The 115,343-nt window shown below is 37.5% G+C and carries 109 protein-coding genes, 1 pseudogene and 2 riboswitches (1 of these 112 running past the window's edge); of the genes and pseudogenes, 97 read left to right on the top strand and 13 right to left on the bottom strand.

The window, feature by feature from the left end:
* Positions 1-151: 151 nt before the first annotated feature.
* Positions 152-1,405 carry a recombinase family protein gene (locus NFR27_RS03925; protein WP_251441170.1) on the bottom strand — a complete coding sequence of 418 codons (1,254 nt, stop codon included), beginning with the start codon at positions 1,403-1,405 and terminating at the stop codon, positions 152-154.
* A gap of 263 nt (positions 1,406-1,668) precedes the next feature.
* Between NFR27_RS03925 and NFR27_RS03930 the strand changes: the two genes are divergently transcribed.
* The 46 genes from NFR27_RS03930 (at position 1,669) to NFR27_RS04155 (ending at position 49,407) form a co-directional block, all read left to right on the top strand.
* Positions 1,669-2,475, top strand: a complete 807-nt coding sequence (locus NFR27_RS03930) for a Cof-type HAD-IIB family hydrolase (RefSeq protein WP_251441168.1) — start codon at positions 1,669-1,671, stop codon at positions 2,473-2,475.
* 59 nt (positions 2,476-2,534) lie between these two features.
* Entirely contained in the window at positions 2,535-3,455 is a 921-nt protein-coding gene (rapZ, locus tag NFR27_RS03935) for an RNase adapter RapZ (RefSeq protein WP_277612525.1), read from the top strand.
* A gap of 10 nt (positions 3,456-3,465) precedes the next feature.
* Positions 3,466-4,815, top strand: a complete 1,350-nt coding sequence (locus tag NFR27_RS03940) for a gluconeogenesis factor YvcK family protein (RefSeq protein ID WP_251454326.1) — start codon at positions 3,466-3,468, stop codon at positions 4,813-4,815.
* Positions 4,816-4,903: 88 nt separating this feature from the next.
* Positions 4,904-5,848, top strand: coding sequence for a DNA-binding protein WhiA (gene whiA / locus NFR27_RS03945; RefSeq protein ID WP_251441162.1), 945 nt, complete (start codon positions 4,904-4,906; stop codon positions 5,846-5,848).
* 70 nt (positions 5,849-5,918) lie between these two features.
* Positions 5,919-6,218, top strand: coding sequence for a nucleotidyltransferase family protein (locus NFR27_RS03950; protein ID WP_251441159.1), 300 nt, complete (start codon positions 5,919-5,921; stop codon positions 6,216-6,218).
* A gap of 1 nt (position 6,219) precedes the next feature.
* Positions 6,220-6,360 carry a hypothetical protein gene (locus NFR27_RS03955; protein WP_251441157.1) on the top strand — a complete coding sequence of 47 codons (141 nt, stop codon included), beginning with the start codon at positions 6,220-6,222 and terminating at the stop codon, positions 6,358-6,360.
* Positions 6,338-6,496 (top strand): HepT-like ribonuclease domain-containing protein, encoded by a 159-nt coding sequence (locus tag NFR27_RS10150; RefSeq protein ID WP_479266833.1) that lies wholly within the window; start codon positions 6,338-6,340, stop codon positions 6,494-6,496. The genes NFR27_RS03955 and NFR27_RS10150 overlap by 23 nt, the downstream gene beginning before the upstream one ends.
* A gap of 270 nt (positions 6,497-6,766) precedes the next feature.
* Positions 6,767-8,116, top strand: a complete 1,350-nt coding sequence (locus NFR27_RS03960) for a hypothetical protein (protein WP_251441156.1) — start codon at positions 6,767-6,769, stop codon at positions 8,114-8,116.
* Positions 8,117-8,246: 130 nt separating this feature from the next.
* Positions 8,247-9,008: an energy transducer TonB gene (locus NFR27_RS03965; RefSeq protein WP_251441153.1), complete on the top strand. Its 762-nt coding sequence runs from the start codon at positions 8,247-8,249 to the stop codon at positions 9,006-9,008.
* A gap of 226 nt (positions 9,009-9,234) precedes the next feature.
* Positions 9,235-10,206: a helix-turn-helix transcriptional regulator gene (locus NFR27_RS03970; protein ID WP_251441152.1), complete on the top strand. Its 972-nt coding sequence runs from the start codon at positions 9,235-9,237 to the stop codon at positions 10,204-10,206.
* A 128-nt stretch (positions 10,207-10,334) separates the two neighbouring features.
* Positions 10,335-10,952 (top strand): MotA/TolQ/ExbB proton channel family protein, encoded by a 618-nt coding sequence (locus NFR27_RS03975; protein WP_251441150.1) that lies wholly within the window; start codon positions 10,335-10,337, stop codon positions 10,950-10,952.
* 3 nt (positions 10,953-10,955) lie between these two features.
* Positions 10,956-11,357 (top strand): ExbD/TolR family protein, encoded by a 402-nt coding sequence (locus tag NFR27_RS03980; RefSeq protein ID WP_251441148.1) that lies wholly within the window; start codon positions 10,956-10,958, stop codon positions 11,355-11,357.
* Between the two features lie 15 nt (positions 11,358-11,372).
* Positions 11,373-12,788 carry a heme anaerobic degradation radical SAM methyltransferase ChuW/HutW gene (gene hutW / locus NFR27_RS03985; RefSeq protein ID WP_251454329.1) on the top strand — a complete coding sequence of 472 codons (1,416 nt, stop codon included), beginning with the start codon at positions 11,373-11,375 and terminating at the stop codon, positions 12,786-12,788.
* A gap of 4 nt (positions 12,789-12,792) precedes the next feature.
* Positions 12,793-13,761 carry an ABC transporter substrate-binding protein gene (locus NFR27_RS03990; protein ID WP_251454332.1) on the top strand — a complete coding sequence of 323 codons (969 nt, stop codon included), beginning with the start codon at positions 12,793-12,795 and terminating at the stop codon, positions 13,759-13,761.
* On the top strand, positions 13,748-14,758 hold the full coding sequence (locus NFR27_RS03995) for a FecCD family ABC transporter permease (protein ID WP_251454335.1): 1,011 nt from the start codon (positions 13,748-13,750) through the stop codon (positions 14,756-14,758). Before NFR27_RS03990 ends, NFR27_RS03995 begins: the two co-directional genes overlap by 14 nt.
* Positions 14,755-15,546: an ABC transporter ATP-binding protein gene (locus tag NFR27_RS04000; RefSeq protein ID WP_251454338.1), complete on the top strand. Its 792-nt coding sequence runs from the start codon at positions 14,755-14,757 to the stop codon at positions 15,544-15,546. The genes NFR27_RS03995 and NFR27_RS04000 overlap by 4 nt, the downstream gene beginning before the upstream one ends.
* A 22-nt stretch (positions 15,547-15,568) precedes the next feature.
* Positions 15,569-16,084 (top strand): flavodoxin family protein, encoded by a 516-nt coding sequence (locus tag NFR27_RS04005; protein WP_251454341.1) that lies wholly within the window; start codon positions 15,569-15,571, stop codon positions 16,082-16,084.
* A gap of 265 nt (positions 16,085-16,349) precedes the next feature.
* Positions 16,350-18,440, top strand: a complete 2,091-nt coding sequence (locus tag NFR27_RS04010) for a TonB-dependent receptor plug domain-containing protein (RefSeq protein WP_251454344.1) — start codon at positions 16,350-16,352, stop codon at positions 18,438-18,440.
* A 285-nt stretch (positions 18,441-18,725) separates the two neighbouring features.
* Positions 18,726-19,676, top strand: a complete 951-nt coding sequence (locus NFR27_RS04015; RefSeq protein ID WP_251454347.1) for an aspartate carbamoyltransferase catalytic subunit — start codon at positions 18,726-18,728, stop codon at positions 19,674-19,676.
* The gene (locus tag NFR27_RS04020) at positions 19,660-20,949 is read left to right on the top strand and encodes a dihydroorotase (RefSeq protein WP_251454350.1); all 1,290 of its coding nucleotides are present in this window, start codon (positions 19,660-19,662) and stop codon (positions 20,947-20,949) included. Before NFR27_RS04015 ends, NFR27_RS04020 begins: the two co-directional genes overlap by 17 nt.
* Complete coding sequence (gene carA / locus NFR27_RS04025; RefSeq protein WP_251454353.1) at positions 20,946-22,016, top strand: glutamine-hydrolyzing carbamoyl-phosphate synthase small subunit; 1,071 nt, start codon at positions 20,946-20,948, stop codon at positions 22,014-22,016. The genes NFR27_RS04020 and carA overlap by 4 nt, the downstream gene beginning before the upstream one ends.
* 13 nt (positions 22,017-22,029) lie before the next feature.
* Positions 22,030-25,233 carry a carbamoyl-phosphate synthase large subunit gene (gene carB, locus NFR27_RS04030; RefSeq protein ID WP_251454356.1) on the top strand — a complete coding sequence of 1,068 codons (3,204 nt, stop codon included), beginning with the start codon at positions 22,030-22,032 and terminating at the stop codon, positions 25,231-25,233.
* Positions 25,234-25,240: 7 nt separating this feature from the next.
* Complete coding sequence (locus NFR27_RS04035) at positions 25,241-26,203, top strand: dihydroorotate dehydrogenase electron transfer subunit (RefSeq protein WP_277612526.1); 963 nt, start codon at positions 25,241-25,243, stop codon at positions 26,201-26,203.
* Between the two features lie 53 nt (positions 26,204-26,256).
* Positions 26,257-27,213, top strand: a complete 957-nt coding sequence (locus tag NFR27_RS04045) for a dihydroorotate dehydrogenase (protein ID WP_251454649.1) — start codon at positions 26,257-26,259, stop codon at positions 27,211-27,213.
* 422 nt (positions 27,214-27,635) lie between these two features.
* Positions 27,636-28,073, top strand: coding sequence for a HutP family protein (locus tag NFR27_RS04050; RefSeq protein ID WP_251454359.1), 438 nt, complete (start codon positions 27,636-27,638; stop codon positions 28,071-28,073).
* 31 nt (positions 28,074-28,104) lie between these two features.
* On the top strand, positions 28,105-29,130 hold the full coding sequence (locus NFR27_RS04055) for a glycosyltransferase family 8 protein (RefSeq protein WP_251454362.1): 1,026 nt from the start codon (positions 28,105-28,107) through the stop codon (positions 29,128-29,130).
* Between the two features lie 23 nt (positions 29,131-29,153).
* Positions 29,154-30,320: a nucleotide sugar dehydrogenase gene (locus NFR27_RS04060; protein WP_251454375.1), complete on the top strand. Its 1,167-nt coding sequence runs from the start codon at positions 29,154-29,156 to the stop codon at positions 30,318-30,320.
* A gap of 23 nt (positions 30,321-30,343) precedes the next feature.
* On the top strand, positions 30,344-31,348 hold the full coding sequence (locus NFR27_RS04065) for an NAD-dependent epimerase (protein ID WP_251454378.1): 1,005 nt from the start codon (positions 30,344-30,346) through the stop codon (positions 31,346-31,348).
* Positions 31,349-31,540: 192 nt separating this feature from the next.
* Positions 31,541-32,062 carry a translation initiation factor IF-3 gene (gene infC, locus NFR27_RS04070; RefSeq protein ID WP_202922154.1) on the top strand — a complete coding sequence of 174 codons (522 nt, stop codon included), beginning with the start codon at positions 31,541-31,543 and terminating at the stop codon, positions 32,060-32,062.
* 18 nt (positions 32,063-32,080) lie between these two features.
* On the top strand, positions 32,081-32,278 hold the full coding sequence (gene rpmI, locus NFR27_RS04075; protein ID WP_006555054.1) for a 50S ribosomal protein L35: 198 nt from the start codon (positions 32,081-32,083) through the stop codon (positions 32,276-32,278).
* Positions 32,279-32,313: 35 nt separating this feature from the next.
* The gene (rplT, locus tag NFR27_RS04080) at positions 32,314-32,664 is read left to right on the top strand and encodes a 50S ribosomal protein L20 (RefSeq protein ID WP_115309349.1); all 351 of its coding nucleotides are present in this window, start codon (positions 32,314-32,316) and stop codon (positions 32,662-32,664) included.
* A 253-nt stretch (positions 32,665-32,917) separates the two neighbouring features.
* Positions 32,918-34,357: a sugar transferase gene (locus NFR27_RS04085; protein ID WP_251454381.1), complete on the top strand. Its 1,440-nt coding sequence runs from the start codon at positions 32,918-32,920 to the stop codon at positions 34,355-34,357.
* Between the two features lie 32 nt (positions 34,358-34,389).
* Complete coding sequence (gene glf, locus NFR27_RS04090) at positions 34,390-35,496, top strand: UDP-galactopyranose mutase (protein WP_251454384.1); 1,107 nt, start codon at positions 34,390-34,392, stop codon at positions 35,494-35,496.
* Positions 35,497-35,538: 42 nt separating this feature from the next.
* Positions 35,539-36,477, top strand: a complete 939-nt coding sequence (locus tag NFR27_RS04095; RefSeq protein ID WP_251454387.1) for a glycosyltransferase — start codon at positions 35,539-35,541, stop codon at positions 36,475-36,477.
* A 55-nt stretch (positions 36,478-36,532) separates the two neighbouring features.
* Entirely contained in the window at positions 36,533-37,297 is a 765-nt protein-coding gene (locus NFR27_RS04100) for a DUF4422 domain-containing protein (protein ID WP_277612527.1), read from the top strand.
* A gap of 23 nt (positions 37,298-37,320) precedes the next feature.
* Complete coding sequence (locus NFR27_RS04105) at positions 37,321-38,274, top strand: glycosyltransferase (RefSeq protein ID WP_251454390.1); 954 nt, start codon at positions 37,321-37,323, stop codon at positions 38,272-38,274.
* A 14-nt stretch (positions 38,275-38,288) separates the two neighbouring features.
* Entirely contained in the window at positions 38,289-40,691 is a 2,403-nt protein-coding gene (locus tag NFR27_RS04110) for a bifunctional glycosyltransferase/CDP-glycerol:glycerophosphate glycerophosphotransferase (RefSeq protein ID WP_251454393.1), read from the top strand.
* Between the two features lie 11 nt (positions 40,692-40,702).
* A complete protein-coding gene (locus tag NFR27_RS04115; protein ID WP_251454396.1) occupies positions 40,703-41,425 on the top strand; it encodes an IspD/TarI family cytidylyltransferase in 723 nt (240 codons plus the stop codon).
* Positions 41,426-41,428: 3 nt separating this feature from the next.
* Positions 41,429-42,478: an NAD-dependent epimerase/dehydratase family protein gene (locus tag NFR27_RS04120; protein WP_251454399.1), complete on the top strand. Its 1,050-nt coding sequence runs from the start codon at positions 41,429-41,431 to the stop codon at positions 42,476-42,478.
* Positions 42,479-42,491: 13 nt separating this feature from the next.
* Positions 42,492-43,784: an ATP-grasp domain-containing protein gene (locus NFR27_RS04125; protein ID WP_251454402.1), complete on the top strand. Its 1,293-nt coding sequence runs from the start codon at positions 42,492-42,494 to the stop codon at positions 43,782-43,784.
* Positions 43,784-44,893 (top strand): DegT/DnrJ/EryC1/StrS family aminotransferase, encoded by a 1,110-nt coding sequence (locus NFR27_RS04130; protein WP_251454404.1) that lies wholly within the window; start codon positions 43,784-43,786, stop codon positions 44,891-44,893. Before NFR27_RS04125 ends, NFR27_RS04130 begins: the two co-directional genes overlap by 1 nt.
* 3 nt (positions 44,894-44,896) lie before the next feature.
* Positions 44,897-45,769, top strand: coding sequence for a glucose-1-phosphate thymidylyltransferase RfbA (rfbA, locus tag NFR27_RS04135; protein WP_251454407.1), 873 nt, complete (start codon positions 44,897-44,899; stop codon positions 45,767-45,769).
* 10 nt (positions 45,770-45,779) lie between these two features.
* Positions 45,780-46,559, top strand: a complete 780-nt coding sequence (locus NFR27_RS04140) for an ABC transporter permease (RefSeq protein ID WP_251454410.1) — start codon at positions 45,780-45,782, stop codon at positions 46,557-46,559.
* A 13-nt stretch (positions 46,560-46,572) separates the two neighbouring features.
* Positions 46,573-47,313 (top strand): ABC transporter ATP-binding protein, encoded by a 741-nt coding sequence (locus NFR27_RS04145; protein ID WP_251454413.1) that lies wholly within the window; start codon positions 46,573-46,575, stop codon positions 47,311-47,313.
* Between the two features lie 2 nt (positions 47,314-47,315).
* On the top strand, positions 47,316-48,320 hold the full coding sequence (gene rfbB / locus NFR27_RS04150; protein ID WP_251454415.1) for a dTDP-glucose 4,6-dehydratase: 1,005 nt from the start codon (positions 47,316-47,318) through the stop codon (positions 48,318-48,320).
* 64 nt (positions 48,321-48,384) lie between these two features.
* Positions 48,385-49,407 (top strand): acyltransferase family protein, encoded by a 1,023-nt coding sequence (locus NFR27_RS04155; protein ID WP_251454418.1) that lies wholly within the window; start codon positions 48,385-48,387, stop codon positions 49,405-49,407.
* A gap of 141 nt (positions 49,408-49,548) precedes the next feature.
* Here the strand turns inward: NFR27_RS04155 and NFR27_RS10140 are convergent.
* Positions 49,549-49,689: pseudogene (locus NFR27_RS10140) on the bottom strand (hypothetical protein); the annotation flags it as partial.
* Between the two features lie 648 nt (positions 49,690-50,337).
* Between NFR27_RS10140 and NFR27_RS04160 the strand changes: the two are divergent.
* Genes NFR27_RS04160 through NFR27_RS04170 form a run of 3 tightly spaced genes read left to right on the top strand, consistent with a single transcriptional unit; the run spans position 50,338 to position 53,296 of the window.
* Positions 50,338-51,072 (top strand): glycosyltransferase family 2 protein, encoded by a 735-nt coding sequence (locus NFR27_RS04160; protein WP_251454421.1) that lies wholly within the window; start codon positions 50,338-50,340, stop codon positions 51,070-51,072.
* Between the two features lie 5 nt (positions 51,073-51,077).
* Positions 51,078-52,046 carry a glycosyltransferase family 2 protein gene (locus NFR27_RS04165; protein WP_251454424.1) on the top strand — a complete coding sequence of 323 codons (969 nt, stop codon included), beginning with the start codon at positions 51,078-51,080 and terminating at the stop codon, positions 52,044-52,046.
* 20 nt (positions 52,047-52,066) lie between these two features.
* Positions 52,067-53,296 carry an O-antigen ligase family protein gene (locus tag NFR27_RS04170; protein ID WP_251454427.1) on the top strand — a complete coding sequence of 410 codons (1,230 nt, stop codon included), beginning with the start codon at positions 52,067-52,069 and terminating at the stop codon, positions 53,294-53,296.
* A gap of 85 nt (positions 53,297-53,381) precedes the next feature.
* On the opposite strand, the gene NFR27_RS04175 is transcribed toward NFR27_RS04170, so the two are convergent.
* Positions 53,382-54,056 carry an HAD family hydrolase gene (locus NFR27_RS04175; RefSeq protein WP_251454430.1) on the bottom strand — a complete coding sequence of 225 codons (675 nt, stop codon included), beginning with the start codon at positions 54,054-54,056 and terminating at the stop codon, positions 53,382-53,384.
* A 152-nt stretch (positions 54,057-54,208) separates the two neighbouring features.
* Here NFR27_RS04175 and NFR27_RS04180 point away from each other — a divergent pair, with 152 nt between their 5' ends.
* Together NFR27_RS04180 and NFR27_RS04185 are read left to right on the top strand one after the other, a co-directional pair.
* Entirely contained in the window at positions 54,209-55,903 is a 1,695-nt protein-coding gene (locus NFR27_RS04180) for a sugar-binding domain-containing protein (protein WP_251454433.1), read from the top strand.
* 85 nt (positions 55,904-55,988) lie between these two features.
* On the top strand, positions 55,989-57,779 hold the full coding sequence (locus NFR27_RS04185; RefSeq protein WP_251454435.1) for a sulfatase-like hydrolase/transferase: 1,791 nt from the start codon (positions 55,989-55,991) through the stop codon (positions 57,777-57,779).
* Positions 57,780-57,825: 46 nt separating this feature from the next.
* Here the strand turns inward: NFR27_RS04185 and NFR27_RS04190 are convergent, their stop codons facing one another.
* The 4 genes from NFR27_RS04190 to NFR27_RS04205 form a co-directional block, all read right to left on the bottom strand.
* Entirely contained in the window at positions 57,826-59,397 is a 1,572-nt protein-coding gene (locus NFR27_RS04190) for a putative polysaccharide biosynthesis protein (RefSeq protein WP_251454438.1), read from the bottom strand.
* A 285-nt stretch (positions 59,398-59,682) separates the two neighbouring features.
* Positions 59,683-60,999 carry an L-lactate MFS transporter gene (locus NFR27_RS04195; protein ID WP_251454441.1) on the bottom strand — a complete coding sequence of 439 codons (1,317 nt, stop codon included), beginning with the start codon at positions 60,997-60,999 and terminating at the stop codon, positions 59,683-59,685.
* Positions 61,000-61,070: 71 nt separating this feature from the next.
* Positions 61,071-61,152: riboswitch (ZMP/ZTP riboswitch) on the bottom strand.
* 199 nt (positions 61,153-61,351) lie between these two features.
* The gene (gene fba / locus NFR27_RS04200) at positions 61,352-62,281 is read right to left on the bottom strand and encodes a class II fructose-1,6-bisphosphate aldolase (RefSeq protein WP_251441072.1); all 930 of its coding nucleotides are present in this window, start codon (positions 62,279-62,281) and stop codon (positions 61,352-61,354) included.
* A gap of 170 nt (positions 62,282-62,451) precedes the next feature.
* On the bottom strand, positions 62,452-63,360 hold the full coding sequence (locus tag NFR27_RS04205) for an RluA family pseudouridine synthase (protein WP_251454444.1): 909 nt from the start codon (positions 63,358-63,360) through the stop codon (positions 62,452-62,454).
* A gap of 331 nt (positions 63,361-63,691) precedes the next feature.
* Here NFR27_RS04205 and NFR27_RS04210 point away from each other — a divergent pair, with 331 nt between their 5' ends.
* The 11 genes from NFR27_RS04210 (at position 63,692) to NFR27_RS04260 (ending at position 72,563) form a co-directional block, all read left to right on the top strand.
* Positions 63,692-64,186, top strand: coding sequence for a YajQ family cyclic di-GMP-binding protein (locus tag NFR27_RS04210; RefSeq protein WP_115309364.1), 495 nt, complete (start codon positions 63,692-63,694; stop codon positions 64,184-64,186).
* Positions 64,187-64,318: 132 nt separating this feature from the next.
* Positions 64,319-65,437, top strand: coding sequence for a cobalt-precorrin-5B (C(1))-methyltransferase CbiD (gene cbiD / locus NFR27_RS04215; protein WP_251454447.1), 1,119 nt, complete (start codon positions 64,319-64,321; stop codon positions 65,435-65,437).
* Positions 65,413-66,039, top strand: coding sequence for a precorrin-6y C5,15-methyltransferase (decarboxylating) subunit CbiE (cbiE, locus tag NFR27_RS04220; RefSeq protein WP_251454449.1), 627 nt, complete (start codon positions 65,413-65,415; stop codon positions 66,037-66,039). Before cbiD ends, cbiE begins: the two co-directional genes overlap by 25 nt.
* A 25-nt stretch (positions 66,040-66,064) precedes the next feature.
* On the top strand, positions 66,065-66,649 hold the full coding sequence (cbiT, locus tag NFR27_RS04225) for a precorrin-6Y C5,15-methyltransferase (decarboxylating) subunit CbiT (protein WP_251454452.1): 585 nt from the start codon (positions 66,065-66,067) through the stop codon (positions 66,647-66,649).
* A 17-nt stretch (positions 66,650-66,666) separates the two neighbouring features.
* The gene (gene cobM / locus NFR27_RS04230) at positions 66,667-67,482 is read left to right on the top strand and encodes a precorrin-4 C(11)-methyltransferase (RefSeq protein ID WP_251454455.1); all 816 of its coding nucleotides are present in this window, start codon (positions 66,667-66,669) and stop codon (positions 67,480-67,482) included.
* A 9-nt stretch (positions 67,483-67,491) separates the two neighbouring features.
* Positions 67,492-68,610 carry a cobalt-precorrin 5A hydrolase gene (locus NFR27_RS04235; protein WP_251454458.1) on the top strand — a complete coding sequence of 373 codons (1,119 nt, stop codon included), beginning with the start codon at positions 67,492-67,494 and terminating at the stop codon, positions 68,608-68,610.
* A gap of 29 nt (positions 68,611-68,639) precedes the next feature.
* Positions 68,640-69,329: a precorrin-3B C(17)-methyltransferase gene (gene cobJ / locus NFR27_RS04240; protein ID WP_338146965.1), complete on the top strand. Its 690-nt coding sequence runs from the start codon at positions 68,640-68,642 to the stop codon at positions 69,327-69,329.
* On the top strand, positions 69,326-70,117 hold the full coding sequence (cobK, locus tag NFR27_RS04245) for a precorrin-6A reductase (RefSeq protein ID WP_251454465.1): 792 nt from the start codon (positions 69,326-69,328) through the stop codon (positions 70,115-70,117). The genes cobJ and cobK overlap by 4 nt, the downstream gene beginning before the upstream one ends.
* Positions 70,104-70,778, top strand: coding sequence for a precorrin-8X methylmutase (locus NFR27_RS04250; protein WP_251454468.1), 675 nt, complete (start codon positions 70,104-70,106; stop codon positions 70,776-70,778). The genes cobK and NFR27_RS04250 overlap by 14 nt, the downstream gene beginning before the upstream one ends.
* Before the next feature lie 22 nt (positions 70,779-70,800).
* Positions 70,801-71,784: a FecCD family ABC transporter permease gene (locus NFR27_RS04255; RefSeq protein ID WP_251441365.1), complete on the top strand. Its 984-nt coding sequence runs from the start codon at positions 70,801-70,803 to the stop codon at positions 71,782-71,784.
* On the top strand, positions 71,784-72,563 hold the full coding sequence (locus NFR27_RS04260; RefSeq protein ID WP_251454471.1) for an ABC transporter ATP-binding protein: 780 nt from the start codon (positions 71,784-71,786) through the stop codon (positions 72,561-72,563). Before NFR27_RS04255 ends, NFR27_RS04260 begins: the two co-directional genes overlap by 1 nt.
* Before the next feature lie 116 nt (positions 72,564-72,679).
* Here the strand turns inward: NFR27_RS04260 and NFR27_RS04265 are convergent, their stop codons facing one another.
* A complete protein-coding gene (locus tag NFR27_RS04265; protein ID WP_251454474.1) occupies positions 72,680-73,630 on the bottom strand; it encodes an ABC transporter substrate-binding protein in 951 nt (316 codons plus the stop codon).
* A gap of 12 nt (positions 73,631-73,642) precedes the next feature.
* Positions 73,643-74,665, bottom strand: a complete 1,023-nt coding sequence (locus NFR27_RS04270) for a sirohydrochlorin cobaltochelatase (protein ID WP_251454477.1) — start codon at positions 74,663-74,665, stop codon at positions 73,643-73,645.
* Between the two features lie 234 nt (positions 74,666-74,899).
* Positions 74,900-75,069: riboswitch (cobalamin riboswitch) on the bottom strand.
* Positions 75,070-75,341: 272 nt separating this feature from the next.
* On the opposite strand from NFR27_RS04270, the gene NFR27_RS04275 reads away from it, so the two are divergent.
* The 20 genes from NFR27_RS04275 (at position 75,342) to nrdG (ending at position 98,487) form a co-directional block, all read left to right on the top strand.
* The gene (locus tag NFR27_RS04275; protein WP_251454480.1) at positions 75,342-75,659 is read left to right on the top strand and encodes a hypothetical protein; all 318 of its coding nucleotides are present in this window, start codon (positions 75,342-75,344) and stop codon (positions 75,657-75,659) included.
* A 500-nt stretch (positions 75,660-76,159) separates the two neighbouring features.
* Entirely contained in the window at positions 76,160-77,050 is an 891-nt protein-coding gene (locus NFR27_RS04280; protein WP_251454483.1) for a sirohydrochlorin cobaltochelatase, read from the top strand.
* Between the two features lie 73 nt (positions 77,051-77,123).
* The gene (locus NFR27_RS04285; protein ID WP_251454486.1) at positions 77,124-77,978 is read left to right on the top strand and encodes a sirohydrochlorin cobaltochelatase; all 855 of its coding nucleotides are present in this window, start codon (positions 77,124-77,126) and stop codon (positions 77,976-77,978) included.
* Between the two features lie 106 nt (positions 77,979-78,084).
* A complete protein-coding gene (gene cobI / locus NFR27_RS04290; protein ID WP_251441040.1) occupies positions 78,085-78,792 on the top strand; it encodes a precorrin-2 C(20)-methyltransferase in 708 nt (235 codons plus the stop codon).
* A 4-nt stretch (positions 78,793-78,796) separates the two neighbouring features.
* Positions 78,797-80,188: a cobyrinic acid a,c-diamide synthase CobB gene (locus NFR27_RS04295; protein WP_251454490.1), complete on the top strand. Its 1,392-nt coding sequence runs from the start codon at positions 78,797-78,799 to the stop codon at positions 80,186-80,188.
* A 2-nt stretch (positions 80,189-80,190) separates the two neighbouring features.
* Positions 80,191-80,793: a cob(I)yrinic acid a,c-diamide adenosyltransferase gene (gene cobO, locus NFR27_RS04300; RefSeq protein ID WP_251454493.1), complete on the top strand. Its 603-nt coding sequence runs from the start codon at positions 80,191-80,193 to the stop codon at positions 80,791-80,793.
* Positions 80,794-80,937: 144 nt separating this feature from the next.
* Positions 80,938-81,330: a class II SORL domain-containing protein gene (locus NFR27_RS04305; protein ID WP_251441035.1), complete on the top strand. Its 393-nt coding sequence runs from the start codon at positions 80,938-80,940 to the stop codon at positions 81,328-81,330.
* Positions 81,331-81,484: 154 nt separating this feature from the next.
* A complete protein-coding gene (locus tag NFR27_RS04310; protein WP_251441033.1) occupies positions 81,485-82,714 on the top strand; it encodes an aspartate kinase in 1,230 nt (409 codons plus the stop codon).
* 173 nt (positions 82,715-82,887) lie between these two features.
* On the top strand, positions 82,888-85,800 hold the full coding sequence (locus NFR27_RS04315; protein WP_251454510.1) for an insulinase family protein: 2,913 nt from the start codon (positions 82,888-82,890) through the stop codon (positions 85,798-85,800).
* A 95-nt stretch (positions 85,801-85,895) separates the two neighbouring features.
* Positions 85,896-87,299: an MATE family efflux transporter gene (locus NFR27_RS04320; protein ID WP_251454513.1), complete on the top strand. Its 1,404-nt coding sequence runs from the start codon at positions 85,896-85,898 to the stop codon at positions 87,297-87,299.
* A 130-nt stretch (positions 87,300-87,429) separates the two neighbouring features.
* Entirely contained in the window at positions 87,430-87,873 is a 444-nt protein-coding gene (locus NFR27_RS04325; protein WP_251441027.1) for a hypothetical protein, read from the top strand.
* Between the two features lie 46 nt (positions 87,874-87,919).
* Positions 87,920-89,098: a hypothetical protein gene (locus NFR27_RS04330; RefSeq protein ID WP_251454516.1), complete on the top strand. Its 1,179-nt coding sequence runs from the start codon at positions 87,920-87,922 to the stop codon at positions 89,096-89,098.
* A gap of 26 nt (positions 89,099-89,124) precedes the next feature.
* Positions 89,125-90,669 carry an LptA/OstA family protein gene (locus NFR27_RS04335; RefSeq protein ID WP_251454519.1) on the top strand — a complete coding sequence of 515 codons (1,545 nt, stop codon included), beginning with the start codon at positions 89,125-89,127 and terminating at the stop codon, positions 90,667-90,669.
* 128 nt (positions 90,670-90,797) lie between these two features.
* On the top strand, positions 90,798-91,664 hold the full coding sequence (galU, locus tag NFR27_RS04340) for a UTP--glucose-1-phosphate uridylyltransferase GalU (RefSeq protein ID WP_251454522.1): 867 nt from the start codon (positions 90,798-90,800) through the stop codon (positions 91,662-91,664).
* A gap of 158 nt (positions 91,665-91,822) precedes the next feature.
* On the top strand, positions 91,823-92,362 hold the full coding sequence (locus NFR27_RS04345) for a hotdog family protein (RefSeq protein ID WP_251454526.1): 540 nt from the start codon (positions 91,823-91,825) through the stop codon (positions 92,360-92,362).
* Positions 92,363-92,426: 64 nt separating this feature from the next.
* A complete protein-coding gene (locus NFR27_RS04350; RefSeq protein WP_251454530.1) occupies positions 92,427-92,951 on the top strand; it encodes a biotin transporter BioY in 525 nt (174 codons plus the stop codon).
* A 29-nt stretch (positions 92,952-92,980) separates the two neighbouring features.
* A complete protein-coding gene (locus tag NFR27_RS04355) occupies positions 92,981-94,093 on the top strand; it encodes a thiolase family protein (RefSeq protein ID WP_251454545.1) in 1,113 nt (370 codons plus the stop codon).
* 50 nt (positions 94,094-94,143) lie between these two features.
* Positions 94,144-95,472, top strand: a complete 1,329-nt coding sequence (locus NFR27_RS04360) for an AMP-binding protein (protein ID WP_251454548.1) — start codon at positions 94,144-94,146, stop codon at positions 95,470-95,472.
* Between the two features lie 200 nt (positions 95,473-95,672).
* On the top strand, positions 95,673-97,823 hold the full coding sequence (gene nrdD / locus NFR27_RS04365) for an anaerobic ribonucleoside-triphosphate reductase (RefSeq protein ID WP_251454551.1): 2,151 nt from the start codon (positions 95,673-95,675) through the stop codon (positions 97,821-97,823).
* A 166-nt stretch (positions 97,824-97,989) separates the two neighbouring features.
* Entirely contained in the window at positions 97,990-98,487 is a 498-nt protein-coding gene (gene nrdG / locus NFR27_RS04370; protein ID WP_251454554.1) for an anaerobic ribonucleoside-triphosphate reductase activating protein, read from the top strand.
* An 80-nt stretch (positions 98,488-98,567) separates the two neighbouring features.
* On the opposite strand, the gene NFR27_RS04375 is transcribed toward nrdG, so the two are convergent.
* Together NFR27_RS04375 and NFR27_RS04380 are read right to left on the bottom strand one after the other, a co-directional pair.
* On the bottom strand, positions 98,568-99,116 hold the full coding sequence (locus tag NFR27_RS04375) for a gamma carbonic anhydrase family protein (protein WP_251441006.1): 549 nt from the start codon (positions 99,114-99,116) through the stop codon (positions 98,568-98,570).
* Positions 99,117-99,303: 187 nt separating this feature from the next.
* The gene (locus NFR27_RS04380) at positions 99,304-100,245 is read right to left on the bottom strand and encodes a nitronate monooxygenase (RefSeq protein ID WP_251441004.1); all 942 of its coding nucleotides are present in this window, start codon (positions 100,243-100,245) and stop codon (positions 99,304-99,306) included.
* Positions 100,246-100,562: 317 nt separating this feature from the next.
* Between NFR27_RS04380 and NFR27_RS04385 the strand changes: the two genes are divergently transcribed.
* The 4 genes from NFR27_RS04385 (at position 100,563) to NFR27_RS04400 (ending at position 103,013) form a co-directional block, all read left to right on the top strand.
* Positions 100,563-100,697 carry a rubredoxin gene (locus NFR27_RS04385; RefSeq protein ID WP_115309394.1) on the top strand — a complete coding sequence of 45 codons (135 nt, stop codon included), beginning with the start codon at positions 100,563-100,565 and terminating at the stop codon, positions 100,695-100,697.
* 227 nt (positions 100,698-100,924) lie between these two features.
* A complete protein-coding gene (locus NFR27_RS04390; protein ID WP_251441001.1) occupies positions 100,925-101,443 on the top strand; it encodes a YceD family protein in 519 nt (172 codons plus the stop codon).
* Positions 101,444-101,481: 38 nt separating this feature from the next.
* Positions 101,482-101,664, top strand: coding sequence for a 50S ribosomal protein L32 (gene rpmF / locus NFR27_RS04395; RefSeq protein ID WP_127058221.1), 183 nt, complete (start codon positions 101,482-101,484; stop codon positions 101,662-101,664).
* Positions 101,665-101,876: 212 nt separating this feature from the next.
* Positions 101,877-103,013 carry an acyl-CoA dehydrogenase family protein gene (locus tag NFR27_RS04400; protein ID WP_251454557.1) on the top strand — a complete coding sequence of 379 codons (1,137 nt, stop codon included), beginning with the start codon at positions 101,877-101,879 and terminating at the stop codon, positions 103,011-103,013.
* Between the two features lie 172 nt (positions 103,014-103,185).
* On the opposite strand, the gene NFR27_RS04405 is transcribed toward NFR27_RS04400, so the two are convergent.
* Together NFR27_RS04405 and NFR27_RS04410 are read right to left on the bottom strand one after the other, a co-directional pair.
* On the bottom strand, positions 103,186-103,713 hold the full coding sequence (locus tag NFR27_RS04405) for a DNA glycosylase (RefSeq protein WP_251454657.1): 528 nt from the start codon (positions 103,711-103,713) through the stop codon (positions 103,186-103,188).
* Positions 103,714-104,011: 298 nt separating this feature from the next.
* Positions 104,012-105,628 carry a DUF438 domain-containing protein gene (locus tag NFR27_RS04410; RefSeq protein WP_251454559.1) on the bottom strand — a complete coding sequence of 539 codons (1,617 nt, stop codon included), beginning with the start codon at positions 105,626-105,628 and terminating at the stop codon, positions 104,012-104,014.
* Between the two features lie 286 nt (positions 105,629-105,914).
* Between NFR27_RS04410 and fapR the strand changes: the two genes are divergently transcribed.
* The 11 genes from fapR to NFR27_RS04465 all read left to right on the top strand — a co-directional run.
* Positions 105,915-106,475, top strand: a complete 561-nt coding sequence (gene fapR, locus NFR27_RS04415) for a transcription factor FapR (RefSeq protein ID WP_251454561.1) — start codon at positions 105,915-105,917, stop codon at positions 106,473-106,475.
* Positions 106,476-106,479: 4 nt separating this feature from the next.
* Positions 106,480-107,508: a phosphate acyltransferase PlsX gene (gene plsX, locus NFR27_RS04420; RefSeq protein WP_251454563.1), complete on the top strand. Its 1,029-nt coding sequence runs from the start codon at positions 106,480-106,482 to the stop codon at positions 107,506-107,508.
* Complete coding sequence (locus NFR27_RS04425; protein ID WP_251454565.1) at positions 107,492-108,487, top strand: beta-ketoacyl-ACP synthase III; 996 nt, start codon at positions 107,492-107,494, stop codon at positions 108,485-108,487. Before plsX ends, NFR27_RS04425 begins: the two co-directional genes overlap by 17 nt.
* Before the next feature lie 15 nt (positions 108,488-108,502).
* Positions 108,503-109,447, top strand: coding sequence for an enoyl-[acyl-carrier-protein] reductase FabK (fabK, locus tag NFR27_RS04430; protein ID WP_162099640.1), 945 nt, complete (start codon positions 108,503-108,505; stop codon positions 109,445-109,447).
* 17 nt (positions 109,448-109,464) lie between these two features.
* Positions 109,465-110,406 (top strand): ACP S-malonyltransferase, encoded by a 942-nt coding sequence (gene fabD, locus NFR27_RS04435; RefSeq protein ID WP_251454567.1) that lies wholly within the window; start codon positions 109,465-109,467, stop codon positions 110,404-110,406.
* A gap of 1 nt (position 110,407) precedes the next feature.
* A complete protein-coding gene (gene fabG / locus NFR27_RS04440; RefSeq protein ID WP_251454569.1) occupies positions 110,408-111,151 on the top strand; it encodes a 3-oxoacyl-[acyl-carrier-protein] reductase in 744 nt (247 codons plus the stop codon).
* 40 nt (positions 111,152-111,191) lie between these two features.
* Positions 111,192-111,428 (top strand): acyl carrier protein, encoded by a 237-nt coding sequence (locus NFR27_RS04445; protein WP_006554975.1) that lies wholly within the window; start codon positions 111,192-111,194, stop codon positions 111,426-111,428.
* Positions 111,429-111,492: 64 nt separating this feature from the next.
* Positions 111,493-112,449, top strand: a complete 957-nt coding sequence (locus NFR27_RS04450) for an NAD(P)H-dependent flavin oxidoreductase (protein ID WP_251454572.1) — start codon at positions 111,493-111,495, stop codon at positions 112,447-112,449.
* 38 nt (positions 112,450-112,487) lie between these two features.
* Positions 112,488-113,732: a beta-ketoacyl-ACP synthase II gene (gene fabF / locus NFR27_RS04455; protein ID WP_251440983.1), complete on the top strand. Its 1,245-nt coding sequence runs from the start codon at positions 112,488-112,490 to the stop codon at positions 113,730-113,732.
* Positions 113,733-114,485 carry a ribonuclease III gene (rnc, locus tag NFR27_RS04460; RefSeq protein WP_251440981.1) on the top strand — a complete coding sequence of 251 codons (753 nt, stop codon included), beginning with the start codon at positions 113,733-113,735 and terminating at the stop codon, positions 114,483-114,485. It abuts the gene before it with no gap.
* Positions 114,486-114,538: 53 nt separating this feature from the next.
* Positions 114,539-115,343, top strand: partial view of an elongator complex protein 3 gene (locus NFR27_RS04465; protein WP_479266834.1) — the 5' portion only. The gene runs 473 nt beyond the window's last position; the window shows 805 of its 1,278 coding nt (coding positions 1-805); it begins with the start codon at positions 114,539-114,541; the stop codon falls past the right edge of the window.

Genomic DNA, 115,343 nt, shown 5'->3' on the forward strand with positions numbered 1-115,343 from the left:
ACGCTCTGGTATGCCCAATCGTTAGGAGTTACATCGGAGAATGGGTTAGCTGCGAATGCAGTTGTTACGCCAAGTACAGCTGTTGCTGCAAATACGGCTGCAAAACGTTTTTTCATTGTAATTACCCCTTAGGATACAATAGTAGGAAAAATTAGGTTGCATAATGTTTTAATTTAATATGGTCCTGTAAAATATGAAGAGTAATTGGTAAAGTGACTTCGTCTAGCCACCAGTGCCAATATTGATACTGGCTATGACGATTCCAAGTGGGGTATTGCTGATGGCAATACCAATAAAAATGCAATGGCAGATTTGCAGATGGTGATGGATGTAGTATTGGTAGTGATAGGGGTGTAGAGGTTTTGGGTAATATAGTTGGTAAAATGGTTAATAGTTTAGCTTCAATAAAGGATTCTTTATATAGCGTTTGATTGGGGCATTTTGATGATTTATGATGACTTTGAGGACAGTGATAGTAAATATATTGTGTATCTTTATAATGGCGAGTTAAGCCGACTAAGCGATGAAAGCATTGAGGGCAACGAAGGAGTCCTTTAAAAAGATAGTTGGAAGGAGTAACAGATTGAGCTGTAGATATAGGGCTAGATGAGTAAGGTGAGTAATGGGAGAGCTTTTTGGGGGAGCGGGTCGTAGCCATTTTTCGTGCTTGTTGTACCGCTTCGAAGGTCTTTGTATCTATAATTTCTTGTGCATAGTTTTTGATACCATAAAATGTACCGAGATACTTTTCGTTATGTAATAGTTTGGAAACCGCTGGGTAAGAGCGGTGAATATGATGGACACTCGCTAAATGGAGCATGGTTTTACGAATGGAATGAGTTTTTAAATAATATTGGAAAAGATCTCGAATAATAGGAGCTTGTTCATTAGGCACAATCTGCTTGTTGATTATGCTATAGCCAAGTGGTAGCTTTCCAGAAATCGCTTCGCGGCGCTTTATTTTATCTGCGAAGACAAAGTGAATACGTTCTGATGTTGTATCTGATTCGTTTTGAGCAATGGAAAGCTTAATGTTTAGGTATAAACGACCTTGCGCAGTATTTGTATTATATTCTTCTTCCGTAGTTTCCCAAGTCACCTCATGTTGATCTAAAATTGCTTGATAGGTATAGTAGTCGGATACATTGCGGAACCAGCGGTCCAACTTAATAAAAAGGATGCAGTCGATACGATTAGCTTTTACATCTTTCAGCATGCGGGCGAATTCTTTGCGCCGACCTGGACAGCTACGGGCTGTAATGCCTTCATCGCGATAATAATCGACAATTTGATAGTTATGTTCTAGGGCATATTGGCGCAACCGATTTTCTTGGGCCTGTAAGGAATAGCCTTTCATAGCTTGTTCTTCGTGAGATACGCGAATATAGAGAGCAACACGTTTCATAATCATAGTATAGTTCAATACCAATCATTATTGATAAAAAAACAAAATAGATTGTATTGATAGACTCCTTTCTTTAACACCGTATTTAAAATCTTGAGATAGAAAATATCATTATAGCATTGTGCTTATCTTAATTCAGTTAGTCGAATAAGCCTGCTAAATATGATATACTTAAATATAAGCCTTTAAATTAAATATTATATGTTAGAACGTTAGACAGTTATTTATGAATACAGTTAAACTAATAGACGATGAGGAGTATAATGAAACATTCTATAAAATTACTGGCCATTGATTTGGACGATACTTTAGTTCGTGATGATAATACGATTTCAGAATATACGCGTAAAATTTTACAACGAGCACAAGCGAAGGGCATTCAAATAGTCATTGCTACAGGTCGTATGTATCAGACGGCGCGACCAGTAGGCCTTGCCCTAGGTTTAGGTGATTTGCCGATGATTCTTTTTTCAGGAGGCCTTGTGCAGCGCATTGAATCCGGTGAAAAGCTATGGGAACAAACAATTCCTGTGCCGATTGCTAAAGAAATTTTAGAATTGGCACGAGTTAATGATTGGTATGTTCAATCCTATGAAAATGATGACTTGTTGGTACATCATGAAACCGAACAGTCTCAGTTTTATGAAAAGACAGTAGGTGCTAAAGCTGTTTATGTAGGCGATGCTCTATATACGGAAGTAACAGGTCCGAATAAATTGTTGTTCTTGGAAGATCCAGCTAAGTTAGAGGGAATTATTAATATTTTGCAAGCTAAGTATGGTGATATATTAGAAATCGTGCGTAGTAAGGTGAATTTCTTAGAGGTCAACAGTAGTAATTGTACCAAGGGGAGCACGTTAGCAACGATGGTAAAGGATTTGGGCTTTACAGCAGAAGAAGTAGTTGCTTTTGGTAATTCACAGAATGATATTTCCATGCTTACCTATGCGGGAACAGCTGTAGCTGTAGCCAATGCAGAACCTAATGTGAAAGCTGTTGCGCAGAGTATTTGCCCATCTAATGAAGACGACGGCGTAGCGCATTGGATTGAAGAGAATATTTTAAAATGAAGAGAAGATGTTATAAATAATAGAGAGATAAGAGGTATATGATAGAAAGGAGTTATATTGTGGAAGGGAAATTTCGTTTGCTCATTGTAACAGGAATGTCGGGTGCTGGTAAGACGCAAGTTATGCAGGCCCTTGAAGATATGGGATTTTTTTGTGTTGACAATTTGCCACCCGTGTTAATTCCTAAATTCAGTAATTTATGTCGTCAAGCGGGAGACCGCATTAATCGAGTTGCTTTGGTGGTAGATATTCGAGGCGGCCAATTTTTTGAAAGCTTATCAGATGCTTTAAATTCCTTAAAAGAAATGCAAGTTCCGTATGAAATCGTATTTATGGATGCAACGGATGAAACTTTAATTCGTCGTTATAAGGAAAGTCGTCGCAGTCATCCATTAGCACCAGAAGGGCGTATTACGGTAGGCTTAAAAGAGGAGCGGAAAATTCTTGACTCCATTCGTCCTCGTGTTGATTACATTATTGATACAACCAATATGAAAACTAGCCAATTAAAAGCTTACTTGAAAAAGAAGTTTTCACAGTTGGATGAAAAAGAGCAAGGTATTGCAGTATCAGTCGTAAGTTTTGGCTTTAAATATGGCATTCCGTTGGATGCTGATATGGTATGGGATGTACGTTTTTTACCAAACCCATATTATAACCCTGATTTTCGTCATAAGACAGGTCGTGTGCCAGCGGTTAATCAATACATTCATTCCTTTGATGTAACGGAGCAGTTTTTAAGCACTATGTTTTCAACTATGGACTTTTTATTGCCTAATTATGAAAAGGAAGGCAAGAGTCAATTTGTTGTTGCCATAGGCTGTACAGGTGGTATGCATCGAAGTGTAGCTATGGCCGAAGCACTGTACAATCATGTGCAAACCTTAGGATATCGAGCAACAATAGAGCATCGGGATATGTTTAAGAATAATGTAGAAGAAGATTGTAATCCACGAGAAGTAACGGCGGCTGAAATATAGGAGATGTGAAATGATACATATGTCTGGATTCCGATGGTTGACGCCGGGCCTAAAATTAAAACGTTGGTTAGTTATGTTTGGCCTTGGTATGCTCCTCGTTATAGTAGGGGTAGCCTTAATGCTCAATTATGAATGGTTATCCTATTTTGAAGATTTATTTTTACAATTTATTTATGAAACTACTGGTTCCTATAATTACACCACGTTAGCTACAGTAGGTTTTGTGACCATATTACTAGGTATCGTCTTTATGATTATTGGTACGCGACGAGTTGGTAGTGCTGTAGTTAGAGCTATTATTCCGGCAGATACGGATAAAGTGGGTGATTATATTTTCCAGAATATACGCATGGCTAAAGGCCCTAAAGTGGTTGTTATTGGTGGCGGTACTGGCTTATCTACCTTGTTGCGTGGCTTAAAGACGCATACATCGAATTTAACTGCTATTGTCACAGTAGCTGATGATGGTGGTTCATCAGGGCGTTTGCGTGAAGATTTTAAAATGATTGCCCCTGGTGATTTGCGTAACTGTTTAGTGGCATTAGCTGAAAAAGAAGGTCTTATGGAACAGTTATTTCGCTACCGTTTTGGTGGTGGCGGTGATTTAGCGGGTCACAGTTTTGGGAATTTATTTTTAACAGCGCTTACGCAAATTCTTGATGAAGATGTGGATAAGGCGCTCGAAGCATCTAGCAAAATTCTCAAGGTTCGTGGTCGTGTTATTCCTGCTTCCACACAAAATATTGCGCTTATGGCAGAAATGGAAGACGGCACTATTGTGGCTGGGGAAAGTCAGATTCCAAAAGCTAAGAAAAAGATTAAACGACTTTTCACAGAGCCAGCAGAGCCACAGCCACAGGGAACAGCTCTTCAAGCCATTGATGAAGCGGATGCTATTGTATTAGGGCCAGGTAGTTTGTATACCAGTATTATGCCTAATCTATTAATTAATAAGATTGCCGAGCATATAAAAGCAGCTAAAGCGCCTAAATTTTACATTTGTAATGTTATGACGCAACCCGGTGAAACTGATGGTTTTACTGCTAGTGATCATGTAGCAGCGGTGCAACGCTTAGCTGGTGATGGTCTTATTGATACGGTTATTGTCAATGATGTTCCTTTTGATGAAGCGGTCATTGCTAAGTATAAAGTTGTTGGTGCTGAGCCTGTACAAGTTGATACAGATAAGTTAGCTGAACTTGGCGTACGTACAGTGCGTGCTAGCTTAATTCAACATCCTGAAACGGCGGTTCATGATTCAGATCGACTTGGTAAAGTTGTAATGGATGTAATTTATGCTATGCAATCGGGGCTAGAGCCACATATTTTAGAGTATTATTTAAAACGAGAAGATCGCTAATTATATGATTAAATTAGAATTAGGCATAGTTAGATATAATTACTATGCCTAGTTATTTTAGTCATTAGCTTATGAGAGAGGGGGGCCTATGTCATTTGCAGAAGATGTAAAAAATGAATTGTGTCAGTATAAAAATGAAGATACATTATCGGCTAAAGTAGAAGCATCTTGTTTGTTACGTATGGGAGGCTCCTTATTGCTAGGTAGTCAAGGGCGTGTAGGGATTCGTTTGGCGACGGCGAATAATGCAGTAGCTCGTCGTGTATTATCCATATTACGAGCACATTATGCGTTGCATACATCTGTACTTATCCGTCGAGGACTTAATCTACGTAAGAAAAATGTATATACTTTGACTGTAGAGCCCACAGAAGAGGGACGTAGAGCCTTAGAAGATTTAGCATTATGGCCAATGGATACAGATTTACCCGATGCGTGGTTGACTACGATGGAAGCACGACGTGCTTTTTTACGGGGAGCTTTTTTAGGTGGTGGTTCTGTTAATAAACCTGAAAGTGACTATCATTTGGAGTTTATGACAGGGAATGAACACTTTGCTTATGAAATTGTAAAAGTATTGCGTTTGTTTCATATTGTAGCCCGAGTTACGGAACGTAAGGATTCCTATGTAGTCTATGTTAAAGAAGGGGATGCGGTTACAGATTGTTTGCAAATTATGGGGGCTCAATCTGCGTTGATGTCTTTTGAGACTGTGCGGGTCGTTAAAAATGTGCGTAATCAGATTAATCGACAGGTAAACTGTGAAACAGCGAATCTCCAGAAAACAGTAAATGCAGCGGTTCGTCAATTGGAAAGTATTCGAATTATTGAACGGCACCAGCCTTTACGAGATTTGCCACCAAAACTATTAGAAGTAGCTCAATTGAGATTGGATAATCCGGACTCTAGTTTGCAAGAGTTAATGGAACTCCTCGATGGTAAAATTTCAAAATCGGGCATAGGTCATCGTTTTAGAAAATTAGAAAAAATGGCTTTAGCCTATGAGCCAATGGGCTTAGAAGAGTTTATGTAGTTAAATTTTAGCATAGTTATATATTTCTTAGTGGTGTATAATGAAATTGAAGAAGTAAGGAGGCGATACTATGGTTCATAATTTAGATACTATAAAAAGGAAAGTAGTGCCTATTTTAAGAGACGCCAATATTTCGTCTGCTTATATTTTTGGATCTCATGCTAGAGGGGAAGCAACTGATTCAAGCGATATAGATTTATTGATTGATTATGGAGCTATTACGAAATCAACATTTGAACTTTCAGAACTAAAATATAAGTTAGCAGAGGCTTTGAATAAATCTGTTGATTTAGTGTCGATAAACTCTCTGCAAAATGACTATTTTTCTAAGCAAATCAATAAAGATAAGATTTGTATTTTAGGAGAATAATATGAATAAAGATAAAATTAATATTATTCAGTTAATATATTATATTGAAAGGTTAGAATTTTTAACAAATAGATTTAAATCTGAAGAAGATTTTATGCTTCAAGATGAATTGATAAAAGATGGTGTTGTTTATTTCGCATGATTATGGACGTGTTGACTATAAATCTATTTGGAAGACTTTTAAAAGTGATATTCCAATATTAAAAGAGTTATTGGATAATGTATTAAAAAAAGAATTTAATGAAACATATTCTAAAATTAAAGAATCATTTAAATAAAAATGATATTGGTCTCTATGAAATGGCATATAAAATGCTGCCCTTTCATAGGGACTTTTTTGTATGATAGCAAGATATATTTTTGTATGATAGTAAGATATATTTATGTAGGATAGCAAGCTATATATTTGATATTGCATAGGCAGTGAATTTTATGGAATTTCATGGAATTCAATGGGAAGTTGTATTATAATAGAGGTCCTTTTTAGGTTACAAGAAGATGTATGTTATACTAAAGGGGTAGTAGTTTTTGTTTATAGGAGGTTTGATTTGAAATTATTGCGTAATAAATATCGTTGGTTAGCTTTATTAGTTGCTTTGTGGACTCGAGGTGTTAGCACTGTTATAGGGGCGCCACCAGCAACGGTGGATGTAACGACCACTTCATTTACGGCGCTACCAGTGGTGTTAACAGAAGAAAAGGATACGCTTATTTTTTCAGATAGTCCTGAATATGTAAATAAAAATGGTGTATTAGCTGGTGGCACAGTAAATGGCACAGGGCGTGTGTACTTTTATCATGTTAATGAAATGACAGAGCCACAGAAAATAGCCATTGTTATGGAAAATAAAAGTGATACGATGGTTGATGTAGATATTCATCGAGAAGTTGTGACAAAACCAAATCGTGAATATTTTATTGTGGGTAGCGAATTATCCCGTGAGGAACTTGATGCAGAGTATGTATCACCCAGTCGCAACTGGCAACCTGCAGCGCAAATGGAGCGTTCTACAGTAGCGGCAGGGATAAATACTACTGTTGAACAAGATGAACAAGGGAGCATAATACCGGCTTGGTATAGTGATACTTATAAGGAGTCACAAAAAACAGCTATAAAGGGTAAAGAGCTATCTAAAGAAGAAAAAGTGCAGCAGAAGACTCGCTTAAAAGAAGCTGATGAATGGCGTAAAGAGTGGTTACATCGTGAAAAGATAGTTACTAAATTAAAGCCGACTGTAATTGATTCCTTTGCTTTAGCACCAGGGGGCAAAAAGGCGGTATTTACTAAATTAGACACACTACCTATAAAGACAGACGATTTATTTTCTGGCATATTGGACTTTACTACTAGTGGGCCTGTATTAGTAAAGGTATTAATGCTACCTATTAATACACCGTCCTTAGGTGGTTCTGTATTAGCAGATATGTTACCAATGGATGAGGTAGCCTTGCGAGGTACCTATGTAGGGGCACAACGACGTTTAACAATTATGCAACCTTATGATAGTTCAGTTGGGCCAGCGTCTATTATGGTAGCGAATAATCGGGAAGATCCTTTTGTAGCCGGTTTAGATGAATTAAGTGATCAACCTGTTACTAATCGTGGTAATTATGGCGTTACATATGAGTTGACAATTCCTACAACAGGCAGTCGTGAATTTGCTCTATATATTAATCCTTTGGGGGGCGCCTATGCGGGTTCGTTTAAGGTTACTTATGATGGGCATTCCGAAGTTTATGATGTACCAAGTGGAGCCCGTTTATTCTTAGGCAATGGCACGACTACGGATACACAATACTTTGGTTCTTATAAAGCAGGAAAATTATTGCATATTCAGTTTATTCCTGCTGGGGCATCTAATTTACCTATTCAATTTTTATTAGTACCACAAAATTAATTGTCCTTTTGGAGCAGAAGTGTAAACATGTTCCTTGTTATTATTAGTTTATTGAGGAAAACTCTCAATAAACCTTGTAGAAAAATGGAATAAGAATATTTTTACAAGCTGAAATAAAAAGGTGGTAATAATGGAACACGTTTTAACATGGAAAAAAGCTGTTGTAGGCTCCATTAGTTGTCATATTGTGGCGGCGTTAGCACTGGGTGTTATAGGCTGGCATATGAGCCAATTAGCCGTAGAGGAGGCCTATGAAATAGATTTGTCTATTCCGGTACAAACTGAACAAGAGGCAAGTAAGACTGTTGAATTTCCAAAACCATTAGCAGCGGCAGAGGTAGCAAATCGAGTAGCTGTAGTATCGCAGTATACCCATCAAAATGCTGGTGGCAGTGGCGGTGGTACCCCATCAGTGAATCCTACTTCAGTTGCACCAGCCGCAGTTGTGGCTACCGGTGCTGGAACTATGCCAATTCCAGGGGCCCGTGAAGGAGAACAAACTGCTTTTAATGGCTTAGGGGATGGTTATAATACCGAAGGTGGTCTCATTGGTGATGGTTTAGGATCCGGTGAGGGAGATGGTATTGGGTCTGGTGATGAGACTGGGGTAGCTCCTGGTGAACCGTTTGATACAGATGGTTTTTGGAGTGAGGTTAATGCTAATAAATCGTATCCTGCTATGGCAATTCAGCGCAATATTGAAGGTGATGTGACGGTACAGGTGACATTAGATGGGGAGGGGCAGTTAGTCGATGCTACTGTGGTGTCATCGAGCAATCGTTTATTGGCTGAAGCCGCTCTTAAAGCAGTGCGTAATGCAACGCCGTATCATAATCCTACTGGTGATAGTATTACCATTACTGTGCCTGTAAGTTTTCGGCTAGCTGATTAATACATTACGATCCTTTTGGAAACTTGTTAGTAAAATTGTTAGTAAAATTGAAGTATTTGGTGATTTATATTCACTAGATAATGAAAAAAGAATATGAATATAGTAAATATAATATAAACCTTTCTGTAAGTGCAGATATATTTGTGAAGTGACGAAATCACGAAACAAGTATAGTAGCCATACAGGAAGGTTTTTTGTTTTTAAGTAAGGTAAATTAGGAGGATATATGCAATCTATGGAATCCATTCGTGATCGCATGCAAGATTCTGGTACACAATTACTAGATGTATCGTTGAATCAAAAAATATATGAACGTAAAGAGGGCAATGGGTATGCTCGCATGGTTAGTCAGACTATATTTGATGGCATTGATATTGTATATAATGATGTAGTTATGGAACAGATACATCATAATGCAAAGCCTTTAAATGGTTTATTTGAAATTCATTTTTGTGAGGATGGCCGTATTGAATGTTCCTTTGCCAATGGTAAATGCTTATATATGAATGGTGGCGATATTTCGTTAGGTTGGAAAAATTGTGATGCCTTTAGACATTCATCTTATTTTCCAACTGGTTTTTATAAAGGCTTGTCTTTAGCGGTGTATGTGTCTAAAGCGCAGGTTGCCATAGATGAATTTGTAGGGCAAAATAGCATTAATCTAGCAGAAATTTGTAATCGATTTTGCATGGGACAGGGCTTTGCCTTAGTTAAAGATACTGGTCGTTTACGAGAACTTTTTTTAGATTTATATAAAGTACCCACAATTTTGCCTGATGTATACTTACGATTGAAATGCGTGGAAATTTTTGTGTTGTTGAGTACTTTGCCAAGTATAAGAGGGGATGAGCGTGTTTATTTTGAACGGGGACAAGTGGAAACAATTAAGCATATTCATGATGAATTACTGGCTGATTTAGGAAATCACCATACCATAGAAGCCTTATCAGAACGGCATCGCATTTCTATGACTGCCCTTAAACGTTGTTTTAAAGGTGTGTATGGCATTACGATGTATCAATATGTAAAACGTTGTCGCATGCGATCCGCCGCCAAAGATTTGGTAGAGTCAAACGATACAATTTTGACGATTGCTAATCGCTGGGGGTATGAAAATGGGAGCAAGTTTTCAGGGGCTTTTAAACAGATTATGGGATGCAATCCTCGCGAGTATCGGCTAAAAAACAAAATGTCCTAATGGAGCTATGTTGGCGTTTTGGGGTAGTTTATTGAAATCGAGATTTGTTATCATTTATATCGGAGCAAGTAATCTTGCACTAGTAGTATAGCAATATACTCTAGTCAGTATTTGAGGAGGCTATTATAATGGAAGGTGTAACTTATATTATTGACTTGTTCGTCACGGGTGGTTTAGTTATGTACCCCCTTTTAATTCTCTCGTTAATTACAGTGACTATCAGCATAGAGCGATGGTATTTTTTTCGGCTCAATACTAAAGGTGGTCGAATTTTTTCTCATGGTGTGTACCATAGTGCTAAACAAGCTGATTGGCGTTCCGTTGATGAACTTTGTCAACAGTATCCATTGGCTATTAGTCGGGTCATTCATGCAGGTTGTAGTAATCGAGAATCAGAACAAGCAATGAAAGGTGCCTTTATGGAGCAAATGACTTTTGAAATGTCATCCTTTAAACAGTACTTAGAATTTTTAAGTGCTATCGTTACTGTAGCGCCTTTATTAGGTTTGTTGGGCACGGTTACAGGGATGATTGGTACCTTTGGGGTCCTTGATAATGGTGGTGGGGCAGCGGCCATTACTGGAGGCATTGGGGAAGCTTTAATTGCTACTGCTAGTGGCCTATGTGTAGCTATTATTGCTTTTGCTATTTATACCTATTTTACACATCGTTTAGATCAGTTTGTAGTTCGTTCAGAAGAGCTTTGCTTAACGCTAGTAAATGCTATGAAGAAGGAGTGGAAATAAACGATGTTTAAAGAATTTGGTATGAAACGTAAGCCAGTATTTATGATTATTCCCATGATTGATATTATCTTTTTTCTATTAGTCTTTTTTATGATGAATAGCCTCCAAACAGTGGCGCAAAAATCCTTAGATGTGCAATTACCTAAAGCACAAGCGGCGGTGCAACAAAAGCAGGTGCCTGTTATTATTACCTTGGATACAGCAGGCCATATTGTGATTGATGGAAAATCGCTCAGTTTTGATGAGGCCAAAGGAATATTGACTGAAAAGGGGCAAGATAACCCTGCGTTAGCTGTGGTGCTACAAGCTGATGCACGGGCTGCTCACGGACAAGTAGTAGCCATTATGGATATGGTTCGCAGTGCGGGAATTAAGAAGTTTTCCATTGGAGCCACTAATAAATGAAAGGATAACTAAATTATGATGAAACCAGAAGAATTATTTGCCAGAATGTCCCCAGAAAATCGAATTATGAAGCTTGGACGTGAAACAAATAATCCTTTGATGGAGGCATTTGATGCGAAACGAGTTGTTCATGCAGGCTTGAATGGACGTCCTTTAAATCCTACGGAGGCACAAGCTAAATGGCAACAAGTGATGGCTGAATCACCGCAAGCCGGGCAGTGGCAATCAGCCTATATTCATATCCCCTTTTGCCAGACGAAATGTTTATACTGTGGCTTTTTTCAAAATGCAGCGAATCAATCTGCAGAGGATCAATATATTGATTTACTGATTCAAGATATGGAAAGTGATGCTACGCAACGACGTTTACAAGAAGGCCTTATTCAGTCTATCTTTATTGGCGGCGGTACCCCTACGTCTTTATCAGCTCACAATGCAACACGTTTATTGCAAACGATTAAACGATGCTTACCTTTGGCAAATGACTATGAATTAACCTTGGAAGGGCGTGTTAATGATGTAATTCCAGACAAGATGGAAGCGTGGTTTGCTAATGGTGTAAATCGCATGTCTTTAGGTGTGCAGTCGTTTCATACGAAGATTCGGCGCCAGCTGGGGCGCCTTGATGATGAGGCTACTATTTTGGAGGGCTTACGCCAATTGAAAGAGCGAAATCAGTGTTCCGTAGTAGTTGATTTGATTTATGGCTTGCCTGATCAGACTCCTGAAAAATGGCAAGAAGATTTACAGACGTTGGAAATGGCTCATATTGATGGTATGGATTTGTATCAACTTAATGTATTTGAAAATAGTGACTTAAATACAGCCATTAAAAATGGGAATTTATCGCCAGCAGCGACGACTAAAGAACAAGCGGCTATGTATGCGCAAGCCAGAGCTTTTGTAGATACCTATAATTACAGTCGTCTTAGTGCCTGTCATTGGAGCCGTACGCCACGGGAACGGAGTTTGTATAATACGATGGCTAAACGTGGTTATCCCATGTTTCCCTTTGGTTGTGGTGCTGGTGGCAATATAGGTGGCTATATGACGATGTTACACCGCTCTTTAGGGGCTTATGAACAAATGGTAGAGGCTGGGCAAAAACCGTTTATGGTGCTAATGCAACAGTCACCGCTTCAAGAAATGGTTAATATTATTATTGATCAGTTAGAACATTGTTATTTTGATATACGACCATTAATTGCCTATGATGAACGATTAGGAGCTTTGGCATGGCTTTATGATTTATGGTGTGAACGAGGTCTTTGTGAACATAATGGGGTGATGTATAAATTGACTATGGCTGGTGAATTCTGGCATGTGAATTTAACTCAGACGACGATTGAATTAGCGCAGTATATTTTGACGGGCGAAGAAACCATGCTTCAGGAAAAAATTGCCGCTCAAAATAAGCATAAAGAGAGGTGATAGGTTGAAACGATATTTATTTGTGCCTGTACTATTGGCGATTTGTTGTGTAGTGGCTTTATCAGCTTGGATTACGCTAGGTACGTCAGCTGCTTTACAAGCACCAACTAGAGAGGTGGTGGATGCAACGGGTACCACTGTAACGATACCGGAACATCCAAAGCGAGTAGTATTTTTAAATACGGCCAATTTAGATATGTATTATGCTGTTGGTGGTAAGGCTGTAGGCAAGCCAAAGTCATCCTACTATACTAAGGAACTACTAGAGGTAACTAAAGATGTACCTTCAGTAGGAACTATTCACAGTCCTAATGTGGAGGCGATTATTGGTTTACAGCCCGATTTGGTCATTGGCCTTAATGTTCCTTTTAATACGAACTTGCGTGGCATGCTATCACAGGCAGAGATTCCTTTGTATATTAATGATTTGAATTCCTATGAAGATGTAGTAGCTACGCTGAACTTTTTTGGTGAATTAACAGGTAAACCGACTGTTGCCGATGCAACAGCTAAAGCCGCTATGGCTAATTATAATAAATTAGTAGGCGCTGCTAGGACTAAAAAAGGGCCACGAGCACTGATTATATTTGGCACACCTGGTAGTTTTAGTATGGCTACGAGCAAAGCATTTAGTGGTAATGTATTGAATCTTCTAGGGGGGCATAATATTGCTGATTTTGATAGTTCTTTAGAAGGTGATTATGTACCACTTAGTATGGAATATGTCATTAAGATGGATCCAGAGGTTATATTTTTCATTAGTATGACGCCTAAATCAGATAGTGTGTCTGTGTTTAAGCGAGATATGCTCGCCAGTTCGGCTTGGGTCGAGGTAAGTGCTGTTAAATCGCAGCGTATTTACTATCTGTCAGGTGGTTTATTTGCAGCGAATCCAGGTACACGTATTAGTGAGGCATTGACGATTATGTATGAGGATTTATATGGAGAGGAGGCAGCTCATGACAACCCTTAAGGGTGGTATAGATATACGCCAACGGCGACGACAGTTGACCTATTTAGGGACTGGTATTTGTTTACTATTTGTTGTCGTGACGGGCTTTTTATATGGGGCTGTCCCAATTTCTTGGCAAGAGATGGCAAGTGTAGCGCAAGGGCAAGGGGCCGGTGATACGGAACGAATTCTGTATTATTTACGGTTACCACGGGTTATTTGTGCTGCCTTAGTGGGGATGAATTTAGCCTTGGCCGGCTGTATTTTACAAGGTGTGCTTCACAATCCTTTGGCTGATCCTGGTATTATAGGTGTCACGGCTGGTGCTGGGGTAGCGGCTATGGCGGTAATGATTTTATCGCCGGCTTTGACTGCTTGGGTGCCATTAGCTGCTTTTCTAGGGGCTTTAGTGGCCTTGGCTATTGTATTTTTATTAGCTTGGGACCGTGGCATTAATCCATTGCGGTTAATTCTTGCTGGCGTAGCGGTAGCGGCTTTCTTTGGTGGTGGTACTACGGCTTTATCCGTTATGTTCCCTGATCGAATTCAAGGGGTTGTTAACTGGTTAGCTGGTGGGTTTGCCGGAGCGCGATGGTCTTATGTGTGGATTGTTTTACCTTATAGCCTTATTGGTCTATTGGGCGCTTTGTGGAATTATCGCAAGTTAAATGCGTTACAAATGGGGGAAGAAGTAGCCTTGTCTTTAGGGATTAATTTGAAACGTACTCGAATTGTACTCATTATTTTAGCTGCTATTCTAGCCGCTTCTTCTGTTAGTGTAGCTGGTTTGCTTGGTTTTGTAGGTTTAATTGTGCCACATTTGATGCGGCTAGTAGTAGGCTCGGATTTTGAGTATTTATTACCTGCATCAGCTGTATTTGGTGCAGCTCTACTGGTTGGGGCCGATACCTTTGCGCGTACAATTTTTAGCCCTACTGAAATTCCTGTGGGCATTTTCTTATCTTTCTTAGGGGCACCGTTTTTCTTATATTTATTGAAACGGAGGAGCCGCGGATGACAAGAATTTTAGAACTGGATAATGGTCGTATTGGTTATCACACAAGAGCCGTTGGGGATAGCGTATCCTTGCGTTTTGACAAGCCAGAAATTGTATCGATTATTGGCCCTAATGGTTCTGGAAAGTCTACTGTTTTGAAAACTTTGGGGCGTTTACTGGAACCTTTAAGTGGCACCGTTTATTTAGACGGTAAAGATATTCAACAGATGAATTCTAAAGCAGTGGCCTGCATTATTTCAATGTTACCGCAGTCAGCACAGGCACCGCCGGATATGACTGTGCGTGACTTAGTACTCTGTGGCCGCTTACCGTATCAGAATCCTTTTAGTTCATTAACACCAGCTGATGTGACAGCGGTACAAACGGCGTTAGAAGAAACTGGCTTGATGGAGTTTCAGCATCGCTTACTTAAAGATTTATCTGGTGGCGAGCGGCAACGAGCTTGGCTTGCTATGGCTGTGGCGCAGGAGCCTGATATTTTGCTCCTCGATGAACCGACTACCTTTTTAGATGTACGTTATCAACTAGAATTGATGAAGTTAGTCGTTAAGCTTCATGAAACAAGGGGCATTACAGTTATTATGGTTCTTCATGACTTAAATCATGCGGCTCGTTTTAGTCATCGCCTCATTGCTGTAAAGGGCGGTCAGATTGTAGCTGATGGTCCAGCAACAGAAATTTTCACAGAGCCTATTCTAAGTGATTTATACGAAGTAAAAATGATGTTTACTACGTTATCTATTGATGGCGAAGTGCATACGATTTGTGTGCCTTATGAAAGCCGTTAAGTATTTTATAAAGGAGAATTCCATGAACAGTATTGTAATTTACTCGTCCCGCACGGGCAATACGAAACAAGTAGCGGAAGCGATTCTTAGTGTCTTGCCAGCTGGTACAGCTTGTGTACCTGTTAATGAGGCACCCGCTGATTTAGCGACATATGATGTAGTCTTTATGGGTTTTTGGGCTGATCAGGGAAATGCAGATAAAGCAGCACAGACAGTTTTAAAACGATTAGATGCTGATAAAGTGGCATTGTTTGCTACCCTTGGAGTGCCACCAATGATGCCTCATGCTAAAGAAACTATGACAGCGGCTATTGGTTTATTACCAAAAGGACAGACGCCGGTGGGGACGTTTATGTGTCAAGGTAAAGTAGATCCTAAAGTGATTGAAATGATGTATAAAATGTTCCCAGAAGGTCATCCGCATGGGCGTAGTGCTGAACGTGATGAACGCCATCGTCAAGGGGCTTCACATCCAGATGAAACTGATTTAGCTAATGCAGTTGCTTTTGCTAAGGATGTATTAGCCAAACTAGGTTAATTGCAAATTATATAGTGCTAGTATTTACAAGTTTATAAATCATCGCTTCAAAGTTGAAGTTGTTATATTAAATCCTCTATGAATGGCAAGGGCCAAGATAAGTTATAGTGTGGCTTAACTAGGTCTAGCTGTTTTATAGAGGTATTTTTTATACAATAAACCATTAGGTATTGGTTAAAAGAATGCAATATGTAATAGCTATTACATATTAGGTCTTACAGAATTAGGTGTAATAAATTGTAGCGTGTGTGAGGAGCGATGAATTATGAATTGTGTGAAACGTAAGCAAATTATGTTACGAGCTATGGTGTTAACGGTATTAGTGGCACCGGTTATGATGACCTCTGTAGAAGGGGCTAGTGAAACGAATCTAATGACTGAACAAGTGGTAGTAACGGCTTCGAAAAAAGCTGAAACTATTAAAGCGGCACCCCAAGCTGTTGAAGTAATTACGGCTGAAGATATGAAGCGCATGGGGGCCACTGATTTAGTGTCAGCTTTGCAATTAGCAGATAATATTAGTTTGGCTGAGTCGGCTATGACGGGAAATCAAGTGATGATTCGAGGGATGGATACTAAACATAGTCTTATATTAGTTGATGGCAAGCGCATTGCTGGTGAAGATACAGATAGCACAGCTAATGTATATACTTTAGGTCGTATGAGCCTTGATACAGTAGAACGAATTGAAATTGTGCGGGGCGCTACCAGTTCGTTATATGGGTCAGATGCTATTGGTGGAGTTATTAACATTATTACCAAAGTGCCTGATAAGGAAGGCGTAACAGTAGGCGTTAATACGGGGACTCGACAAGTGAATAATTACTATCGGTATGATACGGGTAAAATGGGGCGCTGGAATGTAACGGCGGGGGCACAGTTTACTAAAGTACGACCTATTAATATTTTTACTGAAACCGCAGCATCGGCTACTAAAGTAGGCAGTGAAGGATATAATCGTTATATGTTTGGTAATCGCCAAAATTTCGATGTAAGCGCTACTTATGATTTTGAAAATGCCAACCAGAATAAACTTCGTTTGGATGCCAATTATTTTAAAGAGCATTTGCGTACAGAATTAGCTGATGTGCAAGGTCTCAATCGGGGTATGAAATATGACCAGCAAAAAGATAAAGTAGAACATTATGATAACTCTGGTTATGGTTTGGGTGTGACCTATACAGGTAAAACAGAGAAGAATGAATATATGGTGCGCACGTATTATAATCAGCTTAAAAAAGAGTATGATATGAAAAATAATGTAGACTTTTCCTTTCTTGGTCGTTTCAGCCCTATTGCACAACAGATGATGGAAAAGATGTATCCTAAATCTGACTATGATCAAGCTAAATATTATACTTGGGTAACGGATGCGCAGAATACTATGTATGTAAATGATAAACATACGCTAACCTTTGGTGGTGAGTATCGTAAAGTATATTATGCAGGGACACGTTTAGGTGGCCAAGCAGATAGTAATGGGGTAAAAAATCAAGAAGCCCATACAATTAACTCGTATGCAGGTTTTATTGAAGATACTTGGCAAGTGACTGATAAGTTAAGCTTGCAGCCTTCATTGCGTTATGAACATCATAGTTCATTTGGTTCTAATGTATCGCCTCATTTAGGTTTAAATTATAGTTTGGCAGATAATCTTCGATTAAAAGCAAACTATGGACGAGCCTTTAAAGCGCCTACGGTCTCAGAATTATATATGAATATGTGGCATAGCCCAGGGCCAATCATGGTGAATGTAGTCGGGAATCCAAATTTAGAACCTGAAAAGTCTCGAAATTTTGATATTTCCTTAGAAGGGGAGCATGGCAATACCTTTGGTAAAGTGACGTACTATAACAATAAGGTAAGTAATTTAATTAACTATAATCAATGGATTGATCCACAGACCCGCATCATTCATGCCGAATATGTGAATGTAAATAAAGCACAAATTAATGGGATAGAATTGAGTGTTGGCCATAAATTGAGCGACCGATTAACCTTGAAGGGTAGTTATAATTATATTGATGCACAAGATAAAACAGCGAATACACGACTCTTAAATCGACCTAAATCAGTGACAACAGTGCAACTTGTATATGATGATAATAAATCCACTGGCTATAGTGCTATGCTTTGGAATACCTTTACTCATGATTATGCATATTCGCCAAGTAGTGGCCGTAGTGGGACTGGATATAATTTATATTCCTTTAATACCTTGAATGCCTCTGTAACACGTCGCTTTAATCCTGATTTTTCAGCATTTGTTGCAGTAAATAACATATTGGATAAACAAGTAGCAGACCTCAATATGTATGGTCGTTTATGGCGCGTAGGGGCTGAAATGAAATTTTAATTACACCATAACTTAGATGCAAAAATGAAGGATAATATTCATAATACGAACCTTGACAGGCTAACGGTAGACAGGTAAAATATATAAAGAAGAAACAGAAGAATGGTACGAGAGACCGTTCGTTTCCCACAATATACCTTTTAAGTTAGTCCTGTGAGGCTAGTAAAGGATTATGGTAGGCACTCTTGCTAGGGGTGTATCACTATGTCTGCTATAGACCTTTTGCCACAGGCAAAAGGTCTTTTTTGTTTATACAATCAGGTATCTCAGTTAAGGAGGCTGACAATGGGAGAAGTAAGTTTAAAAGGCAAGCATTTGCTAGGATTGCAGCATGCCACAAAGGAAGAAATTGAACTTATATTGCGTGTAGCCAAGAAGATGAAAAAAATCGTATTGTCTGACGATAAAAAACATTCGCTTTTGAAAGGTAAATCCATTATTAACTTATTTATGGAAAATAGTACACGTACTCGTAGTTCCTTTGAATTAGCTGGGAAATATTTAGGGGCCGATGTTATTAATATTACAAAAAGCGGTAGCTCCATGGCTAAAGGGGAAAGCTTCCGCGATACATTATTAACAGTATCTTATATGGGAACCGATGCTATTGTAATGCGTCATAGCGCTGAAGGGTCGCCTTTATATGCAACTAAAGTAGTAGATCCTATTATTATCAATGCAGGGGATGGCGCGCATGAGCATCCAACGCAAGCCTTGCTTGATATGTACTCCATCATTGAGCGTAAAGGTTCATTAGAAGGTTTAAAAATCGTTATTGCTGGCGATATTATGCATAGCCGAGTAGCACGTAGTGATGTGTATGGCTTTACTAAAATGGGTGCTGATGTGCATTTAGTGGGTCCTCGTACGTTGTTATATCCTGAAATGGCTAAGATGGGCGTTACCATTCACCATGATGTGCGTGAAGCGGTAAAAGATGCCGATGTTGTTAATGTCCTTCGCATTCAATTAGAACGCATTAATTCAGCCCTATATCCAACCAATCGTGAATATGCACGCATTTTTGGTATTAATAAAAATGTATTGTCCTTAGCCAAGGACGATGTAATGGTTATGCATCCAGGTCCTATGAATCGTGGTCTTGAAATTGCTCACGATGTGGCATACAGTGATGAGTCAGCCATTCAAGAACAGGTTCGTAATGGTGTGGCTATTCGTATGGCTGTATTGTACTTGACGATTGTAGGAGGTGACGGCAGTGAACTTGCTGATTAAAGGTGGTACCGTAGTAAATCCAAAGAAACAACAACATGAAGTAGCCGATATTTTGGTGAAAGATGGCAAGATTGCAGCCATTGGTCAGAACTTAAGTGCCGATGGCGCCGATATATATGATGCAACAGGCCTTATCGTAACGCCTGGTCTTATTGATATGCATACACACTTGCGTGAACCAGGTCAGGAAGCGAAAGAAGATTTTTATAGTGGTACTCAAGCAGCTGCAGCTGGTGGTTTTACCCGCATTGCTACCATGGCTAACACGAAGCCTGTTGTAGATAATGCACCTTTAGTTCGTGGCTTGCAAAAACAAGCAGAACTTACCGGTATCGTAAAGGTTGAATTTATTGGTGCTGTGAGCAAGGGCTTAGAAGGTAAAGAATTAGCGGAAATGGGCGATATGGCCGAAGCTGGTGTAGTAGGCTTCTCCGATGATGGACATTATGTAGAAAGTGCAGCGTTTATGCGCCGTGCTTTGGAATACTCCAGCATGTTTAACAAGCCCGTTATTGACCATGCAGAAGAAGTAACGTTGACCCATGAAGGCCATATGCACGAAGGCTTTGTGGCGTATGAAATGGGTGTTAAAGGTCGCCCTGCAGTTGCAGAAGATATGGCTGTAGCACGTGATTTACTGTTGGCTGAAATGACAGGTGGGCACATTCATATTGCGCATGTAAGTAGTAAAGATACAGTGGATCAAATTCGTGCAGCGAAAGCTAAAGGCATTAAGGTTACTTGTGAAGTGACAGCACAGCATTTATCCTTTACTGATGAATATTTGCGTGAATATAATCCCGCTTTTAAAATGGCACCGCCGATTCGTTCGGAGGAACATCGCCAAGCGCTGTTAGCAGGTGTAAAAGATGGTACCATTGATGCCATTATTACAGACCATGCACCGCATGCGGAAGAAGAAAAAGACGTAGAATTCTGCTGTGCACCGAATGGTTTTAGTGGTCTTGAAACTTCTTTGGCAGCCGTATTAACGCATACCTATAAAACAGGTATTTTAAGCCTTGATGAAATTGTAAATCTTATGAGTGTTCGTCCCGCTGAAATTATGGGCGTAGACGCAGGTGTTTTAGAAGTTGGTAAAACTGCAGATATTACTGTATTTAGCACGGATGAAGAGTGGACGGTAGACCGTAATCTATTCTATACTAAAGGTAAGACAAGTCCGTTTGATGGTATGACCTTAACGGGCAAGGCTAAATTAACTGTAGTGGATGGCGAAATTGTAATGAAAGAGGGAGTTGTGACCCAGTGAAAGGTAAATTAGTATTACAAGATGGTTCCGTGTATGAAGGCAAACTCCTTGGTGGAGCACCTATTCTCGGTGAAGTTGTATTTAATACCGGTATGACCGGCTATCAAGAAATTTTAACTGATCCGTCCTATGCAGATCAGATTATTACCTTAACCTACCCACTTGTTGGTAACTATGGGGTGTATCGTGATATTGCGCAAGCACCAAAACCATATTGCCGTGGCATGATTGTAGGTGAGCTTTGTACATTCCCAAGTAATTGGCAAAATGAAGGGCTATTTGAAGAATATTTGCGTGCTTATGGTATTCCTTGTTTATATGATGTAGATACGCGGGCTATTACTCGTAATATTCGTAATCATGGTGTTATGAAAGGGGTTATTTGCCCAGCTGATACACCACAAGAACGAATTGACGCCTTGTTACAGCAAAATTTGCCAACAGACCAAGTTATGCAAGTTACCACCAAATGGCAGGGCTATCGTGGCAATGAAAATGCTGAGTTCCACGTAGCTGTTTATGACTTCGGTGTTAAAGAAAGTATTTTGAAATCTTTAGAAGCTTGTGGTTGTCGTTTAACTATCTTCCCAGCTGATACAAAAGCAGAAACTGTGCTTGCAGAAAATCCAGATGGTATTTTCTTATCTAATGGCCCTGGGGATCCACAAGAATTACAGTTTGCTGTAGCGGAAGTTAAAAAATTACTTGATAAGAAGCCAATCTTTGGTATTTGCATGGGTCATCAAGTATTGGCCTTGGCCTATGGAGGCTCTACCTATAAATTGCGTTTTGGCCATCGTGGCTCCAATCATCCAGTAAAAGATTTAGCGACAGGTCGTGTGTATATTACTTCGCAGAACCATGGTTATGCAGTTGATGAAAATAGCTTAGCTAATGCAGATGTAACGATTACACATCGCAGTGTGAATGATAATACCGTAGAAGGGATGAAACATAATAGCTTGCCAATTATGTCCGTTCAATATCATCCAGAAGCATCACCAGGACCAACTGACAATTTATACTTATTTGACCAATTTAAAGCATTAATGAAAGCACAGAAATAGAAAGGGCTGACCAATGACAATGGACAAGAAAAAAATACTCGTTATCGGATCGGGCCCGATTATTATCGGCCAGGCAGCGGAATTTGACTATGCAGGCACCCAGGCTTGCCGTTCCCTTCGCGAAGAAGGCTATGAAGTTGTGTTGGTAAACTCCAACCCAGCTACGATTATGACGGATCGTGATATTGCGGACCGCGTTTATATTGAGCCAATTAGCCTAGAATTTGTTACGGAAGTCATTCGCAAAGAACGTCCTTATGGTTTATTGGCTACCCTTGGTGGTCAGGTAGGCCTTAACATGGCTGTAGAACTTTCGGAAGCAGGCATTCTTGAAAAATATGATGTAAAATTATTGGGTACAACCTTAGCGGCTATTAAACAAGCGGAAGACCGTGAGCTTTTCAAAGAAGCGATGGAACGCATTAATCAACCAGTGCCAGAAAGTGATATTTTCAGTGACGTAGATGAAGCGGTGGCTTTTGCAAATCGCATTGGCTATCCAATCATTATTCGCCCTGCTTACACCTTAGGCGGTACTGGTGGCGGTATTGCTACTAACGAAGAAGAAATGTACATGATTGCTCTTCGTGGTATTAAGCTAAGTCCTATCCATCAGATTTTGGTAGAACGGTCAGTAGCAGGTTGGAAAGAAGTAGAATACGAAGTTATGCGTGATAGTGCGGATAACTGTATTATCGTATGTAACATGGAAAATATTGACCCTGTAGGTGTTCATACAGGGGACTCCATTGTAGTAGCACCAAGCCAGACATTGAACGATATTCAATACCAAATGCTACGTACGGCATCGGTAGATATTATTCGCTACTTGGAAATTGAAGGGGGCTGTAATGTACAGTACGCCTTAGACCCATATAGCAATCAATACTATGTAATCGAAGTTAATCCTCGAGTATCTCGTTCTTCCGCGTTAGCGTCCAAAGCAACGGGGTATCCAATTGCTAAAGTGGCAGCGAAAGTAGCCTTAGGTATGACGTTAGATAGCATTACAAATGCCGTTACTGGTGAAACGAAAGCTTGCTTCGAACCATCTCTTGACTATGTGGTAACGAAGTTCCCACGTTGGCCATTTGAAAAATTTAACTTAGCGGATCGTACTTTGGGTACGCAGATGAAAGCCACTGGGGAAGTTATGGCCATTGATCGTACTTTGGAAGGGTCTTTATTAAAAGCAATTCGTTCCTTAGAAATTGGCTTAGATCATATTGAACTTAAGAAAATTGCCCATGAAACGCCAGAGCAATTGATTGAACGTTTACGCTTAGTCGATGATGAACGTATTTACGTGGTAGCGCAGGCGCTTCGTGCTGGTATTAGTGTAGAAAAAATTCACTACATCACTAAGATTGATATGTTCTTTATTAACAAGATTAAGAATATCGTAACGCTTGAAAAGAAATTAGCTAGTGAAGGCATTACAGAAGATACTCTTCGCACGGCTAAACGATATAGCATGCCAGATAAAGTAATTGCTCGCTATGCTAAGGTAAGTGCTGATGATGTATTAGCGAAACGTCAAGAACTTAATATGTTCCCAACCTATAAATATGTAGATACTTGTGCGGCTGAGTTTGAAGCCCATACGCCATATTATTACAGTGCCTATGCTACGGAAGATGAAGTAATACCACGTGGTGATAATAGTGTTATCGTCCTTGGTTCCGGTCCAATCCGTATTGGTCAAGGGGTAGAATTTGACTACTGTTCCGTTCATTCCTCTTGGGCTCTTCGTAAATCTGGTAAACAATCCATTATTATTAATAATAACCCTGAAACAGTAAGTACCGACTTTGATACATCGGATAGCTTGTATTTTGAACCATTAACAGTAGAAGATGTTATGGAAGTTATCCGCAAAGAAAATCCTATCGGTGTTATTGCTCAGTTCGGTGGTCAAACAGCTATTAATTTGGCGGGGCCATTAGCCGAACGAGGGGTAAAAATTCTTGGCACTTCTGTAGATAGTATCGACATGGCCGAAGACCGCGAACGCTTTGATGAACTCTTAGCTGAACTTGGTATTCCACGTCCAGTAGGTGCTTTAGTAACAAGCCATGAAGAAGCGTTGCAAGCAGCTGGTCGTTTATCCTATCCACTTATCGTACGTCCATCCTATGTATTAGGTGGTCGTGCTATGGAAATTGTGTACAATGACCAAGAACTTGATGTGTATATGAAAGAAGCTGTAGTAGCGTCTAAAGACCATCCTGTATTGATTGACCGTTATATGGTAGGTATGGAAGTTGAAGTCGATGCCATCGCTGACGGTGAAGATGTATGTATTCCTGGTATTATGGAACAAATCGAACGAGCTGGGGTTCACTCTGGTGATTCCATTGCGGTATATCCAGCGCAGCATTTATCACAAGAAATTACTGATCAAATCGTCGATTATACACAGCGCATTGCTCGTGGTCTTAATGTAAAAGGGATTGTAAATATTCAGTATATCGTAGCTAATGGGGAACTTAATGTTATCGAAGTTAACCCTCGTTCCAGCCGTACTGTACCATTCATTAGTAAAGTTACGGGCATTAATATGATTGAATATGCAACGCGCATTGCTCTTGGGGAGACTATTAAATCCATGGGCTTACAAACTGGTTTAGTACCAGCAAAAGACTATGTAGCGGTAAAAGCGCCAGTGTTCTCCTTCTCCAAAATGGGTCTTGTAGAAATTGCTTTAGGGCCTGAAATGAAGTCTACTGGTGAAGTTATGGGGATTGGTCGCACGTACTCAGAAGCGTTGTTTAAAGCTATTCATGGCGCTAACATGCGCATTCCTGAAAAAGGCCATATCCTTATGACCGTAGCGGACCGTGATAAAGAAGAAGCAGCACGCTTGGCTAAAGGGTTCATCGACTTAGGCTATCATATTCAAGCTACTGGTGGTACAGGTAAATACTTTGAAGAACATGGCATTCCTTGCGTGATTGTTAATAAAATTCACGAAGGGGCCGATAACTGTGCTGATTTAATCCGCCAAGGGAAAGTAGACTTAATGTTGAATACCTTAACCTATGGCAAACGACCTGAACGTGAAGGATTCCAGCTTCGTCGCTTAGCTGTTGAAATGGGCACTCCTTGCTTGACATCCTTAGACACAGCGCGCGAAGTATTGCGTGTTGTAGCTGGTCGTGCCAACGAAGAAATTAAGATTGAAGTAGAAGCATTACAAGACTTTGAAATGGAGTGATACACGCATGAGCGGTTATGTAGAAATGGCGCGAGTGCTCCGCAATGAGCAAATTGGCGCAGACGTATGGATTATGGATCTATATGCGCCTAAACAGGCCGCTGAGGCTGAAGTAGGTCAATTTTGTAATGTTCGTGTAACTGGTGGTACGGCGCCTTTATTGCGCCGTCCTATCAGCTATGCTGGGTTTGATAAAGAAGAAGGTACCATTACCTTACTCTATCGTGTAGTAGGTGTTGGTACTGAAATTATGACGCATCTTAAAGAAGGCGATGTTTTAGATTGTTTAGGCCCTTTAGGTAGCCGTTTTGAAATGACCGATAATATGTTACTTGTTGGTGGTGGTGTAGGGATTGCGCCTATGCTTTGTATAGCATCAAAATTGAATGATGTGGAAGATACCATGCGCTATACTAATGAAGAAGATGAGACGGTACTTAAGCCAGTTGCTTCACGTAAAGCCACTGTTGTTTTAGGTTTTCGTAACGAAAGTGAAACCTTCTGGGCTGATTTATTTAAAGATTGCCCTGTAGATGTGTATGTAACAACTGATGATGGCAGTGTAGGGACAAAAGGTTTTCCAACGGCTATTATGGGAGAGCTGATTCAATCGGAGCGTGGTGAAGTGCAACGTCAGTTAACTCCATATTTAACAGGCAAAGAACAAGGAACTAACTCTACTAGCGCTAGTCATACAACTACTACAACTTCAGAAACACTTGTATCGGCTGATAAAGTAGCGAATATTGGCTTTACGAGTGTCATGACTTGTGGACCTACGCCTATGATGAAAGGTGTAGCCAAGGTGGCGACAGAATATGCTGTGCCATGCCAGGTGTCTTTAGAAGAGCGAATGGGCTGTGGTACTGGTGGTTGCTTAGGTTGCGGTTGTCATGGTCGTGGCGGTAAACGCTATAAAGTATGTAAAGAAGGACCTGTATTCCCTGCTGAGGAGGTGTTTTTCGAATGAGTCATGAACATTTAGCGCAGTTAGGGGATCATGGAGAACTTGGCTATAAACATATGGATCATACGAAAGATTTAAATGGTAAGCAGCCTTCTTATCCTGATTTAGCCGTTGATTTTTGCGGTATTAAGATGAAAAATCCTATTGTTGCCGCCTCAGGTACCTTTGGCTTTGGTCTTGAATATGCTGATTATTTGGATCTTAGCAATGAAGTAGGGGCCATTTCGGTGAAAGGTTTGACGCCACAGGCGCGTAATGGCAATGAAGGTACTCGTATTGCTGAAACGCCATCAGGTCTTTTAAATTGTATTGGTCTTGAAAATCCAGGGGCTGAAGCCTTTGTAGAACATATTTTGCCAGAACTTAGAAAATATGATGTGCCAATTTTAGCCAATATTTCGGCGGCTGATATAGAGGGGTATGCCTTCATGGCTAAAACCTTAACCGTAGAAGGGGTCGCTGGTTTTGAAGTTAATATTAGCTGTCCGAACGTAAAAAATGGTGGCATGGCTTTTGGCGTTTGTGCTGACAGTGCAGCGGCTGTATGTAAAGTAGTTCGTGAAAATACAGACTTGCCGGTTATCATGAAACTATCTCCTAATGTAACAGATATTGTAGAAATTGCTAAAGCCGTAAAAGCAGCTGGTGCTGATGGCCTTAGTTTAATTAATACCTTGCTTGGTATGGCCATTGATATTAAAACACGTCGTCCTGTTTTGGGGAATTTGTATGGTGGTTTGTCAGGCCCTGCCGTTAAACCAGTGGCATTACGTTTAGTTCATCAAGTAGCACAAGCCCTTGATTTGCCAATTATGGGCATGGGTGGCATTATGACTGGTACGGATGCTATTGAGTTTATGCTGGCCGGTGCTGATATCGTGTCTGTAGGGACGGCTTCTATGGTAAATCCACAAGCAATTGGTCAAATTGCTCGTGAAATGCACGAATACTGTGAAACTAATGGTATTGGCCATGTCAGTGAAGTAGTAGGGGCGTTGTTACCATATAAATAAGGTGTTGATTTTTTACGCGTTGTTTAATTAGTTGGTTGGTAATTAGTTGATTAGTTACATACTTTAAGTGATATTGTTTTGTGTCAATGTTTATTTATTAAGCACTGATGTAGATTGTTTATGTAAGCGTAAAAAATCTGCTTGAAAACGTTAAGAGAGTTTGAACTGAATATAGAGATAACTATGTAAATAAGATTGTTAGTTAGTATATAGTTGAATACATACATGAAGAAACCCGGTACTGCGTTGGGGAACGTGGTACTGGGTTTTTGTGTGGTTTTATTAAGCTTTAAGCTTTGGAATGTGATATAATAAAAGAAATATTTAAGAGAGAAGTTTAAAAGTAAAAAAATACTCTTTTGTTATATTTAAGAGTATTTAAAGTATTAAATGTATTTAGAGTAGGATGGTAGGTGGCGTACATGGAATATACTAGTATTGCAATTGGCCGAGCTGCATTGCAGTTGGCGATTACAGAATCAAGACAAAAAGAACAAGAACTGCGTAAAGATTTACAAGATAAAGGCATTCGATCTGTAGCCGTAGATTTTGGTGGTCAATTTTTGCAGTCTATTCCTAAGATTATTGAACATGCTGTGGTAGCAGCTCAACGCCAAAAGGTAGTGGCGGATAATCATATTGGTGAAGGGGCTGTTATTGGAGCTACACAAGAAGCCTTAGAACAGCTAAAACGTAAAGCTACAGGGCTTAATGTGGGTGGTAAAATCGGCATTGCCCGCTATCGAGAACATATTAGTGTAGCTATTTATGTGGGTGTTGGTATTTTGCATCTAAATGAAATTGCAGTGGCTATTGCACATAGAAGCTTGCCAGCAAGGGAAGATGAAGCGGTGAAATAATAGATTTAGAGATATTTTATGAGGTTTATTGATGAAAAAATTTAATGATAATTTTTTTACTGAAGATAATTTTATTTTAACTACAACTACATATGATTATTTGCCTGTAAATAGAGAAAACAAAGAGATATATCATATTTGCTATAATGTGAATGATGGATTTATTCATATTATGGGTGCCTCTATGACATCTGTTTTAGAAAATAATAAAGACAAGTATTTTATTTTTTATATTTTCACTGATGGTTATAGCGAAGTGAATAGTAAAAAGCTCAAAGAATTAGCAAAGCAGTGGAAGTGTTGCTGTATTTTATATCATTTAGATATGAAACCGTTTGAGGATTTTCATATTAAAGTAGCCCGTTTTTCTAGAATTACATATGCTCGTATTTTTGCACCAAAAGTTATAGGCAAATATACAGACAAATATATTTATTTGGATGCAGATACTATGTGTGCTAAATCATTAGTATCTTTATGGGAAACAGATATGCAGAATGCAGCTATGGGAGCAGTTTCTGAGGGGGCCGATGTAGTTGCTTACCGGAGCGAATATTTGAATTTAAAAAATAGCAAGTATTTTAATGATGGCATTATGTTAATAGATATTCCAAAGTGGGAAGAACAGAAAATTACAGAAAAAGCGTTTGCGTATCAGAATGAGCCGCCAAAGCGTTTTTTGGGGCAAAGTCAAGACGTTTTAAATTTGACATTTGATGGGACTAATTATTTTTTAGCATCTGAATATAATGCATTTCGTGGCGGTGCTGACTTTGAAACTGGTAAATGTACAATAGTACATTGGACAGGCCGTAGAAAACCTTGGCAAATGGTATTAACCTATTATGATGAGCAGTGGCGTGAATATAATAAACTATCACCTTGGGAAACATTGACGAATATATTGCCAGTTAAGAAACCTGAGAATTATCATGATTTTCAGCAATGGGGTGATTATGAAAAGTCAAAAGGAAATTATGCTAAATATTTACAAGGGCTATTTTGGTATAGTATCTTACGAATTAGATATAAGTTGGGTGGCAATAAAAAGAATTAAAGATTGTAATAGGAAGGGATAGTATGAAAATAGCTGTAGCAGGTACGGGATATGTAGGGTTAGCTAATGGATTATTAATTGCGCAACATCATGAAGTTATAGCACTAGATATTCTTCCTGATAAGGTGGAAATGGTAAACGAAGGAATTTCACCAATTGTTGATAATGATATATCTGAGTTTTTAAAACGAGACGATATTAATTTTAAAGCAACATTGGACCCTAAAATAGCATTTTCTGATGCGAAGTTTATAATTATTTCAACGCCAACAAATTATGATCCCCAGAAGAATTTCTTTGATACATCGTCTGTAGAAACTGTGATTGAAGAAGTTTTAATAATAAATCCAGAAGCTGTTATGGTTATTAAATCGACAGTTCCAGTCGGTTATACGGAACAAGTGCGGGAAAAATATCAAACAAATAATATTATTTTCTCACCAGAATTTTTGCGTGAGGGTAAAGCTTTATATGATAATTTATATCCTTCGCGGATTGTTGTCGGTGAACAATCTGAACGTGCTCGTGAATTTGCTAATTTGTTGGCCGAGGGAGCATTGAAAAAAGATATTCCTATGATTTTTACTGGCTCTACTGAAGCTGAGGCGATTAAATTATTTGCTAATACGTATTTAGCTTTACGGGTTGCGTATTTTAATGAACTTGATTCATATGCAGAAATTCGTGGATTAAGCACAGGTGAGATTATTAAAGGGGTATGTTTAGATCCTCGTATCGGTGATTTTTATAATAATCCATCCTTTGGTTATGGTGGTTATTGTTTACCTAAAGATACAAAGCAGCTATTGGCTAACTATCGTGATGTACCGCAAAATTTAGTCTCTGCTATTGTGGAAGCTAATCGGACGCGTAAGGATCATATTTCAGATATGATATTAGAACGTAGTCCGAAAGTAGTAGGTGTATATCGACTTACGATGAAGAGTGATTCGGATAATTTTAGGGCTTCTGCCATTCAAGGAGTTATGAAACGGATTAAGGCAAAAGGCATTGAAGTTGTTGTGTATGAGCCAACATTGCTAGAAAATGAATTTTTCCATTCCCGTGTGCTTCGAGATTTAGCTGAGTTTAAACAAGTGAGCGATATGATAATAACTAACCGTTGGTCAGAAGAATTGAGCGATGTAAAAGAAAAAGTATACACTCGAGATTTATTTGATAGGGACTAATGATTTGAAAGGATTGTTAAAAAATGGCTAAGTATAAACCATTTGATACAACAAAACGAATATTAATAACAGGTGCAGCTGGTTTTATTGGATTTCATTTAGCGAAGCGTTTGTTGGAGCAGGGAAGTATAATTTGTGGTTTGGACAATATTAATGACTATTATGATGTTTCATTAAAAGAAAGTCGCTTGGCCTTGTTAAAAAACTTTGCTAATTTTACGTTTGTAAAAGGCAATATAGCCGATGAAGTGGTAGTTGCACATGTTTTTGAAACGTTTAAGCCAGATATTGTTGTTAATTTAGCAGCACAAGCTGGTGTACGTTATAGTATAGATAATCCTAAAGCGTATATGGAGTCCAATATGATGGGTTTCTTTACTATATTAGAAGCTTGTCGAAAATATCCAGTAGAGCATTTATTATTTGCATCAAGCTCTTCCGTATATGGGAATCAGCAAAAAACGCCGTTTGCAACGACTGATAATGTGGATCATCCGATTAGTTTATATGCAGCTACTAAAAAATCGAATGAATTAATGGCTTATACTTATAGCCATTTATATGGTATATCTGCTACAGGTTTACGATTTTTTACAGTGTATGGGCCTTATGGTCGTCCAGATATGGCATACTTTAAATTTACGAATAAAATATGTCAAGATACACCTATTCAAATTTATAACCAGGGTGATATGTATCGGGATTTTACCTATGTAGATGACATTGTGATAGGGATTGAACGAATGTTATGTAATCCGCCTAAAAAGAATGAATGGGGGGATGCATATAAAGTGTATAATATAGGGAATAATAAGCCGGAAAAATTGATGTATTTTATTGAAGTCTTAGAGGAGCAATTAGGCAAAATTGCGGTTAAAGAATTTTTGCCTATGCAACCTGGCGATGTATATCAGACCTATGCTGATGTTACAGAATTAGAAGAAGACTTTGATTTTAAACCAGTTACTTCCATTGAGGAAGGATTGGGTAAATTTGTGACTTGGTATAAAGAGTACTATAAAAATTAACGCTTGACAGTATACCTTTTAAACGATATACTATTTAAGTACTCTTTTGAGAGTTGTTTAAGAAGTAGAGGCCATCCGCTTCTCACCTATTGTCTCGAAATAATAGGTTGAATACATTAACAGTTATGTTAGCTAGTTACGGATGGCATTATGCCGTCCGTTTTTTATTTATAGAGAAAAAAGTTGTTGGAGGTGACTATTATTAGCAAAGATACGCCGCGCATTAATGAAGAAATTCGCGCCCGTGAAGTTCGTGTGGTAAGTGCCGATAATGAGCAGTTAGGTATTATGTCGGCTCGTGAAGCTCTTGCGTTAGCTGAAGAACATCAATTGGACTTAGTAGAAGTGGCACCGAATGGTAAGCCACCAGTATGTCGAATTATGAACTACGGTAAATATCGTTATGAGCAACAGAAGCGCGAAAAAGAAGCTAAGAAAAAACAGAAGACCTTTACTTTAAAAGAAGTAAAACTTCGTCCCCATATTGAGGATCATGATTTTTATGTTAAAATGAAAAATGCAACAAAATTTTTAGCAGAAGGTAACAAAGTAAAAGTTACAATCATGTTCCGTGGCCGTGAATTGAGCCATCCTGAATTGGGTCAGAATGTATTAACCCGTTTTGCCAAAGAATTGGAAGAACAAGCAGTTGTTGAAAAAGCAGCTAAGCTTGAAGGGCGAAACATGACGATGATATTAGCAAAAAAAGGATAGTTGAGGAGGATACTAATTATGCCAAAAATTAAAACTCGCCGTGCAGCGGCTAAACGTTTTGTACCGACTGGTAGCGGTGAATTCAAACGTGCGAAAGCATTTAAGAGCCATATCTTAGAAAAGAAATCCCCTGCTCGTAAACGCAATCTTCGCAAAGCAACTTTGGTTAGCAAAGCCGATTACAAACGCGTTGCTAAATGCTTACCATACGCTTAATAGTTAGAATTACTGGATAATGGAGGAAATATACAATGGCTAGAGTGAAAAAGGGCGTTACAGCTCATGCACGTCATAAGAAAATTTTAAAATTAGCTAAAGGCTATCGCGGTACACGTAGTCGTTTGTTCAAAAAAGCAAACGAAACGGTAATGAAAGCATTATATTATGCTCGTCGTGACCGTCGTGCGAAAAAACGTGAATTCCGTAAATTGTTCATTACTCGTATCAACGCAGCAGCTCGTTTGAACGGTATGAGCTATAGCCGTTTTATCGCTGGTTTAACTAAAGCTGGTGTTACAGTAGACCGCAAAATGTTAGCTGATTTAGCTGTTAACGATGCAGCAGCTTTTGCTAAATTCGTTGAAGTAGCTAAAAACGCATAAGAATTATAAGTAAAAAGTGGTGTAGGTTTCACATTTGTGTGAATTTCTACACCCTTTTTTTATGTAAAAATGGTATAATGGTAAGGAATAAATATTTCTTTTACCTATTTCTTTATAATGTAAAATTTAGTATTTTTATAAGAGTATTATAATAAAATTTTACATTTATTTTTTTGTATATCTTTTAGAATTTTAGTCTTTTTTTAATTTTATAGTAAATACTTTGAGTTTGAAATTTGAGGATGTTGGAACTATGAAACGAGCAATCCCAACTCTTAATAGAAAAACTACATATTTATTGCCTGTGTTGATATTGTTAATTGACTATTTAATGGTAACGCTAGGTATTATTAGTGCGTACAATGTACGAAAATGGTGGATGTATCCTGCTGTAGTAGGAAATTTTCATATAAAATCAATCTATATGGAGTTAATAGCACCTGCTTTATTTCTATTTATGATGTTTTTATGTAATTGTTATAGAGCGCCATTACCATATTGGGATAGAGTTAGAAATTTATTTAAAGGTGTTTCTTATAGCATTATTTTAACGGTATTTTTAATGTACGCTGCAAATGTAGCAGGAGATGTTTCCCGATTATTTATAGTCTTTTCATGGGTATTTACATTTGTTTTTTTATTAGCAGGACGTTATATTTTTGAGCGTATTTTAATTTCTCATGGAATTTTAAAAATTCCTGTTGTTATTATTGGGGCTGGTAAGACTGCGGAATTATTACTAAAATCTTTTGAACGGCATCCAATTATGAGATATGAGATTGTAGGGTTTATTGATGACAATCCTATATGTAAAAATTTGATAAAAAAATATCCTTTATTAGGTACATTCGATGAAATGGAAAATATTTTAATTAAAACTAAAATTCAACATGTAATTGTTTGTGCACCAGGATTAGATCCTAAGAAGTTAATTTCATTAATTACACGATTAGAAATTTTAGTGAAAAATGTATCATTTGTTCCGGAATTAATTGGCTTACCTGTTGCTAATGTTTCTGTTCAAGGTCTAATGGAAGAAAATATGATTTTAGTAAGTGTTAAAAATAATTTGGCAAGACCGTATTATAGAGTACTAAAGCGCTTATTTGATATGGTATTAACTTTGGCGGGGATGGTAGTATTTTTGCCTTTTGGAATAATTATTTCAATATTAATTTTTGTTACTGATCCAGGGCCTGTTTTATTTGCTCATAAACGTGTAGGACAAAATGGAAAAAGTTTTAAATGCTATAAGTTTCGTTCTATGGTTGTTAATGCAGAAATGGCTTTAAAAGAATATTTACAAGTTAATCCAGAAGCTCAAGAAGAATGGAATAATGATTTTAAATTGAAACATGATCCAAGGATTACATGGGTGGGGAGAATTTTAAGAAAGACTAGTTTAGACGAATTCCCTCAATTGATTAATGTATTAAAAGGTGAAATGAGTCTAGTTGGGCCTAGACCAATTGTGGAAGCTGAAATTGAAAAGTACGGTGAATATATTAATGATTTTTATTTAGTACCACCGGGAATTACAGGTGTTTGGCAAGTAAGTGGTCGTAGTGATACTACGTATGAAGAACGAGTCCGAATGGATTCCTGGTATGTTCATAATTGGTCTGTTTGGATTGATATAGTTTATTTGGTTAAAACAGTTAAAATAGTTCTTCAAGGAAAAGGTGCGTATTAGTAGCTCTATAGAAGATTGAGGAGATTTTAATTATGCAGTATGATTATTTAGTAGTGGGGGCAGGACCTTTTGGTTCAGTGTTTGCTCATGAAGCTTATAAACGTGGAAAAAAAGTATTAGTCATAGATCGTCGCAATCATATTGGTGGGAATATGTATTGTGAAAATAAAGATGGTATTAATATTCATGTATATGGTGCACATATTTTTCATACGTCCATTAAAGAAGTATGGGATTATGTAAATCAATTTGCTACTTTTAATAATTATATAAACTCTCCATTAGCTAATTATAAGGGTGAAATGTACAATTTGCCTTTCAACATGAATACCTTTAGCAAGATGTGGGGAATTTCAACACCAGCTGAGGCTAAAGCGATTATTGAAGCGCAGCGTGCTAACATTATAGGCACACCTAAGAATTTAGAAGAGCAAGCGATAAGCTTAGTTGGAAAGGATATTTATGAAAAACTTATCAAAGGGTATACCGAAAAACAATGGGGACGTCCTTGTACAGAGATTCCATCATTTATTATTAAACGATTGCCAGTAAGATATACTTATGATAACAATTATTTTAATGATCGGTACCAAGGTATCCCGGAAGGCGGTTATACTAAGTTAATCGAAAATATGCTTGAAGGCATTGAAGTTTGTTTAGGTGTAGATTTTATTGAGCGACGTGAAGAATTAACCGCGTTGGCTGATACAATTATCTATACTGGACCAATTGATGAATATTACAATTATGAATTTGGTCAATTAGAATATCGCGGCTTACGTTTTGAGACAGAGAAATTAGAAAGCGAAAATTATCAAGGTGTGGCAGTAGTGAATTATACTGAAGCTGAAATTCCATATACACGTGTAATTGAACATAAGCATTTTGAATTTGGTAAACAACCAGTTTCTTATGTAACAAAAGAATATCCTGCTGATTGGAACGTAGGCGATGAGGCATATTATCCAGTGAATAATGAAAAAAATCAGGATTTATATGCTAAGTATGCTCAAAAAGCTAAAACTGAAACTAATGTAATTTTTGGTGGTCGATTAGCAGAATATGTATACTATGACATGGATAAAGTTATTGCAAGTGCTCTTCGTTTAGTAGCACAAGAATTGAAGTTAATTTTGTGATAGGAAGCTGTAAGGAAGTTAATATAGTATGATATATTTTTCTTGAAAGAGGCTGATATGGATATAAATCAAGGAGAGTTAGTTTCTTTTATTATTCCCTGCTATTGTGAATCTGAAATACAATTTAGACAATCTATTGAATCGGTTATTAATCAGACATACCAAAATCTTGATATTGTAATTATTTTAGATAATCCTGAAAATGAATTATTATTAACTTTAGGTCAAGAGTATGCTCGAAAAGATGAGAGAGTAAGGTTTATTGTAAATGAAAAAAATTTGGGATTAACTAAAACCCTTAATAAAGGCATACACTATGTAAAGGGAGAATTGATTGCTAGACTAGATGCTGATGATATAGCTTTACCGAATAGAATAGAAGAACAGATTAAATATATTAGCGAACATGATTTAGTGAGTACGAATTTTTCTTTTATTAACGAAAGTAATGAAGTGATACAGGATAGGCATTTCCCAGAAACTGATGATAAAATAAAATATTATATGTTGCATAGCATGGATTGTATGTTTCATACTACCTGGTTAGGTAAAAAGAGTCTATTTGAAAAGCTAAATGGATATCGAGATATTGGACCTTTTGAAGATTATGATTTTCTGCTACGAGGTATTAAAATTGGTGCAAAATATTATAATATACAACAATCATTGACTCAGTATAGGATAAATATGAGAGGAATATCTCAAACTAATAAAGTATTGCAACATTTGGGGTCAGAGTTTTTGCGAGATAATTTTAATAGAATTGAAGAGATAAGATTTACTGAGATTTTGAGATATTTAGAATCAATTAGTGGGCAGAAGAAAATAAAAGAATTCAATATATATGATAAGATAAAAGAAGAAATTTTTTCTGCGCATAATAAGTCAGAGTTTTATATTAAGGCGATACGGGCAATTCCTAAATTATTCTTTAATTATTATGGGCGAAAAAAAATGTTAGACCTTTTTAAATATAGGTAAACTTTTATTATAGAAACATTTAATTAAAAGGTTATAAATAAAGGAAATAAAATAAGTGACTAATATAAAAATCTTAGTAGCAACACATAAACCATATTGGATGCCTAATGAGTCTATATATATGCCAATCCATGTAGGTAAAAAAGGAAAATCAGATATTGGGTTTGTCGGTGATGATACTGGAAATAATATATCTCATAAGAATTCTAATTATTGTGAATTAACAGCACTATATTGGGCTTGGAAAAACTTAGAGGCTGATTATATAGGTTTGGTTCATTATCGGCGCTATTTCACTACTAAAACGGTATTTAATGTTGAAAAACGTAAATATCAAATTTTGTCTAGGGAAGATTGGGAACGTATTTTAGCTGAGAATCCTGTTGTAGTAGCAGATAAACGAAAGTATTATATTGAAAGTAATCGCTCGCATTATAATCATGCACATCCAAGGGCCGGGTTAGATATAGTTGAGCAAATTATTACAGAACGGTATCCTGATTATAGAATGTACTTTGATTTAGTATGTAATCGAACTTGGGCTCATATGTTTAATATGTTTGTAATGCGCCAGGATTTATTTAATCAATATTGTGAGTGGCTTTTTTTGATACTAACAGACTTAGAGAAACGTTTAGATATTTCTAGTTATGATAACTATCAAGCTCGAGTTTTTGGATTTGTAGCAGAACGATTACTTGATGTATGGCTAGAAAAGAATCAGATTAAATATAAAGAACAAAATATATCCTTTATGGAAAAACAAAATTGGCTAAAGAAAGGCAGTATTTTTTTAAAACGAAAGGTATTTGGAAGATAGAATTATTTTGCAGGTGTAATTAAATGATTACTGTAGTAGTAGTAACGTATAATCATGAAAAATACATAGCTGAGTGCTTAGATAGTATTCTATCACAGAAGATAGATGAGCCTCTACAGATATTAGTTGGTGATGACCAATCAACGGATAGTACAGCAAGTATAGTAAAAGCGTATAGTTATAAATATCCCAATCAAGTATTTCCTATCATTCGACGGAAGAATATGGGGCCTACAAAAAATCTTTTGGAGTTAGTAAATAAAGCAGATGGTGAATATATAGCATTTTGTGATGGAGATGACTATTGGAGTGATACATATAAATTAGAAAAACAATTGAAATTATTGAACGTTGATAAAAAATGTAGTGGATGTGTATCTCATGTCGGAATTGTCGATGAAAATGGGCAACGGAACATTTCGCAAACTGTAAATTGGCTTAGGGGACAACCAAAGTATACTTTGGCTATGTATGAAGGCTTTGACATTCCAGGGCATTTATCATCTCTCGTAGTAAAAAATAATGGGTTTATAAATAAAGCGTATAATGAAGGCTTATTTGTAGATCCATTAATTGCAGATCGATATATTTTTCTTGCGGCTTTAGTTGAGGGGCATATTAGGTGTTGTGAGGAAGAACTTAGTGTTTATCGTTTTATACGAGGAAAAATTAAAGTTAATGCTATGTCTCAAATTTATAGAGCAAAAAAAAGCTGGGTAATGAATGATTTAACTAATATATTAGAATTACAAAAGTGGCTACTAGTGAATCATTCTATAAAAAAAAAGTTTGTTAAATACAAAAGTCAACTAATTGTTACGCTTTTGTTTCAAAAGCTTAAAGGTTATAATATTTCTTTTTATGATTTTTTTAAGCACTGTGATTATAAGTTTGTAGTAATATTACGGTTGCCACGATCTGTGGTAGAGCGAATTATTTATAAATGTAAATTTTTATTCGGGAATCAGATGAGATAGGAGATTATCAAATAATGAGTGAATTGATTGATGAATCATTGCTAGAAAGTAATTATGCTAAGGATTACTATACAGGTGAGGCAGGTCCTTTAACTCAAGACCGTATTAACTCTAATGATGGAACGATGGTTACTGTTATTTGTATTTCTTATAAACACGAACCATTTATTGCTGAGGCGCTAGAGAGTTTTATTAAACAAAAAACGACTTTTAAATTTAAAGTATTTGTTGGTGAGGATTGTGGACCTGATAATACTGCTAATATTATTAGAGAATATGCAAAAAAGTATCCTGATATTATAATTCCTTTTATTCGTGAAACTAACATGGGGGCCCAACGAAATTTAATCGATTTGTGTCAACGTGCAACTAGTCCATATATTGCTTTTTGTGAAGGCGATGATTATTGGATAGATGAAAATAAATTACAAAAACAATTTGAGTTTATGGAAGAACATAAAGAGATTAGAGCTTGCTCGACTAAAACAGAAATTGTTGCACCGGAAGATTGGCATTTACGAAGTTGGTATAAATCTATTGACAATAAAATTATAATTCCTAATAGTATTCCCGGATATGGTAAGGATAAAAAATTTCTTACTCCTGCATTTTTAATTGCTATTAATGCTGCACATACATCTAGCTATTTTTTTAGGTGGAATTATGATTTAGAAATTCCAGATTGGTACTATAAAGGTATTATTGGTGATATGCCTTTGTTATTGATGCAATTAGGGAAAACTAAATTAGCCGTTATTCCTGAATTAACATCAGTATATCGTATTAATGAGAATAGCATATTTTTTGCTAAAGATAGAACTGCACATTATTTACAGACTAGAAGAGATATTATCTTTTGGATTGGAAATTTTAGGAGATATGCATTAGAAAATTTAAGAGGATATCCTATAGTTGCTCTAGAAAATAGGCTGAAAGTTGAGGTAAATAATTTACTAAAAACTCTTGTGGGAATGAGAAAAAAGCAAGAAATAATAGATTTTTGTAATGAATTTCCGGAAGAGTTTACAATTGCGTTAACTGCATATACCTCTTTTTTTACTGATAGTAAAGCGTTAACAAATGTAGTAGGGTGGGATGGCTATAAATTACTTATGAGAAATAGAGTTTATAGAAAAGGATTGCAACCTTATGCTAGATTTGTGAAGTTTTTTGATAGAAAAAAACGTAGAATCAAGGTTTTTATTAAAAATACATTATCGTTTGTGTGTTATTGGTTATATAGTTTAGTACCTAAAGAAAAAAATGTTTGGTGTTTTTCTGGATTTTTAAAGAAAAATTATATGGATAACACGAAGTATTTATATGAATGGATAGTTAATAATCATCCAGAAATAAAAGCTTATTGGATTACAAATAATAAATTAATTTATGAACAGCTAAAGTCTGAAGATAAACCAGTTTTACAATTTAGAACTAAAGAGTGTGTTAAAATTTTATCTAAGGCTAGTGTAGCTTTTACAGATCACTTTATCATGTCTGATTTTGATAATATTTCTGGATTTAATAATAGGACGAAAGTTGTTCAACTCTGGCATGGCGTTGGATTGAAATCTATAGGTGATTTGAAGAATACAGATATAAATGGAGTACAACATAGTTTAGATATTTTATCACAAAAGTCAGATTCTTTCTTTTCAAAAATGTTAAAACGATTCAAATATTTTAGACGCGCATATTATAGAGAGTTATTTGAAGAATATTTTGCTCTGATATGTCCAGGGCCTGAAAGGATTGAGCAAATTGCTAAGAAATGGGATATACCAGTAGAGAATTGTATAATTGCTGGACATCCTAGAAATATTTTATTACATAAGCAGATTTCACAAGGTAATAAGATTTTATATGCACCTACATATCGATGGTCTATTGATAAAGAAAAAGAGTTAGTTGATAATTTAATAGAAGCGTTTAATAAAATTGATAACTGCATGCAGTCTATAGGAGGAACTTTTGTAATTCGGTTGCATCCACATACTTGGAGAAACTATACTAATGAGATTGTTAATGCAGCAGAAAAATATTCTACAATTATTCTTGATGATGAAAAAGATATTTATCAAAGTTTGGGAACATACTCTATGGTAATTAGTGATTATTCCTCTATAGCATATGATTTTGTTCTTTTAGATAGGCCTGTTATATTTCATTGCCCGGACATTGAAGAATTTTTAACCACGGAGTGTAATTTGAATTATGATTACAATGAATATTCGCCAGGGCCAAAAGGAAAAACTTGGTCTGAAACGATTACTTTTATTCAAGAGTATATTGCTAACCCTATGAAGGATAGTGAGTGGAGAAAAAAAGTAAGAGAGGCTTTTTATACTGTAGAGAAGAATGACGAAACTAATTCAGAACGTATAGTTGATGAGATTAAAAAACGTTTAAAAATTTAGGAGATGATTTTATGAAGCATCTAGGCATAATTTTTGCTGGCGGAACTGGACAGAGGATGAATGCAGGTGCTATGCCTAAGCAATTTTTGGAATTACATGGAAAACCTATATTGATATATACTCTAGAAAAATTTCAACGACATCCGAAAATTGATGGTATCATATTAGTATGTTTAGATTCATGGATTGATTATTGTAAAGAGTTGCTTGATAGATTTCATATATCTAAAGTTATGAAAATTGTTGCAGGGGGACAGAGTGGTCAAGAGTCTATTTTTAATGGATTACAAACAGCATATTCTATGATTGATGAAAATTGTGTTGTTTTGATACATGATGGTGTTCGTCCATTAATTAATGAGAAGACAATTACAGATAATATATCTACTGTAATACAAAAAGGAAGTGCTATTACAGTAGCACCTGCTATTGAAACTATTGTTGTTAAAAATAGTGAGGGGGTGTTGGGGGATATATTAGATCGATCCCAGTGTCAGGTAGCAAAGGCACCACAGAGTTTTTATTTGAGTGATATTTATAATGCACATTTAAAAGCAAGAGAAGAAAATCGATTTGATTTTATAGATTCTGCTAGTTTGATGAAATATTATAATTGTCGATTATATACGGTAGAAGGCCCTAGTGAAAATATAAAAATCACAACACCAGCTGATTTTTATATTTTTAGAGCTATTCTAGATGCTAGAGAAAATTCGCAGATTATGGGGTTATAATAAATGAATAATCAATTTTTAAACGATTTTAAGCAAATAGATAAAGCTAACTTTTTAGATTTGAAAGAGTTAGATAATAAAACTATTTTTATTACTGGCGCTACAGGTTTGATTGGATATTATTTAACTAGTTATTTAATATATCGTAATAAAGTTTATGGAAGTAATATTAAACTGTTATTATTGGTTAGAGATGAAGTTAAGGCTAAACGACTATTTGATAAGAATATTACTAGAGCTATTAAAGATAAGATTGTGTATGTTGTTGGAGATATTATAGAGATACCAGAGATAGAATATAAAATTGATTTTATTATTCATGGTGCGAGTCCAACTGCAAGTAAATTCTTTATTGAAAAGCCAGTAGAAACCGTGAAAACAGCGGTATTTGGAACTATGAATATTTTAGAGGTGGCAGTTAAGCATCAAGTTGATAGCTGTATTTATCTATCAAGTATGGAGGTTTATGGATCGCCGTCTTCAGAAAAACTTATTTCTGAATACGAAGGAACAACTATTGATACTATGCAAATTAGAAGTTCATATCCAGAAGCTAAACGATTGTGTGAAACGCTATGTAAAAGTTATCAAAGTGAATATGGCATAAAGGTTAAAGTAGTGAGATTATCTCAGACATTTGGTGCTGTTTTTGATTTAAACGATCAGCGTGTATTTATGCTGATAGCAAACTCTATTATCAATAATCAGAATGTTGTATTTAATACAGATGGATTAAGTAAGAGACCTTATTTATATATTTCGGATGCTGTAAGTGCTATATTAACTATTTTATTGCTAGGTGTTGATGGGGAAGCTTATAATGTAGGAAATAAAGATACTTATTGTAGTATTAAGGAGATGGCACAAGTTGCAGTTAAATCACAAAATAGTAATATAGAAATAATTACTAAACAAGAAGAACTATCTAAGTACCCATCAAGGCATAATTTAAATTTGGATATGAAAAAAATAGAGGATTTAGGATGGAGACCAACAAAGAACTTAGCTGAGATGTATGCAATTTTAATTAAATCAATACAAGATTTAAAATGATAGAGGTGATAAGATGAAACATTCGAGCATTCTTGTATTTCCTTGTGGCTCTGAAGTGGGACTTGAGATAAATAAGTCTCTTCAAGACATATCTTTTATTACATTATATGGGGGCGCGAGTGTTCCTGATCATGGTAAATGGGAATATGAAAATTATATTGGCAATATACCTTATATTACTGATACGAATTTTGTTGATAAGTTAAATAAAATTATAGAGAAATATGATATTGATTTTATATTTCCTGCATTAGATTCAGTAGCACTAGTTTTATCCGATTTACGAGATTCCATTAAGGCTACAATTTTGACTTCGAGTAAGGACACGGTTAATATTTGTCGAAGTAAATCTAAGACCTATGAAGCGTTAAAGGGGTGTGATTTTTTACCAGAGATATATAGAAATAGTGTTAATATAGATTTTCCTGTATTTATGAAACCTGCTATTGGTCAAGGAGCTCAAGGTGCAAGACTAATTCATTCTAAAGATGAGTTAGAATTTGAGTTATCACAAACAGTTGAAGAGCAAGTTTTGTGTGAGTATTTACCAGGTATGGAGTATACTGTAGATTGTTTTACAGATATGAATGGTGTACTTAAATATTGTGCACATCGAAGTAGGAATAGAATAAAATCTGGAATTAGTGTAAATTCGCAATTAGAGCCAACTAATTCTAGAGTGAGTGAAATTGCAAATATTATTAATCAAAAACTAAATTTTAAGGGTGCTTGGTTTTTTCAATTAAAGGAAGCTAAAGATGGTCAATTAAAATTAATGGAAGTAGCGACTCGCATAGCAGGAACTATGTGTATTGAAAGGGCACGAGGGGTTAATTTACCTTTGCTGACAGTATTTGATGCACTGGGATATGAGGTAGAAGTATCACCACAATTTGATAAAGTTGAAGTTGATCGGGCTTTGACCAATTGCTATAAATTAAACTTTAAATTTGATGAACTATACATTGATTATGATGATACAGTAATTATCAGAGATAAAGTAAATTTAAAAGTGATTGCTTTATTATATAAATGCGCTGACCAAGATATACCTATTTATTTAATTACTAAACATCATAAAGATATTTTGCAGGAACTAAAAGAACGAAAGATTTCTATTGATTTATTTAAAGAAATTATTCATATAGAGCAAGGCGATGATAAAAGTAAATATATATCACCATCTAAAGATGCTTTGTTTATTGATGATTCTTTTGCTGAAAGAAATAATATTAGTAAAAAACATGGAATTAAGTCTATGGGCGTTGATAATATTGAAGTTTTATTGAATGGAGTGAGACAGTAATGTCTAAAAGCAAGGTAATTAATGTAACATCGTCCTCTATGCCACCTTTTGAAGAATATGTAGATGAAATTAAAGAATTGTGGCAGTCTCGGTGGTTAACAAATTCTGGAATTAAGCATCAGGATTTAGAAAAAAAGTTGAAGTCATATTTTAGTTGTGAAAATATAAAATTTTTTTCAAATGGGCATTTAGCATTAGAAGCTATTTTAAATACTATGCAATTAAAAGGGGAAATTATTACCACTCCATTTACATATGCTTCAACAACTCAAGCTATTGTTAGAACGGGTTCTATTCCTGTATTTTGTGATGTAGAGCCGGAATATTATACAATGGATGTAGGCAAGATTGAAGCTTTAATCACTGAAAAAACAGTAGCTATATTACCAGTTCATGTTTATGGTAATATTTGTAATTATAAGGAAATTGAAAAATTAGCATCTAAATATAATCTAAAAGTAATTTATGATGCAGCACATGCTTTTGGAGTTACTACCAATGATATGTCAGTAGCTAATTTAGGTGATGCAAGCATGTTTAGTTTTCATGCAACTAAAGTATTTCATACTATTGAAGGTGGTTGTATTACATTTAAAGATGAAGAACTCTCAAATAAATTAGATGCATGGAAAATGTTTGGCATGCAAGGTAAAGAGGATGCAGAGTATATTGGCACGAATGCAAAGATGACTGAGTTTCAAGCAGCTATGGGGTTATGTAATTTACGGCATGTTGAAGACGAAATTAACAAACGTAAAAAGATTGTTCAAAGATATCGTTCTAATCTGAGTTCTATAAATGGCATTACATTATGTAAAGAACAAAATGCTGTGAAGTCAAATTATTCATATTTACCAGTTGTATTTGAGAAAAACTTATTTGGCAAAGATAGAAATGAAGTTATTGAGCTATTAGGTAAACATAATATTTTTGCTAGAAAATATTTTTATCCATTAACATCTCAGTTCAGTGTCTATCAAGATTTATTTATGATTCAAAAAACGCCTATTGCCGAAGAAATTTCTAAAAAAATTCTCACTTTACCTTTATATGCAGATTTGGAATTAGACGATGTAGATCGAATTTGTGAGTTAATTTTGAAAGGATAAGATATGAAAGCGATTATTTTAGCTGGCGGTTCAGGAACTCGTTTATATCCTACAACAATTGCAATTTCTAAACAGATGTTACCAATATATGATAAACCTATGATATATTATCCTTTGGCAGTTGTTATGTTGGCAGGTGTTAGAGATATACTAATAATATCAACAAACAGAGATATATCTTGCTTTCAAGAATTATTAGGTGATGGATCTCATTTAGGGCTCAAGATTGAATACGCTATTCAAGAGAAACCTCGTGGCTTAGCAGAAGCTTTTATAATAGGTGAGAAATTTATTGGTAATGATTCTGTAATGTTAGTATTAGGCGATAATATTTTTTATGGTAGTCGTTTGTCTGAGACATTACAAAAGGCCTCTAATTTAAAAACAGGAGCGCTTATATTTGGATATAAAGTACCAAATCCTCAAGATTATGGCATTGTAGAATTTGACTCTGTTGGAAAAGTATTATCTGTTGAAGAAAAACCAAAAAAACCGAAATCTGATTATGCGATTCCAGGTTTATACTTTTATGATAATAAGGTTATTGAATTTGCTAGACAAGTTACACCTTCTAAACGCGGTGAATTAGAAATTACTGCTGTTAATGATTTATATTTACAAGCTGGAGATTTACGTGTGGAATTATTAGGTCGTGGAACAGCTTGGCTTGATACGGGAACTCATGATGGATTATTAGAGGCTAGTAACTTTGTTGCAATTTTTCAGAGACGACAAGGTCTGTATATTTCTTGTGTTGAGGAAATTGCATTTAGAAAAGGTTATATTAACTCTGAGCAATTAAGGAATTTAGCAAATAAGTATTTAAAGACCTCATATGGTAAATATTTAATAAAAGTAGCAAGTGAGACTTTGTAATAGGTATGTTATGAAATTAGATATATTAACAACATTAGCAAAAAATAAATTTTTATTTGATGAACTAGTGAAAAGGGATTTTAAGAAAAAATATAAACGGACAGTTTTAGGTTTTTTCTGGAGTATGTTGTCACCTTTGATGATGTTAGGTGTTATGGCGTTTGTTTTTAATCAGTTCTTTGGAAGAATGATTGAGCATTACGTGCTTTATATATTAGCGGGACAAATTGTTTTTGGATATTTTTCAGAATCTACGAATACAGGAATGACCGCATTGTTAAATAACTCAGAAATATTTAGTAAAATTAATATTCCAAAGTTTCTTTTTGTATTATCTAGAAATATCTCTGCATTGATTAATTTTGGAATGACAGTGTTGATTTTCTTTGTATTTATTTTTGCAACTGGTGTAAGTCCATCTTTTTTGATGTTACTGATAGTTTATCCTATTGTTTGTTTAATTATATTTAATTACGGAATTGGACTTATTCTATCAGCACTGTATATTTTTTTCAGAGATATACAATATTTATATTCTTTGGCTCTGCAAGTGATTATGTATGGTTCAGCTATTTTTTATGATATAAATATGTTAGATTCAGAATATAGAATTGTTTTTTATTTTAATCCGATTTATATTTTTACTACTTTTATACGAGATGTTGCAATTTATGGCAATGTTCCTAGTGCATTAGTCACAATTTTATGTGCGGTATATAGTTTATTGGCCTTATTTATTGGCCTCTTTGTTTACAAGAAATATGATTATAGATTTATTTATTATATATAGTTAGGATATTCGTATGAATACAATTGAAGTTAATGATTTATTAGTAGAATATTTAACTGGTGATATTAAGAGCATAGGTCTTAAAGAATATGTTATGAAAAAATTAAAAGGAACACATGAGATTAAGCATTTTAAAGCTTTAGATGGAGTTTCTTTTGATTTACAACAAGGGGATATGTTAGGAATTATTGGTGGCAATGGTGCAGGTAAATCTACTTTGCTGAAAGTTATTTCGGGGATTATGAAACCGGTTAAAGGCTCTTGCAAAGTAGAGGGGAATATTGCAGCTTTATTAGAACTGGCAAGTGGTTTTGATGGTGATTTGACGGTTAAAGAAAATGCGTATTTACGTGGCGCTATGTTAGGTTATACAAAAGCTTTTATGGATGAAAAATATCGAGAAATAATAGAGTTTGCAGAGTTAGAAGAATTTCAAGAGCGCCTATTTAGGCAACTTTCTTCTGGCATGAAGTCTAGATTAGCGTTTTCTATTGCATGTATGGTAAAGCCGGATATTTTGATATTAGATGAGGTTTTGTCTGTAGGAGATGGCTCATTTAGAATTAAAAGCGAAGCCAAAATGCGAGAGGTTATTTCTGGTGGGGTTACTACCTTATTAGTTTCACATTCGTTAGAACAGATTCAAAGGATGTGTAATAAGGTATTATGGATAGAAAAAGGTAAGCAAATAGCTTTTGGTGATACTGCTGAAATAACTAAAAAATATGCAGAATTTATTGAAGGGAAAAAATAGCTATGAATATTATAGTAACTGGCGGCGCCGGCTTTATTGGATCAAACTTTGTTTTTCATATGATAAATGCATATCCTAACTACCGTATTATTTGTGTGGATAAGTTAACCTATGCAGGGAATTTGTCTACTTTAAAACATGTAATGGATAATCCTAACTTCCGTTTTGTAAAGGCTGATATTTGTGATAGAGAAGCTATTGAGAAACTTTTTATAGAAGAAAAGCCGGATATGGTTGTCAACTTTGCTGCTGAATCTCATGTAGATCGCTCTATCGAAAATCCAGGAATTTTCTTAGAAACCAATATTATGGGGACTGCTGTTCTTATGGATGCATGTCGTAAATTTGGAATAAAGCGCTATCACCAAGTATCTACTGATGAGGTGTATGGCGATTTGCCATTAGATAGACCAGATTTATTCTTTACTGAAGAAACTCCATTGCATACAAGCTCTCCCTATAGTAGCTCTAAAGCAGGTGCTGATTTACTTGTGTTAGCCTATTTTAGGACATACGGTTTACCTGTGACAATTTCTCGTTGTTCTAATAACTATGGGCCATATCATTTTCCTGAAAAATTGATTCCTTTAATGATTGCTAATGCTTTGAATGATAAACCGCTACCAGTTTATGGTGATGGTAAAAACGTTCGGGATTGGTTGTATGTTGAAGACCATTGCAAAGCAATTGATTTAATCATTCACAAGGGGCGTGAAGGGGAAGTATACAATGTTGGCGGTCACAATGAAATGGCTAATATTGATATAGTTAAATTGATTTGTAAGGAATTAGGCAAATCTGAAGACTTAATTACTTATGTAACAGATCGTAAAGGTCATGATATGCGTTATGCTATTGACCCGACAAAAATTCATACTGAGCTAGGTTGGTTACCAGAAACTAAATTTGCTGATGGCATTAAAAAGACCATTCAGTGGTATTTAGATAACCGTGAATGGTGGGAAGACATCATTAGTGGGGAGTATAATAATGTTGTTAAAAGTTAAACCTTATTTAATAATTTTGCATTAAATATGAAGTTTCTTATGTGCTAGGAGTTAATAGTAAGTTATGAATATTTTGTGGGGACTTTTAAGTAAATGGCGCAATGAATTATATGGGATTTCCATACTATGGATTATGTTATTTCATTTAGTGGCAGAAGGAAAAATAGATTTTAAAATAAATAGTGCACTTCATAATATTATTTCTCATGGTAATTATGGTGTGGATATATTTTTGTTTTTAAGTGGAATTAGTCTATATTTTTCATTGCAGAAAAATAGTAATACTATATATTTTTATAAAAAACGGATGGCGCGTTTGTTGAGCCCAGTTTTAATTATAAGTGGTACTTTTTTTGTATGGAGTGATATATATATACAAGGAAAATGGATTCAATTTATAAAGAATATCACGTTTTATTCATTTTGGGTTGAAGGTTTCAGAGGTATATGGTTTATAGCTTTAATTGTGCCGTTATATTTAATCTATCCATTTTTTTTTCGTTTTAATGATTTAAAGGCTAAATCTATTTTAAGATTTATTGAAGTTGGCGGTTTCATTTTCTTTCTTATAGTATTACAACAATTATTTCCATCGGTTTATTATAGAATAGAAATAGCATTGACAAGAATACCTATATTTTTATGTGGAGCGTTAGTTGCATATAAAGTATATTTAAACGTTAGAATGACAAAAGTCGAAAAAGCAATTTTATTTTTGGCATTAATGATTTCAGTATATGGGATATTTACTCCTGGATTTTTTTTGAATTCGAATCAAAATTTTAGGTTTGGTTATTTTTTAGCAGGAATATCATTACCATGGATATTTATATTAATCTTAGAATTTTTTGAGCTAGATAATCTAAATAAGTTTTTTTCGAATATTGGACGTATTTCGTTAGAATTATATGTTATACATGTCTCTATCTATGCGATAGTATTTGGGAGTGCTGTTTGGAAAGGGATAGAATATAAGAGCTACGCCTCAATATTACTTTTTTTTATTTGTATTCTATTAGGATATATTTATGATAAAATTCATCAGAATATAAAGAAATATTTTAAGGGGTATATTATCTTTAAGTAATCCGGAAACTATTTATTATGAGTCCCTATTAACTTTAATAAGATTTAAGATAATAAGATGTAGATTTTACTTAATAAAATCTTATAAGAGAATATATGACAAAATTGTAGATTTTTGTCATATTTTGGAGCGCTAAAGAGATTATGCATTCTTAGGAAGGACATGCAACGCAGTTGTTGTGTGTCCTTTTTTAGTATTAATGAATAAAATCCGATTACGAAATCGTTCAAAGTTTTGTAATCCAAAAGCACAATGTCTTAGTGCTTTTATTTTATTGTGGCAACCGTCTGTAAAGCATTAGAGTACGGTAATATTAGGGTATTAACTAATCTCTTCTCGCAAAACTTTAAATGTCTTTAGTGGTTCTTAAATAACGGTTAGAAACCTCGTTTTTCATTAAATGTACGACCACAAGAGCAGAGGTAACGACGTTAGTAATACAAGAGACGAATAGGTTTTTTATTAACAGTTGTATGACGAATAGTTCGGTTTGTATAGCCTTTAATATGTGTAGTTTTTGAATGACAATGCGAAGAAGTGTGAGGATGCGCGGTAACTTCTACATAAAGTAAATATCTTGAATCGGTTTCTCACATATTATATATATATTTGGTCTTGATTCCTAGTAAATTTCCTATACAATCAAGAGTAGACATATTGAATAAACATCCTTTCATAATGGTTTCAGCGCTTTTATTGTAATGTATTTTATTTAATATGTCTTTTTGTAAAAAAATAGGTGCTAAGAGGAGTCGCAACTTGGGTGTCCTCTTGGCGCAAAAAAATAAATTATAGAATTATAAAAATAAGGAAAGTGATTTGTATTAGTGATTAATACAGAATGCATATGCTGGTCATATTAGTTAATTCAGTATATACTATATTAAGATACCATAAGTGAGTAAGCGGTTTATTATTTTAGGGGAATATATGATAACAGTAGTAATACTAACTAAAAATGAAGAAATGAATATAGTAAAGGCTATCGAAAGTGCTAAAACAATAGCTTCAAGGGTATTAGTTGTTGACTCAGCAAGTGAAGATAAGACCGTGTCGTTAGCTCAATCTGTTGGGGCTAAGGTAGTTATTCGTAGATGGGATAATGATTTTGCAGCACAACGTAATTTTGCCTTAGAGTATGTAAATACAGAGTGGGTATTTTATTTAGATGCTGATGAGAGAATAACTGATGAGTTGGCTGAATCAATAAATAAAGTGATTGGCGAGAATAAGAAGGCACTTTATGAGATTGAGCGGAGAAATAGTGCCTTTGGAAAAGATTTTAAATATGGAGTTTTATCTTCTGATACTGTAAAACGGTTATTTCCTACTCAATTAGCTAAATGGCAAGGAAAAGTTCATGAATCAGTGGTTACAGATTTACCAGTTATAATGCTTGAAGGATATATTAAGCATTATACATATAGAGATTTTGATCAGTATATTCATAAAATGAATATGTATTCTACAATTTGGGCAAGGGATAGTCATAAAAAATCAAAATTATTAAAAGATATAGTATTTAGACCTTTTTTTGCTTTTTTTAAGATGTACATATTGAAATTTGGTTTTTTAGAAGGTTGGTTAGGCTTTGTTTTGTCAATTAATTATAGCGTATATACACTGAATAAATATGCGAAGCTTAGAATGAAACAAAAAGGATAATGAATATGAGTAAAATATCAGTAATTGTTCCTGTCTATAAAGTGGAACAATATTTAAATGAATGTATAGACTCTATACTCAATCAAACATATAAAGATTTAGAGATTATTCTAGTTGATGATGGTTCTCCCGATAATTGTGGAAAAATATGTGATGAATATGTCAAAAAAGATAGTCGAATTAAGGTTATCCATAAAAAAAATGGTGGATTGAGTGATGCTCGTAATGTGGGGATAGATGTAGCAACTGGTGATATTTTAGGATTTGTTGATAGTGACGATTATATTGATCCTAATATGTTTGAAGATATGATTACATATATGGCAGTTAATAATTTAGATGTTGTTTGTGCAGATACATTTATTGTTAGAGGCAGTCATACACGATTTAGACCGCGTTATGGTAAAGATTTAATTTATGATGAAGGTCAAGCAATCAATGAGATTTTAAATGGTAAATTAGATAATGCAACATGGAATAAAATATATAAAAGAAAGGTTATTGGTAATATTAGATTTCCTGTGGGAAGGAAATACGAAGATGTTGCGACTATTTATAAATATATTTATAATGCTAAACGTGTAGGATATATTTCTAAACCTTTCTATTATTATCGTAAGCTAAAGACTTCGATTACAGGCACGTCATTTAATTGTCAGAGCCGATATGATTGCTTTATCGGTTATAGAGAACGATTAGAATTTGCTAAGTTTCATAAATTAGACTCTATAAATGATTGTGAATTATTAGCGCTTGAAACAGCATTAGCAACTTTGACTGTATTTTATGCATGGGATGAAGATAATAGGTCAGAACGCTTTTTAGATGTTTATCATTTTATTGCAAATCATTTAGCAATAAAGAAAATTGATAAATTAAAGTCTAAACATAAGTTTTTATTGTGGAGCTTTAAACATGCTAAAATTTTTCACAAAGTATATGCCAAGTTATCTGGTATTTCTAAGCGAATGTAGAGAGGTTTAAGATATAAATTATGGTTAGTAAAAATGAAATGATGGCTGCGTATTGTTTTGGTATTAGTATGTTTGTATTTAGGCTATCTATAGCATTAGGTAATATATTTTTTGTTTTAGGGATAATTTTTTGCATTAGTATTTTATACCAAAAGAAAAAAAATAATAGTTTAAGGACTCTTTATGAGGATGATAATCTTAAGAAAACATATAAAATATTTGGAGTAATGATGCTTTCTATGGTACCATCCATTATATTTTCTTCGAATTTTACAGTAAGCATTAAAGCAATTTCTGACTTATGGCTATATCGTTCTTTAATGTTTTTTGCAATCCCATTATTTATACGAGATAGAAACTTATTAGAAACGATTTTTATTGCTTTTGTCACGATAGAAGCTATTGAAGGGATTGTAGCAGTTTATCAGGTATTAGTTTTGCAATTACATAGAGGTGTTGGTTTTAATATCACCGTATTGGAATATGCAGGGATATTATTAGTATTATTGCCTGTTATCATAGTTTGTATGATTGATGATAAGGTCGGGCCTTTTTTAAGAAAAAGTTCCATTATTTTATTTCCATTTTTAGTGGCAGGCGCTATTGCTGGTCAGAGTCGAGGATTATGGTTGACAATTTTAGTTGTTAGTCCAATATTAGTCTTTAAGTATGTTATAAAAAATAAAAAATATCTTACTGTGGTAAGTATTATAGTAATAACTATTGTAGGTGGATTTATTAGTACTCCTGAATTGACACAGCGAGTTTATTCAATAACTAATACTACAACAGATCGTTCAAATGCAGATAGAATATTGTTATGGGAGTCTACAGTGGAGATGATTAAAGATCATCCTATTGTTGGTGTAGGGACTGGTAACTGGTATGCTGTGTATGAAACTCAGTATGAAAATGAGGAAGTAACTCAAAAACATCTCAATCATTCTCATAGTAATTATTTACAAATAATATCAGAAACAGGTGTAATAGGAATTCTAGGGTTTTTAGTGTTTAGTATATATATGATTTTTGGAAATTTTATAGACTGGAAACGTTTTGGGAATCCTTATTCGCTTATGTTGTTTGGTGTATGGTTTAGTTTTAGTGCATTTGGTTTTATAGATTATTCAATTGGTTCATCAGCTAATGCTAAAACACTTTGGTATATTACTGGGATATTATTAGCATTGAAGATGAATTGGAATAATAATTTTAAAGAGAAAGAAATAGGTAAAATAGAAGGTTATTAAAGTATAATAAGTGAAACTATTATCATGGTAGATTCTTTATTATTGTTGTGAGATTTACTAATTAATTTACTGATAAGGCAAAGTTTTAGTTTTTGTTAATCTCCTTTAAACTCTCCACCACATCCTCTGTTGTTTTAGCGATATATTTAGCGCCCAGCGCCCTTAGTACATTTTCATCTCTAAATCCCCAAGTGACGGCGATAGGGATTAGTCCAGAGTTTTTAGCAGTAGCTAGATCGACTTCGGAATCACCAATATAGATAGCTTCTTCTGGTGTACTTTGTAATGCTTCAAGGGCTGCTAGTACCATATCTGGTTCTGGCTTGCGTTTACGGTCTGGTGTTTCGCCAATGGCGACGGTAAAGTAATCTTTGAAGTATTGATTATTTAGGGCAGTAACCCCTTCTTGCACTTTATTTGATACGACGGCTAATTTATAGCCGTCGTTTTTTAATGTCTTTAATAATTCATAAATACCAGGATAGGGTGCTGTTTTATCGTTACAATGGTCGGCATAATAGGTTTTGAACTCTTGTAGCATAATTGCTTTTTCATCTTCGCTAATAGGTGGATTCGTTGTAGGGACACTACGGTCTACTAATTTAGCTAAGCCATTGCCAACAAAACTGCGTATTTCATCGTAAGAACGGGTAGGATAGTTATGCTTGGTTAATACGTAATTCATAGTATCCATTAAATCATCTAGAGTATTTAAAATAGTGCCATCGCAATCAAAAATAACAGTTGTATATTGTTTCATGAAATATATCTCCTCTTTTTTTCAAAATTAAGTGTATTTCTTTTAGTATAGGTGAAAAAATGTACACTGTAAACAGAATTTCCTTCATAATTCAATTGAATAAGTATGGCTATTTAGTATATACTTATAAGAGAACATAGGAGGAGTCTTTGATGAGTACGATGGAATTATTGCAGCCTGTAGACAACGCATTTCGTGACTCGTTTGATTTGCGTGGCAACTGGTTTTTTGCCTTTGATAAAACGAAGGATAAAACCTATGAAACTGGTGTAGCACGGCAAATGTCGGTGCCAGTTCCGGCGGCGTTGCAGGATTTATTTGTAAGTCCTGAAGAACGTACCTACTGCGGTACCATGTGGTATGAGCGCAGTGTATTTGTACCAAAACGATGGTTAGGCTCAGATGTATTTTTGCGTTTTGATGGCATTGGCAATCGAGCTGTTGTGTATGTGAACGGCATGGAGGCTGGGCGCCATGAAGGAGCCTTTGTTACCACTGTGTTGAATGTGACACGTCAACTTCGTTATGGTGAAGATAATCGAATTGTTGTAAAAGTAAATAATGAATTGTCTAATTATTCATTACCAGCTGGTCAGGTTATTACGTCACCAAAGGGGCGTCGAGTTAATCAGCCTAATTTTGAATATGAAGCCCCAAGTGGTATTTATGGAAATGTTACTCTATATACAGTGCCTACTACACGATTAACTGATGTGGCGGTGCAAACATTGGAACTTTCTGCTGAGCAGGCAGTTGTTCAATATATGGCACATGTGCAAGGCAATTGTCTTGTGACAGCTACTTTGCGTGATCGCGAAGGGCGTATTGTAGCTACTGGTGTTGGTGGTAATGCAAAACTTGTTGTTGAAAAACCTCATATTTGGTCAATTGGTGAAGGGTATTTATATACCTTAGAATTAGAAGTGAGTCGACTTGGTAAGCAGCATGATATGTATGCTTTGCGTATAGGTATTCGTACTGTATCTATTGAATCTGGCAATGTTAACTTAAATGGAACTGTCATTCGTTTGAAAGGACAGCAGTTTATAGGAACAGGTAATCAGCTCACAGCCAATCCAATTCAAGCTAAACAGCAATTACTTCAAATCTTAGCGACTGGCGGTAACTGTATTTTTAGTAATGGTCAACCATTGGCGCCTGAAGTTTTACAATTGGCTGATGAATGCGGTGTACTGGTAGTGGCTGAAATGCCAGCAGCTGGTTTACAAGCAAAAGATCTACAGGCGGGCGAAGCTAATTTCAGTAAAAGTGATATTAAATCTCGATTGTTAGATACTCATAAAGACACGATAAACTCTTTAATTACCCGTGATAAGAATCATCCATCCATTGTTAGTTGGTCTTTATTATATAATCCATTAACAATGATGAAAGATGATGAGCTTTATTATAAAGAAATTGCAGAGGCTGCGCTTCAAAGTGATTGGGAACACCGTCCGTTAACTTTGACATTTAATCAACCATTAAGTCAGATTTGGGCTGGTAATTTAAATTCGTACTCTTTATTATTACTAAGCACTTGGTCAAATCAATGGCAAATGGATGGGGAAATTTTGCAAAGTTTGATGTATAAAGAATTAGTTGATTGGCAAGCGAAACAACCTGAAAAGGCCATAGTTGTTTTAGTAGGCTCAGACAATCAAGTGGGATACTTCAGTGCAGGTGGCATTGGAACTACAATGGCTTCGTATGTATCGCATAGAGAAGAGTCAGAGAAAGTGAAAGCTATTTTGGATATGCTAAGCTCTATGCCTAATGTGCAGGGGCAATTCTTACAAAATGGAGTAAGAGGATTAGAGGGCGTTGTAGCGGAGCGTTGGAAGTAAGTTTTTTGAAGATGATGAGAGGAGAGAGTATGACATTGAGTCAGCTCTCTCTTTTAATTTAAAATAGTAGTTTGAGAGGGATATTGTGTTAAACAAGAATTTAAAATTAAGTAAAGTAAGTAAAGTAAGTATATATTTTCTTTGTATTATAGCGATTTCATTTGTGTGGCGCTTACTTATAGGGACTCCATTAATAATTAGTAAAGTAGAACTTGGTGGAGCTGTTATAGTATTATATGGACTATTTCTGTTTAAATTTCATAAAAAAATTACCCTTATTAGTATTCTCATATCTTTTGTATTGGCATCTTTAATATTGTTGCGTTTATTTATAGGAGCTTCTTTAGAGACATCTTTTATAAAAGCACATTGGTCAGAAGGATTGATACTTAGTGGTGCGTTATTGCAAATTGTTTTTTTCTCTAAATTAACGAATGGATATTGGAGAAAAGTTCTCGTAAGTATTGTTAGTGTGGCTGTGTTTTTGCTTTTTATACCGGTAACTATTTATTGGGGATATTGGGCAATTAGTAGCCAGTGGCTTCAAGCTGATATTATCTTAGCTATTTGTCAAACTAATTTGTCAGAGGCTAAAGCTTATTTGGAGTCACAGAGTTTAATAGCTTTGATTACCTGTTTAGGATTATTGTTTTTGGTATTATTTGCTTGTATATATTTTGTGAAAATATTATTTTCGGTAGAAACCATTAATATAAAAGAAAAGCCTAAGATTTGGTGTGCAGGGATTATTATATTATTTCTAGTGTCATTAGGTTTAAGTATTAAGGCGATTAAAGTTTCCGCGCCTTATATGCTATATCAATCAGTAAGGCAATCGTTAGGTGATTATGAGAGATTTAGTGAACTTAGACAGGTACGAGAAAATAAATTAAACTCATTGACTGGTTTGACTATTCAAGAAAAAGATAAGGGTGTTTATGTGCTAGTTATTGGTGAGTCAGAGTCTCGTGATCATATGAGTCTTTATGGATATAATAGAGAAACTACACCATGGTTAAAGGAATTTTCAAAGAATATGAATACGTTAGTATTTGATAATGCATATTCAAACCATACACATACTGTTCAAAGTCTTACTTATGCACTTAGTGAGAAAAATCAATATAATGATATTTCACTAGAACAGGCTAATTCAATTATGGAAATTAGTAAGGCTGTTGGTATAAAAACATATTGGTTAAGTAATCAGGCAAAATATGGTGCGTGGGATACACCTATTGCAGAAATTGGTTCTACAGCTACTACACAAGTGTGGTTAAATGGTAATGGTGGTGAAGAGACTACTACAGTCTATTATGATGATAAACTAATTGAAGAAGTGGCTAGATTAAAGAGTATAGAAAATGGCTTGATTGTTATTCATGTAATGGGGAGTCATGGTTCATATGAAGACCGTTTTCCCGCTACATTTAATAAGTTTTCAGGTAGTAAAGAAGATATTGACTCTTATGATAATAGTATATTGTTTAATGATTATGTGTTATCACAAATTTATAAAGAAATTTCTCAAAATCCAAATTATAAAGCTATGATAATGATGTCTGATCATGGAGAAGATGTAGAGGGGAAGAACGCACATGAGAGTAGTAAATTTACCTATTCTATGGCAAGGATACCATTAATAGTTAATTTTTCAGAGTCTTATATAAACGATAATCAACAGGTAATAAATACGTTAAAAAATCATCAACAAGCATATTGGACAAATGATTTATTGTATGATTTATTATTATCTATATTAGGTATTCAAGGTGCTCCAGTAGTTAATTCTAAATTAGATTTATCATCGCCAGAGTATGATAGAACCTTAGAAAATATTAGAACTCTTCATGGTAAAAAGAAGATAATAGAATAGCAATAAAAAACACTGCTTTTGCAGTGTTTTTTATTTTCTCTCTATTTTATTTTTCTTTTCCTCTAAAAAATTTCCCAATCAGAGGCATTCGTTCGCCGTCGTGACGGTTAAGACCTTTTAAGAGGACCATAATAATTACATAAATAACGCCACCGACCATGGCCGTAAGTGCCATAGCGAAAAATTGGTGTAAGATAGTCGCTAATGGTGGGTAGAGGAAGAACATAGCCACGCCCATGATAATAGCGCTGACAATATTTTTCCATAATAAAGAAAAGTCGAGGAAATAGCCGGTATACTTTTTGATCCAAATTAGATTTAATAGGGCTGCAACGCCGATATCAGCGACGGTTGCGTAAGCAGCACCACTTATGCCTAGCCAAGGAATAGATGTTAAATTCCAGTTTAGAATTACTTTGCAAATCGCAGCTACGCCCATGTTAACAACTGGAATAGTAGGTTTTCCTAAACCTTGTAAAACGCCAGTTGTTACTTGGTGCATCCCTAAAAAGAAAATGGCAATCGCTGTAATTTGTGTAGCTTCAGCGGCACGAGGCGCATTATAGATGATACTTACAACTGGTTCGGCAAGGACATAAAGCATCAATGTAAAAGGCACCGTGGACATGAAGGTAATTCGCATGGCCCCAGCAGTACGATAATATACCCCTTTAGCATCATCAACTGCTTTGGCATTAGAAATAGCAGGTACAATGCTTGTTGCTAAGGCAGCTGTAATAATTGTTGCCAAGTTGATAAGTGGCACAGCCATTCCTGTCAAATAACCGAATAGCTCTGTAGCTTGACTAGTTGAAAAACCAGCAACCTCTAAACGACGAGGTACAATGAATAAGTCTAGATTTGCCACCAATGGCAACATAAGACTCGCTAGTGAAATTGGAATGGCCAGTTTAATAAGTCGTTTTACAATAGAGCCAGATGACTCACCAGGTCCAGCGGGTTGTTTGTGGGCATCTTCTGGCGATTTTGGTAATTTGTAATAGTAGTACATGAGTACGACTAAGGCACCAAAGGCACCAATACCTGCGCCAAGGCTAGCCCCACCAGCGGCAGCGCCTAACCCATAAGGTAATAATAGATAGGCAGCTCCTAGCATGACGACAACGCGAAGCAATTGCTCAATAATTTGGCTCACCGCAGTAGGCGTCATTAATTGCCAGCCTTGTAAATACCCTCGATAGCATGAAATGAGGGTAACAAAGAAAATGGCTGGTGATAAAGCGAGTAAGGCTAAATAGGCACGATCATCAATAATATATCCTGATGAAATGAGCCAATCCGAACCAAACCACATTAAAATACTGAAAAATAGGCCCGTTGCAAATAGGAGATAGAACGAAAGTTTAAATACTTTTTGAGCTCCTTTATAGTCGAAGCGAGCTATTTTTTCAGCTGTTAAAATTGAAATAGCAATCGGAATACCGGCACTAGATAGCTGTAGCGATAAGAGATAAATAGGAAAGGCCATTTGATAAATACCAATCCCTTCACCACCGAGAACGCGCGACAAGAGAATCCAGTTAATACTGCCAATTGCTTTGACTACAAAGCCTGCAATCGTAAGAATAAGCGTGCCTTGTAAAAATCGGTTAACCATTTACTATACTCCCAACTTGATGTTCAGATAGTTTTGAAAAGAAAATAGGACTTATAAAGCCTATCAATAGTTAATTTTAACATAGATTCAGGTACTATGCATTAGTATTTTGAGAAAGAAAGGGGCTTTTTAAGAAAAGTTTACTAAATTTAGTCAAAGCTTTTTTTGAGGAATTCAAGAAAGTATACATATTAGTACATTAGTAAGATAATAAAATAAGAGGCTGAAATCAGTTGCTAGATGCATTTGATTTCAGCCTCTTTAATTATTTTATAGTTATAACAGTTACGCAGTTACTCCTTGATGCTCTTCAGTCGCAGAATTTGTTGTTTCAGCCGTTTGAGCTGTTACGGCTACTACGGTGTCTGCTTCAAAGTGGCGATCTTTGGTATATACTTTTAGTGCAATGGCAATGATTAAGTTAATTACAAAGAGGACACTAAACACATAGAGTGGACCGCTATAGCTATGGGTACTTTCACGAAGAAAAGATACTAAGGTAGGCCCTGCAATACCCGCCATTCCCCAAGCTGTGAGAATACGACCGTGAATAGCGCTTAATTGTTTAGTACCAAATAAATCACTTAAGTAAGCAGGCATACAAGCAAAGCCGCCACCGTAGCAAGTAATAATAGCAAATACTAAAATCTGGAAGATAAAGGCTGTTGTTGTATTAGCAAGGGCCAGAAACGCTAAAATTTCTATGGCAAAGAATAGCATATAGGTGAAAGGTCGACCTAAATAGTCTGACACAGTTGACCAGACGATGCGCCCTAGACCATTGAGAAGGCCAATAATACCCACCATAGAGGCAGCCTCATTGGCAGTCATGCCTACAATTTCTTGAGCCATTGGCGAAGCCACTGCTAGTAAGCCAATGCCACAGGTAATGTTAATGAAGAAAATCCACCATAAAGCAGAGAATTGCCAAGTACGCATTGCTTCATGGGCGTTTAATCCACGGTTTAATACCTGTGTTGTACGATCTGTTAGTTTACGCTCGTTTGTTGTTGATTCGGCATTGTTAGTTCCTATTGTATTAGCTGGTGGTTTTAAATATAGGGAAGAAGCAATCATAACGATAATATAGGTGACACCAAGGATTTGAAAGGTTTCCACTAAGCCATAGTGAGTGGTTAGCCATTGCATTAATGGTCCTGCAATTAATGAAGCAAAGCCAAAACCCATGATAGCCAGACCGGTGGCGAAACCACGGTTGTGAGGAAAGTATTTTACTAAGGTAGATACAGGTGTAATATAACCTACGCCAAGACCGATGCCACCAATGAGACCATAGAAAATATAGAGTAATGTAAGGTTTGCCTCATTAAGTGCATAGGCAGTGCCTAGCATGCCGATACCAAAGAAGATCGTACTAAGAAGACCACTCTTTTTTGGCCCCATTTTTTCAGCAACATTACCTAGTAGACCAGCGGATAGGCCAAGAAATAGAATGGCTAAAGAGAAGGTCCAGGTTGTTTCTTTTAAGGACCATCCCATAGTTGTCATAATGGGGCGGGTTAAAACGCTCCAAGCATAGACACTGCCGATACAAATGTGGATTCCAATGGCTGAAAGAGCAATAAGCCAACGATTACGCATAGAAAATCATCCTTTCTATAATGAAAAGGAGAGCTTGCGATCAATTGACAATGCAAAAGACCGCCTGAGCAATCTCCTGCCCAGACGGTCGGCGTTTCAGCACATACAATACATGTGGTCAATTCCACTAATCCGTCAGCATTATATGTGATTTCTTTTGTTGAAGTCATTATAACGGCTATAGGTCATATGGTCAATCTATAAATTTAGATATTGTGTATGCGTAAAAAATATACCTGTTGCTCTCAAAGGGAAAGCAACAGGTATTTTGCACTATAATAGTAGATTAAGAACAGAACTATAATTATAGATGTGTAATAGTTTAGCTATAATTGTATAGTCTTGCTAATTTTTATAGTTTACCAGAAGAACCAAGTACATTTTTAATTTTATGTTGTACCATGCCTTTAATTGCATCACGAGCTGGTCCTAAGTATTTACGAGGGTCAAATTCGGATGGATTATTAGTTAAGCATTCGCGAATGGAAGCAGTCATAGCTAAGCGAAGGTCAGTATCGATGTTAATTTTACATACGGACATACCCGCTGCTTTGCGAAGCATATCTTCAGGAACACCTTGAGCACCTGGAATATTGCCACCATATTGATTGCATTTATCTACGAATTCAGGCAATACAGTAGAAGCACCATGTAATACGATAGGGAAGTTTGGTAATAATTTACCTACTTTTTCTAAACGTTCAAAGTCAAGATAAGGAGTGCCTTTGAATTTGTAAGCTCCATGGCTAGTCCCGATAGCAATAGCTAATGAATCGACACCAGTGCGTTCAACGAATTCGGCAGCTTGGTCTGGATCTGTAAAGATAGCATCTTTATCGCTTACATTTACATCATCTTCCACCCCAGCTAGACGACCTAATTCACCTTCTACAACGACGCCATGAGCGTGGGCATATTCAACAACTTGTTTAGTTAAGGCTACATTTGTTTCAAAATCATGTTTAGAGCCATCAATCATAACGGAGGTAAAGCCGCCATCAATACAGGATTTGCAAATTTCAAAATCTTCGCCATGATCTAAGTGAAGAGCAATTGGAAGTCCTGTGTCTTCTAAAGCAGCTTCTACTAATTTTACCAAGTAAATGTGTTTAGCGTATTTACGAGCACCAGCAGATACTTGAAGAATTAATGGAGATTGTTCTTCTTTGGCTGCATCAACGATACCTTGTACAATTTCCATATTATTTACGTTAAAGGCGCCAATGGCGTAACCGCCTTCATAGGCTTTTTTAAACATTTCAGTTGTTGAAACTAATGGCATGATAGTTCCTCCTTGTAAAACGGATTTCATAATAACTGATAACAAATGTCATACGTCAAGTTTAGTATAGCAAGAAGAACGGGAAAGGGCTACTATAATTTATGCATAGTTGAGGCTTTAACATACTTTATTTGTCATGTCTTTGGGGCAAAATATGACCCTGAATTAATTTAATCTTTTTTTAAATACTGTAAAATCAAGGGTTCCCATGATGGAGGCAGGTTTGTGTGCAGATGTAATAGCTTTTTTGTCATAGGATGGACAAATTGTAGCCCAATCGCATGGAGGGCTTGTTGTGCTAATAAATCTAAGGAACCGCCATATAAATCATCACCTACGAGGGGATAGCCTAAGTGGGCCATATGAACGCGAATTTGATGTGTTCGACCGGTATGTAATTGAAAGCGAACTAAAGAAAGCCGTTTATTACGCTTTATGCATTGTACATCCGTATGGGCTGCCTTGCCTTGGCTATCACAACAGCGCTCAATAATACTACCAATTTTTCGTGCAATAGGCCAATGAATCGTCGCTAAGGGGGCTGGAAAGTACCCATCACACAGAGCTACATAGGTTTTCTTAATAGGATTAGATAGTTTGGTAAAACTATGTTGAACCACTGCATTTTTAGCAATAATTACAAGTCCTGATGTGTCTTTATCTAAGCGATGGACTGGATGAAACGCAGCATGGGGTTGTTTAGTTTCTCTATAGTAATGAATCAAGGCATTAGCTACAGTATGATAGCGTTCTGATGCGGTTGGGTGCATGAGTAGACCAACCGGCTTATTGATAACTAATAGATGTTCATCTTCATAGACGATGGGAAGTGCATAATCCCAAGGGGTAAAGGCTGTTTCACGGGTTGGCAAATAGAGTTTCACATGATCACCAGGCTGCAATAATGTATGCCAGTTCTGTAAAGTGTGGTTTATATATATGAGGCCTTCAGTTCGTAAGCGTCGCCGCATGGCTTGTGAAACACCAGCTTGGCGCACTAGGTGATTGATGGAAACTCGTGTGGTTAGCGTTGAGTCTATTGGCACGGTTAGTTCTAATAAAGGTGTTCCAAGAGGCATAGGCTCTTTCTTGATTGTATCTGTTTTCGTTGTAAAGTCTAACTTTGAAATTATAAACACCGTCCTTATTTGACTGTAGCAAGGTGGGGTTGGGCCTTTTATCGTTTTAGGATAAAAGCCACAAGCATACCGAATGATTTATTATAGCATATCTGAAATGTGTTTAATAATGGTCTAGTGAGGGTGTATAGTAGATTATGATTAACTATGAGCGAAATTGGTAGTTTCATATGCCCTAACTATAACCAGTAGTTATTATATAAAAGTAGACCGATTACCTCTAAATAGCGTATAATAATAGTATTATCTAATGAATAGAGGAGGCATACATATGGCAAAAGATTGTTCGTTCGATGTAGTGTCGGAAGTGAATATGCAAGAAGTAGATAACGCAGTGAACCAAGCTAAGAAAGAAATTGGTACGCGTTATGATTTCAGAGGGAGTAAGTCTGAAATTAGCTTAGAAGGGGATACCATTAAGGTGCTTTCTGATGATGAATATAAATTAAATGCTGTAATCGATGTAATTAAGGGTAAAATGGTAAAACGTAATGTAGCTCTTAAAAATCTTGATTATGGTAAAGTAGAACCTGCTTCTGGGGCTACTGTACGTCAGGTTATTACGATTAAAAAAGGCATTTCTAAAGAAACTGCTAAAGATGTAGTAAAATTAATTAAAAATATGAAATTAAAAGTTACAGCGCAAATTATGGAAGATCAAGTGCGCGTAACTGGCAAGGACAAAGATTCTTTGCAAGAAGTGATTCAAATGTTAAAACAGCAGGATTTGCCTGTAGAATTGCAATTCGTAAATTTCCGCTCCTAAGTAAGAGCCTCGAAGAGCAGCGATTTATACCGCTGCTCTTTGCCATGATATAAGTTGAAATAGTGAATTTAGCTTTATATCATAGGCGAAAGAGGGCTCCATAGAAGGCACGTTTCATCAAAGGAGGTATGGATGGATGTAGAATCAATGCGAGGCGGTTATACTACTGGCTCGTGTGCTACAGCAGGTATGAAAGCGGCTTTACTCGCTTTATTACAAGAAGAATTTCCTAGCCAAGTGACTGTTATTAATCCACAAGGACAGCCTATTGAGGTGCCAATTAAAGCCGTAGAGGTTCTATCGTCATCGGAAGCTAAGGCTACGGTTATGAAAGATGGTGGTGATGATCCTGATGTTACTCATGGCACTGATGTGGTCACCACTGTGCAGTTAACTACTGATGGACAGTTACAGTTTAAGGCTGGTTTTGGTGTAGGCACTGTTACAAAATCAGGATTGGCTATGCCCCCAGGGGAACCAGCTATTAATCCTGGACCACGAACTATGATGACTACAGTATTTCAGGAATTTTGTACTGAGGGTCAAGGCGTAATAGTTACAGTTTCTGTGCCTGAAGGGGAAATCTTAGCTCGCAAAACTCTTAATAGTACATTAGGTATTGAAGGTGGTATTTCTATTATTGGCACTACAGGTATTGTGAAACCTATGAGTGAAGAAGGATTCAAAAATTCGTTGGTGCCTCAATTAAAGGTTATGAAGGCAGCTGGCTATGAAACAGCGGTTCTTGTACCAGGACGAATTGGTCAAGAATTAGCTCAAAATGTGCTAGGTGTGTCTATTAACCAAATGGCGGAGACGTCCAATTTTATTGGTTTTATGTTAGAACAGGCTGTAAAAATAGGCTTCAAAAAGATTGTGATTATTGGTCATATTGGTAAAATTATAAAACTTGCTTCAGGAAGTTTTCATACCCATAATCGCATGAGTGATGGTCGCATGGAAACTATTGTTGCCTATGCGGCTTTGGAAGGAGCTAGTACAGTAGTAGCTCATGAACTTATGGAATGCCGGACTACGGAAGCGGCCATGCCAATTTTAGCACGGGAGCATTTAGAAGGAGTTTATCAGCTCGTAGCAGATAGAGCTTCTATGCGCTCTGAACGATATATTGCACAAGAAGCGCAAGTAGGCATTATGATTGCAACCTTAGATGGGCAAATTTTGGCAGTAGATGAGACGGCACGACGTATAGGAGGTGAAGAACAATGGCACATACCCTCTACGTTGTAGGCATTGGGCCAGGTAATCCTGAGTATGTCGTACCCCGTGGCCTAACCTTAATTAAGGAAGCTAAGGTATTAGTGGGCAGTGAACGGGCATTGCTTGATTTTGCCCAGACAGAACAGCTTACGTATCCTATTACGGGTAAGTTAAGTGCTTTAGCTGAGTGGATAGATACTCAATTAGCCTTGTCTGATGTAGTTGTTTTAGTTAGTGGTGACACCGGTTATTATAGTTTACTGCCTTATTTAAAAAAGAAGTTTCCCCTAGTGCCTATTGAGGTAGTACCTGGTATTAGTTCTATGACTTTTGCCTTTGCACGGATTGGCGAAGTGTGGCAGGATGCAGATTTATTGAGTTTTCATGGTCGTGTGCCACCAGAAACAGCCTTGCAATATGAAGCTGGTCGTAAGTTAGGTTTTCTAACCGATAAAGAACATAATCCAGCAGCTATTGCACAGAGTTTATTAGACCATGGCTGGCCGGCGGATACGATAGCGTATGCCTGTGAACGACTCAGTTATGAAGATGAGCGTATAGAAAAACAATCCCTAGCGACAATGACGGAATTAGCAGGTTTTTATCATTCTGTATTGATTGTAATTGGGTAAGCAGATTAATATAAAGGAGTATTACATGCGTCATTTTTTTGGTATTGACGATGAAGAATTTATTCGTGGCGACGTGCCCATGACGAAGCGTGAAATTCGCATGGCCGTTCTTAATGAAGCTCGTGTACAAGAAGGTAGCCAAGTCTTAGATGTAGGTGCTGGGACAGGTTCGATTTCCATTGAGGCTGCTTTGGGTGCCCCAAAAGGTCATGTATATGCTATTGAACGTTTCACCAAAGGGGTAGAGCTTATAAAAGAAAACATGGCTAAGTTTAATGTGACAAATATGACTGTCATTGAAGCCAAGGCACCGGAAGGAATGGCTGATTTACCCGCTTTAGATGCTATCATTATTGGTGGCAGTGCTGGTGGTATGGATGCTATTTTAGATGAGTCAGAGCGTCTTTTAAAACCAGGTGGCCGTTTGGTAGTGACTGCGGTTACTATGGAAACAGGTTATACGATTTTAAAAGCGTTGAAAGATAGACCTTTTACCTACGAAGGGTATCAAATGCAGATTAATCGGTTCCGCAAAGCAGGACCGTATCATATGCTCAATCCATTGAGTCCTATTTTTATTGTTACAGCTATTAAACAAGCTGAAGTGTAGGAGGTATAGTTGGTAGTATGAGTACAGTAGAAACTGCACAAGCAGTTACACAAGAACAGTCCTCGCAAATCGCGCCAGTAGTGCATTTTGTAGGGGCTGGCCCAGGGGATCCAGAATTAATTACGCGCAAAGGGTATCGCTTAGTAAGTGAAGCGGACATTGTTATTTATGCAGGATCTTTGGTAAATCCAGATATTTTAGCAGCTTGTAAAAAAGGTTGTGAAATTCATAATAGTGCGACTATGAATTTGGATGAAGTCATTGAAGTAATGAAACGAGGGGCTAGTGAAGGTAAGGCGATTGTTCGTTTACATACGGGTGACCCAGCCATTTATGGCGCCATCCAAGAGCAAATGGATCGCCTTAAAGAGTTAGATATTACCTATGCTGTAGTACCTGGCGTTAGCTCCTTCTTGGCTACGGCGGCAGCTTTAAAGCAGGAATATACACTACCTAATGTATCTCAAACGGTTATTATTACGCGCATGGAAGGGCGTACACCAATGCCGCCAAAAGAAAAGTTAGGCATGTTAGCAGCTCATGAAGCAACTATGTGTATTTTCCTTAGCGTACAGATGATTGACCGTGTGGTAGAAGAATTAGTAAAGGGTGGTTATAGCCCTAAAACACCAGTAGCTATCGTGGTAAAAGCTTCTTGGCCAGATCAGCGTATTATTCGTGGTACCTTAGAAACCATTGCTGATATTGTAAGTCAAGAAGGGGTATTACGTCAGGCTATGATTGTGGTAAGTAAAGTGTTAGATAGTGATTATGAATTATCTAAACTATATGACAAAGGATTTAGCCACATGTACCGTAGCGCTAAAGACTGAGGTGATACTATGAATAGTTTGCGCACCGCGATTATATCGGTAACGACGCATGGTGCGAAGTTAGGTCAGGCCTTGCGTACTCATTTACTAAGTACGGCAGCTGAAACGAATTCAGAAGTAGTTTGCTTTGAAAAAGAAGGGCGTATTAGTGGTGCTAAAGCTACTACCTTTGCTTCCATGAAACCTCATGTGGAAACTTGGTTTACGACATATGACCGGTTGCTTTTTATTATGGCCACAGGCATTGTAGTACGTATGATTGCTCCTTATATTAAGCATAAATCGGAAGATCCAGCCGTAGTCGTTATGGATGAACAAGGGCAATTTGCTATTAGTCTTTTGTCCGGTCATTTAGGTGGGGCGAATGAATGGACTGCAGAAATTGCCGACGTTGTGGGCGCTACGCCTGTGATTACAACGGCTACTGATGTTAATGGTATTCCGGCTCCTGATGTATTAGCTCGTAAACTACAGTGTAAGGTAGATAATTTTACTGCATTAAAAGAAGTTAATGCTGCGTTAGTGGCTCGTGAAACAGTACCGTATTATATTGATGATACTTTGTATTTTTTACATCATTATGAAGCGGTGGCGAAGTTACAAGGGATTGAATTAATTCGGTTTAATCCACATACCGTAACAGGGAAGGCTTTATTAGAAACTGGTGGGATAGAGGCACCACGAGTGATTATCACTGATTTAATATTGCCAACAGGTCCTAGAACTTTAGTATTAAGACCACCAACTATGGTAGTGGGGATCGGCTGTCGGCGAGATACGTCAAAAGAACTAATTTTAACGGCTATTTCAGAGTCTTTAGCTCACGTGAATCGCTCACCTAAAAGTGTAGCGAGCGCAGCTTCGGTTATTGTAAAGGCCGACGAAGTTGGTTTATTAGCAGCAGTTAAAGAATTACAGTGGCCCATTCACTTTTTTACACAAGAAGAAATGGCCCCATTTATAGAACAGAGGCATTTAGAAGAATCTAATTTTGTTAAAGAAACGATAGGAGTAGGCAACGTATGCGAAACAACAGCACTATTACAGGCCAAGAGCCAAACATTATTACAAACGAAAACGGTGTATCCACGAACAACGGTAGCCATTGCACAGGTACAATCAAAGTAATTGGGATTGGTCCTGGTAATGAAGAATTTATGACACCACAAGCGAAAGAAGCCATTTTAGCGGCAGACCGCGTAGTTGGTTATTTGACATATCTTGATTTGATTGCTGATTTGATTAAAGATAAAGAAAAAGTAGGCACTGCTATGATGCAGGAAGTAGATCGTTGTCAGCAAGCTGTGGATTTAGCCATTGAAGGTCATAAAGTAGTGGTTATTTCTAGTGGTGATTCTGGTATTTATGGCATGGCTGGACTTGTTATGGAATTGGCTAATAAAGTGCCAGCACAGCAACGTCCAGATGTAGAAATTATTCCTGGCTTGAGCGCCGTAAATGTAGCCGCCGCTGTGTTAGGGGCTCCTTTAATGCATGACTTTGCCGTTATTTCTTTGAGTGATTTAATGACTCCATGGGATTTGATCAAAAAGCGTGCTGATTTAAGTGCTGAAGGGGATATGGTTATTGCCTTATATAATCCACGCAGTAAAAAACGGGTTACTCATTTAGATGAAGTTCGTGAATTAGTATTGAAGCATCGCGATCCAAAAACGCCAGTTGGGATTGTTCAAAAAGCGGGCCGTCCTGGTCAACATATGGTGATTTCTGATTTAGCGAATTTCACTAAAGAAGAAATTGATATGCAGACCTTAGTTATTATCGGCAACAGCCAAACGTATGTAGAAAATGGTCGTATGATTACGCCTCGAGGCTACAAATTATGATTTGGGTTATTGCGGGCACATTAGATGGCCGCAATTTAGCTGTAACAGTTCGTGAAACAACAGGACAACCTGTATTTGTATCTGTAGTTAGTCAGTATGGGGCTCAGCTTGCGGCTCATGAAGGCATTGAAGTGCATACAGGCAGGCTCGATACAGACGCTATGAAAGAGATTATTGCCAATAAAGAGATTAGTTTACTTATTGATGCTAGTCATCCCTATGCAGCTGTGGTAACGGCTACGGCACGGGCGGCAGCAGCCGATATGAAAATTCCGTTTTTGCGCTTTGAACGGAAGGAAGTGCCACTGCCCGTTTATGATAAATTGCACCATGTTAGCAATGAAGTGGAAGCGGCTCAATTAGCAGGTACTTTAGCGAAATCATTACATAACCGAGTGTATTTGACTACTGGTAGTAAGACTATGCATATCTTTGCTAAGGCAGAGGCTTTGGCAAATGTGGATGTGTGGACGCGTGTCTTGCCTACGGCTGAAGTATTGGCTATGATGGAAGACTTAGGTGTTTCACCAAAGCGAATTATTGCTATGCAAGGCCCTTTCAGCTATGATATGAATCGTATAATGTTTGCAGACACACAGGCTGATGTAGTAGTGATGAAAAACTCTGGTTTGGTTGGTGGTTCTGACACGAAATTGCAAGCAGCTATTGATTTAGGTTTACATATTATTGTTATTGATCGTCCCGAGCCTGCTAAAGGGGCTATGACCATTTCCACGGCTCGGGAATTCTGTGATTTATGGGAGGACAAGAAAAGTGGAATTCATTAAAAATCCAAAAGCTATTGAAGATAAAAGTATGGAAATTATTTATCCTTATGTAAAGGATTTAAATTTGACTGACGATGAAGTGCGTGTGTATTCTCGCACTATTCATGCCTCTGGTGATGTGGAATATGCTCAATTAGTACGCACTAGCCCTGATGCGGTAAAAAAGGGGATTGAAGCCTTACAAAATGGCGCTCATGTATGCTGTGACGTTGAAATGGTGCGCACCGGTATTAATAAACCAGCGTTAGCTTTGCGTGGTAGTGAAGTTCATTGCTTAATTAAAGATGAAAAAGTAGCTGCTTTAGCTAAAGAATTAGGGGTAACTCGTTCAATTGCTGCTATGCGCACTTTTGGTAAAGAATTAGACGGGCAGATTGTAGCCATTGGTAATGCACCAACTGCTTTATATGAAGTGCTTCGTTTAGCGCTTGAAGAAGGTGTTAAACCAGCCCTTATTATCGGCATTCCTGTAGGTTTTGTAGGGGCTGCTGAATCTAAAGATTATTTAATGGAAGTATCGCCAGTACCATATATTACGGTAAAAGGGAATAAAGGTGGTAGTCCTATTGCGGCTTCTGTGGTTAATGCTCTTTTATATACGGGCGTAAATCGTGATGGTATGTTATTTGTACAAGGAAACGAGTCGAAACAACATGACTAAGGAGCTTGAATCAGCCCAAGCTATGCAGCGCAATGTAAAACGTAGTTTATGGGTGCTCGGCTTTTTAATACTAGCTCTCATTGCTATGATTGTGTCCTTAATATTTGGTTCTGCTGATATTACTTTGACCAAAATTTGGCACACCTTATGGAGTTCTGAACTAATAGACACACAGGATATGGTCATATGGAATATTCGCTTGCCACGCAATATTGTAGCGGCTTTAGTAGGGGCTAATTTAGCCGTTGCTGGGGCTATTTTACAAGCTGTTATGAAAAACCCGTTAGCAGACCCACAAATTGTCGGTGTATCATCGGGCGCTGGCTTGGCAGGGGTTATCATTTTAATCCTTTTTCCAAGTTGGGAATATTTAGTCCCTTTAGTTGCTTTTGTCGGCGCTTTAGGCGCTGCTCTTATGGTGTACGCCTTAGCGTGGAAAAATGGGATACGACCAACTCGTATTATTTTAGCGGGGGTAGCGGTAGCCGCCTTTTTAGGGTCTGGTATTTCCGCCTTACTCGTGTTCTATGGTGATCGCGTGCAAGGAGCTTTACTCTGGATGGTAGGGGGCTTATCGGCTCGTAGTTGGCCGCAAGTATATTTGCTAGCCCCCTATACTCTCATAGGCCTTATTATTGCTTTTTTAGGATCTCAGCGTTTAACAATTTTAAGCTTGGGGGATGAAACTGCTAAAGGCTTAGGGTTACCAGTAGAACAAACTCGTTTTACAATGACTGCGGTAGCTGCTTTTTTAGCGGCCAGTGCGGTAAGTGTGGCGGGACTTATTGGCTTTGTGGGGCTTGTAATTCCTCATATTGCAAGGATGATTATTGGTACGGATTATAAGTTTTTACTGCCTGGTTCAGCCTGTTTAGGGGCGGCGGTGCTTGTTATCAGTGATACATTAGGGCGGGTACTATTTAGTCCTGTAGAAGTGCCGGTAGGTATTATTATGGCCTTCTTTGGGGCGCCGTTCTTCTTGTACTTATTGCGGAGGGATGCGTAATGGATGCAATTACTGTGCAGAACTTAGCGGTCTCCTTTGAGCAAAAAGAGGTGCTATTAGATATTTCTTGGTCTGTGCCTACTGGCGCAATTACTACTTTAATTGGGCCAAATGGTTGTGGCAAAAGTACGCTGTTAAAATGCATTACTGGTAGTGTGAAACCAAAGCAGGGAACGATTGCTATTGGAGAGCGATTGACAAGCGATTATTCGGCTCGTCAATTAGCGCAGCAAATGGCCTTTTTGCCACAGTCCCCTGAAGTACCTAAAGATATGGTCGTAGAAGAACTCATCTATTGTGGGCGCTTCCCACATCAGAATTGGTGGCGAAATACGGCTGGAGAAGATCGTAAAGCCGTAGAAGATGCTATGGCGGTAACTAAGACAACGCATTTACGTCATCAACGGGTATCGTCTTTGTCTGGTGGGGAACGGCAAAGGGTTTGGATTGCTATGGCGTTAGCGCAAGAACCAGAGATTTTGCTATTAGACGAACCAACAACGTATTTAGATATTAATCATCAGTTTGAAGTGATGGAATTATTGCGTCGTTTAAATCGGGAACAAGGATTAACGGTTGTGATGGTTCTTCATGAGTTGAATCAAGCGGCTCGTTACTCTGATCAAATTGCCGTGCTTCATAAAGGGCATTTGGCAGCAGTAGGAGCACCAAAAGATGTAATGACTACAGATTTATTACAAACTGTATTTGCTGTTGAGGCTACAATTGAAGAAGGGCCTGAAGCAAGTCCTTATATTAAGATTGAAGGCTTGTTATAAAGGTAGCTCATAAAAAGGGGCTGTAACAAATGCGGATATGTCCGACATTGTTACAGCCCTTTTTTGTTAGCCTTATAAGGTATAGTATCCTTATTATTTTATTATATTTTCCCGTGTTAGAAGGTTACAGTAATACCATAGGCCATATTGGCTAATTCTGCCATAGCCTCCGGTGTATGTAAGCCTGGATTTAACAAGAATAAATTAGATGGTAAATAAAATACTTTGCCATTTTTTACTGCTTTTAGATTTTGCCAAGCCGGATTATTTGTCATTTCCTTTTCCATCGTTTTAGTGATGTCCTCTTTTTTACCCATGGTAGAGATAAAAATAATATCTGGATCATCAGCTGCTAAGGTTTCTAGTGAATAAGGAATGGTTTTAGCCGATTTGTCAAAATCACCATGTTGTAAGACTACATTAGTCATACCTAATTCCTTGACCATGGCAGCTGTTACAGCTAGTTCAGTTTCAGCCGTAACGGCTTTGCCCGTAGCTCGTAAAACAGCTACTCGTGCTGGCGTTAACGTTTTTACAGCACTCTTTACTTTTTCAATATTAGCATTGTATTGAGAAACTACCTCTTTAGCTTTGTCTTCATGATGAGTTAGTTCACCTAAGAAGAGGAGTAGCGGCACATTGTCTTTAATGCCATCATAGCTTACTAAGATGTGTGGTAGTTTATTACTTTGCAATTGACTTTCATATTTGCCATGCTGATTGCTAAGACCTATTACTAAGTCTGGTTTTAAACTTAGTAATTCCTCCATATTGATATTGGCTGTTTGCCCTAGTGAAGGGAGAGCTTTTAATTCATCGGAGAGGGCATCGCTTGAATCTACGCGACTAATGGATTTGCCATCAATGGCATCAAGAAAGTTAAGTAAAGAGTTGGCTAAGGTAGCAATCCGTTGTGGATTTGCTGGTACGGTATAACTTTGATCCTTATAAGTAATCGTACGGGTTTCGCCGCTCTTAGTAGAGTCTGTTTTACTACAGCCTACTAAGACTGTCATGGCTACAAGCAGTGATGTTAATATAAGGAAAATTCGAGTTACTGATTTCATAGAGTTTTTACCTTATTTGGCATCTTCTTTTTGTAGTGCTTCCCAAGCTTCTTGGGCATGCGCGGCAAAGAGATCACGGACTTTTTGGTTTTCACCAAGGCCATGAATGTAAGTATCTACTTTGAAACCATCAGCTTGGAGAATTGATTTATGGGAATCTGGTTCATCCCCAGCCATATCATTATTAGCATGATCGCCAGCTACCATCATAAATGGCATTAAGGTTACATGGTTAACACCTTTAGCTTTTAATTGAGGCACAATATCCTCAAGGCTTGGCCAACCTTCTACAGTATAAATGTAGGCATTTTTAAGGCCTGCTGAATCGAGGCGGTCTTGGATTACGGCATAGTAAGCATTGGATGGATCTGGCGTACCATGAGCCATAATCAATACGGCATCTTTATCACCTGTTTTAGGGAATTGAGTAGCTACCGCTTCCACTGTTTTAGCAATGTCATCGGTTTGACCTTCTTGGCCCATCCAGTACATGAGTGGAGTACCAAAGGTCATTTTTTTGAAATTATGTTTATATTGGTTGTAAACGCCTGTTTTATATTTATATTCAATGCCTGGGATTATATCTAAAGTAGTTAAAGCTACACGTGTATACCCCTCCGCTTTTAATTGATCTAATGCTTCTTCAGGAGTAGGGTAGGTAATGCCTTCATTTGCTTTGATGCGGTCGATAATAATATGAGAAGTGAAAGCAGTAACTACTTTTACACCAGGATGTTGAGCTTTGATTTCATTGATAGTAGCATCAATTGTTTTAGCTCGAGTATCTTTGAAAGTAGTACCAAAACTCATTACTACGATAGCATCTTTGTTAGGAGCTTTGGCAAGTTCTGCATTATCCGTATTATAAGTGCGAACACCGATTTCGGTAGCTTCTAATAGAGCTGGTGTGGCAGTTTTTACTTCATCGCTCAATTGGTACGCTGCTTCTGTTTGTGCACCAAGGAAGCCAAAGCCTGTTAAAGCGGCTACTGCTAGTGTGGTAGCTAATGTTTTTTTGAAAAATTGTTTGCTCATTTCATTCACTCCTCGTGATAAAAAATGGAAAATAAAATAAATAATAAATACAAAAATAACCTCCCCTTAGTAAGGGAGGTTGTAAGCAATACACTAGAATTGCTAGGCACATGACGGTTGACATATTCTACTAAGTAGCTAGCTTCTAGAAACTAACTATATGAATATGTGGTACTACTAGTCAGTGTATAGTACAGATAGTGACATCGATTAACCTCGCCATCGCTCGTGGGTTATAGGTTATCCAACAAGGCAGGTCTTCTGGCTCAAGTTCCTCGCAACAATCACCTTCCCAGAGTGTTTCCAGTGGCTTATCGATTCTGCTCCCTCTTACAGCGGCGGGACCGCGGCAGCTTTTACTGCTCTTTCCTATTAAGTCATTCACCTTGTAGGTCATATTCATTTTGTAATCATGATAGCAAAATAGATGTCCACTGTCAATGCAGTACTGGGTAGGGTATAAGGACTAGTAGTGACTTTGATATTTAGCCTGACGGTGATTGCAAGAGGCTTGGGAGCTCTTAGTAATCAAAGAGAACTATAGAAATTTGTGCATACAAGGTATGATAATTTGTTATTTGTGGCGGTTACTGTGCTTTTGCCATAGGCAAAGTAAGGAAAGTTTGGTACTATGGAGAAGTAGGTATTAATGTATATAAATAAAGGAGGTCCGACTATGGATCAATTTATGAATGGTGCAGGTCCTAATGAAGTATCTAAGTCTGTGTATGAAGTCACCTTTACACCCGTGTTAGAACGGCCTGAGTATCAAGGCGAACCAATTCATTCAAAACTGTTAGCTTTGCAAGAAGCTATGGGTGAAGAGGACTTTAATGAATATATTAATAGTTTATTGCGAATTACCTATAATGGTCGCCAGTTGTGGTTGATTACGAAAAGTGAACGGAAACGGACATTAATTGAAGGTAAATATTTGAAAACGATTGCTGAAATATTTGAAGTAGCAGCACCAAGAGTATTTTCGCAACCATAATGGTTATCAATTATATAAGAAGCAATATAGGCTTTTAGTACTAAATAATGTATAGTTACTATACATTATTGAATAAAAATTCTTAAAAATTAAATTGTCTATTTTTAATAGAATTTATTTGTTAGGACCGTAGCAAATAAGGTATCTATTAAATTGATTAATAAAATACCTGTTTTTGAGAGTGAAGCTTTGTTGGCTAAGAAGGCGATAAAACATCTTTATATCGATAAAAATAAAACTGGAACGACATAAATAGATATAGAAAGTGAAAATGAAATTAAATATTTAATTTCTCACTGATATTCATTGATAAATTATAAAATGAGAAAAATTCTCATTGACTAAAAACTAAATCTAACGTATCATTATACCAACAAATAAAGTGTGACATGTATTTTGAATATTTTCGATTATGTAAAATATGACAAATTTCAGTCTGATTTTAGAGTAGACATCATTACGATGGTGTGTAGGTATTCTTGATATCGGAGGATTTATAAATGAGTACAAAGGGTATTATTTTAGCCACATTTGGGTCTATTTATGGTGAAGCAGTAGAAAAATCAGTAGGCATTATGGAAGCTAAAATAAAAAAAGCCTATCCTGATTCAGTAATTCGTCGTGTATTTTTAGCAGATGCTTTAATCGAGAAGTGGAACGAAAAATATAAGAATCCCGTACAGTCTTTAGAAGATGTGTTAACTGATTTTAAAAACACAGATGTACGAGATGTTTTTGTATTGCCTTTCGCGTTAGTTGCTGATCAATGTTATCAAAAGATGCGCAAAGCGATTGCCACGTTTACTTATAATTGTGACCGCAATGTAATGCGCATTCACGTAGGGAAGCCATTGCTCAGCTCTTTAGGAGTAAAAAATTATGCGGATGATTATGTAGCCACCATTGATGCGATTATGAAGCATGTGAATATTCGCGCTCTAAATAAGTCTATTTTATTAATGGCAAATGGACAGAATCAATTAGAATTTAGTGCTTTGCAATTAAAATGTTTATATGGTAATGGCCAAAATGTAGCTGTTTTTACTTCCAATGGTTTTCCTAATTTTAAACAGGCTTTAACCTTATTAGAACGCTTAGATCATAAGGAAGTATTAGTGGTGCCATTAGCTCTCATTGGATCAGAACATTTAATGGATTTCCTTGGTGGTGATCGTTCTGACTCCGTAGCGACCTTATTAACCGAAGAAGGGTATGGAGTTACTATATGGAATGAAGGGCTAGGGGAAAATCCATTTATCCAAGATTTATTCTTAAAACATTTAGCACAATCAATTCGTATGATTGAACGTAAACAACAAGCAAGTCAATCAAATAAGGACGCAGGATGGCCTTCGTTGCGGGGGGAGAGTCGTGAAGCCTTAGTTGTTTAGTCAATTAGCAAGACATATAGTACATAAATAGCGGTCCTCAGAGGAGGACCGTTTTTGTCACATAGGAGGGTGTATGAAACAAGCTATTTTAGTAGTAGCCTTTGGCACGACGGTTGAATCAGCCCGTCAAAATCAAATTAATCCTGTCGTGGAATTTATTAAAAAGCAATATAAAGAGCATGAAGTACGCTTGGCGTTTACCTCACGTATTATTGTTAAGCGTTTACGGGAACGAGGCGAAACAATTGATACCGAACAAAGTGCTATTGAAGATTTAATCCATCAAGGCTATGAGTCTATTGTAGTGCAACCATTACATCTAATTGGTGGTGAAGAATTTGATAAATTAAAACAGAATATTTTGGCCTATCAAGGGCAGGGTTCTTTGCAACATATTGCAATAGGCCGTCCATTATTATACTTCTTAGGTCAAGAAGAGCGACCAGATGATTATGAGGCTTTGATTGAACAATTTATTGATACATTACAAATCCCTAAAGAAGAAGGTCTATTATTGGTTGGCCATGGTGGCATGAGTGTAGGCAATGCCTCTTATAGTGCGTTGCAATTAAAATTATTCCGCAAAGGCTATTATAATGTGCGTATCATAACCTTAGAATGTTTTCCAGAATTAGAAGATATGGCGATGCCTTGGGAGTGGGTAGATAGTAAACGACCTGGTCGAATTCATGTTCATCCTCTTCTGCTAGTAGCTGGTGATCATGCCCTTAATGATATTTTTGGTGATGAGGAAGATAGCGTGCAAACGTCCTTAGAAGCTGCTGGTTATGAAGTAGTACGTCATATGAAAGGGCTCGGTGAATATCGGGCAGTGCAGCAATTATATGTAGAGCACTTGGCTGATGCTATGGCTGGGCGCTATGAGGGGCGCGTTTCCCATAGACCAGCTATTCCTAATATAAAATAAAATCATTATTTCCGCAGAATTAATACTTGCCCGATTGTAGGCTTAACGCATACAATAATAAGGTATGTATTCAATATAAAGTATATGAACAGATAGGAGCGTAACCATGAAAGGTAAATTGTACGGTATTGGTGTAGGACCTGGAGATCCAGAATTAATGACTGTGAAAGCAGCGCGTATTGTAGGTGAAGCAGATATTATTATTACACCTAAAACAGAAAAGAAAGACGGATCTGTAGCGCTTAATATTGCTAAACCATATATTCAGGCTCACACTGAAATTGTGCCAGTGGTATTTCCTATGGTGCTTGATGATGATGCACAAGCTGCTGGTTGGGAAGAAGCTCGAAAAGTTATTTTAGGTTATTTAGAAGCTGGTAAAAATGTAGTCTTCTTAACGTTAGGGGATCCTATGTTCTACAGCACATATATGTATGTATATCGTTTGATTGAAAACACAGGTTTTGAAATTGAAACAATCCCAGGGGTGACTGCGTTCTGTGCTATTGGCTCGCATTTAGGGTATCCTATTGTAGAAAAAGAAGAAGTGCTTGCTATTGTACCAGCTACAGCTCCTAAGGAAAAAATTGATAAAGTATTAGCAGTGGCTGATGATGCTGTTATTATGAAGGTATACCGTAATTTCCACGAAGTACAAGAAACGCTTAAAAAACATAATATGGCTGATGATGCTGTTATGATTAGTCGCGTTGGTCTTGATGGTGAAGAAGTATATCGTGGCCTTGATACACTACCAGCTGATTTGAAATTAAATTATTTATCCACTGTATTGGCTAAGCGTAAGGATCGCTAAGACTATGAAATCATATGCTATTCCGAGAGTTGTCATCGCTGGTACAAATTCTGGTGTTGGCAAAACAACGATTGTAGCGGGGTTGTTGGCTGCATTTTATGAACAAGGTAAAAAAGTACAAGCCTTTAAAGTAGGCCCTGACTATATTGATCCAGGGTTTCATAAATTAGCTAGTGGTCGAGATTGTTATAATTTAGATACTTGGCTAGTACCACCACAGAAGATGAAACCATTTTTTGCTGACATGGCAGGAGATGCAGAGTTAGCTATCATTGAAGGCGTAATGGGGCTGTATGATGGAGGCCGTGAAGGCGTTAGCTCGACTGCGGAAATTGCTAAATCATTAGAGGCACCTGTTATTTTAGTGATTGATTGTAAAGCGATGGGTGAAAGTGCAGCGGCGATTGCTAAAGGGTTTAAAGAATATGACCCTACTGTTAATTTAGCCGGTGTATTATTGAATCGCATCGGTTCGGATAATCATGAGCATATGATTCGTGTTGCTATGGCGCGTTTGGGTATTCCTGTGATTGGTGTTATTCGTCGTGATGAACGGATGCATTCACCGGAGCGGCATTTGGGGCTTACCCCTGTTACGGAAGTGAATCCTCAAACGGCCTTAGATACTATTCGTGAAGCGATTAAGCAAAGTGTTGATTTAAGTGCTTTAGTTAAATTGGCAGAAGCAGCTCCAGCTGTTATGGTGCCTGAAATAGTGGCTAAAGCAAGTGCAGAACCAAAGGTGCGTATTGGAGTCGCTTATGATGAAGCATTCTCCTTTTACTATCCTGCGAGTTTGCAGGCCTTAGCCGATGAAGGGGCTGATTTAGTATATTTTAGTCCTCTTACCGATACGGAGTTGCCATCAGTAGATGCCGTATTATTTGGCGGTGGTTTCCCTGAAATGTTTTTGACTCAATTAAGTGAAAATCAGTCTATGTTGCATTCTATTCGTGAAGCGGTTGCTTCGGGTATGCCTATTTATGCAGAATGTGGCGGCTTAATGTATTTATGTGAAGCTGTTACTGACTTTGAAGGTAATGTACGGCCTATGGTAGGTTTAGTACCAGCACAATGTGTTATGCAGGCTAAACTACAAAAAGTTGGTTATGTAACGGCAACAGCTCTACAGGATACGCTGTTAGCTCCTAAAGGCAGTAGTCTAAGAGGTCATGAATTCCACTTTTCTACCATGGAGCCTGTAGAGCCTATGACAGTTGATACATTCCCGTGGGCGTTTCATTTTGAAGGTGGCCGTAAAGGGCAAACTTATAATGGTGGTTATAGTCATGGCAATATTTTAGCTACTTACTTACATTTGAACTTTGCCGGCAATGAGTCAGCGGCCGCACAATTTATTGCTAAGGCGCGTGCCTATCGTGCTAAGGAGGCGTAAGGATGACCACAGTAGATACGAAAACATCGGTTGATGGCGAGGAGCGTGTTGTTACGCCATCCCAAAGGGGCTTAATCTTAGTTAATACAGGGAATGGTAAGGGTAAAACAACAGCGGCCTTAGGTGTAGCACTCCGCGCAGTTGGTAATGGCTTACGAGTTCTTATTTTGCAATTCATAAAAGGTGGTTCTACCTATGGCGAATTGAAAGGCATCAAAGCATTGCAAGCAGCTGGTTTACCTATTGAAATTCGTCCTATGGGGAAAGGTTTTATTTTCCACAATAAAGAAACTTCAGAAGCTGATTTGATAGCTCATAAGGCGGCTGCTAAAGATGCTTGGCAAATGTTAACGGATGAAGTTATGTCTGACAATTGGGATTTAGTCATTTTAGATGAAATTAATTACGCCATTAAATTTGGTCTATTGCCGGTAGAACAAGTAGTTACGTTGTTGGAAGCAAAGCCGACCCGTTTGCATATGGTCTTAACTGGGCGCGATGCTAAGCCTGAAATCATTGCTAAAGCTGATACAGTTACGGAAATGCAAGTGGTGAAACATGCGTATGAACAGGGCATTAAAGCAGCCCGTGGCATTGAGTTTTAATATTGTAAATAAATCGAAAAAAGTCGTAATAGACTCTTGAAAAAATAAAGGTACATGCTATAATAAAATTATAAGCAGTATATTATTTTAAACTATAAGTAAGTTCTTATAGGATATATTCTTATGACCAAGGAGGTTATCACAATGGCATTAAGTAACTATGTAAAATCTGCAGACTTCAAAAATGAAAAACACGTTCCGGTAATTACAGCACCTGACACTGTAAAAGCTGGTGAAAAAGTAAAAATTGAATTAGAAGTAGGCAAAGATATTGCACATCCAAACACTACAGAACATCATATTTCTTGGATTAAATTATACTATGTAGAAGAAGGTACAACGCTTCCATTTGAAGTAGCTCGTCTTGAATTCAACGTACATGGTGAAGCAGCAGCTGGCGCTAACGAAGGTCCAGTATTTGCTGAAGCAGCTGGTGTTGTAGTAGCTTCCTTCAAAAAATCTGGTAAATTGATTGCTACTTCTTACTGCAATATCCATGGTTTATGGGAATCTGAAAAAGATATCGTAGTACAATAAGAAATCAAGCTTTTTTAAAGCTGGTTAATATTGTCTTACATAAAGCGCTGAGACTTTAGTCTTGGCGCTTTTTATGCTTTACAGATATAGCCTTTATATGATAGAGTATCTTTATATATTCTTATAGTTGTTTTAGAGATAAAGAGGGATTACAGTGGCCTTAATTGTTAAAAAATTCGGTGGCAGTTCTGTCGCTTCCCCGGAAAAAATTTACAATGTAGTAGATCGCGTATTACGTGATAAAAAAGAAGATGACCGCGTTGTGGTGGTTGTATCGGCCATGGGTGATACTACGGATGATTTAGTATCCTTAGCACGGGCTGTTACATCTAGACCATTTGGTCGTGAAATGGATCGTTTATTGTCTACTGGTGAACAGATTTCCATTGCCTTATTAGCGATGGCTTTTATGGAAAAAGGTCAACCTGCTGTATCTATGACAGGGGCACAGGCTGGTATTTTGAGTAGTGATAATCATGGCAAAGCTCGTATTTTAACGATTGATCCTAGCCGTGTATTTGCAGCGCTTGATGCAGGCAATATTGTGGTCGTAGCTGGTTTCCAAGGTATTACTGATTGTGGTGATATTACAACCTTAGGTCGTGGTGGCTCTGATACGACAGCGGTTGCATTGGCGGGGGCTATGCAGGCTGATGTGTGTGAGATTTTTACCGATGTAGAAGGTGTGTATTCTACGGACCCACGTATCGCACCGAATGCGATGAAATTAGATGAAATTACATATGGTGAGATGTTGGAAATGGCTCGCTTGGGGGCGGGTGTAATGCAACCTCGTGCCGTTGAAATGGGCAGTCGCTATGGCGTACCTATTCATGTGCGTTCCACATTTTGTGATAAAGAAGGTACCATTATTCGGGAGGATTATACCATGGAAGCAAATAAACATGTAATTCAAGGCGTGGCGGATGACACTAATGTAGCAAAAGTATCTCTTGTAGGGGTTAAAAATAAACCAGGTATTGCGCATCTTATTTTCCAAAGCTTGGCTGATAAAAATGTGGACGTAGACATGATTGTACAAAGCGTTCGTACAGTAGAAGATACAATTACTGATATTGTATTTACAATTACTTTGGATGATGTTGTAATGGCGCGCGAAGTGTTGGAATCTTTGAAGGCTGCTGGCGACATTGAAGATTTTGTTATTAATGAACAAATGGCTAAAGTATCAATCGTTGGGGCTGGTATGTTAGGTCAACCAGGCGTGGCAGCTCAGATGTTTGGCATTTTAAGTGAAGAAAATATTAATATTGAAATTATTAGTACTTCTGAAATTAGTATTACTTGCTTAATTGCAGAAGAACGAGTAAAAGATGCTATTCGTGCCATTCATGACAATTTAGTCATTGATAAACGTGGCTAAGAAGGGTTTCTTAAGTTAAGTAAGAACAGGCTTTTTCCCTCATAGGTGGGAGAAAGTCTGTTTTATTTTGAAAATATTCCTCAATTTTAGTATAATATACATTGTATACAGTTAATTATAAGGTTCGGGTATGTTATGTACCTGTGCTTTCTATGTAATAAAAGGAGTTTTTTATGAAACTAAATGAAATATATAGTGGTTTTAAAGTAGAGCGGGTGGAATCTGTTGCTGAATTAAGCAGCACAGCCTATTTAATGCATCATGAAAAATCAGGAGCTCGTTTGCTTTATATTGATGCTGAAGATACGAACAAAGTCTTTTCGATTGCCTTTCGCACACCGCCAAAAGATAGTACAGGGGTTGCCCATATTATGGAGCATTCTGTGTTATGTGGATCTCGTAAATTCCCATTAAAAGAGCCATTTGTAGAACTTGTAAAAGGATCTTTAAATACCTTTTTAAATGCTATGACGTATCCTGATAAGACAATGTATCCTGTGGCTAGTAAAAATGATAAGGACTTCCACAATTTGATGGATGTGTATTTGGATGCCGTTTTCTATCCACGGGTAGCTGAGGATAAGGAAATTGTAATGCAAGAAGGTTGGCATTATGAATTGGATTCAGCTGAAGATGAGTTGACATATAAAGGTGTTGTATACAATGAAATGAAGGGTGTATACTCTTCGCCTGATTCTATTTTAGAAACTCATATGATGGCTGAATTATTCCCAGATACGACTTATGGTGTAGATTCTGGTGGTAATCCTGATAACATTACAGATTTAACCTATGAAGGATTCCAAGCGTTTTATAAACAATATTATCATCCAGCGAATAGTTATATTTTCTTATATGGAACGATGGATATTGAAGAACAGTTACGTTTCATTGATGAAGAATATTTGCAAAACTTTGATGCAATTACTGTAGATTCTACCATTGCAGTACAAGCTCCATTTGAAAAAGGCAAAGTGGCGTCGTATCCTTATAGCATTGGCTCTGATGAAAATGAAGCAGGTAAGACAATGCATGCTTTGACGTATGTAATGCCTGAAATGACAGTGGCAGATAGTTTGGGCTTTGAAATTTTGACACATGCTTTATTAACATCACCAGCAGCACCGTTAAAAGAATTATTAGTAAAAGCTGGTGTAGGTAGTGACATTAGCGGTTATTATTTAGATAGCTTACGTCAGCCAATTTGGAATATTTCTGTTACTGGTTCTGAAATGAAGGAACAAAGTCGTTTACAGGAATTAGTAGAAGCAGAGTTGGCTCGTTTAGTTAAAGATGGTCTTGATACATCATTATTAGAAGCCTCTTTAAATATTACTGAATTTACTTTGCGAGAAGCTGATTTTGGTGGTCGTCCAATCGGGTTAGCTTATGGCATTCGCGTTATGGATCAATGGAATTATGATAAAGATCCAATTGAAGCCCTTCGCTACGAAGGCGCTTTAGCTACATTGCGTGAAGGCTTACATACTCGTTATTTTGAAGATTTAATCGAACGAGCATTATTACAAAATCAACATAAAGCTTTAGTGTCTATTTATCCTGAAAAAGGATTACAAGAGCAAAAAGAGAAGGCTGAAAAAGAAAAATTAGCAGCTATTAAGGCTAGCATGACAGCTGAAGAAATAAATGCGATTGTAGAGCAAACAAAAGCATTAAAAGCGCGTCAAGCGGCTCCTGATACTGAAGAAGCATTAGCCACGATTCCTCTTTTGGAATTAGATGACTTATCACCTGCTGTAGAACGAGTGGAACGTGAAGATAGTGTGTTAGGTGAGGCTAAGCTTCACTTTGTACCTGCTCAGGCTAAAGGTATCAACTATACTGCTTTTTATTTCCATTTGGATTGCTTAACTGAAACGGAACTATTTTACGCAAGTCTCTTAAGTGATATATTAGCCCGTGTTAATACCAAAGAACGGACCTATGATGCGATTGCTCAGGATATTAATATGAATTTAGGTGGTTTCAGTGCCAATATAGCAGCTTTAACTAAGTATAATGACCGTGATGGCTACACACCATTATTTATTGTTCGTGCTAAAGCTTTGCATGCTAAATTGCCTGAATTAGTTCGTATTATTTCTGAATTAGTCAGTCATAGTGAATATACAGATGTAAGTCGCTTAACAGAACTTGTGAAAGAGACTAAAGCGATTTGGGATACAGAAGCATTCCGTCGTGGCCATACTATCGTATCAAATCGTGTAACAGCACAGGTGACTGAAGTAGGAAAATTCCGTGATTTAGATAGTTTGGGCTATTTTGAACAACTAGCAACCTTGGTTGCTGATGAAGCTGCTTTACAAGCTTTGCCTGCTAAATTAGCAGCAGTAGCAGCAAAACTATTCCGTCCTTCTAATGTTGATATTTCCTTTGTAGGTGAAGCCCCTGAATTTGAACAATTTAAAGAATTATTAGAAACGGCTTTAACAACTTGGGCAGAGTGTTCTTATCCAAAGGGACAATTAAAAATCACAAAAGAGTATGTGAATGAAGGGATTGTTACCTCTGGGAAGGTGCAATATGTGGCTCAAGGTGGTAATTTCCGTGACCATGGCTTTACACCAAAGGGGGCTATGAAAGTATTGGAAACCATTCTTCGCTATGAATACTTGTGGACTCGTATTCGTGTGCAAGGTGGCGCTTATGGAGCATTTGCTAATTTCTATAATAATGGTAACTTTGTACTTTGTAGTTATCGTGATCCAAACTTGACTGAAACATTATCGGTTTATGAAGCGTTAAGCGAATATTTACAGACTTTTGAAATTTCAGATCGTGAAATGCGTAAATATATTATTGGTACTATGAGCACGTTAGATACGCCAATTACACCAGCTTTACGAGGTCCTCGTGCTATGAGTGAGTACTTTGGCGAAGGGACGCCAGAAGCAGCTGAACAGCTGCGTAAAGAAGTAATTGCTTGTCGTCAAGAGGATATTCGTAGTTTGGCAGATTTAGTCGGCGCTGTTATGAAGGATTCTCATATTAGTGTAATGGGGAACGAACAGAAGATTAAAAATGCTGGCTCTACATTTAGCCAAGTAATTTCCTTGCCACAATAAGGCAAGATATAAACACTCCTAAGCAGGGGATGATACCTTTGTTTAGGGGTGTTTTTTAGAAATTGCACAATATTATTTTACATAAGGAGTAGGTCATGTTATTGGGAATTAGAAGGTTCTTTGGGATAGATTATATTCTGCCTGTTGCAGCTCGGTTGGGGCCAGTACCAGCCACTAAGAGCATTTATAAGGAATATATTGATGTAGCTTGGCCTGCCACGATGCAAGGACTCTTGTTGCAGTTGATGACGGCGATTAATTTAGCTATGGTTGGCGCTTTAGGTGCTGATGCGTTAGCTGCTGTAGGGATTATGAGTCAGCCCTTGATGGTTATGCTTGTTTTTGTACGGTCGGCAGCTATCGCTATTACGGCTATCGTAGCACGTCGTAAAGGGGAAGAGAATTATGTAGCTATGAATTCAGTGCTAAAGCAAGGGGTTATATTGACGATATTATTTTATTTACCCTTGTTGGCTCTAAGCTACTATTTTTTACCGGCTATTTTATCTTTTGCTGGGGCTCAACCCTCCTATATTACTACCGCAGTTGGCTATGGTGAATTTATTGTTATTGGTCTTTTCTTTTCTGCGTTGTCGGTTATGATGGGGGCCGCTTTAATTGGTGTAGGTAATACAAGGATTATTTTTACATCGAACGCTATTGGCAATGTTCTTAATGTTTGCTTGAATTTTGCATTGATTTATGGCTGGGGGCCCATTCCTGCTTTAGGTGTAATAGGCTCTGGGATTGCTACGATGACTAGCTATATATTGATTTGCCTACTTTTGTGGCGAGCCATTCATACAAAGGATAAACATTTATCCTGGAAGCAAGGCAGTTGGCGATTTGATAAGGATATTTTACGATCCATATATTATATAGGTGGTAGTTCGTTAGGGGAGCAGGCTTTTGAGCGATTTGGGATGTTTGCTTATACTAAAATGGTTGCTTCTTTGGGCGTTGTGGCTTTAGCGACACATCATATTTGTATGAACCTCATTGATATTTTTTACTATTTTGCTATGGGTTTAAGTTATTCAGGTGCTTCTTATACGGGTCAGTCCTTAGGCAAGAAGCGGCCTGATTTAGCAATGGCTTATGGTAAAATAGGTATTCGCATTGCTTTATTTATTTCTATTGTAGGCTTGATTGTATATTTTGGTTTGCGTAATGTTGTATTTGATTTCTTTACTCAGGACCAAGGTGTATGGCAGTTGGGTTCACAAATCATGATTCTTATGGCGATAGCTAGCTTTCCTCAGGCTTTTCAATTAGTTTATTCTGGTGTTCTCAAAGGGGCCGGCGATAACTTTTATGTTATGAAGTATTCCTTGTTTGTGATTGCTATTTTCCGACCTATTATAACTTATTTGCTTTGCTTTACTTGGGGCTTTGGATTATATGGTGCTTGGATTGCCTTGTTAATTGACCAAAGCTTGCGGATGGTGTTTGCAGGTTGGCGTTTTCGTAGTGGTGTATGGCAGCATATAAAAATTTAGTGAAATTATTGATGAAAGCGTGTATTATAGGGAACTTTTCATACTCAAAAAGGACAAATTCTTTGATATATGATATAATCAGACTAGCATACGTAGTATTGTAAAGACTCGACAACAAGGAGGATGACATATGAAAAAGAAATTATTAGCAACTGTAATGGCAATGTCAATTGCCACTGGTGTATTTGCTGGTCCAGCACAGGCTTTTAGCCTTGGCAATTTTAACTTAGGTAGCGTCCTTAAAGTTGGTGGTGTAGGGATTTTAGTTGACCGCTTTGGTGGACAAATTAATGACTTTTTAAATAAAATTTTAAGCCAAAATAATTTGAGTACTACTTATACAACTAAGGTAGTACCAATTGTTAGTGTTGGTAATAATGGCTATATCGGGGCTGCGCAAGTAACAGGTCCTGCTTCTGAAGTGGAACGTGTTGAAGCGGTAGCACAGGTTGAAGCTAGTTTCAATGGTGTAGCCCGTGTCAAAGGGTTAGTGCCAATTGATAGCATGAATCCTGTGAATGCGTCTCGTATTCAAGGTGTAGGTGTATCTGCTATTATTGACTTGAAGATTTAATAGTTTAAGGGCGTAATGACCTTAGTCTCATATGGTTGGAGGATGTATGAAAAAACAAGTAGTCATGTTAGCTGTAGCCGCACTTTTTTCAAGTAATGTATGGGCAGCTCCTGAAACAGTATTAGAAAAAACAGATGCCTTAGAGAATACAGTATATGGCTCAACTCAGGTTGGGGCTTTGGTAGATCGGGTGCAACAAATTGGACAGACTGTATATGGTCGTACAGGTTCAGGTACACTTAACTCTCAAGTAGATTCATTATATGATTCTATTGAAGGCAATGTACGTGGTAAAGTGTCGGTAAATCAGCAATTATCTATGTTAGAATGGACCTATCAAAATAAAGTAGGCCGTGGTTCTTTAGTATCTCGTGTAGAGCAGTTGGAACGCAGTGTATCAGGGCGTATTGGAACAGGCTCTTTAGAAAGTCGGATTCAAGCGTTAGGTAAAACGATTAATGGGGCACCGCTTAAAGTAACAACCCAAATTGGCTCAGTAGCGAGTACAGAAGTATTTACTGTTACTTTGAATACGCCAATTAATACCGCTACAAGTAAGGTGGGCGATGTGTTTAGCTTTACAGTAGCTGAAGATATTATGGATGGTAATGTATTGTTGGTGCCAGCTGGCACTGTGGGGGAAGGGCATATTTCAGAATTGAAAAAAGCATCTTCCTTTGGTCGTAATGGTAAATTAGATTTAACATTTGATACAGTACCTGCTCTTGATGGCACTGATTTTGTAGCTATTCAAGGGGAAGAGGCGAAAGCTAAGACTAAGCAAGAATTAAAAGCGGCAGGCGCTTCTGTAGCTGGTGCTGTATTACTAGGGCCTGTAGGTTTAGTAGGGGGCTTCTTTGTTAAAGGGAAAAATATTGATTTACCAGAAGGAGCTACTATTTATGTACAGCCACAGGAAATGGTTACCGTACAAGGTGTTGTTGTTGGTGGTGATGGGCAAGCGCATACAGCTAGTGAAGCTGTAACTCAGGATTCTTATGATGATTATGCCTTAGGTGATGCGTCTGAGCCTGTTACATTAGTACCTGCTAATGATAGTAGTGTTGAAGACACTGATGAATCAGAAGAAACAATAGCTGATGATAATGAAGATGTGGTAGAAGAGGCTGATACAGAGGTGGCTGAAGAAGACACTGTAGAGGAAGAACCTAGTCAGACAAATGACGCTCCTTCGCAACCTATCGTGGTTGTGAAACGAAACTAATCCAATGAAAATGAGGTAAGTAGAAGATGGTAATGAAGAAGGCTAGGTATGCATTAAGTGCCGCTTTAGTCGTTATGCCTTTGTTGTCAGTGGAAGCGGCTGATAATAAAGGATTGATTTATGAAAATACACAAGATATTGCCTATGATTCAGATCCTGTAAGCATAGCAACTATGAATGAGTCAGATGGAGTCCTTATACGTGTTGTTCGCCGTGGTAAACCAGTTGCGATTGTTGATAATAGCTCACAACCAGTTAAGGTAGATGCAGATAGCATGTATTATAGTGGTGCTACTGGAAATGTAGTGGCTGTAGGTAAAGTAGATGCTATTCAAGGAACTCAAGAAATTCATAGTGAAAAGCTATTGGGGAATACAAAATCACAGGAATATACAACCGATGGAGAATTTCACTTTCTAGAGAATAAAGGGGCTACTAAAGATTTACGAGGTACTAATTTAGTGTATAACAGTGGTACCAATGCTATGTCAGCACCTAATGTAATTGGTTATGTTGAACCCTATTACGTAAAAGCTGATAAAGTTGAATATAATGGTCAAGAAGGGTTAATCACTAAAGGTTGGTTAACAACTAAACATGCTATGGCCTATAAAGGGGTACCTGACTATCGCATCGAAGGGAGCACAATTGAAGTGTATCCTGGTGATAAAGCGATTATTCACGATGCGAAGCTATTTATCAAAAATGGTAAAATCTTAAGTATGCCTAAGTATGTAGTATCTTTACGTAGTGATCGTGACGGTGAATTTAACTTATTTTCTTTAATTCCACGTCCAACTTATAATAGTGATGATGGGTTTGGCTTAAAAGGAAGCATTCAATATCCAATCGGTGATAATGGTGAATTATTTCTTAAATATCAATGGATGACAAAAGAGGGTTTCAAACCAAGCTTTGGTTACCGAGAATATTTACCTTGGGGCGTTGCTACCTTTGGTGTAAGTCGTGAATCATCTAAATTAAATGCCCGTACTGTTTGGGTTGAAAAGCGTCCAGAATTGTCTGTATATACTAATCAATATCATATTGGTAAGACTCCATTTACGATTCGTGGTGGCGGTAATATAGGTTATTGGAAAGAAGACCGTATTAAGGGTAGTCATGCTATGTTCTTTGGTGAGGTTAGTCATGATCGTATAAAACTATCAAAAAATGCAGGTATACGTTTTTATGGTGGTTATCAACGCGATTATTATGGTTATAATGATCACATTCGAAGCATGCCGTATTGGGGCGTTACATCTAGCTGGAAATTAAATTCAAGAGTGACAGCTTTTACTAGTTATCGTCAAAATAATATGGACCGTCGTAATAATTCACCCTATCGATTTGACCGTGAGGAGTTAAATCGAGATTGGACAATTGGTGCGTCGATTAGATTAACTCGCTTAGATACATTTACGATTACAACGAAACGAGATGTAGAGAATGGCGATTTACGTTATGTTGATTACACTTGGCATCGTGATATGCACTCCTTTGAAGGGTGGCTTACATATCAATCGAAACAAAAGAAATGGTCGTATACAGTAGTAGCTAAAGACTTTTAGTCTTAAGTATCTCACTTTTTGGTTTATATCATGTTTTGTTGTTGTCAATTGAAGGTTGCTTAGAAGAAGGGAATTCCCTTCTTCTAAGCCTTTACTTTTTGTAATACGTATTGGAAAAGAGGTTAGTTATGGGTAAGGTACGTAAAGCCGTTATTCCAGCTGCTGGTTTTGGTACACGCTTTTTACCAGCAACAAAAGCACAACCTAAAGAAATGTTACCTATTGTTGATACCCCAGCTATTCAATATATCATTGAAGAAGCGTTAGCATCGGGCATTGAAGAAATATTGATTATTACGGGGCGTAATAAACGGGCTATCGAAGATCACTTTGATACTAGTGTTGAATTAGAACAATTATTACAACAACAGGGAAAGCAGAAACAACTTGATATGGTACGCGCTTTAGCAGATATTCGCGTTCATTTTATCCGCCAAAAGGCTCCGCGTGGATTAGGGGATGCTATTTTATGTGCCAAAGCGTTTGTTGGTAATGAGCCGTTTGCTGTTTTATTAGGTGATGATGTAGTATATAACCCGGACTATCCTTGTTTGAAACAATTGATAGATTGTTATGAAACAATGGGCGGTTCTGTTTTAGGCACTCAAAGGGTACCAGCTGATAAAGTGAGTTCGTATGGCATTGTGGCAGGTCATGAAGTTAAGCCTAATGTTTATAAAGTCGATGGCTTAGTAGAAAAGCCTAGTCGTGATTTGGCACCTTCTAATTTAGCTGTTTTAGGTCGTTATATTTTAGCACCAGAGATTTTTGAAGTGCTAGAAAAAACACCACTAGGAGCTGGTCATGAATTACAACTAACGGACGGTTTGGCTCGATTAGACAGTGATGTGTTTGCTTTAGCTTATGAAGGCCGTCGCTATGATATTGGTGATCGTTTAGGCTATTTGCAAGCTACTGTAGAATATGGTTTGCGCGCTGATATGCTTAAGGATCAATTTAAATTGTATTTAAAAGAGTTAGTAGAAACCTTATAATAGTTTGATTTAGTTTTTAGAAGCTGATTTGCAAGACTTCAAAAGGAGTTTATAGCAAATCAGCTTTTTATTGTTAACACTATTTGTCTTGATAGTTGACGAATTAGCATGAATTATATATAATTTGAAAGAGATTAGCGATAAAAGGAGGCGAAGCGATGCGTGAATTGTTTAGCGCCCTTATTGAGGTTAATACGGGCTTGCCACGGACAATGGTGATTGCTCAGTTACATTGGCGACGCTTAGCTGAGTCTGCTCAATATGAAGCTATAAGGCAAAAAGGAAAGTGGTATGAAACGACCATCGCTCGGGGTAACCAAGAGTTAACAGCTCGTTTAAAGGAAGTAGAATCTACTCATTTGTCTATAAAGCCTAAAAAGCTACCGCTGTCTGTAACAATACCTATGACGGTGGTACCTTGGCATAGATTTTCTCGTTCTGAGATTATAGAATTTGTTACTGCTGTAAAAGATGGTAATCCCATTCATCAACAAATACAGGCTGTTGTGCCAGGTTGTTTAGTGTTAGAAATGCTTGAAAAATATATTACCCATGATCTAAATGATTTAGCACAATCAATTTCAGTTCGTTTTCGACGACCTACATTTGAAGATGAGTTAGTATCTGTTACTTGTGAGGGTAGTACGATTCAGGGATATACCGCTGAAAAGGCTGTTTTTACTTGCACTTGGACATGAGGTCCGTTTTGTTTTATTATTAATTGTAGTATTGGTATTATTTTATATATTGAGGTGTGTTTTTATGTCAGATACTCGTAAATTAACAAAAATGGCGTTATTAATAGCTTTATGTTGTGTGTCCGCTTATATTTCCTTTCCATTGCCTTTTACGCCGGCTATGGTAACCGCATCAACTTTAGTATTTTGTTTGATTGCTTTTATGTTGCCACCTAAAGAAACTTTTATTGATCTTTGTGTGTACATTTTAATTGGGGCTGTTGGTTTACCTGTATTTGCTGGGGGTATTGGTGGTTTAGGGAAAATTTTAGGACCTACAGGTGGTTTTATTTGGAGCTATCCGATTGCTTATACTTTGCTTAGTATTTGTAAAGGTAAAAAGCCATCCTTTCTGACTTATTTTTGGCGTTCCGTTGTCATTACAATTCCTATTACTTATATTTTTGGTATGATTGGTGGTATGATTGTTACAGGTATTAATTTTGAAGCAGCGCTAGTAGGTTATGCGTTACCATTTATTCCTGGCGATATTATGAAATGTGCTATGGCAGCATGGTTAGGTACAAAAGCAGCAAAATTGAATATTTAAGAAGACAATGTATTTAGTGGAGGATTGAAATGCAAAATCAAATGCTGTCTTCTGTGTATATAATGGGCGGCCTTAGGACGCCCATTGGTTCATATAAGGGCCAATTTAAACACATAAGACCTGAACAATTAGGGGCTCGCTTGTTAGATGCTTTACATGAACGCTATGCTTCCGTAGACGAGATTATCTGTGGTAATGCAGTAGGCACGGGTGGTAATATAGGCCGTTTGACAGCTTTATATTCGGCGTATGGGAAATCGGTACCGGCTTATACAGTTGACATGCAATGTGCCAGTGCTGGAGCTGCTATTATACAAGGTTATCGGGCGATTTGTAGTAAGATGGCAAATACTGTAATTGCTGGTGGGGTAGAAAGTAGTTCTTTACAACCACTGCGAACTTATGCGTCTGATGATGAACGACAAGGGTCATATATGGTCGCGCAGTTTTCACCTCATGAAAATGATGCATTAGCTATGTTGCAAGGAGCAGAGCGAACAGCCCAAAAATATGATGTGAAGAAAGAAGAACTCGATTATTGGAGCTTGCGTAGTCATCGTTTGGCTGTTAAAGCTCGTGAAGAAGGTATTGTAAGCCCTTATACTTTGGATATGGGGGCAGGGTATAAAGATGAAAGTATTAAACCACGCTTACAGCAAAAGATTTTAGATCGTATGAAGCCTATTTTAGGTGAAGGAACAGTTACTACTGCTGGAAATGCTTGTTATACTCATGATGGGGCCGCTTTTGTTGTTTTAAGTGAAGAGCCAGGACCATTTCGGATTGTAGGCGCGTTGCAATATGGTGGGGATCCACTATATAGTCCTGAAGGAGCTTGGCAAGCTACGGAACAATTATTAGAACGCACTGGTTTAAGAATGGCCGATTTAGATGCAATTGAGTGGAATGAGGCGTTTGCTGTTATTGATGTGCTATTTGCTCGCATGTATGGTGCATATGAAGAACAATACAATCAGTTAGGTGGCGCCTTGGCCTATGGACATCCTTTTGGTTGTTCAGGTGCTATTATATTACTTCATACGATGGCAGCCTTAGAGTATCGTCAGGGGCGTTATGGTATTTGTGCCATTGCTGGGGCTGGTGGCATGGGGACAGCTATACTGATTGAGCGCCTAGCATAGGTGTGCTATTGATTTAATATATCTATATAGAAGATATAAGGTGATTGTATATGAATGATTTATTACAGCGATTAGCTAGCTATAATGAAACACAAGGCTCTAAAGAAGCTATTGTTATAGATTCAACTGTTTATACATATAGTGATTTATGGCAAGCTGTTTTGATGGATACTACTGAGTCTAAAGAGATACCGCTAACTACTAAAAAAGCGGGTGCTGTTGAAAAGGGGTTAGCTAGAACAATTCAAAGTAATGATGTATGGTTACAGTTAACGCAATGGTTACAAGGTCTACTCAAGGGGTATAAACCTATTTTATGTCATCCTGATTTAGAGGCAGCTAGAATAGCTTTATTGGAAAAAACGTATTTACAAGGCCAAACAATTCCAAGTGGAGCTGACTTTGGGGTTTTGTCTTCTGGCACAACGGGATTGCCTAAAGTATTATGGCGCTCTTTAAGCAGTTGGCTAGATTTTTTTGAGGGGCAAAATAAAATTTTTAAAGTTGATAATAAAACTGTGTTATTTTGCCAAGGTAGTTTGAGTTTTACTGGCAACTTAAATAGTTTACTCAGTGTGCTCTATGAAGGTGGTACAATTATTACCTCAGCTCATATGTCACCGCGGACTTGGGTACAGTTATGTGAGCAATGGAAAGTGACACATTGGTATTTATTACCCACAAAGCTTCGTTTGATTGTCACTATGTTACAGAATGCGTTGCCAACCTTGCAACTAATTTTTACTGGGTCTCAAACATTAGATCATAAATTATTAAACCAATTACAACAGAAACAACCTCATACGGCGTTTATTTTATATTATGGAGCTAGTGAGCTAAATTATATTACGTATTGTACAGCTGAGGAATGGTTGGCAGAACCAAATACAGTGGGCTATCCATTTCCAGGAGTTACGGTTACTCTTGATGAAACGGGGTTAATATATGTGGATACACCATATGGTATTGAAGCTATTAAATTGCCGTATTCAGTAGGTGATGAAGGAGCTTGGAGTGAATCGGGACGCCTTTTATTTAAGGGGCGCCGCAGTGCGATGATAAATAGAGGGGGCTATAAATTATCTATTCCTTATGTGGAGGGAAAATTACTAGATATAGAGGGCATTATGGATGGTGCCGTTATTGGTGTGCCTGATGAGTTACGTGGTGAACAGCCGATTGCTTTTTTAGTTCACAATAAAACAAGAGCGATACAAGATATAGTAGCTGACATTGCTATGCATTTTACGTCTAAGGAACGGCCGAAGGCGATTATTTGGCTTGAACACTTGCCATTGACGGCTTGTTCTAAGGTAGATACTAAACAATTACGAAGCATATATGAGACTTCTGCAGGCAAGCATGATAATAATATATAGTATTATTTGTTGAAATAAACTACAAGATATTGTATAATAAGCAGGAACCGAACAACTGGTAGCCGTTTACGGTACCAGTTGTTTATATGTATAGGCAAATGCTTCATATAGGAAATTGATGGCCAGAGGGTCATAAAAACAATTCGTTTATGTTTATTTTTATATACTATATTTTGTAGCAACCATAGGGAGGCCTTGTCGTGTTAGAGGTAATTAAGCGGGATGGACAAAAAGTTTCATTCGATAAGTCGAAAATTGTAATTGCCATAGAAAAAGCCATGAATAGTAGTACTGGTTTGTATGAAGCGGGTTTAGCGAATCGCATTGCTAATGAAATTGAAGAATATGCTCATAAGATTGGGAAAACCTTGACTATTTATGCCATTGAAGATCAAGTGTATTACAAACTATTAGAATATAATAATCCAGCCACTGCACGAGCCTATGAAAACTACAAGGCTGTTCAAAGCTTTAAGCGTAAAGAAAATACGACGGATAAAGATGTATTTGGTTTGCTAGATCGTAGTAATGTTGCCTTGTTAGATGAGAACTCCAATAAAGATGCAGCGATTGTGTCTACACAGCGTGATTTAATTGCTGGGGAAGTGAGTAAGGATATTGCTCGGCGTAAATTAATTCCAGCTGATATTGTACAGGCTCATGATAGTGGGGCCATCCATTTTCATGACATGGATTATATTATTCAGCCTATGTTTAACTGTTGCTTAATTAATTTAAATGATATGTTAACTAATGGTACTGTTATTAATGGTAAGAAAATTGATACTCCTAAATCTTTCCAAGTAGCATGTACAGTGACAACTCAAATTATTGCACAAGTAGCTTCTGGGCAATATGGTGGTCAAAGCATTAATGGCATTGATCGTATTTTAGCGCCTTTTGTGCGTAAGTCATATGATAAGATTTTAGCGAATGTCTTAGAAGAGCAAGTTGAAATCTATGGTATGAAACCAAATATGGAAAAAGCGGAAGAAATTGCATGGAAACGAACTCGTAAAGAAGTTAAAGATGGTATTCAAACGATTCAGTACCAAATTAATACGCTTATGACAACAAACGGGCAGGCACCTTTTGTTACTTTATTTATGCATTTTGACCCTAATAGTGAATATGCCAAAGAAGCAGCGCTTATTGATGAAGAGATTTTAAAACAGCGCATTATGGGCGTTAAAAACGAAGCCAATGTATATATTACGCCAGCATTTCCTAAATTAATCTATGTGTTGGATGAGCATAATGTACATCCTGATTCACCATATTATTATTTAACTGAATTAGCGGCTCAATGTACAGCTAAACGGATGTATCCAGATTATATTTCTGCTAAGAAAATGAAAGAAATTTATGAAGGCAATGTATTTAGTCCTATGGGTTGTCGTGCCTTTTTATCACCATGGAAAAATGAAGCTGGTGAATATGTATTTGATGGCCGCTTTAATATGGGCGTAGTGAGTTTAAATTTACCTCAAATTGGTATTTTAGCGCGCCATAGTGAAGAGCGTTTCTTTGAAATTTTAGATAAACGCCTTGACTTAGTAGAGAAAGCCTTGTTATTACGCTATGAATTGTTAAAGAATGTAACCAGTGATGTGTCTCCAATTCATTGGCAACATGGAGCTATTGCACGCCTTAAGAAAGGTGAGTCCATTAGTCAGTTCTTAACTGGTGGTTATGCTACTATTTCCATGGGCTATATTGGTATGTATGAAGCAACGAAGTTAATTACTGGTGAGTCCAATACGGGTGAAAAAGGGCGTGTATTTGCCATGAAAGTAATGGATCGTTTAAATGAAGCCATTGAAACTTGGAAACAGCGCCATAATATGGGCTTTGCTTTATATGGTACCCCAGCTGAAAGCTTGACGAATCGTTTCAGCTCTTTAGACCGAGCACGGTTTGGTGAAATTGAAGACATTACGGACAAGGGCTATTATACGAACAGCTATCATGTAAATGTACGGGAAGAAATCAATGTATTTGATAAATTCTCCTTTGAGTCAGAATTCCAGAAAAAGTCAACTGGTGGTTGTATTTCCTATGCTGAAATTCCTAATATGACAAATAATATTCCAGCTGTATTAACTATGATGCAGTATATTTATGATAATATTTCGTATGCAGAATTTAATACGAAATCTGATTATTGTCATGTTTGTGGCTTTGATGGAGAAATCAAAGTAAATGACCATAATGATTGGGAATGCCCACGTTGCCATAATACAGATCGTGATAAATTAACTGTTATTCGTCGGACTTGTGGTTATTTAGGCGAAAATTTCTGGAATGAAGGGCGCACAAAAGAAATTAAAGATCGGGTTATGCATATCTAAGTGTATCAATGCTTATTTAGCGTTTAGGTATAGCTTAGCATTTACTTAAAAATTGTATTAAATACAGGTCATGTCGCTGGCATGACCTGTTCGTTTCAGTAAATAATTTATACGGATAATGGCACGCATATAATAATGAGGTAACAGTAGAGGAGGCGAACCAGTAATGAATTATGGACAAATTCGAAAATACGATATTGCCAATGGCAATGGGATTCGCACGTCTATTTTTGTTACAGGCTGCACGCATAAGTGCTTTAATTGTTTTAATGAAGAATATCAAAATCCAAAGGCTGGTTCTGTTTGGACCGATAAGGAAACTGAAGAGGTTATACGTTATGTAAGTGACCCTAATGTGGCAGGCTTAACTTTATTGGGAGGCGAACCATTTCAAAATGTAGATGGCTTATTGCCTGTAGTGACTAAAGTGCGTCAAATTGTACCGCATAAGGATATATGGGCTTATTCCGGTTATACATGGGATGAGATTGTAGAATGTCCTAATAAGCGGGCGTTGTTGGCACAATGTGATGTGTTGGTAGATGGAAAATTTGTTGATGCATTGCGAGATCCTAGTTTACGTTTTCGAGGCTCGAAGAATCAACGCATTATTGATATTAAAGAAAGTTTAGCTACCGGCGAGGTAGTGCTTGCTATGGTTTGAGAAATTTAATAGATTTTGTTTTATACTAAAAAAGAGCTAGCAACAAATATTGTTGCTAGCTCTTTGTCGTAGTAGAACTATTAGACTATTTTAGCCCCTTCTTTATACATTTCACCGCCTGCATTTGGCAATAAACCGTATTTTTCAGTCCAAAGATTTTTGTACTTTAAGGCCTGATTATGAATGCGATCAATTTGAGATTCGTCAGTACGAATTACTTTGGCAGGGCAACCTACCACTAAAGAGTAAGGCGGAATCGTTGTATTTTCTAATACAACAGCACCGGCTGCAATGATTGAGCCAGTACCGATATGGCAGCCACTTAAAACAATGGCACCCATGCCAACTAGTACATTATCTTCTAAGGTAGAAGCGTGAACGATAGCACCGTGACCAATGGTTACATAATCGCCGAGAATACATGCTTTATCGTCGTCAACATGAAGGACTGAATTATCTTGTACATTGGTATAACGACCTACGACAATTTTATTTACGTCGCCACGAGCCGCCACATTCTGCCAAAGGGAGGCAAATTCTTTAAGCTCCACATCACCAGCAATTTCAGCACCTGGCATAAGACAGCTTTTTGGATCAAGTTTAGGGTATTTTCCGTTAAATGGTAACATAATGATCACTCCTAATTAAGTAAATTTATTATATTAAAAGTATAAATACTTAATTTTTAGTATACATCAGATTGTTATATTTGACAAAGAGAGGCAATACTAGGATTGCCTCTGTGTATGGTTCTATGCATTTGATTTAATGGTTATAAGTAAGGTCATAAATCAGCTAGCATAGGGGACTAAGGTATTATAAAAAGCGTTGAGCCCCTTTAATAGCTTCTTTAGCTTCGGCAATAACAGATTCTACAATAGCGCTAGCTGGTTCTACTTTAGTTAATCGATTCAAACTTTGACCACATTGTACCGCACCATTTACGATGTCCCCTTCAACGGCTGCTTTACGATTAGTACCTACAGACATAGCTGTTAATGTTTCTTTATCAGTGCAGCTAAATTCAGCAGCTAAGTATTTTTCTGTGAATTCGTTTTTTAAGGAACGAACACCACCATGACCGCTAGTTAAACCAGTTACTGCAGAATCAGTGTCAGTTGCTTTAATAATAGCGTCTTTACAATTTTGATGCATTTGGCATTCTTCAGCTAGGATAAAACGAGAGCCCATTTGTACGCCTTCAGCCCCCATTGTTAATGCTGCTGCTAAGGCACGGCCATCGGCAATACCACCAGCAATAATCACAGGAATATCAATTTCTGGAAGTACGTTTTCCATTAACGCCATCGTTGTTTGCGTACCAATATGACCACCCGCTTCTTGGCCTTCTACGATAAGAGCATCAGCACCTGCAGCGGCAACGCGTTTAGCTAGTTTAACATTTGGTACAACAGGAATTACTTTAATTCCTACAGCATGCATAGGTTCGATGAATGGTACTGGATTACCAGCGCCTAATGTTACAAAGGCAGGTTTTTCTTCTTTAATAACTTCTACAAGCTCGTCAATATTTTTTGCCATAAGCATTAAATTAACACCAAAAGGCTTAGTAGTTAATGCTTTGGCAGCTCGGATTTCTTGACGCACCCATTCTGCATCGCGACCACCAGTAGCAATTACACCAGTAGCACCAGCATTAGCTACGGCAGCAGCTAATTTATGTTCTGAGGTCCAAGCCATAGCACCTTGGATAATCGGATATTCAATACCGAGGAGTTCTGTAAATTTTGTTTTCATGTAATACCTCCTATAAAACTATTATTATGTAATGTTATGAAATCAGAATTAAAAAGAAGTAATTGAAAATGAATATTACTTCTTTTACTAATTATAAAGGTATTTGCAAAAAAAATATAGGGGAAGTTTGAAAAACGCCTTACTAATTTATAAAATTTAATTTTGTAAAATGTATTAAAAGCCTTGTAGAATCTAATAAATTAGAGGGTTCATAAAATTTTGAAAAAGATAAAAAAAATATTGAACATAATCGATATTTATGATACACTATGACTGTAGATACAGTGTCTATTTTATAATGAAAGGAGGCGCAAGTGATGGAAAAATACGTATGTGTAGTATGCGGTTGGATCTATGACGAAGCTGTAGAAGGTGTTAAATTCGCTGATCAACCAGATGATTATGTTTGCCCAATTTGTGGCGTAGGTAAAGATCAATTCGAAAAAATGTAATTGATTGTAATCTAAATCATGAACTAAAAATATAGAAGCCTCCTGTAAAGGGGGCTTTTCTCATCATATGGCTATATGGAATCGCCAGGTAGTCTTATGAATTAATAAATTTGTTTGAGCCAATTCAAAGAGTTGTTGATTTTTCTAAGAAAATCAACTAAGAATTGTAGAGAACAGTTTGACAAAGATAGGTTAGATAGCTATAATATTATAGTCGAGGTAAAATTATGAAACTGCAAGTAGAGCAAGCAAAAGAACACATAGGAAAGTCTTTTCCTTTTCAATTTACTGAACCAGCTACTCAGTTAGGGGATGTAACTGCTTTTCCTTGGAGCCGTCATGATATAACCATTAGTGGTGATTTTCGTTACGATGGACAGAATTTCATCGTAGAAGGAACCGTAACAACCAATGGTGATTATGAGTGCACTCGTTGTTTATGCGAGGTTGCTTATTCACAAACAACGCCATTTAATGAAACCTTTGGGGTCCTCAAGGAATGGGACGATGTTGAGGCGTCAGAGGTTGTTCCTTTTGATGGTGAGACCATTGATTTAACGGATCTCATTCGGGATACATTAATCATCAATGAGCCATCTCAAGTGTTATGTCAGGATGATTGCAAAGGATTGTGCGTTCATTGCGGAGCAAATAAAAATGTTTCACCTTGTTCTTGTGAATCCTTTGTAGTGGATCCTCGATTGGCGGTGCTTCGTACACTGCTCGATGAAAAAGATGATGATTAATTAGAAGTCCCAGTGATTATGTTAAGGAGGTGCAGATAATGGCAGTACCAAAGCGTAGATTGTCCAAATGTCGTCGCGACCGTCGTCGTGCGAACTGGAAATTAACTGTTCCAGGTTTTGTAGCTTGTCCGCAATGCCACGAACCTATGATGCCTCATCGGGTTTGCCCTACATGCGGTCATTATAAAGGAACTCAGGTTGTAAATAAGATCGCTGAATAAGACCTGCTGAGCTAATGAATAGCTCTACTATAAAAGCGTGGATATCCAATGGATATCCACGCTTTTGTCGTTTAATATAGGCTTGTTATTGCTGTTAAATGTAGATAGACGGTATTACTGGTTTGTGTTATAGTAGCGGTAACAAGAAGTTTTACATGTATTCCATATCTTTTAGCTAATAGGTATATAATCCTTAAAGGGAGGTTTATCTCATGATTCCATTGACTGAAGCACAGACTAGTTGGCAGGCAAAAGTTAGACAGTTTTGTTTGGAAAAGGTAGAACCGACTGTCATTGAACGGGATAAAGCACAAATTTTTGATTGCTCTTTAGTGAAGGCGGTGTTAGAGTTAGGGCTAACCCGTATTTATTGGCCTACTATATACGGTGGTTTAGACGAAGAATTTATGAACTATGCTGTGGCGCTGAAAGAATTGGCTAAATATGATGATGGCTTAGCCATTACTGTATCGGTCTGCGTAGGCCTGTGTTGTGAACCCCTTGCTCGATTTGGAACAGAGGCACAAAAAGAACAGTTTTTAAAGCCTTTAGTAGCTGGTCAAGCGATAGGTGCCTTTGCTTTGACAGAAAAAGAAGCCGGGACGGATGCGAGTGGTGTACAGACGAAGGCTGAACGTGCTGGTGATGAATATATTTTAAATGGTGAAAAAGTATATATTACGAATGCTGGCGAAGCAGACATATACATTGTGTTTGCCATGACTCGGCCTGAGGATGGTGCAAAAGGAATGTCCGCCTTTATTGTAACTAAAGATATGGCTGGCTTTACTGTTGGCCCTAGAGATTCTATGATGGGCCTACATACTTCAACTTGTGGTAGTTTACATTTTAATAATGTAAGAGTACCAGCCGCTAATTTATTAGGAAGTGAAGGGGACGGTTTTAAAATTGCTATGACGACTTTGGATAGTAGTCGGATTGGAGTTGCGGCACAAGCTACTGGTTTGGCGGAGGCTGCTTTAGCGAAGTCCATTGCGTATACTAAAGAGCGCGTGCAGTTTGGTAAACCTTTGAGTAAATTTCAAAATACACAATTTCAGTTAGCGGAGATGGCGATTCAAGTAGAGGCCGCTAATGTAATGTTGTATAATGTGGGGCAAGATAAAACGGCTGGACGACCATATACCGTATCTGCTTCTATGGCTAAAAAGTTCTGTTCTGATGTAGCCATGGAGGTAACCACAAAAGCTGTGCAATTATTTGGTGGCTATGGTTATTGTGAAGATTATCCAGTAGCTCGTTTAATGCGCAATGCTAAAGTGACTCAGATCTATGAAGGGACCAATGAGGCCCAACAAATGGTAATTGGTGGTGCTTTATTACGCTAATTCTTATGGCGTAATGGTGACACATACTTGTACAGTAAATTTTATAGCGCTTAAGGCTGTAAAAGAGTAGTCAATTTTATAGCAGTTACATTTATATAAAAATTAAAACCGTCTTAGTGTATGCTCGTTAATATTTACGTAGTTAACGGATAAAACTAAGACGGTTTTTAGTTTATAGTAAGCCTACTGATTGAAAAAACTTAGCATAGGCATCTGCTTTTTTAGTTAGGCTTAGAGGATACGCTCTAGAAGTAGATGGTAGCCTAGTAAGCTTAATATGGCGGGTACCAAATTGGAGTTCAATTGTTTCGCCTGTTTTAGGTGATTTTACTTTGTTGTCAGCCAAGCTAAGTAGTACCTCTGTTGCTTTGCCGCCAGTGGTGCCGATATATTGACAATGAGGTATTTGCGCTAATACTTCATGAATATGAACGGGATCTACTACTGTTAAAAAGGCATCTGAGGCATTGCCGCGCTCACGAATAGCTTGCCACACCGTTGGGCAAGAAGCAATACCTTTTTCTGTAAGAAAGGATTTAATTTTATCAGCATCGAAGGCTTTGGCATCACCAGCTCTAAAATAATCTTTATCATTGAAGAAGACTAATCCATAGACCCGCCACATATCATTTTGGAAATTAGGATAGTGGAATTGCATAGCTCGTTTATCGGCGGCTGGTGGGAAGGTACCCATACACATAACAGTTGCTTGTGGTGGTAGAAATGGGGGAAATGGAAGGGACTCTACAGGCTGATTGGTTATATGGTCTATTTTATTGGCTGATTTTGCATTAGATTGTTTCGTATGTTTGGTTGTAGTTGCATTCATAATAAAACCCCTCTTTATGATACTTACTGATAGTAGTTTGCTGTTGAGCTAGTTACTATATAAAGTATAACATATAAGAGGGGTTCTTCTGTTGCGTAGAACACATATTAATGATAGCGCGCTATTAACAATGGTAGTACTTTTAGGAAATGCATTTAACCTTTATCATTTAGCCTTTATAATGGGCTTTAATGTAATTGGCTATAGCGTCGATTATATCTTTTTGGCTCATACCGGTTCGCTCGCAGGCCATCCCAATCGTTGCTTTGCGTGCCATAATTTTACCGAATGGCGTATTGAGCATTTTAAAATTGCTATTAATAGTTGGCATATATTGGCGTAAACCTTCTACTTTATCGAAGAGGTCAAAGAGTTTAGTATCTGCTGTAATAGTAATACCTTTAATAGTGATAGTATGAGCTGTAGCTTCTGGTGTAGTATTTTCATCAAGGGCTGTATTTACTGAGTCTGTTGTAGCGGCATCAACTGCATCCCCATGAGTTTCAGAGTCCCAAGTTAGGAGGGTACGAGAGCCTTCTAAGCTGCGAATGCGTGTACAATCTTGCATCATTTCAAGTACGCCTTTAAAATTACCGGCTTCATCACGAACGGCTGTATAGAGAATATAGATGAAGGCTTCTGGTTTATTAATCCAAAACTCCGCTTTGTCTTGTTCGCCAGAACGGAATTTCTCAATGATTTCTTCTACTAAATGAACACTTTTGGCAGGATGACAGTTGCGCACTTCGCGGCCAATAACATTAGCGCTGCGAGGGAAGATGCGATGTTTAGTGTCGCTGTAGAATTTAACTAACTCATGCTCGTCTACATAAGATAGGTCAACGGGCATATGTTTGAAAAGTAAATTGATACGTTCTAAAGAGAGTTTGCCTGTGGCTACATCGAGTTCAGTGTCAGGTGATGGCATAGGGTTCATATTATATTTGCCTAAGAGCGCGGCCAAGTCTTGCATAAAGTTTGCTGTTTTAGTGTCAGTAGTATCTATAGGTGAGGTTGCAATATCTTTTCCTGCTACCTTCATGTCACCGTAGTAAGGTGGTGGCGTAATTAGAGCAAAACCTATTTCATGATCACCGCGACTCATATAGCTAAATTCATCTTCGTTTACAAGTTTCCATGCTGTAGGAAGTAATACTTCTTGTTCTTTATCAGCTAAATCGCGGAAGGCATCAATCATCTTAGGTTGAAGGGTTAAGAATTGGTCTACTTCATCTGCTTGCAATAGGCGACGACTTTCGCTAATTAGGTCACGCACTTTGTCATCGAAGGTCCACATAATTTTAGTAGGGCGATCAAAGCCGTATTTTTCAAGTGCTGGATATAGTTGATTTTGCTTGCGTGATAAATGGCGAGACCATTCGCTTAGTTTGTCATATACGCCAAGCCAAGGATTTTTGATGAAATGGTGTGCTTTAAGGAGTTCCTCTGCTTCGTTCATGAGGGCAAGTCCTGCTGTAATTTCAGCTACATATACCCATAGCGGATGATTTTCTGGATATGTGTTGTCAGCTCTTACTAAAATGCCATCAAATAAGGCGAGTAAATCATCCATGCGATGGGTAATTTCTTCATCCGTATAAGATCCTTTTAATTGCTGTTCTCCATAGGCAAATTCATCTGGTGTACAGGTGCCAATATATTGTTTTAGAAGTGCTTGTCCTTCTTCAAGGGATAAGTTACCGCTTAAATAATTGTCTTTAATTTCAATCATTTTTGCTAAGCGTTGATCATTGTTTAAGCCAAGGGCTGATTTCATAGTAGTCATAAGTAAGTCTCCTTTGTGTATGCTAGTTTTACATTATTAGTTTCTTTACTGTGCAATATATAGTATTAATATATATGTAATAATAATAGGGAAGCAGTTGTGTTCTGCTTATATTTTCATTATAATGGAGTTGAAAATAGTTTTCAGTAGCTAGGGCTACATATTTAAAATGGAAATTGTTTTTTAAGTCATTTTTTTAGTCATTTATAATTTTTACTTGCATAATCGCCCTTTGTGACATATAATTGTAATGAAGTATTATTACTTGGTCATAAAAGGTGGTACCATGAGTCGGATAAAGAAGCAAGAGCGACAGCAGTTATTGCAAGAAAAACTGAATAATACGCCCTTCGTTACCGATGAGGAGTTGGCCATCTTTTTTAATGTCAGCGTGCCAACGATTCGCCTTGATCGGTTAGAATTAGGGATTCCAGAATTAAGGGAACGCATTAGAGCGCGTGTAGAAGGACTAGCACCAAGTGCTAATGATCATGGTCATATTGAAGTTGTAGGAGAATTAATTGATCTTACATCTGGTGAACAGGGTCTTAGCATATTGCGAACCAGAGAGGACATGACAGATTGTAATGGTTATGTAGAGCCACAGTATTTATATGCACAGGCTGACTCTCTAGCTAAAGCAGTGTTGGGTGTACCTGCTGTTTTAGCTGGCGTTGGTAATATTAAATATAAAAGTCCGGTCAAAGCGGATTGTAATTTAGTGGCCAAAGCCTCCGTAGTACGTCAACGAGGTGAGAAGTATTTTATCTGGGTCACAATTAAGGATAAGGTAAAAGAAGTCTTTCGGGCGAAGTTCATAATGGAGCCCATTCAGAATAGGGTGTAAGTATATGAAAATTGCAGTAGATGCTATGGGTGGTGATTTCGCACCCTACGAAATTGTACGTGGTGCGATTGATGCAGCAAAAGCATTTCCTAAGATAACAATATTTTTAGTGGGTGATGAAGCACAGATTCGTCAAGTATTAGAAGAATTTGGGCAACAAAATAATCCACAATTGATTATTCAACATGCCAGTGAAGTTATTGAAATGAGTGAGCATCCTGGCACGGCAGTACGCAAGAAAAAAGATGCGTCTGTTATAGTAGCCACTCGCTTGGTGAAGCAAAAAGTATGTGATGCCGTGATTGCACCAGGTAGTACCGGTGCTGCGGTAGCGGCAGCCTTATTTGGCTTAGGGCGTATTAAAGGTATTGATCGACCTATGATTGCAACACCTATTCCTACGCCACAAGGTGTTACCGTTATGCTTGATTCAGGAGCAAATGCAAACTGTAAACCAAAACATTTGGTACAGGGGGCTATTATGGGCTCTGAATATGCACGTTTAATGTTTGGTAAAACAAACCCGACTGTTGGCTTGCTTAATATTGGTGAAGAATCAACTAAGGGTAATGACTTGTGTTTAGCTACATATCCTTTATTAGAACAGCTAAAAACAATTCCGTTTAAAGGAAATGTAGAAGGCCGTGATATTCCTAAAGGAACTGTAGATGTAGTTGTATGTGATGGCTTTACTGGTAATGTGGTGCTAAAATTAGCTGAAGGCCTTGTAGGGGTTATGACGCAAATTATTAAAGATGGCATCAAAAATGGTGGTTTATTAGCTAAAATTGGAGCAGCTTTAATTGCCCCTGTATTTAAAAAGGTTCGAAAACGCCTTGATCATACAGAAAATGGCGGTGCTCCTTTATTAGGTGTGAATGGTGTGTTTTTAATTTCCCATGGCAGTTCAAAAGCAAAGGAAATCTTAACAGCGATTAAAATTGCTAGTGAGTTGGTGGAACAAAAAATTATTCAAAACATTCAACAGAGTATAGAAGAAGAAGGAGCTATCAAATATGACGATGTGGACTAAGCCAGTCGGTATTATTGGTACAGGTAGTTTTGTACCAGATAATATTGTGACTAACGCTGATCTAGAAAAAATCGTAGACACGAATGATCAATGGATTCGTGAACGCACCGGCATTGAAGAACGTCGCATTGCCCCAGAAGGCATGAATGCCTCTGATATGGCAACTGAAGCGGCTCGTCGCGCTATGGACAGTGCAGGCTTGACGGCTGAAGATATTGATTGTATTATTGTAGCGACTTTAACTGGCGATATGAGTATTCCTTCCACGGCTTGTTTAGTACAAGCTAACTTGGGAGCTACTAATGCAGCTGCTTTTGATTTAGGTGCTGCTTGCTCAGGCTTTGTATATGGTTTAATTAACGCTGGAAGTTATGTAAGTAACCAGTTATTTAAACATGTACTAGTTATCGGCGTTGAAGTAATGTCCCGCGTTATTAATTGGCAAGACAGAGGCACCTGTGTTTTATTTGGTGATGGCGCTGGTGCTGCTGTTGTATCGACCGTACCAGAAGGATATGGTATGTTAGGTATGGATATGGGGGCGAGTGGCGCTGGTGGAATGGCTTTATGCATTCCGGCGAGTGGCACTGCCATGATTCAGAATGATAAACGCATTGAAGAAGGCCTAACCTATATTCATATGGATGGCGCTGAAGTTTATAAATTTGCAGTAAAAACTATGGGGCGTACAGCTCTTAAAGCTTTAGACCGGGCCGGTTTGAAGTTAGAGGATTTGGACCGTTTCATTCCTCACCAAGCAAATAAACGAATTATTGACTCGGCTGCACATCGCTTAAAAATGCCAGAAGAAAAAGTATTTATTAATTTGCCAAAGTATGGCAATACATCAGCTGCATCCATTGGTATTGCTTTGGATGAAGCGGTACGATCTGGCTTTGTAAAACGAGATCATACAGTCGCCTTTGCTGGCTTTGGAGCCGGCTTAACTTGGGCAGGCTTGGTAATGAAATGGTACTAAGGAGGAACAACCATCATGATTAAGACTGATATTTGTGATTTATTAGGGATTGAGTATCCTATATTCCAAGGTGGTATGGCTTGGCTCGGTACCGCTGAACTTGCTGCGGCTGTGTCTGAAGGCGGCGGTCTTGGCATTATTGGGGCTGGTCATATGCCACCAGACGTATTTCGTAATGAAATTCATAAATTAAAAGAACGTACAAGCAAACCGTTTGGTTGTAATATTATGTTAATGTCACCATTTGTAAAAGAAGTTATGCAAGTGGTATTAGAAGAACGAGTACCAGTTATTACAACTGGTGCTGGCAATCCAAGTACTTATGTGCCAGCATTAAAAGAAATCGGCACTAAAGTAATTCCTGTAGTAGCGTCTGTATTGTTAGCTAAACGTTTATTGCGTGGTGGTATTGATGCAGTGGTAGCTGAAGGTACTGAATCAGGTGGTCACGTAGGGGAAATTACGACTATGTGTTTAATTCCTCAAATTGCTGATGCTGTTAATGTACCAGTTATTGCTGCTGGTGGTATTGCTGATGGTCGTGGTGCAGCGGCTGCATTCGCTTTAGGTGCTAGTGCAGTACAAATGGGTAGCCGTTTCGTATTATCCGAAGAATGTATTGCCCATCCAAACTACAAGGAAGCAGTACTTAAAGCAAAAGACCGCTCTACAGTAATGACAGGTCTTACAACAGGACATCCAGTTCGTATTTTAGAAAACTTATTATCCCATCAATATCAAGAATTAGAATTCAGTGGGGCACCAAAAGAACAGCTTGAAGAACTAGGTGCTGGCGCGCTTCGTAAAGCCGCTATTGAAGGGGATGTTAAAAATGGCTCTGTTATGATTGGGCAGATTTCTGGTATGTTACATGATGTAAAACCATGTGCTCAAATCATTAAAGATATTATGAGCGAAACTGAAACCGTAATTGGTGGCTTACAGAAAATCATTAAATAATACAGGAGGCGTTACTAGTGAAAACAGCATTTGTATTTCCTGGCCAAGGTTCTCAAAAAGTAGGTATGCTTCAAGATTTATACAATGAATATGACATTGTAAAACAGCGTTTTGCTGAAGCAGATGAAGCATTAGGTTATTCTATTTCTAAATTATGCTTTGAAGGACCTGATACTGAATTAGTTAAGACTGCTAATACACAGCCAGCTATTTTGACAGCTAGTGTAGCATGTTATGAAATACTCAAAGAAAAAGGCTTTACTCCTGATATTGTAGGTGGTCATAGCTTAGGTGAATATAGTGCTTTAGTTGCAGCAGGTGTGCTTGATTTTAAAGATGCCGTATACGTTGTTCATAAACGTGGCGAATTCATGCAAGATGCTGTGCCATTAGGCGAAGGTGCTATGGCAGCTATTTTAGCCTTACCTCGTGAAGAAGTAGTAGCTATTTGTGAAAGAATCAATAACGAAGTGGGTTCTGTACAAGCGGTTAATTTTAACTGCCCAGGTCAAATCGTTATTGCTGGTGCTACTGCAGCGGTAGAAAAAGCAGCGGAAGAAATGAAAGTAGCAGGCGCTAAACGGGCTGTTATGTTACCGGTAAGTGCTCCATTCCATAGTCGTTTAATGGAACCAGCAGCTGCTCGTTTGAAAGAAGAATTAGACAAAATTACTGTAAACGATGCAGCGATTCCAGTAGTAGTCAATGTAACTGGTGAAATTTTAACCGATGCCAATGCTATTAAAGAATCTCTTGTAGTGCAAGCCGCTCATCCAGTACTTTGGGAAGACTGTGTAGCAACTATGATTAATGAAGGTGTTGGTGCATTTGTAGAAGTAGGTCCAGGTAAAGTATTAACTGGGTTTACGAAGAAGATTAATAAGGAAATGCAATTAGCGAATGTTGAAGATGTAGATTCCTTAGCAAAAACTCTTGAATTTTTACAGGGGGTTCGATAAAATGCATTTAACAGATAAAGTTGCTTTAGTAACAGGTGCTTCTCGTGGTATTGGCCGTGCAATTGCTATTTTAATGGCAAAGCAAGGGGCTGATGTAGTTGTAAACTACAGTGGCAGTGAAGGTGCTGCACAAGAAACAGTAGATGCTATTTTAGCGCTTGGTCGCAAAGCGATTAAAGTAAAAGCTAATGTAGGCAATGCTGAAGAAGTGGCTGCTATGGTTGAAGAAGCTCATACAGCATTTGGTCGTATTGATATTTTAGTGAATAATGCAGGTATCACTCGTGATGGCTTGCTTATGCGCATGAAAGACAATGACTGGGATGATGTTATGAACATCAATCTTAAAGGCGTATATCTTGTAACTAAAGCCGTTTCAAAAATTATGATGAAACAGCGTAGTGGTAAAATTGTAAATATGACATCTGTAGTTGGTGTGACTGGCAATGCTGGTCAAGCTAATTATAGTGCTTCTAAAGCAGGTGTAATTGGTTTTACTAAAACTTGTGCTAAAGAATTGGCAAGCCGTGGTATTACGGTAAATGCGATTGCACCAGGTTTTATTCACACTGATATGACAGATGTTTTACCTGATAAAGTGAAAGAAGCAATGGTTCAGACAATTCCATTAGGACGTATGGCTGAACCAGAAGAAGTAGCTGTAGTAGCTACCTTCTTAGCAAGTGATATGGCAAGTTACATTACTGGTCAAGTCATTAATGTTGATGGTGGCATGGTGATGTAGGTACATATATAGTGAAATAGTGAAAGGAGGTGAAATCACAATGACCACGTTTGATAAAGTAAAAGCGATCGTTGTGGAACAGTTAGGCGTTGACGAAGCTGAAGTTAAGATTGATTCTACATTCATTGACGACTTAGGAGCTGACTCCTTAGACATCGTTGAATTGATCATGGCTTTCGAAGAAGAATTCAATGTTGAAATTCCTGATGATGTAGCTGAAAAAATTAAAACAGTGAAAGATACGGTAGAATACATCGATTCTATCAAAGAAGCGTAAGACTTGTGCACCGTTAGGGGGCTGTACGCCCCCTAGTCGGTATACGTAACAGGAGGAATTTATAGTGAAGCTCCCTGAACTTCGCATAGGAAATCTGGTGGCAAAGGTGCCCATTATTCAAGGTGGCATGGCAATCAGATTGTCTACAGCACGTCTTGCTGCGGCTGTAGCTAATGAAGGTGGCATTGGTCTCATTGCGGCCTCCGGTATGCCATTTGATGAATTACGTTATGAAATTAAATTAGCTCGAAAATTATCACCTACGGGTATTATTGGTATAAATGCAATGGTAGCAGCCTCTGGTTTTGCTGGCCTTGTGCAAACTGCAGTTGAAGAAGGCATTGACCTTGTTGTTGCAGGCGCAGGTTTTTCTCGTGATATGTTTGGTATGGGGAAAGAATCAGGTACGCCCATTGTACCGATTGTGTCCTCTGGAAAATTAGCTCGTATTTCCGAAGGATTAGGTGCGGCAGCTGTCATCGTTGAAGGCAGTGAAGCAGGCGGCCATTTAGGTACGAATCGCTCATCTCGTGAAATTGTACCTGAAGTTGTAAAAGCCGTTAAAAATATTCCTGTAATTGGCGCGGGCGGCGTGTTAGACGGGAAAGATATTGTAGAAATGATTAAGCTAGGTGCTAATGGCGTCCAAATGGGGAGCCGTTTTGCTGCTAGTGTAGAATGCAATGCATCGGACGAATTGAAAAAAATGTATGTACGTACAACAAAACCGGAAGATGTAGTGTTAATAGAAAGTCCAGTGGGTCTACCAGGACAGGCAATACGCAATAAATTTGCCACCACTGTATTGGATGGTACTGTACCACCACCAACTGAATGTGATCGTTGTTTAAAACATTGCTCTCATAGATTCTGTTTAATTAAAGCACTGGAACGAGCACAACAAGGTGATGTGGAGAATGGTTTAGTATTCTCCGGCAATAATATGCGCAAAGTAGATGAGATTTTGCCAGTTAAGGAAATTTTCGCTCGTTTATTGAAGGAAGTTTCCCAGATTGATTAATGTATTTCAATGCATAGTTTACATGTGAGGTGAAATAATTGGAAAAACGTGTTGTTATTACTGGTTTAGGGGCTGTAACGCCTGTAGGCACTGGTAAAGAGGCTTTTTATGAAGCGTTATTAGCAGGTAAATCTGGTATCGGTCCGATTACGCATTTTGATGCTTCAGAATATGCTACCCGCATTGCTGGTGAAGTGAAGGATTTTGATATTACTGAATATGGTGTAGAGAAGAAAGAGTCCCGTCGTATGGACCGTTCCTCTCAATTTGCAATCGCTGCAGCAGTTCTTGCTTTGCGCGATTCTGATCTTGATTTGGATAAAGAAGATCGTGACCGTTGTGGTACTGTAGTAGGTACTGGTATCGGTGGGATTGACTCTATCCACGATGTATATGTAACGTTATTTGACAAAGGACCTAATCGTGTAAGTCCATTTGCTGTACCTATGATGATTGCTAACATGGTATCTGGCCGTGTATCTATTGAACTTGGTCTTCGTGGCCCAGCGATTACAGATATTACTGCTTGTGCTTCTGGCACTAACTCCATTGGCGATGCATTCCGTATTGTAGCTCGTGGGGATGCTGATATTATGTTTGCTGGTGGTACTGAAGCGGCTATTTCTCCAGCGGCTGTAGCTGGTTTTGCTGCTATGAAAGCAATGTCTACACGCAATGATGAACCTGAAAAAGCATCTCGTCCATTTGATGCAGACCGTGATGGTTTTGTAATGGGTGAAGGGGCAGGTATCGTTGTTCTTGAAGAATTAGAACATGCGAAAGCTCGTGGTGCTCATATTTACGCAGAAGTAATTGGTTATGGTAGCAATGGTGATGCGTATCACATTACAGCGCCAGCACCAGGTGGTTTACAAGCGCGTAAATGTATGGAATTGGCAATTAAAGACGCTGGTATTGATCCTAGCGAAATTAATTATATCAATGCTCATGGTACATCTACTGGTCTTAATGATAAGAATGAAACTATGGCAATTAAAGAATTATTTGGAGAACATGCTAATACATTAGCAATTAACTCCACTAAATCTATGACAGGCCATTTATTGGGTGCTGCTGGTGCTATTGAAGCTATTGTAATGGCTATGGCTATTGAAACTGGCAAAATTCACCCAACTATTAACTTAACGAACCCAGATCCAGAACTTGATTTGGATTATGTAAAAGAAGGAGCTCGTGAGTTAAAAGTTAATTGTGCTCTTTCCAATTCCTTTGGTTTTGGTGGACACAATGCGACGTTACTAGTTCGTCGTTACGAGGACTAATTGAGCGGCCGTAAGACTCATAAGACAATCTCGCACCAAGCTCGAGAAGCAGCGCTTCGAGAGCTTGTGGCGCGTTTGCGTATTCCTTTGACAGATATTAATTTGCTCGACAGAGCGTTTACGCATACGTCTTATGCCAATGAGAATAGAGCAGCTCGCGTTAAACATAATGAGCGTCTTGAATTTCTAGGAGATGCTGTATTAGATTTAATTATCGGTGAGTATCTGTTTACTACATATCCTCAAATGACTGAGGGTGAACTGACGAAGATAAAGGCAGCCACTGTTTGTGAAACGTCACTAGCTACTTGTAGTGCTAAATTAAATTTTGGTAACTATTTATTATTAGGTCGTGGTGAAGCGACTTCTGGTGGCCGTGAACGGGCCTCTATTTTGGCGGATACATTTGAGGCAGTTATAGGCGCCTTATATGTCAATACTTCCTATGAAGTAGCAGCACAGTTCGTATTGAGTCATTTGAAAGGATATTTAGAAAAGGCTAAAGCTGGTAAGCTTGGCAAAGATTATAAAACAATGTTGCAAGAATATGTGCAACAAGATGGGGAAAAGCAAATTGTTTACACTTTACTAAGTGAATCTGGACCTGACCATGACAAGATTTTTTGCATGGAAGTGCGTATTGAAGGCGTTGCTTATGGTTCAGGTACTGGTAAGAGTAAAAAAGAAGCAGAACAAAATGCAGCACAAGTTACGTTAGATTATTTAGAAGGCAAACGAGCTTGTCAGTTATAATTAGGTATATGTAAATAGAGGAGCGGCTAATCCGCTCCTTTTTCGTATAGAAAGTGAGTTATCTTATGGCTGTAAGCATTGAAACAATGAAATCAAATATTGCAGTACCTTCTAAAGGTCTAACAAAGAAAAAGCGTGGCCTTATTCCTTTTTATATTCCTCATGCAGGCTGTCCACAGCAATGTATCTTTTGTAATCAACATCGGATTACTAGTGGTGGCGCAAGAGCTACTGCAGTGGATGTGACAGCGACTATTAAAGAATATATAGGTGCTGAACGAGAGTTAAAATATTGGGAAGTGGCTTTTTATGGGGGTAGTTTTTCTGCTTTACCCAAAGAATTACAGATTTCTTTATTAGAGCCTGCTTATGAAGCTTTACAAGGGGGGCTTATTGATGGTATTCGTTGTTCTACTCGGCCTGATGCATTAAGTGATGAAGCTATTGATTTGCTCGTAGCCTATGGGGTGAGTACAGTTGAAATGGGCGTACAATCCATGGATGAGACCATTCTTGTTAACTCTAAACGGGGGCATACAAGTGCTGACGTTGTAGGGGCGGTAGGGCGTTTACAAAGACGTGGCTTAACTGTAGGTATACAATTATTACCTGGTTTACCTGGTGAAAATTGGCATACTTTGGTGCATACGGCAGTGAAGGTAGGCCGTTTAGAGCCTGATTTTGTACGTATTTACCCTGTATTAGTTATTGCTGATACGGAATTGGCAGAGGCAGTAGCTGAAGGGACTTATACGCCTTTAACCGTTGAGGAAGCAGTAGCATATAGTGCGTTTTTAAAAACTTATTTTGAAGATAAGCAGATTGAAGTAATACGGACAGGTCTGCAAAGTACGCCAG

The organism is Veillonella intestinalis (assembly GCF_943192895.1).
Classification (GTDB): domain Bacteria; phylum Bacillota; class Negativicutes; order Veillonellales; family Veillonellaceae; genus Veillonella_A; species Veillonella_A intestinalis.

What these genes read in the sequence shown, in the direction of transcription:
- rplT (WP_115309349.1), top strand. Translation starts at nt 32,314, where the DNA reads ATGGCTAGAGTGAAAAAGGGCGTTACAGCTCATGCACGTCATAAGAAA.
- cobI (WP_251441040.1), top strand. Translation starts at nt 78,085, where the DNA reads ATGAAAGGTAAATTGTACGGTATTGGTGTAGGACCTGGAGATCCAGAA.
- NFR27_RS04345 (WP_251454526.1), top strand. Translation starts at nt 91,823, where the DNA reads ATGCGTGAATTGTTTAGCGCCCTTATTGAGGTTAATACGGGCTTGCCA.
- cbiT (WP_251454452.1), top strand. Translation starts at nt 66,065, where the DNA reads ATGCGTCATTTTTTTGGTATTGACGATGAAGAATTTATTCGTGGCGAC.
- NFR27_RS04085 (WP_251454381.1), top strand. Translation starts at nt 32,918, where the DNA reads ATGAAACGAGCAATCCCAACTCTTAATAGAAAAACTACATATTTATTG.
- NFR27_RS04330 (WP_251454516.1), top strand. Translation starts at nt 87,920, where the DNA reads ATGAAAAAACAAGTAGTCATGTTAGCTGTAGCCGCACTTTTTTCAAGT.
- NFR27_RS04125 (WP_251454402.1), top strand. Translation starts at nt 42,492, where the DNA reads ATGAAACATTCGAGCATTCTTGTATTTCCTTGTGGCTCTGAAGTGGGA.
- hutW (WP_251454329.1), top strand. Translation starts at nt 11,373, where the DNA reads ATGATGAAACCAGAAGAATTATTTGCCAGAATGTCCCCAGAAAATCGA.
- NFR27_RS04260 (WP_251454471.1), top strand. Translation starts at nt 71,784, where the DNA reads ATGGATGCAATTACTGTGCAGAACTTAGCGGTCTCCTTTGAGCAAAAA.
- NFR27_RS04000 (WP_251454338.1), top strand. Translation starts at nt 14,755, where the DNA reads ATGACAAGAATTTTAGAACTGGATAATGGTCGTATTGGTTATCACACA.
- NFR27_RS04285 (WP_251454486.1), top strand. Translation starts at nt 77,124, where the DNA reads ATGAAACAAGCTATTTTAGTAGTAGCCTTTGGCACGACGGTTGAATCA.
- rpmI (WP_006555054.1), top strand. Translation starts at nt 32,081, where the DNA reads ATGCCAAAAATTAAAACTCGCCGTGCAGCGGCTAAACGTTTTGTACCG.
- NFR27_RS04130 (WP_251454404.1), top strand. Translation starts at nt 43,784, where the DNA reads ATGTCTAAAAGCAAGGTAATTAATGTAACATCGTCCTCTATGCCACCT.
- NFR27_RS04190 (WP_251454438.1), bottom strand. Translation starts at nt 59,397, where the DNA reads ATGGTTAACCGATTTTTACAAGGCACGCTTATTCTTACGATTGCAGGC.
- NFR27_RS03965 (WP_251441153.1), top strand. Translation starts at nt 8,247, where the DNA reads ATGGAACACGTTTTAACATGGAAAAAAGCTGTTGTAGGCTCCATTAGT.
- fapR (WP_251454561.1), top strand. Translation starts at nt 105,915, where the DNA reads ATGAGTCGGATAAAGAAGCAAGAGCGACAGCAGTTATTGCAAGAAAAA.
- NFR27_RS04035 (WP_277612526.1), top strand. Translation starts at nt 25,241, where the DNA reads ATGAGCGGTTATGTAGAAATGGCGCGAGTGCTCCGCAATGAGCAAATT.
- NFR27_RS04140 (WP_251454410.1), top strand. Translation starts at nt 45,780, where the DNA reads ATGAAATTAGATATATTAACAACATTAGCAAAAAATAAATTTTTATTT.
- NFR27_RS04305 (WP_251441035.1), top strand. Translation starts at nt 80,938, where the DNA reads ATGGCATTAAGTAACTATGTAAAATCTGCAGACTTCAAAAATGAAAAA.
- NFR27_RS04115 (WP_251454396.1), top strand. Translation starts at nt 40,703, where the DNA reads ATGAAGCATCTAGGCATAATTTTTGCTGGCGGAACTGGACAGAGGATG.
- NFR27_RS04390 (WP_251441001.1), top strand. Translation starts at nt 100,925, where the DNA reads ATGAAACTGCAAGTAGAGCAAGCAAAAGAACACATAGGAAAGTCTTTT.
- NFR27_RS04170 (WP_251454427.1), top strand. Translation starts at nt 52,067, where the DNA reads ATGGTTAGTAAAAATGAAATGATGGCTGCGTATTGTTTTGGTATTAGT.
- NFR27_RS04060 (WP_251454375.1), top strand. Translation starts at nt 29,154, where the DNA reads ATGAAAATAGCTGTAGCAGGTACGGGATATGTAGGGTTAGCTAATGGA.
- cobK (WP_251454465.1), top strand. Translation starts at nt 69,326, where the DNA reads ATGATTTGGGTTATTGCGGGCACATTAGATGGCCGCAATTTAGCTGTA.
- NFR27_RS04055 (WP_251454362.1), top strand. Translation starts at nt 28,105, where the DNA reads ATGAAAAAATTTAATGATAATTTTTTTACTGAAGATAATTTTATTTTA.
- NFR27_RS03955 (WP_251441157.1), top strand. Translation starts at nt 6,220, where the DNA reads ATGAATAAAGATAAAATTAATATTATTCAGTTAATATATTATATTGAA.
- NFR27_RS03995 (WP_251454335.1), top strand. Translation starts at nt 13,748, where the DNA reads ATGACAACCCTTAAGGGTGGTATAGATATACGCCAACGGCGACGACAG.
- galU (WP_251454522.1), top strand. Translation starts at nt 90,798, where the DNA reads ATGGGTAAGGTACGTAAAGCCGTTATTCCAGCTGCTGGTTTTGGTACA.
- NFR27_RS04160 (WP_251454421.1), top strand. Translation starts at nt 50,338, where the DNA reads ATGATAACAGTAGTAATACTAACTAAAAATGAAGAAATGAATATAGTA.
- cbiE (WP_251454449.1), top strand. Translation starts at nt 65,413, where the DNA reads ATGGCACATACCCTCTACGTTGTAGGCATTGGGCCAGGTAATCCTGAG.
- NFR27_RS04270 (WP_251454477.1), bottom strand. Translation starts at nt 74,665, where the DNA reads ATGAGCAAACAATTTTTCAAAAAAACATTAGCTACCACACTAGCAGTA.
- NFR27_RS04335 (WP_251454519.1), top strand. Translation starts at nt 89,125, where the DNA reads ATGGTAATGAAGAAGGCTAGGTATGCATTAAGTGCCGCTTTAGTCGTT.
- fabK (WP_162099640.1), top strand. Translation starts at nt 108,503, where the DNA reads ATGATTAAGACTGATATTTGTGATTTATTAGGGATTGAGTATCCTATA.
- carB (WP_251454356.1), top strand. Translation starts at nt 22,030, where the DNA reads ATGACAATGGACAAGAAAAAAATACTCGTTATCGGATCGGGCCCGATT.
- NFR27_RS04350 (WP_251454530.1), top strand. Translation starts at nt 92,427, where the DNA reads ATGTCAGATACTCGTAAATTAACAAAAATGGCGTTATTAATAGCTTTA.
- NFR27_RS03980 (WP_251441148.1), top strand. Translation starts at nt 10,956, where the DNA reads ATGTTTAAAGAATTTGGTATGAAACGTAAGCCAGTATTTATGATTATT.
- NFR27_RS03970 (WP_251441152.1), top strand. Translation starts at nt 9,235, where the DNA reads ATGCAATCTATGGAATCCATTCGTGATCGCATGCAAGATTCTGGTACA.
- NFR27_RS04265 (WP_251454474.1), bottom strand. Translation starts at nt 73,630, where the DNA reads ATGAAATCAGTAACTCGAATTTTCCTTATATTAACATCACTGCTTGTA.
- NFR27_RS04145 (WP_251454413.1), top strand. Translation starts at nt 46,573, where the DNA reads ATGAATACAATTGAAGTTAATGATTTATTAGTAGAATATTTAACTGGT.
- NFR27_RS04045 (WP_251454649.1), top strand. Translation starts at nt 26,257, where the DNA reads ATGGATCATACGAAAGATTTAAATGGTAAGCAGCCTTCTTATCCTGAT.
- NFR27_RS04105 (WP_251454390.1), top strand. Translation starts at nt 37,321, where the DNA reads ATGATTACTGTAGTAGTAGTAACGTATAATCATGAAAAATACATAGCT.
- cobO (WP_251454493.1), top strand. Translation starts at nt 80,191, where the DNA reads ATGACCACAGTAGATACGAAAACATCGGTTGATGGCGAGGAGCGTGTT.
- NFR27_RS03950 (WP_251441159.1), top strand. Translation starts at nt 5,919, where the DNA reads ATGGTTCATAATTTAGATACTATAAAAAGGAAAGTAGTGCCTATTTTA.
- NFR27_RS04005 (WP_251454341.1), top strand. Translation starts at nt 15,569, where the DNA reads ATGAACAGTATTGTAATTTACTCGTCCCGCACGGGCAATACGAAACAA.
- NFR27_RS04385 (WP_115309394.1), top strand. Translation starts at nt 100,563, where the DNA reads ATGGAAAAATACGTATGTGTAGTATGCGGTTGGATCTATGACGAAGCT.
- NFR27_RS04425 (WP_251454565.1), top strand. Translation starts at nt 107,492, where the DNA reads ATGACGATGTGGACTAAGCCAGTCGGTATTATTGGTACAGGTAGTTTT.
- cobJ (WP_338146965.1), top strand. Translation starts at nt 68,640, where the DNA reads ATGACACCACAAGCGAAAGAAGCCATTTTAGCGGCAGACCGCGTAGTT.
- NFR27_RS04175 (WP_251454430.1), bottom strand. Translation starts at nt 54,056, where the DNA reads ATGAAACAATATACAACTGTTATTTTTGATTGCGATGGCACTATTTTA.
- NFR27_RS04205 (WP_251454444.1), bottom strand. Translation starts at nt 63,360, where the DNA reads ATGCCTCTTGGAACACCTTTATTAGAACTAACCGTGCCAATAGACTCA.
- NFR27_RS04445 (WP_006554975.1), top strand. Translation starts at nt 111,192, where the DNA reads ATGACCACGTTTGATAAAGTAAAAGCGATCGTTGTGGAACAGTTAGGC.
- NFR27_RS04380 (WP_251441004.1), bottom strand. Translation starts at nt 100,245, where the DNA reads ATGAAAACAAAATTTACAGAACTCCTCGGTATTGAATATCCGATTATC.
- NFR27_RS04405 (WP_251454657.1), bottom strand. Translation starts at nt 103,713, where the DNA reads ATGTGTATGGGTACCTTCCCACCAGCCGCCGATAAACGAGCTATGCAA.
- fba (WP_251441072.1), bottom strand. Translation starts at nt 62,281, where the DNA reads ATGCCATTAGTTTCAACAACTGAAATGTTTAAAAAAGCCTATGAAGGC.
- NFR27_RS04165 (WP_251454424.1), top strand. Translation starts at nt 51,078, where the DNA reads ATGAGTAAAATATCAGTAATTGTTCCTGTCTATAAAGTGGAACAATAT.
- NFR27_RS04210 (WP_115309364.1), top strand. Translation starts at nt 63,692, where the DNA reads ATGGCAAAAGATTGTTCGTTCGATGTAGTGTCGGAAGTGAATATGCAA.
- fabG (WP_251454569.1), top strand. Translation starts at nt 110,408, where the DNA reads ATGCATTTAACAGATAAAGTTGCTTTAGTAACAGGTGCTTCTCGTGGT.
- NFR27_RS10150 (WP_479266833.1), top strand. Translation starts at nt 6,338, where the DNA reads ATGGTGTTGTTTATTTCGCATGATTATGGACGTGTTGACTATAAATCT.
- NFR27_RS04110 (WP_251454393.1), top strand. Translation starts at nt 38,289, where the DNA reads ATGAGTGAATTGATTGATGAATCATTGCTAGAAAGTAATTATGCTAAG.
- cbiD (WP_251454447.1), top strand. Translation starts at nt 64,319, where the DNA reads ATGGATGTAGAATCAATGCGAGGCGGTTATACTACTGGCTCGTGTGCT.
- NFR27_RS04400 (WP_251454557.1), top strand. Translation starts at nt 101,877, where the DNA reads ATGATTCCATTGACTGAAGCACAGACTAGTTGGCAGGCAAAAGTTAGA.
- cobM (WP_251454455.1), top strand. Translation starts at nt 66,667, where the DNA reads ATGAGTACAGTAGAAACTGCACAAGCAGTTACACAAGAACAGTCCTCG.
- NFR27_RS04320 (WP_251454513.1), top strand. Translation starts at nt 85,896, where the DNA reads ATGTTATTGGGAATTAGAAGGTTCTTTGGGATAGATTATATTCTGCCT.
- NFR27_RS04375 (WP_251441006.1), bottom strand. Translation starts at nt 99,116, where the DNA reads ATGTTACCATTTAACGGAAAATACCCTAAACTTGATCCAAAAAGCTGT.
- NFR27_RS03975 (WP_251441150.1), top strand. Translation starts at nt 10,335, where the DNA reads ATGGAAGGTGTAACTTATATTATTGACTTGTTCGTCACGGGTGGTTTA.
- NFR27_RS04180 (WP_251454433.1), top strand. Translation starts at nt 54,209, where the DNA reads ATGAGTACGATGGAATTATTGCAGCCTGTAGACAACGCATTTCGTGAC.
- NFR27_RS04280 (WP_251454483.1), top strand. Translation starts at nt 76,160, where the DNA reads ATGAGTACAAAGGGTATTATTTTAGCCACATTTGGGTCTATTTATGGT.
- rfbB (WP_251454415.1), top strand. Translation starts at nt 47,316, where the DNA reads ATGAATATTATAGTAACTGGCGGCGCCGGCTTTATTGGATCAAACTTT.
- NFR27_RS04360 (WP_251454548.1), top strand. Translation starts at nt 94,144, where the DNA reads ATGAATGATTTATTACAGCGATTAGCTAGCTATAATGAAACACAAGGC.
- NFR27_RS04315 (WP_251454510.1), top strand. Translation starts at nt 82,888, where the DNA reads ATGAAACTAAATGAAATATATAGTGGTTTTAAAGTAGAGCGGGTGGAA.
- NFR27_RS03925 (WP_251441170.1), bottom strand. Translation starts at nt 1,405, where the DNA reads ATGAAACGTGTTGCTCTCTATATTCGCGTATCTCACGAAGAACAAGCT.
- NFR27_RS04010 (WP_251454344.1), top strand. Translation starts at nt 16,350, where the DNA reads ATGAATTGTGTGAAACGTAAGCAAATTATGTTACGAGCTATGGTGTTA.
- NFR27_RS04325 (WP_251441027.1), top strand. Translation starts at nt 87,430, where the DNA reads ATGAAAAAGAAATTATTAGCAACTGTAATGGCAATGTCAATTGCCACT.
- NFR27_RS04255 (WP_251441365.1), top strand. Translation starts at nt 70,801, where the DNA reads ATGCAGCGCAATGTAAAACGTAGTTTATGGGTGCTCGGCTTTTTAATA.
- NFR27_RS04235 (WP_251454458.1), top strand. Translation starts at nt 67,492, where the DNA reads ATGAATAGTTTGCGCACCGCGATTATATCGGTAACGACGCATGGTGCG.
- NFR27_RS04275 (WP_251454480.1), top strand. Translation starts at nt 75,342, where the DNA reads ATGGATCAATTTATGAATGGTGCAGGTCCTAATGAAGTATCTAAGTCT.
- NFR27_RS04410 (WP_251454559.1), bottom strand. Translation starts at nt 105,628, where the DNA reads ATGACTACTATGAAATCAGCCCTTGGCTTAAACAATGATCAACGCTTA.
- rpmF (WP_127058221.1), top strand. Translation starts at nt 101,482, where the DNA reads ATGGCAGTACCAAAGCGTAGATTGTCCAAATGTCGTCGCGACCGTCGT.
- whiA (WP_251441162.1), top strand. Translation starts at nt 4,904, where the DNA reads ATGTCATTTGCAGAAGATGTAAAAAATGAATTGTGTCAGTATAAAAAT.
- rfbA (WP_251454407.1), top strand. Translation starts at nt 44,897, where the DNA reads ATGAAAGCGATTATTTTAGCTGGCGGTTCAGGAACTCGTTTATATCCT.
- plsX (WP_251454563.1), top strand. Translation starts at nt 106,480, where the DNA reads ATGAAAATTGCAGTAGATGCTATGGGTGGTGATTTCGCACCCTACGAA.
- NFR27_RS04050 (WP_251454359.1), top strand. Translation starts at nt 27,636, where the DNA reads ATGGAATATACTAGTATTGCAATTGGCCGAGCTGCATTGCAGTTGGCG.
- NFR27_RS03930 (WP_251441168.1), top strand. Translation starts at nt 1,669, where the DNA reads ATGAAACATTCTATAAAATTACTGGCCATTGATTTGGACGATACTTTA.
- nrdG (WP_251454554.1), top strand. Translation starts at nt 97,990, where the DNA reads ATGAATTATGGACAAATTCGAAAATACGATATTGCCAATGGCAATGGG.
- NFR27_RS04015 (WP_251454347.1), top strand. Translation starts at nt 18,726, where the DNA reads ATGGGAGAAGTAAGTTTAAAAGGCAAGCATTTGCTAGGATTGCAGCAT.
- NFR27_RS04065 (WP_251454378.1), top strand. Translation starts at nt 30,344, where the DNA reads ATGGCTAAGTATAAACCATTTGATACAACAAAACGAATATTAATAACA.
- NFR27_RS04195 (WP_251454441.1), bottom strand. Translation starts at nt 60,999, where the DNA reads ATGCGTAATCGTTGGCTTATTGCTCTTTCAGCCATTGGAATCCACATT.
- NFR27_RS04120 (WP_251454399.1), top strand. Translation starts at nt 41,429, where the DNA reads ATGAATAATCAATTTTTAAACGATTTTAAGCAAATAGATAAAGCTAAC.
- NFR27_RS04295 (WP_251454490.1), top strand. Translation starts at nt 78,797, where the DNA reads ATGAAATCATATGCTATTCCGAGAGTTGTCATCGCTGGTACAAATTCT.
- NFR27_RS04355 (WP_251454545.1), top strand. Translation starts at nt 92,981, where the DNA reads ATGCAAAATCAAATGCTGTCTTCTGTGTATATAATGGGCGGCCTTAGG.
- NFR27_RS04155 (WP_251454418.1), top strand. Translation starts at nt 48,385, where the DNA reads ATGAATATTTTGTGGGGACTTTTAAGTAAATGGCGCAATGAATTATAT.
- glf (WP_251454384.1), top strand. Translation starts at nt 34,390, where the DNA reads ATGCAGTATGATTATTTAGTAGTGGGGGCAGGACCTTTTGGTTCAGTG.
- NFR27_RS03940 (WP_251454326.1), top strand. Translation starts at nt 3,466, where the DNA reads ATGATACATATGTCTGGATTCCGATGGTTGACGCCGGGCCTAAAATTA.